The sequence below is a fragment of the Xanthomonas sp. NCPPB 1128 genome, assembly GCF_001043115.1.
Classification (GTDB): Bacteria; Pseudomonadota; Gammaproteobacteria; order Xanthomonadales; family Xanthomonadaceae; genus Xanthomonas_A.
This window is the reverse complement of sequence record NZ_LFME01000019.1, coordinates 1-94,428: the sequence shown is the minus strand read 5'-3', so window position 1 is coordinate 94,428 and position 94,428 is coordinate 1. Positions and strand designations below refer to the sequence as shown.

Genomic DNA, 94,428 nt, shown 5'->3' with positions numbered 1-94,428 from the left:
GCCCCCGGCAGCGTCCCGGCACCGCCGCCGCCGCCCGCGGCCCCCGTCGCCGCCACGCCGGTGCGCGTGGACGGCACCGTCGAGCGCTTCATGCTCAATCCCAATGGCGACGTCGATGGCCTGTGGCTGATGGACGGCACCCAGGTCAGCTTCCCGCCGCACCTGTCGGCCGATCTGCAGGCCGCGGTGCGCCGTGGCGATGCGGTATCGGTGCAGGGCTATCGCCTGGGCAGCCTGCCGCTGCTGCAGGCCAGCACCATCACCGCGCGCCGCAGCGGCAAGCAGGTGGTCGACCGCCCGCCGAACCCGATGACGGCGCCGCCGGCCCCCCCGGCGCCGCCGTCCCTGACCCCGCTGCAGGCCGATGGCCGCATCGAGCGCCTGGTCTACGGCCCGCGCGGCGACACCGCCGGCGTGCTGCTCAGCGACGGCACCGTGGTGCGCATGCCGCCGCACGCCGCCCTACAGTACAGCGAATTGCTGCGGCCCGGCGCGCGCCTGAGCGTCAACGGCTTCGGCGTGCTGACCCAGGTCGGCCGTTCGGTGGAAGCCACCCAGGTCGGCCGCGACCGCAACTCGCTGCAGGCGGTGTTCGCGCCGCCGGCCCCGCCTGCGCCTCCGGCGGCTCCGCCGCCGCCGGGCGCGCCGGGTGCGCCGGCCGCCCCGCCGCCGCCGCCGGCACCGCGTTGATCCAGGCGCTGCCGCATCGCGCCTGACCCCTGCGCCCGCCGTTCGCGGCGGGCGCTGCCGGCCCCCGCCGGCATCCCCTTGTTCGTCTGGAGAATGCAATGCATTGGGTCGATCCCGATTCCCTGCCGGAAACCCGTGGCACGCTCGCGCGCTTCCTGCTCAATCCCAAGGCCGACGTCGACGGCCTGCTGTTCGACGATGGCACCGAAGTGCACACCCCGCCGCACCTGTCGGCGCAACTGCTGAAGGCGCTGCATCCGGGCGCCGGCCTCGGCGTGCGCGGGCTCAAGCCGCGCGGCGCCGATGTGCTGGTGGCGCTGGCGGTGGACCCGGACGGGGCCGAGCGCATCGTCGATGAAGGTCCGCATGCCGGTCCGCACAAACCCAAGCCCAAGCCGCCGGCCAAGTCCAAGCCCGCGCAGGACGCGGTACGCCACGCCGGCACCATCGCGCGGCTGCTGCACGGCCCGCACGGGCAGGTGCACGGCGCGCTGCTGGAGGATGGGCTGATCGTGCGCTTCCCGCCGCACGCGGTGCCGGAATCGGCCCGCTGGCTGGCCGCCGGCAAGCCGCTGGCGGCGCAGGGCGCGTTGCTGGAGTCCGCGCATGGCCAGGTGCTGCATGCGCAGGCGCTGGGCGCCAGCGACGCGACGCTGCAGCCGCTGAAACCGAAGCCGCCCAAGCCTCATCACAAGCCGTTGCACGGGCATGCGCATGATGCTGCGCCGAAGGATGGGCCGAAGCCGAAACCCAAGCCCAAGCCGAAGCCCCACTAAGTACCAAGCCGTCGCGGCGGTGTGCCCCTGGCCACCGCCGCGCCTGTGTCGCCTTCGCTCATCCAGGACTCCGTCATGCCGCCCGTCCCGCCTGCGCTGCACCACGCTTTCCTGCCTGCTGCCTTGCTTCCTTCGCTCTCGGCGGTGCGCGCATGAGCGGCGCCGAGAAGCGCCAGCGCCCGCGCGGCACGCGCGCGCTGGAAGCGCTCAACTTCACTATGGCCGACGTACAGGACGGGCTCGGCCCGTTCCTGAGCGTGTTCCTGCAATCCAAGGGCTGGTCGCTGGGCGCGATCGGCTCGGTGATGACCGCCGGCGGCATCGTCGGCATGCTCGCCACCACGCCGGGCGGCGCGCTGGTCGACGCGACCAAGCGCAAGCGCAGCATCGTGGTGGTCGGCTGCAGCATGATCCTGCTGGCCTCGGCGTTGCTGTGGTGGTCGCCGACGCTGCCGGGCGTCATCGCCGCACAGGTGATGACCGCGCTCGCCGCCGCCGCGTTGGGGCCGGCGCTGTCCGGCATCACCCTGGGCCTGGTGCGCCAGGCCGGTTTCGATCACCAGATCGCGCGCAACCAGGTCGGCAGCCACGCCGGCAACGTGGTGGCCGCGGCGCTGGCCGGCGTGCTCGGCTGGAAATTCGGCTTCGGCGCGGTGTTCGTGCTGACCGGCTGCTTCGGCGTGCTGGCGATCGCCTCGGTACTGATGATCCCGCGCGACGCGATCGACCACCGTGCCGCACGCGGCATGGCCGAGGCAGGGGACGAGAACGGCGAGCACGTCAGCGGCTGGTCGGTGCTGCTGACCTGCAAGCCCTTGCTGGTGCTGGCCGCGGCGCTGGCGCTGTTCCACCTGGGCAATGCGGCGATGCTGCCGCTGTACGGCATGGCCGTGGTGGCCGCGCACCAGGGCGATCCGAACGCGCTGACCGCCACCACCATCATCGTCGCCCAGGCCACCATGGTGCTGGTCTCACTGCTGGCGATGCGCCTGATCCGTGTGCGCGGGCACTGGTGGGTGCTGCTGCTGACCTTCCTGGCGCTGCCGCTGCGCGGTCTGATCGCCGCCAGCTTCATCCACACCTGGGGCGTGTTCCCGGTGCAGATCCTCGACGGCGTCGGCGCCGGCCTGCAGAGCGTGGTGGTGCCGGCGCTGGTGGCGCACCTGCTGCAGGGCACCGGGCGGGTCAACGTGGGGCAGGGCGCGGTGATGACGATGCAGGGCGTCGGCGCGGCGCTGAGTCCAGCGCTGGGCGGCTGGATCGCACAGGCGTTCGGCTATCGCGCCGCGTTCCTGCTGCTGGGCGGCATCTCGCTGCTGTCGCTGGCGTTGTGGGTGGGGATGCGCAAGCACCTGGTGACGGCGAAGCAGGGCCGCAAGGCCGACGAACCGGTGCCGCCGTTGCCGGCGTAGCCCTCAGCCCGGCGTTACCCCGGGCACCACCTCGCAGGCGGTGCCGGCCGCGGCCAATTGCGCCGCCAGTGCCGCGTGCGGTGGCTGCCGGAACGCATCGCCCGGCAGCAGGCTGACCACGCGCTGCCCGGCCTGCGCCTGTTCGACCAGCAGCGCCAGGTGCGCGGCCGGATCGTCCGGCAGTGGTCGACGGCTGGCATCGCGCCGCGCCAGGCTCAGCACCGCGGCGCTCACCGCGGCGCCGCACAGCAGCAGGTCGGCCTGGTTGAGCGCGCGCAGCGCCTTCAGCGTCAGCGCGCCGGGGTCGCCGCTGCCGGTGCCGACCAGCCATACGCTGCCTTGCCGCGGTACGTCGTCGCTGTGCTGCAGGCTGTCGGTGAAGGCTTGTTCGGCAGCCTCGCGCTGGCCGCTCTGCAGCAGTGTCTGCACCGGCCCCTCCAGCACCTGCTCGAACCAGCGACGGCGCTGCGGCAGGTCCGGCAGGCGCGCGCGGATCGCGGCGCGGTGGCGCGCGAACAGCTGCGCCAGTTCGGCATAGGAGTGGTCCAGTTCGGTTTCCCAGCGCTCGCGGAGACGCCGCGCCAGCATCGGTGCCGCACCGCTGGAGGAGATCGCGATCAACAGCGGATCGCGGTCGATGATCGCCGGCACCTGGAACGTGGACAGGGCGGCGTCGTCGACCACGTTGACCCACTTGCGCCGCGCCCCGGCCTGTTCGGCCAGTTGCCGATTGAACGCCTCGTCGTCGGTGGCCGCCACCACCAGCCAGGCGTCGTCCAGCCACTGCGGGTCGAAGGCGCCGTCGGCGCGCTGCAGCCGGCCCTGCGCCAGCCATTGCGCCACCGTGGGGTTGAGCGCGTGCGCGTACACCAACAGGTCGGCACTGGCGTGCAGCAGTGCCTCGATCTTGCGCATCGCCACCTCGCCGCCACCCACCACCAGCACGCGGCGTCCAGCCAGATCGGCGAACAGGGGATACAGCGGCATGCGAACTCCTTGCTGGGGCGAGGTGCGGACGTCCATGTTGCATGGCACCATGCGGTGAAGCCAACCCCTGGTTCGCCACGCCCGAATGCTGCGCGTCCTGCTGGTCAACGATACCGAAAAGCCGATCGGGCAATTGCGCCAGGCGCTGCTCGATGCCGGCTACGCGGTGCTGGACGAGGTCGCCGCGGCGCCGGCACTGCTCAAGGCGGTGTCCACCCAGCAACCGGACGTGGTCATCCTCGACGTCGACTCGCCCTCGCGCGACACCCTGGAGCAACTGGCGCTGATCCACCGCCAGGCGCCGCGTCCGGTGGTGATGTTCTCCGCCGATGGCGACGACCAACTGATCCGCGCCGCGGTCGGCGCCGGCGTCACCACCTACGTGGTCGACGGCCTGGCGCCCGCGCGGCTGGCGCCGATCGTGCAGGTGGCGCTGGCGCGCTTCGAACAGGAAGCGGGCATGCGCCGGCAACTGGACGAGGTGCAGCGCAAGTTGCGCGAGCGCGAGTGCATCGACCGCGCCAAGCGCCTGCTGATGGACAAGCGCGGCATGAGCGAGAACGAGGCCTACGCCGCGCTGCGGCAGCAGGCGATGAAACAGGGCTTGAAGCTGGCCGAGGTCGCCGAGCGCATCCTGGCGCTGGCGGAGCTGCTGGGATGAGGGACCGATGAACGCAACGCCACACGCCGCCCCGCCCACCTTGCGCGTTGGCTATCTGCCGCTGATCGACTGCGCGCCGCTGATCGCCGCCGTGCGCCTTGGCCTGGACCGGCGCCACGGCCTGCGCCTGGAACTGCAACGGCAGGCGTCGTGGGCGGCGGTGCGCGACAAGCTGCTGTCCGGCGAACTGGATGCCGCGCATGCTCTGGCCGGCCTGGTCTACGGCGTGGAATGCGGCATCGGCGGCCCGCAGGCCGACCTGGCGATCTTGCTCACCCTCAACCAGAACGGCCAGGGCATCGTGCTGGCGCCAGCCCTGGCCGCGGCGCTGGCGCAGGGCACGCCGCTGCGCGACGTGCTGGCCGCGCTCGGCCGCCCCGCGACGTTTGCGCAGACCTTTCCCACCGGCACCCACGCCATGTGGCTGTACGCGTGGCTGGCCGGGCAGGGCGTGGATCCGTTGCGCGACATCCGCGCGGTGACCCTGCCACCGTCACAGATGCCCGACGCGTTGGCGCGCGGCGAACTCGATGGCTACTGCGCCGGCGAACCCTGGGCCGCCCAGGCCGAGGCCGACGGCGTCGGCCGCCGCGTCCTGCGCAGCGGCGAGCTATGGCCTGGCCATCCGGAAAAGGTGCTGGCGTGTCGCCGCGCCTGGGCTGCCTTGCAACCCGAATTGGCCACCGCCCTCACCGCGACCTTGCTCGACGCCTGCCGCTGGCTCGACGATGCCGCGCATCGTCGCGAGGCCGTGGCGTGGCTGGCCGACCCGGAGGTGATCGGGTTGCCTGCAGACCGCATCGCCGCCTGCCTGCTGCCGGGCGGCGCCGCCGATCATGGTGCCGACCCGCGCGGTCTTCGCTTCCATGCCGAAGGGCTGGCGAACCTCCCGTGGCTATCGGACGGGCGTTGGTTCCTGCAGCAGTTCCGGCGCTGGGGGTGGTTGTCGGCGAGTGCGGCGGGCGTGGAGGAGGATGCAGCGCACGATGCGGCCGTGGTGGCGCGAGTGCACCGGTTGGACACCTATCGTGCCGCGGCGGCGCAGGTGGGGGTGGCGGTGCCGGATGGGGATGCGCGTGGGGGTGGCATTCTGGGCGAGCAGACAGGGTAAGTGGCGGGATGGCATCGGTGGTGCTCTTCGCTCAGTCTGTACTCGTCGTCGCGTGAAAATCCTCCATCTTCGAAGGACAGTGCAGGAGATGCATGATGCGCCGTGGTTCCGGCAAGATCATCCGTCTTCGTCTGTCCGCATCCACTCTGTCGTTGATCGACCATGCGGCAAAGCACCGTGTTAGGAAGCGAGCCGAGTTCCTGCTGGAGGCGGCGAGCGAGAAGGCACGGGACGTCCTTTCCGATCGAATCCAGCGTGTCTCGCGTTCGCAACAGTGGCAGGATCTCAATGCACTGGTCGATGCACCGCTGGACCAGAATGCACCGATACGCCACCTTTGGGCGATGCCCACCCCCTGGGAGCGTTGCGGGCTAGGCCACGCCAACGCTTGCGGTGCCGTCAACGCCCGGGGCTGGCGTATGATCCGCGCTCGTCGCCCTCCCGAACCGGCATCATGGATCGAGCCCGTCCGCCGCTTGCATGGCCACGCTTGTCGGTGTGGTGTTTCCTTTTCGCGCTGCTGTGGCACGTGGCGCCTGCGATGGCGCAAACCGCGCGCAAGCCATCGGCCTACGAGCAACGCCCGGGTAGCGATGCCGCCGCGCAGCCGGCGACGGGACCGGACTCCCTGCCGCGCCTCGACAGCCGCGCGCAGTTCCTGCAGCTCGCCCGGGTCTACGACGCTGGCACCGCGCTGGAACTGCCGCATCTGCTGTTCGTGATCGATCGGCGGCAGGGCGGGCGCGTCTACTATCTCAACACCCCGCGGTTCGCGCTGCACGAACAGTTCGTACGTCAGCGCCTGGCACCGCGCATGGGCAAGGCGGCACTGAAGGCGCAGTACCGCGACCCGCAGCGGCGGTTCCTGTTCGGCACCCTGAGTTGGCAGCAGGATCTGCCGGGTTATACCTACGAGTTCTGGGAGGGCGACCTCCTCACCGCCGCGCTGCTGCAGCAGACCGATGCCGCCTTGCGCGCGTCGTTCTTCGACACGCTGCGGTTCAAGACCAATTCCACGCTGCACGAGCAACTGGCCCGCAGCGCCGGGCTGACGTTCGTCACCCAGGAGGAGCTGCTGCGCGAGCAGCGCTTCCTGCCGTTGAATACCGGCCATGCCGAGGGGCGGCTGCGCATCGTGCGCTCGGAGGCGCAGTTCCGTACGCTGTCGCCGCGCGACATCGCGGTGCTGGACGAGGTGCCGATCGCGTTGGCGCCGGTCGCCGGCCTGGTCACGCAACGTCCCTCCACCTTGCTGTCGCACGTCAATCTGCTGGCCAAGGGCTGGGGCATTCCCAATGTGTACGTGCGCGATGCGCAGGCGGCGCTGCGCCAGTACGACGGCCGCTGGGTGCAGTTGGACGTCACCCACAACGACTACCGGGTGACGCCGCTGGCGGGGCCGCCGGCGGCTGCTTCCACTGCCAACCCGCGCTCGGCGGCGCGCGCGCTGCCCCGTCCTGACCTGCGCGTGGCCGCGCTCCAGCCATTGGCGTCGCTGCGCGCGCGCGACAGCCGCGCCTGCGGGACCAAGGCCGCCAATCTCGGCACGCTGAAGGCAGTGCTGCCGCCGGCCGCACGCGTGCCGGATGGCTTCTGCATCCCGTTCGCGTTCTACGCGGCGACGATGCAGCGCCTGCAGATCGCCCAACGCCTGCGCGCGCTGCAGGCGCGTCCGGGCTTCACCACCGACGCGGACGTGCGCCGCACCGCGCTGGCGGCGCTACGTGCCGAGATCGCCGAGGCCGCACCCGACCCCGCCTTCGTGCGTGCGCTGGAGGCGCAGTGGCGCGACCAACTGCGCGGCGCAGGCGTGTTCGTGCGCAGTTCGTCCAACTCCGAGGATCTGCCCGGGTTCAGCGGCGCCGGCCTGTACACCACCGTGCCCAACGTCACCCGCGCCGATGCCCTGGCCAAGGCCGTGCAGACGGTGTGGGCCTCGGTGTACAACTTCGAGGCCTACGAAGCCCGCACTGCCGCGGGCCTGCCGCAGGACGCGGTGGCCATGGCGGTGCTGGTGCAGGCGGCCGCGCCGTCCGACAGCTCCGGGGTGATGATCACCCGCGACCCCTTCGATGCCGCGCGCCGCCACGTCACCTACATCTCGGCCAAGCGCGGCTTGGGCATTCGCGTGGTCGAGGGCAAGCGCCAGGCCGAACAGGTGATGTACTCGAGCTGGTCCAAGGCGGTGCAGGTGTTGAGCCGCTCGGCCGAGGACACCCAACTCATCGCCAACGCCGCCGGCGGCGTCCGCGAGGTCCCCATCACCGGCACCCGCCAGGTGCTGACCGACGCCCTCATCGCGCGGCTGGCCAAGGTCGCCGCGATGACCAAGCAGGCCCTGGGTGGCGCGGACCAGGACATCGAGTGGGCCGTGGTCGGGGATGAGGTGGTGATGTTGCAGGCGCGGCCGTATGTGGATGGAGGAGTGCGGTAAGGACGTACGATTGCCACGCTAGCCAGCAACGGTGAAGTGCATCGCTGGCTGTGTTTGCTGTCGATGCGCGGCGCAGCCGGTTGCAGTGCACGTCGGTGACCCGATGCGTCGGTGTGGGCAGCAAACGATGTCCGTGGCGTGCGCTTCGGGAAACTGCGTCGCTCACCGCACGCCGGCTAGAATCGGTGGATGTCCTCATCACGGCTGTTTCCGGAACCAAAGATGACGCGCCCGTTCGTCTGGCGCCCTGGCGATGGGCCGAATGCGGATTGCGTCCAACGCATGCGCCGTCACCTGCGTCGTCCGGCAAAGCCGATGGGCGAAGCGTGGTTCATGGGCGAGAAACGGCACATGTTCGATTTCCTGCTCGGCGATCTTGCCGGGTTCTCGCTCGAAGAATTGCGAACGCCCCTTGAGGAAATCGCATCCGGGAACGCTTGCTTCGGCCCGATGGACGAATGGACGCACTGGTATCGCTATCTGTTGGCCCACCTGGTTTCGCGCCATTCGGAGCAGTCGTTCGACAGCCTGTACCAGCATCTCGTCACAGCGTTCATTGCCGTCAACCCGCGCAGCGTCGACGAGCCCTATGCGGGGTTCGCCGACGATGCGAGGCAGACCCTGGGGCGCTGCCTGATGGATCCATCTCGCTGGGTCGGAGAGCGCCTGGCGATCCAGGTGCCGGAGGATCCGTACACAGGAGAAAGAGCCTTCGCCTGGAGCGTGGCGTGCGGCGACTTTTCGGCGGGCATGTTCTTTTGCGCAAAGTATGTTGCCGATGAAGAACTCGCCGCTTGGCTCGATTCGGTGTTCGCAATTCGATGCCCGCTATGGACCACGCAGCTGTATCGCTGGCTGTTGGCGACCTATCCCCTGCTTGCTGGGGATGTGCTGGAACTGCCCGATCTCGCTGGCGAGACGTCGGCGGACGTCGTGTGGCATGGCGCGCTCATGCTGAAAGGCGATTTTTCCGGAATTTACGACCCCGCGCCATCACCGTTGCCCTTGCTGCCCCAGGAGCGCTGCCAGGCCGTGCTGACGGCCGCTCGCCGGCATGTGTCGGAGGCGAGCTACTTCCAGTGGCTCGATGCGATCAAGCCCCATGCTTACCTGGAGATGATGCTGGGTGATATGCCGAATCGCTTTGCGGAGATTTTCGCTATCGGTTAGCCGGCTCGCCTGTGAGTGCGGCATGTGAAACACCATGGCATCGCCGGAAAGTACAAGCGCCCATGGATCTCGCGCTCGACACGTCGATACTGCGCTGCACAACAGTAGTGCGATCTCGCACCAATATGTGCCAGCAGGTGCCTGTGTCGTTGGCCAGAATCGATATCCTGCAGTGGTGGAACTTCATAAGCGGCTGAATAAACGATGATTTTTGTGTTGGATGAGGTCGCCCAACACTTGGCACGCCGTTTGCGATAGCCCCACCTGCGGACGCAACGGCGCGCCCGCACCAATCTGATCGGCAGGCGGACCAACGGCGGTCCGTCGGCCCCGACAACGGCGTCTTCCGGTGCGAACCGGACGGCGCCGTTTTCGTTTTCCTCCCCTCGACTTTCCGCGCGCTGCGGATGGTGTGCAGCGCTGCGGCCCCACGTTTCCCGGAGATGGCGCGGATGAATCGATCGTTCTGGCAAGCCGGGCACACGCCCACGTTGTTGGCGGCATTCCTGTATTTCGATCTGAGCTTCATGGTGTGGTATCTGCTCGGCCCGCTGCAGGTGCAGATCGCCGCGGCACTCGAGCTGGATACGCAGCAGCGGGCGCTGATGGTGGCGGTACCGATCCTGTGCGGGGCGGTGCTGCGGCTGTTCCTGGGCATGCTGGCCGATGCGATCGGCGCCAAGCGTGCGGGGCTGCTGGCGCAGGCGCTGGTGATCGCGGCGCTGACGGTGGCGTGGCAGGTGGGCGTGCACAGCTTCGTCCAGGTGCTGCTGCTGGGGTTGATGCTGGGCGTGGCCGGGGCGTCGTTCGCGGTGGCGCTGCCGTTGGCCTCGCGCTGGTATCCGCCGCAGCACCAGGGCACGGCGATGGGCATTGCCGGGGCGGGCAATTCCGGCACGGTGTTCGCGGCGCTGTTTGCGCCGGTGCTGGCGGCAGCGTTCGGCTACCAGGCGGTGTTCGGGCTGGCCTGCATTCCCTTGTTGCTGACGCTGCTGGTGTTCGCGCTCTGCGCCAAGGACGCGCCGGTGGCGGTGACACGCAAGCGCCTGGGCGATTACGCGCGGGTCCTGGTGGGCAACCGCGATGCATGGCGCTTCATGCTGTTCTACGCGATCACCTTCGGTGGTTTCGCCGGATTCGCCAGTGCGCTGCCGGGCTACTTCCACGACCAGTTCGACTTCTCGCCCAAGCTGGCCGGCTGGGCCACTGCGGCGTGCGTGCTGGCCGGGTCGGTGATGCGGCCGCTGGGTGGGGCGATCGCCGATCGCATCGGCGGCACCCGCACGCTGCTGGCGATCTATCTGTTGGTGGCGTTGCTGGTGGTCGCGGCGGCGGTCGGGGTCGGTGGACCAGAGGCCACGGTGGCGCTGTTCGTGCTGACCCTGCTGAGCCTGGGCACCGGCAATGGCGCGGTGTTCCAGCTGGTGCCGCAGCGCTTCGGCGGCGACATCGGGCTGATGACCGGGCTGATCGGCATGGCCGGCGGCATCGGCGGTTTCCTGCTCGCCGCGGGGCTGGGGGTGGTCAAGCAGCACACCGGCAGCTATGCGCCGGGTCTGTGGCTGTTCGCCGGCTGCGCGCTGCTGGGCTGGGGTCTGTTGTCCACGGTCAAGCAGCACTGGCGCCGGCAATGGTCGGCGGCCGGTGCGGTACGCGTCTGAGCGCCAGGGGAGCGATACGCCAATGAACAAGCCGAGACTGGTGGTGGTGGGCAATGGCATGGCCGGCATCCGCACCGTGGAAGAACTGCTGAAGCTGATGCCGGGCATGTACGACATCACCGTGTTCGGGGCCGAGCCGCACCCGAACTACAACCGCATCCTGCTCTCGCCGGTGCTGGCCGGCGAGCAGGACTTCGACGAGATCGTGCTCAATCCGCTGTCCTGGTACGCCGAGTACGGCATCCGCCTGCACTTGAACAAGGAGGTGGTGCGCATCGACCGGGTCAGGCGCACGGTCATCGCTGCCGACGGCACCGAGGCGCCTTATGACCGATTGCTATTGGCCACCGGTTCGCTGCCGATCGTGTTGCCGGTGCCCGGCAAGGACCTCAAGGGGGTGATCGGCTACCGCGACATGCACGACACCCAGACGATGATCGACACCGCCTCGCGCAAGGGCAACGCGGTGGTGATCGGCGGCGGCCTGCTCGGGCTGGAGGCGGCCAACGGGCTGAAGCAGCGCGGGATGCAGGTGACCGTGGTGCACCTGGCCGGGTGGCTGCTGGAGCGCCAGCTCGATCCGGTGGCCGGGGCGATGCTGCAGCAGTCGCTGGCCGAACGCGGGCTCGACTTCCGCCTCAATACCTCCACCACCGAACTGGTCGGCAATGCCGCCGGCGAGGTGACCGCGGTGCGCTTCTCCGACGGCAGCGAGGTGCCGGCCGACCTGGTGGTGATGGCCGCGGGCATCCGCCCCAACATCGCCCTGGCGCAGGCCGCCGGTATCCATTGCACGCGTGGCATCGTGGTCAACGACACCCTGCAGACCTTCGACCCGCGGGTGTACGCGGTGGGCGAATGCGCGAGCCATCGCGGCATCGCCTACGGCCTGGTCGCGCCGCTGTTCGAGCAGGCCAAGATCTGCGCCAACCACCTGGCCGGCTACGGCATCGGCATCTACCGCGGCTCGGTGGCCTCGACCAAGCTCAAGGTCACCGGCATCGACCTGTTCTCCGCCGGCGATTTCATGGGGGGCGAAGGCAGCGAGGAGATCGTGCTGTCCGATCCGGCCGGCGGGGTCTACAAGAAGCTGGTGCTGAAGGACGACCGGCTGGTCGGCGCCTGCCTGTACGGCGACACCGCCGACGGCGCCTGGTACTTCCAGTTGCTCAAGGACGCCAGCCCGATCGGCGAGCGCCGCGAGCGGCTGATGTTCGGCGAAAGCGCGCTGGGCGATGCCGGTACCGCCGGCCAGGACCGCGCCAGTGCGATGCGCGACAGCGACGAGGTGTGCGGCTGCAACGGCGTGTGCAAGGGCACCATCGTCAAGGCGATCAACGCGCAAGGCCTGTTCACCGTGGACGAGGTCAAGAAGCACACCAAGGCCGCCAGTTCCTGCGGCTCGTGCACCGGCCTGGTGGAACAGATTCTGATGAACTGCCTGGGCTCCAACTTCCAGCAGACGCCCAAGACCAAGGCGGTATGCGGCTGCACCGATCTGAGCCACGGCGAGGTGCGCAAGGCGATCCGCGAGGGCAGGCTGCTCACCCACGCCGCGGTCTACACGCAGTTGCAGTGGCGCAGCCCCAACGGCTGCGCCACCTGCCGCCCGGCGATCAATTACTACCTGCTGTCCACCTGGCCGCGCGAGGCGGTGGACGATCCGCAGTCGCGCTTCATCAACGAGCGCGCCCACGCCAACATCCAGAAGGACGGCACCTTCTCGGTGATTCCGCAGATGAAGGGCGGGGTCACCAATGCGTCGGAGCTGCGCCGCATCGCCGACGTGGCCGACAAGTACGCGGTGCCGATGGTCAAGGTCACCGGCGGCCAGCGCATCGATCTGCTGGGGGTGAAGAAAGAAGACCTGGTCGACGTGTGGAAGGACCTCGGGATGAACTCGGGCCATGCCTACGGCAAGTCGATCCGCACGGTGAAGACCTGCGTGGGCAGCGAGTTCTGCCGCTTCGGCACGCAGAACAGCACGCAGATGGGCATCGACCTGGAGACGATGCTGGCCAACATGTGGAGCCCGCACAAGGTGAAGCTGGCGGTGTCCGGCTGCCCGCGCAACTGCGCCGAGTCGGGGATCAAGGACGTGGGCATCATCGCGGTGGAGTCCGGCTGGGAGCTGCACATCGGCGGCAACGGCGGCATGAAGACCGAGGTCGCCAAGTTCCTGGTCAAGGTGCGCAGCGCCGAGGAGGTCAAGGAATACACCGGCGCCTTCCTGCAGTTGTACCGCGAAGAGGCGTACTACCTGGACCGCACCGTGCACTACATCGAACGCGTGGGTATGGACTACATCCGCCAGCGCGTGGTGGAGGACGCGGACAACCGCCGCGCACTGTACGAGCGCCTGCTGTACGCGTTGGAGGGCCTGCCCGATCCCTGGGCCGAGCGTATCGCCGGGGCCAAGCAGCGCGAGTACCAGCCGCTGCGGGTGGCGCCGCCGCTGGCGCTGGTGGAGGACTGAGCGATGGCGACCGTGTCCGATCCGATTCCCTCCACCACTGCGACCGATCGCAGCGACGACGTACACCAGTGGCTGCGCATCTGCCGGCTTGACGAGATCCCGATGCTGGGCGCGCGCGTGCTGCACCTGCCGGGCGTGGAGCCGATCGCGCTGTTCCGCAGCGAGGGCGAACGCGTGTTCGCCCTGGTCGACCGTTGCCCGCACAAGGGCGGGCCGCTGTCGCAGGGGCTGGTGGCCGGCGACAGCGTCACCTGCCCGCTGCATGCCTGGCAGATCGATCTGGCCAGCGGCCAGGCCTGCGCACCGGATGTGGGCTGCGCACGGCGCTTCCCGGTGCGGGTGCAGGACGGCGAGGTCTGGCTGTCGTTGCAGGACGCCGGCTGATGGACGGCGCGTCCGTGGCGATGACGAGCGTGCCCGCCGCCGTGCAGCGGCGCGTGACCCGCTCCACCTGCTGCTACTGCGGGGTGGGCTGCGGCGTGCTGATCGAGAGCGAGCACGCCGCCGACGGCAGTGCGCGCATCGTCGGCATCGAGGGCGACCCTGCGCATCCGGCCAACCATGGCCGCCTGTGCAGCAAGGGCCGGACCCTGCCGCAGACCGCCCACAGCCTGCACGGCCGCGCGCTGCAGCCGGAGCTGCGCCCGCACCGCGACGCGCCGCGGCGCGCGGTGGACTGGGCGGTGGCGCTGGACAGTGTGGCCGAGCGCCTGGCCGGCATCGTCGAGCGGCATGGCCCGGACGCGGTGGCGTTCTACCTGTCCGGGCAGTTGCTGACCGAGGACTACTACGTCTTCAACAAGTTGGCCAAGGGCCTGATCGGCACCAACAACATCGACACCAACTCGCGGCTGTGCATGTCCAGCGCGGTCAGCGGCTACAAGCTGGCGCTGGGCGCGGACGGCCCGCCCACCTGCTACGAGGACCTGGAACTGGCCAGGACCGTGCTGTTGGCCGGCAGCAACATGGCCTACGCGCATCCGGTGCTGTTCCGGCGGCTGGAGGAGGCGCGGGCGCGCGATCCGCAGGTGCGCTGGATCGTGGTCGATCCGCGCCGCACCGACACCGCGGCGCTGGCCGACCTGCATCTGGCGATCCAGCCCGGCACCGACGTGGCGCTGTTCAACGGCATGCTGCATCACCTGATCTGGGAAGACCGCATCGACCGTGCGTTCATCGCCGCGCACACGGCTGGTTTCGCCGAGCTGCGGCAGGCGCTGCGCGACTACACCCCGACCATGGCCGCGGAGTTGTGCGGCGTGCCGGTCGCCGACCTGGTGCAGGCGGCGGAGTGGTTCGCACGCGACCTGCCGGCGCTGTCGCTGTACTGCATGGGCTTGAACCAGTCCGCGCACGGCACCGACAAGAACCTGGCGCTGATCCATCTGCACCTGGCCACCGCGCAGATTGGCAAGCCCGGCGCCGGCCCGTTCTCGCTGACCGGGCAGCCGAACGCGATGGGCGGGCGCGAGGTTGGCGGCATGGCGACGATGCTGGCCGCGCATCGCGAGATCGCCGACGCCGGCGACCGTGCCGAGTTGGAACGCCTGTGGGACTTGCCGCCGGATCGTCTGTCGGCGCAGCCCGGGCTGCCGGCAGTGGCGCTGTTCGACGCGCTGCGCCGCGGCCAGGTCAAGGCGGTGTGGATCGCCTGCACCAATCCCGTGCACTCGATGCCGGACATCGCTCAGGTGCGTGAGGCGCTGCGCCAGGCCGAACTGGTCATCGTGCAGGAAGCCTTCGTCCACACCGACACGGTGCCGTTCGCCGACGTGCTGCTGCCGGCGACGAGCTGGGGCGAGAAGGCGGGCACGGTGACCAACTCCGAGCGGCGCATCTCGCGCGTGCGCCAGGCAGTGCCGGCGCCGGGTGCGGCGCGACCGGACTGGTGGATCGCCAACGAGGTGGCGCGGCGGCTGGAGCCGCGGCTGGGCGCGCCGGGTGCGGCGACCCGCTTTGGCTTCGCCGAGCCTGCCGACGTGTTCGCCGAGCATCGCGCGCTGACCATCGGCCGCGACCTGGACATCAGCGGCCTGGACTACGCACGGCTGGACACCCAGGGGCCGCAGCAGTGGCCGCTGCCAGCCGGCGCCGCGCACGGCCAGGCGCGGCGCTATGCCGACGGCGTGTTCGCCACCACCGATGGCCGTGCGCGCTTCCATCCCGTGGCCTACCGCGCGGTCGCCGAGCCGACCTCGGCACGGTTCCCGCTGCGCCTGCTGAGCGGGCGCCTGCGCGACCAGTGGCACGGCATGTCGCGCAGTGGGCGGGTGCCGGCGCTATTCGCGCACAGCCCGCAGCCGGGCTTGCGCATGCATCCGCAGGATGCAGCGCGGCGCGGCCTGCGCGAGGGCGAGTTGCTGCGCATCGCCAGCAAGCGCGGTGCGTTGGTGTTGCCGTTGCAACTGTGCGAGGAGATGCGCTCGGGCGACGTGTTCGCGGCGATGCACTGGAACGGTCAGTACCTTGCCAGCGGCGGCATCAACGAACTCAGTACCGCGGCAGTGGACGCGCGCTCGCAGCAGCCCGAACTCAAGCACGCCGCGGTGCGCGTGGAGAAGGCCGAGTTCGCTTGGCATCTGCTGCTGGCGCGGCGCGGCGACGCGCTGGCACTGCAGGCGGCGGCGCAACCGTGGTTGCGCACGTTCGGCTACGCGGCGTTGAGCCTGCAGCCCGAGGCGCGGCAGGACGCTGGGACGAGCGCCGATGCACCGGCATGGCTGGTGTTGCGCGCCGCGGCCGAGCAGGCGCCCGACGCGGCGCAACTGGAGGCCCTGGCCGCGGCGCTTGCCTTCGCCAGTGGTCCCGACACCCTGGAATACCGCGATGCGCGGCACGGTGTGCTCAAGCGCGTGGCATGGCGCGGCGAGGCCGGCGTCAGCCATCTGGACGGCCTGCTGCTGGCCGGCGCGCAGCCCGATCCGGGTGGTGAGGCCTTGCTGGAGCGTGCGCTTGCCGGCACCGCCTGGGACAGGCCGCGCCTGGCGGTGTTCGCCCAGGCCGGCGCCGCACCACGCGACCCGGTGGTCTGCCAGTGCATGCAGGTGCGTACCGCGGCCATTCGCGCCGAGGCGGCGCGTGGCGCCACGCCGGCGCAGGTGCGCGAACGCCTGGGCTGCGGCAGCGTCTGCGGCTCGTGCATGCCGCAGGTACAGCGACTGTGCGCGGCGGAGGTGGTGGCATGAGCTGCGGTGTGCCGGAGCCTGCGGTCGGTGTGCGGCCTGCAGGTGCTGCTGGCCGCCTTCGCCACGCAGGCCGTGGCGTGCGTGCAGAGGCACCGTTGCCTTGGCAGTGGCAGCGCGTTTGGAGCGTGTGCGTGGTGTGCGCCGCGGTTGGAAGCCGGGGCGATGGCCGCCCGCGTGCGGATGCCGCGAATGTCGCGATCGGTGTGTGGCGTCCATGCAGTGCCGACGGCACTCGGCGCGGCACTGTGCGGGCGTGGTGTCGTGGGGTGGGTTCTTCTTCGATGGGGAAAATGCAATGACGCAGCTCAGCGTGTCCGCCGCGCCCCGCGCCGGCGAGGTGGTGTTGGTGTCGGCCGGTCCTGGCGATCTGGAACTGTTGACGCTGAAGGCGGTGAAGGCGTTGGCCGCCGCGCAGGTGCTGCTGCTCGACGATCTGGTCAATCCGGAGATCGTGCAGTTCGCGCCGCAGGCCAGGGTGATCCGTGTCGGCAAGCGCGGCGGTTGCCGCTCCACCCCGCAGGATTTCATCTGCCGGCTGATGCGCCGCTACGCGTTGCAGGGCGTGCGCGTGGTGCGGGCGAAGGGGGGGGAAGCCTTGCTGTTCGGCCGAGCCGGCGAGGAGATCGCCTTCCTGCGCGCGGCCGGAGTGACGGTGCGCATCGTCAATGGCGTCAGCGCCGGCGTTGCCGCCGCAGCCGGGCTAGGCATGTCGCTGACCCATCGTACGCACTGCCACGGCATCACCTTCGTCACCGCCCACACCCGCGATCACGGCGAACCGGACTGGGCGGCGCTGTGCGCCACCCGCACCACGCTGGCGATCTACATGGGCATGGGACGCGTGGCGACGCTGGCCGCCAGCCTGTTGCGGCATCTGCCGGCTGATACGCCAGCGGCGGTGGTGCAATCGGCGAGCCTGCCGCAGCAGGTGCAGTTGCTGACGACGCTGGCGTGCCTGGCCACCGACGCCGGGACGCTCGCGCCCGGCGCACCGGGGGTGATCCTGGTCGGCGGCGCTGTGGGTGAGGCGCAGCTGCAGGCGATGCCGCTGCCACAGGTGCACGCGATGGGGTGAGGACGAGAGCAGCGGCGACGTCGCTTCCTGCGTCTGGAAACGATGCTGCGGTTGTTCGTGCTTGCGCAGCAGCCGGGCTTGAAGTCTTTCCGACCTCCGAATCCGGTCGCCGCCAGGATTCTCGTAGGAGCGGCTTCAGCCGCGACAGGCGCCACCGGTAACGCCTCGTCGCGGCTGAAGCCGCTCCTACGCGGTGGGCTGTGCGAAACGCAGATTGCGTCGCTGTGGCTGCGGCTGGTTCAGCGCAGTCGCCGAGCGGCGATGCGTTGGAGCCTCCCGGCGGTCGGGACTGCAATCCCTCACACACGGCATGTGGCCACGGCCACGGCCAGTATCCATTTTGGCAGCGGCTTCAGCCGCGACGCGCGGCGCCAGGCAGGTCGCGGCGTGCGTCCGCGCGATCACACTGCCGTCGGCGCATCCGCATTCCGGTGATGGGCGGCCGTGGACTTGCTGTCGCGCTCGGCGGCCAGCAGGGTCAGCGAGCGGCCGATCCCGTGCCATTGCGATCCGCCGGACAGGCCGTGTTCGCCGTTGCGTTCGGCGGTGTCGATCAGCACGCGCCAGTGTTCGCCTTCGACCAGCGGCAGGGTGAACGGCACGTCCTCGACCGCGCCATTGACGATCATCAGCAGGGTGACGTTGGACGCGGCCTGGCGCAGGCCGCTGGATGGAGCGCGGCCGTCCAGGCGCATCATCAGCGCGCGGGCGTGCGGATCGTGCCAGGAGGCTTCGGTCATTTCCTCGCCGTCCGGCGCCAGCCAGGTCACGTCCTTGATGCCCAGTTCCTCGTCGTAGGCGCCGTCGAAGAAGCGCGCGCGATGCAGCAGCGGGTAGTGCGCGCGCAGGTGGGTCAGGCGCGAGACGAAGGCGCTGAGCTGGTGCGCACGCGGGCCGGCTTCCCAGTTCAGCCAGGTCAGTTCGTTGTCCTGGCAGTAGGTGTTGTTGTTGCCGCCCTTGCTGCGGCCGAACTCGTCGCCGGCCAGCAGCATCGGCGTGCCCTGCGACAGCAGTAGGGTGGCCAGCAGGTTGCGCATCTGCCGCAGGCGCAGGGCATTGATGTCTTCGTCGTCGGTTTCGCCTTCCACACCGTAGTTGGCGGAGATGTTGTTGTCCGAGCCGTCGCGGTTGTGCTCGCCGTTGGCCTCGTTGTGCTTGTGCGCGTAGCTGACCAGGTCGTGCAGGGTGAAGCCGTCATGGGCGGTGACGAAGTTGACCGAGGCGGTGGGGCGGCGGCCGCGGTGGTTGAACAGGTCGGCCGAGCCGGTCAGGCGCGTGGCCAGTTCGGCCAGTTGGCCTTCGTCGCCGCGCCAGAACGCGCGCACGTTGTCGCGGAACTTGTCGTTCCACTCCGACCAGCCCGGCGGGAAGCCGCCGACCTGGTAGCCGCCGGGGCCGACGTCCCACGGCTCGGCGATCAGCTTGACCTGGCTCAGCAGCGGGTCCTGACGGCAGGCGTCGAGGAAGCCGCCCTTGGGATCGAAGCCGTGGTGCTCGCGGCCGAGGATGGTGGCCAGGTCGAAGCGGAACCCGTCCACGTGCATCTCCGACACCCAGTAGCGCAGCGAGTCGTTGACCATGCGCAGCGCGCCGGCGTTGGTCAGGTCGAAAGTGTTGCCGGTGCCGGTGTCGTTGATGTAGAAGCGGCGGTCCTCGGCCAGGCGGTAGTAGCTGGCGTTATCGATGCCCTTGAACGACAGCGTCGGGCCCAGTTCGTTGCCCTCGGCGGTGTGGTTGTAGACCACGTCCAGGATCACTTCCAGCCCGGCGCTGTGCAGCCGCGCCACCATCTGCTTGAACTCGGACACCGTGCGCGTGGCCATGTAGCGCGGGTGCGGGGCGAAGAAGCCGATGGTGTTGTAGCCCCAGTAGTTGCGCAGGCCCTGCTTGAGCAAATATTCGTCGTCGACGAAGGCGTGCACCGGCAGCAGCTCCACCGCGGTCATGCCCAAGCGCTTGATGTGCTCGACCACCTCGTCGACCTTCAACCCGGAGAAGGTGCCGCGCCAGGCCTCGGGGACCGAGGGGTGGCGCATGGTGGTGCCGCGCAGGTGGGTCTCGTAGATCACCGTGCTGTCCCACGGCGTCTGCGGGCGCTGGTCCTTGCCCCAGGTGAAGGCCGGATCGATCACCGCGCACTTGGGCATGTAGGCGGCGCTGTCGCGGCGGTCGAAGCTGAGGTCGGCATCCTTGTGGCCGATGGTGTAGCCGAACAACGCCGGCGCCCATTTCAGTTCGCCGACCAGTTGCTTGGCGTAGGGGTCGAGCAGCAGCTTGTTGGGATTGAAGCGGTGCCCGGCGTCGGGCGCGTACGGGCCGTACACGCGGTAGCCATAGAGCTGGCCGGGGCGCGCGTCGGGCAGGTAGCCGTGCCAGATCTCGTCGGTGTACTCGGGCAGCGCGATGCGCTCGATCTCGCGGCCGCGATCGTCGAACAGGCACAGCTCCACCTTGGTGGCGTGCGCCGAGTACAGGGCGAAGTTCACCCCCAGGCCGTCCCAGGTGGCGCCCAGCGGATACGGCAGGCCCTCGCGGATACGCGAACGGCGGGTGAGCTTGCGCACGGGCATGAAGAATCCTTAGGAAGAGGTGCTGCCGTTGCCGGCGCTGCGTCGCGGTTGCGGTGGCGGCAGCGCCTCGGCCTCGGCTTCGGCGGCCGCTTCCGCGGCCACCAGGCGTTCGGCCATGGCCCAGTGGCGGGCGGCCTGGCCGTCGGGTCGCCCTTCGGCTTCCCAGATTTCGTGTGCGAGTTGGCGGATGCGGCGTTGGCGTGTTTCTGCGTCCATGGCTTCTTGCGGGATCAGGGGGAGGCGACCAGCACGGCGATCGGGAATTCGGCAAACAGGGCCGACACCGGAATGGCCGAGGTTGTCGCGATGGCAGCGTCGGCCAGCACCGAACGATACTCTGCCTGGGGCAGTGTCAGAACCGTGTTACGCCAATCCAGTTGCGGCCGCAGCGGCGCGTCCGGCCGCAGCGCCTGCGCGGCCGCACTCAGCCGCGGCACCACCACCACCAGCGAGGTGCCCTCGTGCTCGCGCACGAAGCCGAGCACGTGCTCGGCCTGCGGGCCCTGCGCCTGCAGCGGCGCGTAGCTGCCGTGCGCGAACAGCGCCGGATGCGCGCGCCGCAGCTGCAGCAGTCGTGCCGTCAGCCAGGCCTTGACGTGGCCGCTGTGCCAGTCCTGCAGCAGCGCGCCTGGGTCGGTGGCGTCGCCCAGCCAGGCCTGGCGCAGCGCGTAGTCCACCGGGCGGCGGTTGTCCGGATCCACCAGCGACAGATCCCAGCCTTCGCTGCCCTGGTACAGGTCGGGCACGCCGGGCAGGGTCAGGCGCAGCGCGGTCTGCACCAGGCTGTTGAGCGCGCCGGCCGGGGCCAGTGCCGCGGCCGCCTGCGCCAGTGCCTCGCGCAACGGGGCACCGGCCGGCTGCAGCAGCGCGGCGTCGAGCAAGGCACGCGCGTTGCGCTCGTAGTCCTCGTCCGGCCAGGTCCAGTGCGTGCGCAGCTTGGCTTCGCGCGCGGCCTTGAGCTGCCAGGCGCCGATGCGCTCGGCGTAGTCGCGCAGGCCGTCGGCGTCGTCCACCGCCAGTTCCAGCGGCCACGCCGCCACCAGCATCTGCCACAGCATCAGCAGGTCGCCAGGCAGCGGCGCGACGCTGCCGGCCGGCAGCAGGTCGGCCGACAGCGCCTGGAAGCGCGCCACCTGCGCCTCCCACCACGGCGCCTGCGCGCTGAGCGCGGCCAAGCGCATGCGCACGTCTTCGCCGCGCTTGTGGTCGTGGGTGGCGGTGGCCAGCAGCGCGCGCGGATAGCGTTGCGCGCGCGTGGCGTTGGCCGCGTGGAATGCGTCCGGAGCCAGCGCGAACACGTCCGGCTCGCTGCCGACCTCGTTGCGCGAGAGCAGCACGCCATGGCGGTAGAAGGAGGTGTCCTCCACCGACTTGGCGTTGAGCGGTGCCGACAGCTGTTCCAGGCGCCGGCGCACGATCCGCCGCAGCGCCACCTGCGCCTTGCCGGTGCCGCGGCCGTCGCGGCTCCAGCGTTCGATCGCGTCGATCGCCGCGCACACCCGCGGCTCGGCGCCGACGCGCGCGCGCTGCGCGGCCTGGGCCAGGCGGGCGGCGTCGTCGTCGTCCAGGCCATCGGGCCCGGCATAGGTGCGGTACACCTCGAAGTGCCGCAGCAAGGCCATCAACCCGCGCGCCAGCATCTGCGGGCTGAACTCGCGGGTCAGCGGATCCAGGTGCGCGGCGGCACCCAGCGCCTGTACCGTGCGCACCAACTCGGCCTGCAGCGACCCCTGCAGGATTTCATCGCGCGCGGCACGCTGTTCCTGGCCGAAGTCGCCGCTGCGCCCGCTCCAGCGCCGCCACAGCGCGGTCAGCGGTTCGGCGCCGGCCGGGTCGTGCAGCACCGCGGCGACCTGGTCCATGAAGTCGTAGCCGGTGGTGCCGTCGCAGGGCCAGTCGGTGCGCAGTTGCTCGTGCGGCGCCAGGATCTTTTCCAGGTACAGGGCGATGCCGCCCGGGGCGATGCCGCGGCGGCGGCCGGCGCGGTCCAGTTGCGTGCGCAGCCGCTGCACGTAGCCGGTGGGGTCGGCCAGGCCGTCGACGTGGTCGACGCGCACGCCATCCAGATGGCCCTCGGCCACCAGCCGCAACGGCAGCTCGTGGACCGCGGCGAACACGTCGTTCTGTTCTACGCGCAACGCCGCCAGCGAGGTGATGTCGAAGAAGCGGCGGTAGTTGAGCATGTCGTTGCCGACCCGCCACCAGGCCAGGCGATAGCACTGGCGTTCGATCAGCCGATGCAGGGCATCGTCGCCCAGCCGCGTGGCGTCGTTGAGCCGCGCCGCCCACGCCGGGCGCGCACTGGCAGGTTCGTGGGCGATGGCGCCGTCCAGGCGGATCGGGAAACGCTGGTCGTGGTGCTGCAGGACGACGCTGCCGTCCTCGGCCACCTGCAACTGCAGCGCGCCTTCGCTCAGCGCCTGCGCGTAAGGGCGGTCCAGCACCGGCAGCCACAGCTTGCCCTCGCGCCCGGGCGCGCGCCAGTCGATGTCGAACCAGCCGGCATGGCGGCTGCGCCGCCCATGGGTGAGCACGTCCCACCACCACGGATTGCTCGGGTGGGTGGCCATGTGGTTGGGCACGATGTCCAGGATCAGGCCCATCCCGTGGCTGCGCGCGCGCTCGGATAGGTGCAGCAGCGCCGGCTCGCCGCCGAGTTCGGGATTGACCTGGCGCGGGTCGGTGACGTCGTAGCCGTGGGTCGAGCCGGGCACGGCGGTGCCGATCGGCGACAGGTACAGATGGCTGATGCCCAGCCCGGCGTAGTAGGGCACCTGCGCGGCGGCATCGAGCAGGGTGAAATCGGCATGCAACTGCAGGCGGGCGGTGGCCCGCAGGGGAATCATGCGCATGCGTCGGCTCCTCGCGCGGCGGTGGCGGTGGTCTGGCGGGTCTGGGCGAACGCGTCCAGGCGCGTGGTGAGGGTGGCAGCGGCGGCCGCCGCGTCGGGCGCGGGCAGGCGCCGGCGCCAGTTCGGATGGCCGTCGACGGTACCCGGCAGGTTCGGTTGCTGGTCCAGCCCCAGCGCGTCCTCGGCCGGCAGCAGCGCCAGCGGCGACGGCGTGGCGGCGACGAAACGCAGCGCGCCCAGTTCCGGGTCGGCGGCCTGGTCCGGTGGCAGCGCCGCGGCGACCGCGTCGTCCATGTGCGCGACGTCGTCGCTGCGCGCCTGGTGGTCGGCGTGTTGCTGCGCGGCGTCGCTCAGTTGCAGGCGCCGGCGCCAGTCGATGTCCTCGCCGCGGCGCCAGCCGCGCAGGGTCGGCAGGTCGTGGGTGGTGGTGGTGGCCAGGGCGTCGGGGCGCCACTGCGCCGGCGGCAGGAACGCGCCGGCGCGGTCGCGGGTGAACAGCAACACGTCGATGCCCATCACGCCGCGGCGCGACAGTTCCGCGCGGATGCCGTCCGGCACCACGCCCAGATCCTCGCCGATCACGATCGCGCGGTGCCGCCAGGACTCCAGCGCCAGCAGGCGCAGCAGGTCGTGCAACGGATAGCGCAGATACACGCCGGTCGAGGAGGGCGCGCCGCGCGGGATCACCCACAGCCGCAGCAGGCCGAGGATGTGGTCGATGCGCACGCCGCCGCGATCGCGCATCACCGCGCGCAGCAGTTCGATGAACGGCGCGAAGCCACTGGCACGCAGCGCGGTCGGTGCATAGCCGCAGATGCCCCAGGCCTGGCCGTCGCCGTTGAAGGCGTCCGGCGGCGCGCCGAGTTCCAGCCCCTGCAGTACCGCCTGCGGCCAGGCCGCGGCCTCGGCGCCGTGCGCGTCGAAGCCCACCGCCAGGTCGGCGATCAGGCCGATGCCCATGCCGTCGGCGCGCGCCTGGCGCTGCACGTCGGCCCAACTGCGCGCGGCCAGCCATTGCGCGAAGCGGTGCAGGCCCGGATCGGCATCGCCGAAGTCCTGCGCAGCGAACGCGGCATGCGCGTGCAGCGCAATGCCGCCGTCGCGTTCGAACGCGGCCAGGTCGGCGTGCAGGGCCGCGTCGGCGTGGCCGAAGTCGGCGTGCAGCTGTCGCAGCCACTGCCACTTCAATCCGGCGGAGACCGGCCAGTCGATCAGCGGGCGCGCCTGCGCCTCGGCGAAGGCCTGCGCCAGCCCGGCCGCGTCCAGCGCGCGCTGCGCGGCAGCGGTACCGAGCACCCGCGCCGGCGCCGCCTGCAGCGGATCCAGGAAGCGGCGATCGCTGGGCGAATAGGGGCTGTAGTGCGCGCCGATCGGCCGCGCTGCATGCACCGGGCTCAAGGCGATGGCATCGCCGCCGGCCGCGGCGATGCGCGTGGCCCAGGCGGCGGTGCCGTCGGCGTCGCCGATGCCGGCATCGTAGGCGCCCGGCGCCGAATACGCTTGCAGCGACAGGCCCCAGCGCCGCGGCTGCACCGCGCCCACCGCGTCGGCGACGCCATAGCAGCGCGGTGGCGCCACCGCCAGGGTGGTGCTGCGGTCGCCGTGCTGCAGCGTCCAGTAACCGGCGGCGTCGGGCGCGACGAGGCGGCCTTGCGCGTCGCAGTGGCCGTGCAGGGCGTGTCCGTTCTCGCTGTCGAGCCGATACGCCGCGCCGGGTACGGCGCCGACCTCGACCGGCGCGCCGGCGTCGGCGGTCAGCAGCGGCGGCAGCGCGGCATCGGCCTGCAGCCGGCGCAGGCTGTCGCGGTAGGCGGCAGCGTCGCGCGCGTCCAGGCCCAGCGCGCCGAGGACATGGCGCAGGGTGTCGTCGGCGACCGTGCGCGGCGTGTCGCTGGCATCGATCCAGTCGACCAGCAGGCCGGCGGCGTCGGCCAGGGTGTGCAGGGAAGTGTCGGTCATGGGCAGGGCGAACCGGGCAACAGGGCGAAGGAAGAGGCGTCCGCCGCGGTCCCGCCCGCGCGCGCCGACGGCGCGTGCGCGGCGGTGGGCAGCGAACGAGGCGGCCAGCGTGCCGGGGACGCTGTCGCGATGGCGTCGCGACAGCGGGCGCTCATGCGGCGTGGCCGGGCCGGTAGCGCGCGATGAAGGCGTTGGGCGGCAACTGCGCGGCGTCGTTGCCGGCGTTCTCCGCATGCACGGTGCTGCCGGGCAGCTCCAGCGCCACCGCCGCGTCGCCGAAGTTGGCGGCCACGTGCCATTCGCCGTCGCCCAGGCGCCAGCCCGCGGCGATCGCCTTCGGACCGATCACCCGCGCCCCCAGCGCGCTGGCCTGGGTCAATGCCGGCATCAAGTGCTGGCGGCGCAGCGCCATCAACGCCGCGAACCAGTCGCGCCAGCGCGCGCCATCGCCGTGGGTGGCGTCGCTGATGTCGGCGATGGAGGCCTGGAAGGTGCTCGGCGCGTTCGGATCGGGAATGGTGGCGCGCTGCTCCGGATCGGCGAAGGCGGTGAAGTGCGCGAACTCGCGGCGCCGGCCCTCGCGCACCGCCTCGTCCAGCGGCGGCGCGAAATCGGTGAAGAACTGGAACGGGGTCCGGCTGCCCCACGGCTCGCCCATGAAGAACAGCGGGATCATCGGGGTCAGCGCTGTCAGCGCCAGCGCTGCGCGCAGCGCCGGTTCGCTTACCTGGGTGATCAGCCGGTCGCCGCGGGCGCGGTTGCCGATCTGGTCGTGGTTCTGCGCGAAGATCACGAACTTGTGCGGCGGCAGGTGGCCGCTGGGCTCGCCGCGCGCGTGCCCGCGGTGGTCGGCCTGGCCCTGGAAGGCGAAGCCTTCGCCGAGCACGCGCGCCAGGTGCTGCGCCGGCGCATCGGCGAAGCCGGCGTAGTAGCCCTCGTGTTCGCCGGTCAGCAGCACGTGCAGGCTGTTGTGGAAGTCGTCGTCCCACTGCGCGCTGTAGCCGCGTTCCAGCACATCGGCCTGGTTGGCCTCGTTCTCCAGCACCAGGTGCACGTGGCGCCCGTCGGCGACGCTGGCCATGATCGCCTCGCGCAGGGTGTCGAGAAACGCGTTGGGCACGATCGCGTGCACCGCGTCCAGGCGCAGGCCGTCGAAGCGGTACTCGTGCAGCCACATCAGCGCGTTGTCGATGAAGTAGCGCTGCACCGGCGGCAGGCGGAAGTCGATCGCCGCGCCCCATGGGGTCGGCGCGTCCTCGCGGAAGAAGGTCGAGGCGTACTGGCCCAGGTAATTGCCGTCCGGGCCGAAGTGGTTGTAGACCACGTCCAGGAACACGCTCAGGCCCAGGCCATGCGCCTCGTCGATCAGCGCCTTGAGTTCGTCGGGATGGCCGTAGGCCGAGGCCGGTGCGTACGGCAGCACGCCGTCATAGCCCCAGTTGTGGCGGCCGGGGAATTCGGCCAGCGGCATCAGTTCGATCGCGGTGACGCCGAGCGCGGCCAGCGTCGGCAACTGCGCGCGCAACCCGGCGTAGCCGCCGCAGGTGCCCACGTGCAGTTCGTAGAACACGGTCTCGGCCCAGGGCCGGCCGCGCCAGTCGCCGTGGCGCCAAGCATACCCGTCGGTCGCCAGCACCGCGCTGGCGCCGTGCACGTCGTCCGGCTGCCAGCGCGAGGCCGGGTCCGGCACCGGCGTGCCGCCGTCGATGGCGTAGCGGTAGCGGGTGCCGGGCGCACACGCCAGGGTGGCGGCGAAGTAACCGTCGCCGATCGCCTCCAGCGGCTGCCGCCGGTCGTCGCCGAACACCAGCTCCACGCGCTCGGCATCCGGTGCCCACAGCGCGAAGGCGACCTCGCCGTTGGCGTCCGGCCAGGCGCCAGGGCGCAGCGCCGCGCGTGGTGCGGCAGGGGAGTCGATCGATGCGGCAGTCGTGGCCATGTTCAGAAGTCCGGTTGCAGCCAAAGGGTGGACAGCGGCGGCAGGGTCAGCGCCAGCGATTGCGCATGCCCGTGCATCGGTTGCGGCAGGGTCGACAGCACGCCGCCGTTGCCTTGGTTGGAACCGCCGTAATAGCCGCTGTCGCTGTTGAGAAGCTCGCGCCAGCGTCCGCTACGCGGCACCCCAACGCGGTAATCGTGGTGTACGTTCGGCGTGAAATTGCTCACCGCCAGCAGTGGCGGCGCGCCGCCGTCGCGGTCGTGGCGGACGAAGGCGAACACGCTGTTGTGGTGATCGTCGGCGATGCTCCACTCGAAGCCGTCGCTGCTGCGGTCGCTGCGGTACAGCGCCGGCAACGCGCGCAACTGCCGGTTGAGGTCGGCGACCAGCCGGGCAATGCCGCGGTGCTCGGGCTGCTGCGCCTGCGCCCAGTCCAGCGGTCGGTCGTGGTCCCAGTCCTGCCATTGCCCGAACTCGCAGCCCATGAACAGCAACTTCCGTCCGGGATGCGCCCACATGAAGGCCAGGTAGGCGCGCAGGTTGGCGAAGCGCTGCCAGGCGTCGCCGGGCATGCGCGCCAGCAGCGAGCCTTTGCCGCGCGCCACCTCGTCGTGCGACAGCGGCAGCACGAAATGCTCGGAGAACGCATACACCAGGCCGAAGCTCATCTCGCTGTGGTGGTGCTGCCGGTACAACGGATCGCGCTGCAGGTAGCGCAGGGTGTCGTGCGCCCAGCCCATGTTCCACTTGTGGCTGAAGCCCAGTCCGCCTTGTTGCGTAGGCGCAGTGGCGCCCGGCCAGGCGGTGGATTCCTCGGCGATGGTGCGCACGCCGGGGAAGCGCTGCGCGATCTCGTCGTTGAGCCGGCGCAGGAAGGCGATCGCCTCCAGGTTCTCGCGGCCGCCGTGGGCGTTGGGGATCCATTCGCCGGCGTTGCGGCCGTAGTCGCGGTACAGCATCGCCGCTACCGCATCCACCCGCAGGCCGTCGACATGGAAGCGCTCGATCCACTCCAGCGCGCTGCCGATCAGATAGGCCACCACTTCCGGGCGGCCGTAGTTGTAGACCAGCGTATTCCACTCGCGATGCACGCCTTCGCGCGGGTCGGCGTGTTCGTACAGGGCGCTGCCGTCGAAGCGCTGCAGGCCGTGCGGGTCGTCGGGGAAGTGCGCTCCCACCCAATCCAGCAGCACGCCGATGCCGGCTTGGTGGCAGGCATCGACGAAGCGCGCGAAGCCGTCGGCGTCGCCGTGGCGTGCGGTGGGCGCATACAGGCCCAGCGGCTGGTAGCCCCAGGAACCGCCGAACGGATATTCGGCGATCGGCAGCAGCTCGATGTGGGTGAAGCCGAGCTCACGTGCGTAGGGAATCAGCTCGGCGGCCAGCGCATCCCAGTGCAGCGGCTGGCCGTTGCCGTCGTGGCGCCAGGAGCCGGCATGCAGCTCGTAGACGCGCAGCGCTTGCGCGCTGCCGGCCTGGGCCTCGCGTTGTGCCAGCCAGGCCGCATCGCCCCAGGCATGGCTATCGGCGTACGGCACCACCGAGGCGGTGGACGGCGCCAGGGCGCTGCAGCGCGCCACCGGATCGGCCTTGCGCGGCAGCACGCTGCCGTCGGTGGCCTGCAGTTCGTATTGGTAGTGCTCGCCGCCGTGCAGCCCGGGCACGAACAGTTCCCAGACTCCGGCGTCCGAGTGGAAGCGCAGCGGATGCCGGCGCGCGTCCCAGCTGTTGAAGTCGCCGACCAGCGCCACCCGCCTGGCCTGTGGCGCCCACACCGCGAAGCGCACGCCCTCCACCTCGCCGACCCGGGTATGGTGCGCGCCCAGCGCGGTGCGCAGGGCGGCGCCGTCGCCGGCGGCCAGATCCTGCAGCCAGGCCGGATCGAGCATCGGCCCGAAGGCATATGGGTCGTCGCATTCCTGCACCGCATCCGGCCACACGATGCGCAGCCGGTAGTGCATGGGTTGCTTCAGTTCGCCCTCGAACAGGCCGTCGGCCTGCGGGTGGGCATGCATTCGCGCGATCAGCTTGCCCTGCGCGTCGAGCAGGCCCAGCGCCTCGGCGCCGGGCGCCAGCACGCGTACCCGGACCGTGCCGTCGGCCTGTAGATGAGGACCAAGCCAGGCGAAGGCATCGATCGCCTCGCCGCGGGCCAGCGCCTGCAGCGCAAGGCCGTCGCCGTCGTCCTCCGTGTCCGCCGCCGGGTCCCGGCCGGCGGCCGGGTCCACGGCGTGTTCCCGATCGCTCATGCGGCGGCCATGGCACTCGCGGTGACCGGCAGCGTGGCGCTGGCCATCGCCGGAGCATGGCCAGCCGGCGCCACGGTGGCGGCGGTGCGCTCGTACAGCGCCATGTACTTGCGCCCGGCGAGCTCCCAGCCGCTGGGCCGCAGCATCGCCGCGCGGCGCATCGCCTGCAGCAGGCCCGGCAGGCGGAAGGTGCGGAACACCCGCTGCAGGCAGCGGCGCAGGCCGTCGGCCGAGGCTTCCTCGAACAGGAAGCCGGTGACGCCGTCGTCCACCGTGTCGATCAGGCCGCCGGTGGCGTGGGCGATCGGCAGGCTGCCGAAGCGCTGCGCGTACATCTGGCTCAGCCCGCAAGGCTCGAAGCGCGAGGGCATCAACAGGAAGTCGGAGCCGGCGAACATGCGCCGCGCCAGCCGCTCCTCGAAGCCGATGTGCGCGCCGACATGGCCGGGGTAGCGCCGTGCCAGCGCCGCCACCGCCTGCTCGATCTGCGGCTCGCCGCCGCCGATGATCACGATCTGGCCGCCGGCGGCGACGATCTGCGGTGCCACCTCGCAGATCAGGTCCAGGCCCTTCTGGTGCACCAGCCGCGAGACCACCGCGAACAGCGGGCCGTCGCTGTCGAGCAGGCCGAATGCCTGGCGCACCTGCGCCGCATTTTCGCGCTTGCCCTGGATCTGGCCGACACCGAAATGGGCCGGTAGGTGTGCGTCGGTGCGCGGGTCCCAACTGGCGTCGATGCCGTTGACGATGCCGCTCAGGCGGCCATTGGCGGCGCGGCGCGCCAGCAGTGCATCCAGGCCGCAACCCTGCGCCGGGCCGGTGATCTGCGCGGCATAGCTGACGCTGACCGTGTTGACGTGGTCGGCGTGGACGATGCCCGCGCGCAGGAACGACATCTGCCCGTAGAACTCCAGGTCCTGCAGCCCGTCGGCGGGGATGCCCAGGGCGCCGGCCATCGCATACGGGAACAGGCCCTGGTAGGCGAGGTTGTGGATGGTCAGCAGGCACGGCGTGCGGCCGCCGGACCAGCGCACGTAGGCGGCGGCCAGGGCGCATGGCCAGTCGTTGAGGTGCAGCAGCTCCGGGGTCCAGTCCAGGCCGGCCTGGCCGCCGGCGATCTGCGCCGCGGCGTGGGACAGGGTGGCGAAGCGCAGCGCGTTGTCTTCCCAGTCGCGGCCTTCGCTGCACACGTAGGGCGAACCCTGGCGCTCGAACAGTTGCGGGCACAGCAGCACATAGATGCACAGACCGTCGGGACGCTCGGCCCGACCCAGCGCGCAATCCGGCAGCCCGGCGTGCGCGGCGATGCGGCCGACGATCTCCAACGGCCCGGTTTTGCGCAGCACCGCCGGGTAGCCCGGGATCAACACGCGGATGTCGCAGCTACCGCGCAGCGCACGCGGCAAGGCCGCGGCCACGTCGCCCAGGCCGCCGGCCTTGATGAAGTCGGCCATCTCGGAGGTCACGAACAGGCTGGTCCGGCGCGGCGCCGGCTGCAGCTTGACGGTCACCTCGGCGTTGCGCACGAAGCGGCCGCGCGCATCGCGATAGCGGCGGCGCGGCGCATGCAGCACAGGATGGGTATCGCGTTGTCTGTCGGTCAGGTCGGCGGGGCTGGGGGGCGACATGGCGGTTCCGTCGGAAAGGGGGGAGGACGGGGTATACGGAAAGCGACTGCCGCCGCGCGTCCTGGCGGGCGCGCGACATGAAGCAAAGGAAGAGGCACAGCAGCGTCGAAACGAAACGACTTTGTTGCAATGCGATAATGCAGGAGCAAAGTACGAATGAGGCGATAAAAGAGGCGTGAAGCGCGCGCTTGTCTACGGCGAAATGGCGAGTGCGGCGCATAGTGGATTCGCCGAACGGCAGACGCCGCAGGGGTGAATCGCGGAACAGGCGCCAATGAATCGTTTAGCTTTCGTTGCTGCAGACGTGTCGCGCTTCCCTGCGACCGGGTGGCCACCTCCGTTGTGCGAGCTTCATGCGGTCTATGGTGCAGTGTGCTCATGACAGTCTTAAAACCGCAGATGCGCCGCGAATTGGATGGCTTCGTCCTCGACGCGCTGTTGCGTCCGCGCTCCGACGGCATGCTGGAGCCGCAGATCCGCATCAGCGGCAACGATGGCGCGGTGCTCGGCCGGCACGCGTTCGACGGCGTGTATTTCCGCGACGCCCATGCGGGTGCCTATTTCGTCGCCGAGCGCCTGGCGGCGATCCGTTCGGCACGGTACGGAAAACTGGTCTTCACCTGAATCCGCGCGCATCTCCTGCGCGATCGCTGCGGCGACGCGCCGTGGCCGATCGCTGCTCAGCTCCCGGTCTGCAGGCGGTCCAACGCCGCCAGCAGATCGGCACGCCGGTACGGCTTGGGCAGGAAACCGGTCTGCGCCGGCAGCGTCCAATGCTCCGGCGCATGCATGGCCGAGGTCAGCAGGGCGGGAGTGGCGATGCCGCGGCGGCGCAACTGGCGCACCATGCTCAGGCCGTCGCAGCGGGGTATCTGCACGTCGCTGAAGATCAGCTCCACCTCCGGATGCCGCTCCAGCACCTCCAGCGCTTCCTGCGCGGTCGCCGCCGACAGCACCCGGTATCCGTCGGCGGCGAGCATGGCCGCCGCCAGTTCCCGAATGGTTTGGTCGTCCTCCACCAGAAGAATGGCGGTGGAGACGGATGTCGCGCGCATAATGCCGTATCGCCCCGTGAGTGATCGCTGTCAGATTCACGATTCGGCAGTGAAGCGCTGGTGACGTCGCATAAATCCCGATATTCTCGACCTTACTTACTGCGAGACGCAGCTTGACCACGCACGCCCACTATCGGCAGATCGTCGAGCTCTCACACGACTGCATCAAGGAAGTCGGCCGCGACGGCATTGTGCGCTCGATCAATCCCCACGGGCTGGTCCTGCTCGGGGTGTCCAACCCCGCCGACATCGTCGGCCACCCCTGGGCGGAGCTGTGGCCCGAAGACATGCGCTCGCTGACCCAGGGCGCCTTCGCCGCGGCGCTGGGCAACGAGCAGCGCGAATTCTGGGCGGAGCGGCCGTCGCTGGATGGGCGGCAGCGCTGGTGGCACGTGATGGTCAGTCCGCTGGCCAACGCGTCGGCGCGGGTCGAGAGCGTGCTGGTGATCAGCCGCGACGTCACCCAGCAGTATCAGATCGAGCAGGCACTGCGCTCGTTGGGCGATCTGGCGCCGATCGCTGCCGAGGAGGCGCCGCTGGGGCCAGCCGATGCTGCGGCGTTGGGCCGCCATTGGCAGGCCGAGCAGTCGCAGTTGCGCGGGCAGCTAGACATCGCCCTGGCGGCGCAGCGCGTGGCCGAGCGTGCGATGACCCAGGCGCAGAAGGGTGAAGCGGTCGGGCAGATGCTCGCCGGCGTGGTCCACGACTTCAACAACATGCTGCATACCGCGATGACCTCGGTGAGCATGGTCGCCGAGCACCCGCAGCGCCTGCAGCCGGACCAGCGCCGCCTGCTCGGCATCGCCAACGAGGCTTTGCAGCACGGCGCAAGCATGACCCGGCGCCTGCTCGGCTTCGCCCGCGCGCATCCGGTCAAGCCGGCCTGGCTGGACCTGAACGCGTTGGTGACACAGATGCAGCCGCTGCTGGCGCAGGCGTTGGGCGGCGAGATGCGCCTGCAATTGCTTGCATGCGCCGAGGTGGCCACGACCTATGCCGATCGCAACGCGGTCGAGCAGGCGGTACTCAACCTGGCACTGAACGCGCGCGACGCCAGCCGCCCTGGCGATGCGGTGACGATCCGCTGCGGCGCGCTGGAGGTGCCGCCGTCGCGTGCGGCAGCGATGCGCCAGCCCGGCCGCTACGTGACCCTGGCGGTCGGCGACCAGGGCGAAGGCATGTCCGAGGAGGTCAAGTCGCGCCTGTTCGAGGCGTACTTCACCACCAAGCCCGAGGGCAAGGGCACCGGACTGGGACTGGCCCAGGTCTACGGCCTGGTGCGCCAGGCCGGCGGCTTCGTCGACGTCGAATCGGAACTGGGCCGGGGCACCACCATCACCCTGGCGTTTCCGTTCGTGCCGCGGCCCCTCGGCGAGGAGGATGGCGACGTAGGCCCGGTGCCGGCGGCGGAATAGCCCCGCTCATCCGCCTGCGCGGGCCGGCAGCCGCTCGCTGACGCGGACCGCGAAGGCCTCGCGCAGCAGCCGCAGCGCCCTTTGCTGGCGCCCGGCATCCAGCGCCGCGCAGCACGACGGCGGCACCTGCACCTGGAAGTCGCGCATGCGTGCGTCGATCGCGGTGGCCAGCACGCAGGCGTCGGTGGCGATACCGGTGACCAGCAGGTGGGTGGTCTGCAGCCGCGCCAGCAGCAGCGCCAGGGCCGAGCCGAGAAAGGCGGAGTGCTTGGGCTTGAGCACGTAGTAATCCTGCGGGCGCGGGGCCAGGCACGCCGCGATCTGCGCGCCGCGTTGTGCAGGATCGGCACACAGCGTCCACAGGCCCTCGAAATCGGTCCGCCAGTCGGCGAAGTTGTCGTTGGCGAACAGCACCGGCCAACCGCGGCGATGGAAGCGCGCGCGGACCTGGGCGATGCGCGCGGCCACCGGCAGCGCGGCAGCCGCCAGGTGCGCGCCGCCTGGGAAATCGAAGCGGCTGATCATGTCCACGATCAGCAAGGCCGGTTGCCCGGGCTGGGTCGGTGCCTGCGCCGCTGTCGATGGCCGCGGCTGCTCGCCAGGGGTGTCGGTACGTCGCCGGGCCGGGTGCCGCATGCGCCGATCCTCCATTGCCGGACAGGGCTTCATGGTCGGCGCGCGCGGTGAAACCAGGGTGAGCGCGAGTGAAGACGTGACTGAACGGATCGGCGGCCAGTGCCGCCACCGCGCCGGTGGTCGCCTTCGCGAAAGCTTACTATTTAAGGTTTACATTGACGGGCGTCTTTGCCCGTCGACAGGAGAGCACGTGGTACCAACTGGCGAACATAACGAGACGCGCGTGGCCGCGGCGGCATCCGCCGTGCCGTCCGCCCGCGGCACTTCCCGATGGCGCTGCGGCGCCGGACGCGATCGGCAGATCGCATGAGCGCGGTCGCCCCCACACCGGCCGTGCCCGTCGATGCCCCCTTGGATGCCGGCCAGGCGGTCCTGCCGCCCGAAGCGCCGCTGTCCATGCCGCTGCAGTCGCTGCAGGAAGGCAAGCTGCGCAACACGCGCCTGCCCAGCACCCCGATCGGGATCGGCTGGCGGCGGTTCTACGTGTTCGGCACCACCGCGGCGATGACCGCCTATGCCAGTTGGCTGATCGCCAAGGTCCTGCTGATCGGCGGCGTGAGCGTGCTCGAAGCCTGCCTGATGGTGCTGTTCATCCCGTTGTTCGCCTGGATCGCGCTGTCCTTCGTCAGTGCGCTGGCCGGCTTCTTCACCCTGGTGTTCGGCAAGGGCCGCAAGCTCGGCATCGATCCGGATGCGCCGCTACCGATCGTGCGCAACCGCACCGCGCTGCTGATGCCCACCTACAACGAGGATCCGCACCGGCTTATGGCTGGGCTGCAGGCGATCTACGAGTCGGTGGAGGCCACCGGCCAGATCGAGCGCTTCGATTTCTTCATTCTCAGCGACACCACGCGTCCGGCGATCGGCGCGGAAGAAGAAAAGGTGTACGCCGAACTGGTGGAGCGCGTCGGCGGCCAGGGCCGGCTGTTCTACCGGCGCCGTGCCAGCAATGCCGGGCGCAAGGCCGGCAACATCGCCGACTGGGTGCGCCGTTTCGGCGGCGCCTATCCGCAGATGCTGATCCTGGACGCCGACAGCCTGATGACCGGCGACAGCATCGTGCGCCTGGCCGCCGGCATGGAGGCCAACCCCGACGTCGGCCTGATCCAGACCCTGCCGGAAGTGGTCAACGGCAACACCTTGTTCGCACGCATGCAGCAGTTCGGCGGCCGCGTCTATGGCCCGGTGATCGCCTTCGGCGTGGCCTGGTGGCACGGCGCGGAGAGCAACTACTGGGGGCACAACGCGATGATCCGCACCGAGGCCTTCGCCGCGCAGGCCGGCCTGCCGTCGCTGCCCGGGCGTAAGCCGTTCTGCGGCCACGTGCTCAGCCACGACTTCGTCGAAGCGGCGCTGATGCGCCGTGGCGGCTGGGCCATGCACATGGTGCCGTACCTGCAGGGCAGCTACGAGGAAGGCCCGCCGACGCTGACCGACCTGCTGGTGCGCGATCGCCGCTGGTGCCAGGGCAACCTGCAGCACTCCAAGGTGGTGCGCGCGCGCGGCCTGCACTGGGTCAGCCGCATGCACATGCTGATCGGCATCGGCCATTACTTCACCGCGCCGATGTGGGGCATGCTGATGTTGATCGGCATCGCCATTCCGCTGCAGAACGGCGGTTTCGACCTGGTCGCCTCGGTGATCTCGCCGTTCTCGCCGGCGCGCTACTGGCACCAGCAGGATTCCACGCGGGTGGCCTGGGTGTTCGCGGTGACCATGTTCGTGCTGCTGGCGCCCAAGGTGATGGGCTACTTCGCGATGCTGCTCAAGCCCGGCGAACGCCGCGGCTGCGGCGGCGGGCTGCGCGCCTTCGTCAGCATGCTGCTGGAAACCCTGCTGGCCGCGCTGATGGCGCCGGTGGTGATGTACGTGCAGTCGCGCGGCGTCGCCGAGGTGCTGGCCGGCAAGGACTCGGGCTGGGACGCGCAGCAGCGCGACGACGGCCGGATCTCGTGGGCGGCGCTGTTGCGCAGCTACGGCGGACTGAGCGCGTTCGGCCTGCTGATGGGCGGCATGGCCTATGCCGTGTCGCCGTCGCTGGCGGCGTGGATGGCACCGGTGGTGATCGGCATGGCGCTGGCGGTGCCGGTGGTGGCGATCAGTTCCTCGCGCGCCGCCGGCCTGTGGCTGCGCAAGCTGCGCATCCTCGCCATTCCCGAGGAGTCGCAGCCGCCGGCGGTGCTGCTGCGCGCGGCGGAGCTGCGCCGCGAAGCGGCTGCACGTCGTGCCGAGGCCGAGGCGCAGGCCCAGGGCTGAGGCCGGCATACTATCCGGCCTCATTCATCGGGAACCGACATGCTGGAGACAGTGGAACACGAAACCGGCGCCGCGCCGCGCTGGACGGTCCTGTGGCTGCACGGCCTGGGTGCCGACGGCAACGACTTCGCGCCGCTGGTGCCGGAACTGCTGCGGCCGCACTGGCCGGCGCTGCGCTTCGTGTTCCCGCACGCGCCGGTGCGGGCGGTGACGATCAACAACGGTGTGCGCATGCGCGCCTGGTACGACATCGTCAGCATGGATTTCTCCAACCGTGCCGACAGCGCCGGCGTCGCCGAATCGGTGGCCCAGGTCGAGGAACTGATCGCGCGCGAGGACGCGCGCGGCGTGCCGGCCGAGCGCCTGCTGCTGGCCCGCTTTTCCCAGGGCGGGGCGATCACCCTCGCCGCCGGCCTGCGCCGCGAACGGCCGCTGGCAGGCCTGATCGGCCTGTCCACCTATCTGCCGGAACTGGAGAGCGTGGCCCGCTGGCACGCCCCGGCGGCCCTGCGGCAACCGCTGTTCATGGCCCACGGCCAGGGCGACCCGGTCATCCCGCAGCCCTACGCCGAGCGCACCGCGCAGACCCTGCAGGCGCTGGGCATGCCGGTGCAGTGGCGACGCTACCCGATGGCGCACCAGGTCTGCGCCGAGGAAATCGCCGACCTGGGCGACTGGATGGACGCCTGCATCACCGGCAACTGAGGACGGCAGCCGCGTGGCGGCATGGTGCGATACCCGTGGCGGGCGCCCGGAACCGGGGCTAGTATCGGCCGCAGCGCACGCCAGCCGAGCGGGGAGACCTGGGTGAAGGTACTGATCGCCGACGACGAACCCCTGGCGCGCGAACGCCTGCGCACGCTGCTGGCCGCGCATGCCGGCGTGGAAGTGGTGGCCGAAGCCGACAACGGCATGGACGCGCTGCACGCCTGCGCCGCCGCGCAGCCGGACCTGGTGTTGCTGGACATCGCCATGCCGGGTCTCGACGGGCTGGAGGCGGCGCGCCACCTGGCGACCTTCGAACCGCGCCCGGCGGTGGTGTTCTGCACCGCCTACGATGCGCATGCGCTATCCGCATTCGAGGCGGCGGCGATCGACTACCTGATGAAGCCGGTGCGCGCCGAGCGCCTGGCCGCGGCCCTGCAGCGCGCCCGCACCTTCATGGCCGGACGCGGCAGCGGCGATGCCGCAACGCCGGCGCCGCAGCGGCGCACCCATCTGTGTGCGCGCCTGCGCGGCAGCCTGCGGCTGATCCCGGTCGACGACATCCACTACCTGCAGGCCGAGGAAAAGTACGTGGTGGTGCACCACGCCCGTGGCGAAGATTTGATCGAGGAATCGCTGCGCGCGCTGGAGGAGGAGTTCGCCGAGCGCTTTGTGCGCATCCACCGCAACTGCCTGGTCGCGCGCCACGAACTGGTGGAGCTGCGCCGGCTCGGCGAGGGCCAGGTGCAGGCGGTGTTGCGCCATGGCAAGCAGCCGCTGGAGGTCAGCCGGCGCTGCGTGGCGCAGCTGCGCAAGGAGATCCACCAGCGCTGATGCCGCCCGGACCGCGCGCGTGCAGCGGCGGACGGCGGCTTTCCGCGATAATGCGCGCATGAAGATCCTGCGCATCGCTACCCGCAAGAGTCCGCTCGCCCTGTGGCAGAGCGAGCATGTCGCCGCCTGCCTGCGCCGCGCGCACCCGCACCTGGACGTGGTGCTGGTGCCGATGAGCACCCGCGGCGACGAAGTCCTGGACCGCTCGCTGGCGGCGATCGGCGGCAAGGGCCTGTTCCTGAAGGAACTGGAGCTGGCGATGCTGCGCGGCGAGGCCGATTGCGCGGTGCATTCGCTCAAGGACGTGCCGATGGAGCTGGACCCGCCGTTCGTGCTGCCGGCGATCCTGCCGCGCGCCGATCCGGCCGATGCGTTGATCTCCAACCTCTACGCCTCGCTGGACGCGCTGCCGCTGGGCGCGCGCGTCGGCACCTCCTCGCTGCGGCGGCAGGCGCAACTGCGCGCGCGGCGCCCGGACCTGGAGCTGCTGGACCTGCGCGGCAACGTCAACACGCGCCTGGCCAAGCTCGACAACGGCGGCTACGACGGCATCGTGCTGGCCTGCGCCGGCCTGCAGCGGCTGGGCCTGGACGGACGCATCACCCAGCGCCTGCAGGCGCCGGATTGGCTGCCGGCCCCGGCGCAGGGCGCGATCGCGGTGGAATGCCGCGAGGATGCCAGCGCCGCGCTGGCGCTGTTCGCCGCGCTCGACGATGCGCCGACCCGCACCTGCGTGGAGGCCGAGCGGGCGATGAACCGCGCCCTGCACGGCAGTTGCCACGTGCCGGTGGCGGCCTTCGCGCAATGGCGCGGCGGCGACCTGCTGCTGCAAGGCCTGGTCGGCGGCGTCGCCGATGGTCGCCTGGTGCGCGCCGACCTGCAGCGCAGTGCGCGGGATCCGCAGGCGCTGGGCCAGGCCGTGGCCGAGGCCCTGCTGGGCGCCGGCGCGCGGGAATTGCTGGATGTCGATCTGCCGGCCTGATGGCGTGCGCAGTCCGCGCCAGCGACGGTGGGGGCACCTGTCATGCAGCCGCGACAAGCGAAGCCGAAGCAGACTGACACCCTCCGTCGTCGGGACTGAAGTCCCTCCCACAGTGCAGATCCCGACAGTGCCGGTTGCGGTGTAGGAGCGGCTTCAGCCGCGATGGGCGTTACCGGGAAAGCCTGTCGCGGCTGAAGCCGCTCCTACAGGTGAGGTGCTTGGCCTTTGCACGCCACCGCCATTGCGTGCGGCGGGGCGCGGCTGCACCCGCTCCTGCGAGCAGCGAATCAATGGGTCAGTCCCGCAACGCGGCGGCTGGCCGCGCCGCCGTGAGCCAATCCCGAACCCCCACTCCCCACTCCCCGCTCACTTGAACTTGTAGACCAGGTTCATCGTGGCTAGGGTATCGGTCTTCTTCTTGTCGTCGCTGACGTCGCTGTTGTAGCGCGCCTGCCAGCCGGCCTTCAGCGCCAGGCGCTCGTTCATGCTCACCGAGATGCCCAGGTCGTTCTGCGCGAAGGTGTTGTACGCGCCGGATTCGACCAGCAGGGTGTTGCCCAGTTCGGTGTTGCTGGTCAGGCCATACTTGAAGTCGACCAGGCCGCGGCCGATCAGGCCGGTCTCGGTGCGGTTCTCGACCACGTCGTGCGCGCGGCGCACGCCGGGACCGATCTGCACGTCGATGCTGCGGCGGTCGCCGTCCATGATCCGGGTGCCGTAGCCGATGCCGATCGTGGCCAGGCGGTCGTAGGTGGCGAAGTCGTCGCGCTCGTAGCGCAGCGAGGCGGTCAGCTGGCGGTGCTCGCCGAGCTGCAGCGCGCTGCCGGCGCTGCCGGTGTAGCGGTTGGAGGTGGTCTGGCGCTTGCGCGTGGTGGTGCCGTCGGGATTGGTGTCGACGTACTCGGCGCTGGCGTGCAGGGCCAGCAGGTCCAGGCTGTGGATCCAGTCGCCATCCACGTACTGGCCCTTGAGGCGGCCGTTGAGGCTTTCGTTGCTGCTGTTGCCGTGCGAGGAGGCGAAGCCCAGTTCGCCCGATCCGCTCCACGGCGAACTGGCCGGGTCCGTGGCTGTCGGTGAGGTGGCGACGTCGGCGGCCCAGGCCGGTGACGTGCTCAGCAGCAACAAAGCGATGGCGGATACGGGGGTGGCGCGGCGGGACATGGCTTCTCCGGAGATGAGGACGCAGCCTTCGGCTAACGAAATGGAAACGATTTCATCATACCGGATCCACATGACACCCTGGCCGGCCCCGGGCGCCGGCTTCATCGACGGTTCGGGCGCCCTGCCGGCGGCCGCACCGGGCAGGCGTTTTCCGCCCGCGACTCAGACATAATCGGGGCCATGGACCGCTACGAACGCATCAACGCACTGCACCGCCTGCTCAAGTCCGCGCGCTATCCGGTGACGGTGGCGCGGCTGCAGGACGAACTGGGCTGCTCCCGCGCCACCGTCTACCGCGATCTGGCCTTCCTGCGCGATGCGCTGATGGCGCCGGTGGAGGGCGATGGCGAGGCCGGCTTCCGCTACGAGTCCGGGGAGAGCGACCGTTTCGAGTTGCCGGGGCTGTGGCTGAGTTCGGAAGAACTGCACGCGCTGCTGGCCTCGCAGCAACTGCTGGCCCGCACCGGCGGCGGGGTGCTGTCCTCGGTGCTGGCGCCGCTGCAGCAGCGCATCGAAAGCCTGCTCGCCGCCCAGGCCGGGGCGACCCATTGGCCGGTGGAGCGGGTGCGGGTGATCCCGCACCGCGGCCGCAAGCTCGACGAAGCCAGTTTCCGTACCGTCGCCTCGGCGGTGCTGGAGCGCAAGCGCCTGTCCTTCGACTACCGCGCCCGCTCCACCGATGAATCGACCAAGCGCACGGTGTCGCCGCAGCGCATCACCCACTACCGCGACAACTGGTACCTGGACGCTTGGGACCATGGCCGCGACGCGGTGCGCAGCTTCGCGGTGGATCGCATCAACCATGCGCGGCTGCTCGACCAGCCGGCGCAGGATGTGGCCGACGCCGAGCTGGATTCGCAGCTGGCCGCCAGCTACGGCATCTTCTCCGGCGCGCCGAAGGGCTGGGCCACCATCGTGTTCAGCCCCAAGGCGGCGCGCTGGGTGGCCGACGAGCACTGGCATTCCAAGCAGCAGGGCCGCTTCCTGGCCGACGGCCGCTACGAACTGAAGGTGCCCTACAGCGTCTCGCGCGAGCTGCTGATGGACGTGCTGCACTACGGCTCGGATGCGGAGATCGTCGAGCCGCGTTCGCTGCGTGAGCAAGCCAAGGCGCTGCTGTCGCTGGCGCTGAGCAACTACAGCGACGACTGAGACCCCGCCGCGCCCGGTGCGATGGTCTGCGTAGGAGCGGCTTCGGCCGCGCTGGGCATGACCGGGAAAGCGTCGCGGCTGAAGCCGCTCCTACGCGGGAACCTGCGTCGTCGCCGAGGCGTACTGTGTGGTGCGGGATGCAGTCCCTGTGGCGCAACGCAGCGGCCGTCGTAGGAGCGGCTTCAGCCGCGACCGGGGCAGTGCCGCCGACGCCCGGCGTGGCCTGGATACGGACGCCCTAGTCTGCGTCCAGCGGCGCGCCGCCGCCGAGGATCGCGCCGATGTTGCGCTCGATCCAGTCCACCAAGGCATGCACGTGCGCGGATGCTTCCTCGCCGAGCGGGGTCAGATCGTATTCCACGTGCGGCGGCACCACCGGGTAGGCGGTGCGTTGCACGAGACCGTCTGCCTCCAGCGCCTGCAGGGTCTGCGACAGCATCTTTTCGCTGACGCCTTCCAGGCTGCGGCGCAGGTCGCCGAAGCGGTGGGTGCCCTTGCGCAGGGCCACCAGCACCAGCACGCCCCAACGGCTGGTGACATGGCTGAGCACGGCGCGGGACGGGCAGTTCTGCGCGAACACCTGGCCGCGCAACATCGTCGCATCCGCGCAGCCGCGCGGTGCTTCGTCGAGGGGGTCGGAGAGGACGCTGGCCAAGCGGTGCACCTGTCTGTGGGGGGAGGGCGCCCCGATCATACGGGCGGCGCCGGGTGCTTCGCTGAGCGAAGGATGATCGATGGTCCGGGGCAGGCCGTGCCGGGTGCCATGCCGCTTGTGGCGCTGGCTGCTCGCAGTGCCGCGGCGCAATGCAGCCCGCATGGCGTCTCGGCAGCCCGGACTGCGCCGGCTCGGCGCAGCGCGGGCGTCGCCCGCGTCGCGGCCGCCGGTGGTCGGGAGCCGCGTCAGGGCTTGTTCGGCACTTCGAAGCCGAGCTTGCCGACCTGGTCGCGGCGCTGCGCCACGCGCTTGAGCTTGTCGATGTTGACCCCGTACTGGTGGTCCAGCTTGTCGACCAGCTCGCGGTACTGCTTGTGGCTCATGTTCGGCGAGCGCGCGAACACCCACGCCAGATCGCGGCCGGGGTAGTCGATCAGCGCCCAGGAATAGTCCGGCGCCACTTCCAGGATGCGGTACTTGGTGGGCACCATCCTGAAGAACCAGGTGGTCCAGCGGCGGTTGCCGGTGCCTTCCTTGACCGTGGCGCGCGAGTTGAGCTCCTTGACCGGTTCGTCGAAGCCGTTGCGGTACTCGTAGCGCACCGCGATCTTGCCGTCTTCCTTGAGGGTGTACTCGTCGCTGCTGGCGACGTGGCCGCGCTCGGCGAAGTACGGGATGTGGGCGATCACGTACCAGCGGCCCATGAAGCGCTGCAGGTCGATCGGCGGCTGCGCAGGCTCCTGCTCCGGGTCCGGCGCCTTGGCGCGGGCCGTCGGCAACGGGACGGCCATGCCCAGCAGCAGCACGGAAGCGAACAGGGAAAGCAGGCGCATAGGAGATTCCGGGGCGAAGGGCGAACGCCGGTGAAGTATGCGCGTGCGCCATGTCAATGGTGCGTCGCAGCCCCTGAGATGTGGCGGCGGCAACCTGCGCGCCTCGACTTCCAGGAGCTGCCGTCATGCCGAACGCGTCGTCCCCGCGCACCCACGTCCCGCATCCGGGCCTGCGCCGTCTGCTGCGTCAGGCGATCCTGGCCGGGCTGGCCCTGGTCCTGGTGTGGCCGGCCGCGCGCGGCCACAGCGAATGGCTGGGCTGGCGGCCGCTGTGGCTGCTGGGCATGCCGCTGAGCGCCTGGTGGGCCTTGCATCGCTTCCCGCTGCCGCCGCTGCGGCGTCTGTGGGGGCAGTGGCGGGCAAGGCCGCGGGCGCAGGCGCGGCGGCGCCGGCCGGCGCTGCGAACCGCGCGCCCGGCCTGACCGTCGGCAGGGGGAAGTGGGAAGGGCGCGTCCCCTGATGCGGCGCGGCCCTTCCCGGATCCGAGCCGTGTCCCTACCCGTACCTGTTCACCGTCGGCCTCGCCGCGGTCAAGGAAACCGCAATGCCACAGGATCTCCATGCCTGGCTCGAACCCGTTCTGCGCGCGGCAGGGCAGAACAGCCGCGCCATGACGCCCGCTACGGGGCATGCTATGGGAAGTCGGCCCAGGAGGAGCCCGCATGAAGCACGATCCCATGCTGTTGCAGTCGATCTTGGCCGATGCGGCGCCGCCCGGGCTGGAGGTGGCGTTTCGTCCCATGTTCGGCGGACGCTTCGCCTACGCGGACGGCAAGCCGTTCGCTTCCCTTTCCGACGTCGGACTGGCCTTGAAGTTCGCCGGCAGCGAGCGTGACGCACTCCTCGCCGTGCCGGGGGCCGCACCGCTTCGCTACGAACCGGATCAGCCGGCCAGCAAGTCCTACGTCGTCGTCCCCGAGACCATGCTGTCCGAGCCGGCCGAACTGAGGCCGTGGGTGATGCGCAGTGTGTCCGGCCTCCCGACCAAACGCGTTCGAAAACAAGCCTAGGAGATTGCGCATGCCCCGCATCAGTTTCGTCGAACTTCCCGCACGCGATCTCAGCGCGGCACGGACCTTCTACGCGGCAGCGTTCGGGTGGGAACTGACCAGTTTCGGCCCCAGCTACGCATGCACCATGACGGGCCAAGTCGACCTGGGATTGCAGGGCGACATGAGCGAGGCGCCGGCAGCGCCTCTGCCAGTGGTGCTGGTGGACGACCTCGACGCTGCGCAAGTGGCTGTCGAGGCGGCCGGCGGGATCATCAGCAAGCCGATCTTCGCCTTTCCGGGCGGGCGACGCTTGCACTTCCGCGATCCCAACGGGCTTGAGCTGGCGATCATGCAGGCGGATTGATCCCGCGTTCCAGGGGGCATGGAGAGTGTGCGCAAAGGCGCGCTGTGGCCACGGCGGGCGCTTGGCTGAGATGCGTCCAGCCTGACCTTCGGCAGGGGAGGCCGGCGATGCTGCGTGCTACGGTGCGGCGCTGTCCTTCCCGGATCCGAACCAATGTCCTCACTCGCACACGCCTGCCTGCTCGCCGGCCTGCTCGCCGCCGGCACCGCCGCGGCAAAGGAAACCGCGATGCCCCAAGACCCCTACGCCTGGCTCGAAGACGTTACCGGCACCAAGGCGCTGGACTGGGTCAAGGCGCAGAACGCCAAGACCGAGGCACGCCTGGCCGACACCCCCGCCTTCAAGGCCCGCGAGGCCGGCATCCGCGAGGTGCTGGATTCCGACGCCAAGATCCCGGCCGTGCAGAAGATCGGCCCGTACTACTACAACCTGTGGAAGGACCGCGCGCACGAGCGCGGCCTGTGGCGCCGTACCACCCTGGACGAGTACCGCAAGCCCGAGCCGAAGTGGGAGACGGTGCTGGACCTGGACGCGCTGAACAAGGCCGAGGGCGAGAACTGGGTGTGGCATGGCGCCAACTGCCTGCGCCCGGAGTACACGCGTTGCCTGATCGCGCTGTCGCGCGGCGGCGCCGACGCCGACGTCACCCGTGAGTTCGACCTGGGCAACAAGCAATGGATCAAGGACGGCTTCTTCCGTCCCGAGGCCAAGGGCGGGCTGAGCTGGATCGATGCCGATACCGTTTACCTGTACACCGACTTCGGCCCCGGCTCGCTGACCAGCTCCGGCTACCCGCGCATCGTCAAGCAGTGGAAGCGCGGCACCCCGATGAGCAGCGCCACGCTGGTCTACGAGGGCAAGCCGGACGACATGTACATCGCCGCGATGCACGACGACACGCCCGGCTACGAGCGCGATTTCGTCAGCCGCACGCTGGCCTTCTACAACGACGAGATGTACCTGCGCGGCGCCGACGGCCGCCTGACCAAGATCGACGTGCCCAATTCGGCCAACAAGGGCGTGCACCGCCAGTGGCTGACCCTGGAACTGCGCGATCCGTGGATGGTGGGCGGCACGACCTACCCGGCCGGTGCGCTGCTGGCGACCAAGTTCGACGACTTCATGGCCGGCAAGCGCGACTTCCAGGTGCTGTTCACGCCGACCGAGACCGCGTCGCTGGCGTCCTTCGCCTGGACCAAGTCGCGGCTGGTGCTGAACGTGCTCGACGACGTCAAGAGCCGGCTGTGGGTGCTGACCCCGGGCGAGGGCGAGTGGGCGCGCACGGCGTTCCCGGTCGGCGACCTGGCCTTCGGCAGCACCAGCGTCGATGCGGTCGATGCCGACGAGAACGACCAGGTGTGGCTGACCTCCACCGACTTCCTGACCCCGACCACGCTGATGCTGGCCGACGTGCAGCGCGGGCCGAAGAGCATCGAGACGCTGAAGGCGATGCCGAGCTTCTTCGACGCGTCCAAGGATGCGATCGAGCAGCACTTCGCGGTGTCCAAGGACGGCACCAAGGTGCCGTACTTCCTGGTCCGGCCCAAGCAGCTCAAGGCCGACGGCAGCGCGCCGACCCTGCTGTACGCCTACGGCGGCTTCGAGATCTCGATGACCCCGTTCTACTCCGGCAGCCTGGGCCGCGCCTGGCTCGACCAGGGCGGCGTGTACGCGCTGGCCAACATCCGCGGCGGCGGCGAGTACGGCCCGCGCTGGCACCAGGCGGCGCTGAAGCAGAACCGGCACAAGGCCTACGAGGACATGGCGGCGGTGGCGCAGGACCTGGTCGCGCGCAAGATCACCTCGGCCAAGCACCTGGGCGTACAGGGCGGCAGCAACGGCGGGCTGATGGCCGGCAACATGCTGATGCAGTACCCGCAGCTGTTCGGCGCGGTGGTGGTGCAGGTGCCGCTGCTGGACATGAAGCGCTACAGCCACCTGCTGGCCGGCGCCTCGTGGATGGCCGAGTACGGCAACCCGGACACCGACGACTGGAAGTTCATCCAGACCTTCTCGCCGTACCACCTGTTCGACCCGAAGAAGACCTATCCGCCGGTGATCTTCCTGACCTCCACCCGCGACGACCGCGTGCACCCGGGCCATGCGCGGAAGATGGCGGCGAAGATGATCGACGCCGGCAAGGACGTGACCTACTACGAGAACATCGAAGGCGGTCATGGCGGTGCGGCCAACAACGCGCAGGCGGCGCACATGCAGGCGCTGGCGTATAGCTTCCTGTGGGAGCGGCTGTCCAAGTGAGTGGTGCGGTCCGCGTCCCGGTCGGGACTCGGACCATCGCCTGGTCTGGCGCGTTACCCAGTGACTGGTCGAGCCGGCGCGCAACGCACGGCGTCACGATCGCGCCGGTACTGTCCGCGTTGGCCGCAGCGGGTGCTCAGGCGCCGTCGGCCAACGGTTTGACCAAGGTCAGCGAACGGACGTCATAGCCCAGTTCTTCGTACACGTGCAGTGCGTGCGTGTTGAAGGCCCAGACGTTCAGGCGCATTTCGACACCGCCGCGTCGCGTCACCCAGTCGTGCGCATGCTGCATCAGCGCCGGGCCGATGCCCCGGCCGCGATGGCTGCGGGTGATGCCCACGCTGCCCACCCGGCCGAAGCGCATGGGCTGCAGCAGCGAGTGCGATTCCTCAACGATGCCGACCGTGACGAAGCCGACCAGGACGCCCTGCGCATCGGCGACGAAGGTGGTGGCATCGTCCCGGCCGATGCTGCGCATCCAGTGCGCCGCGTCGCGGTCCGTGGCGCCTGCGCCGGCGAAGATGTGGGGAAACGCCGCATGGTGGAGTGCATTGACCTCTTCGCCGAGTGCGCAGATCGCCGGGAGATCGGATGCGATGGCGTCGCGATAGGTGAGCATGAGAAGGCTCAATGCGCTTTGCAGTGTGGCGGGTCGTCTCAGCGCGCCCAGCGTGACAGCCCGCGCGCGATCCGCGCCACCGCTTCCTGCAGCCGCGGAAGACTCTGGGTATAGGCGATGCGCACATGCTGGCGGGCGCGGTGGCGACCGAAATCCACGCCGGGGGTAAAGGCGACGTGCTCGGTCTCCAGGAAGTGCGCGCAGAACGCCTGCGCATCGTCGGTGAAATCGGAGACGTCGGCGTACAGGTAGAACGCGCCCTCCGGCTCGACCTCGATGCGGAAGCCGAGCGCGCGCAGCGCCGGCAGCAGGTAGTCGCGGCGCTGCGCGAATTCGGCGCGGCGCGCTTCCAGGATATGCAGCGTCTCCGGCAGGAAACAGGCCAGCGCCGCGTGCTGGGCAATGCTGGGCGCGCTGATGTACAGGTTCTGCGCCAGCTTCTCCAGCGACGGCACCGCCGCGCGCGGCGCCACCAGCCAGCCCAGGCGCCAGCCGGTCATGCCGAAGTACTTGGAGAAGCTGTTGAGCACGTAGGCGGCGTCGTCGACCTCCAGCACGCTGGGCGCGTCGATGCCGTAGCTCAGGCCGTGGTAGATCTCGTCCACCACCAGGTGTCCGCCGCGGGCGTGCAGCGTCTGCGACAGTGCGGCCAGTTCGGCGCGCGACAGCACGGTGCCGGTGGGGTTGGCCGGCGAGGCCACCAGCGCGCCGACGCTGTCCGCGTTCCAGTGCCGCTGCAGCAGGTCCGGGGTCAGCTGGTAGCGGCTGTCCGGGCCGACCGGCACCAACTGCGCCGACCCTTCGACCAGGCGCAGGAAGTGGCGGTTGCACGGATAGCCGGGGTCGGCCATCAGCCAGTGGCGACCGGGATCGACCAGCAGCGCGCTGGCCAGCAGCAGGGCCCCGGAGCCGCCGGGGGTGATCAGGATGCGTGCCGGATCCAGGTCGACGTCGTGGCGCTGCCGGTAGAAGTCCGCCAGCGCCTGGCGCAGGGCGGGCAGGCCGCGCGCGGCGGTGTAACGGGTGTGGCCGGCACCCAGCGCAGCCTGGCCGGCGGCGACGATCGGCGCGGCGGTGGTGAAGTCCGGTTCGCCGATCTCCAGGTGGATCACGTCGTGGCCGGCGTGCTCCAGTTCGTTGGCGCGGGCCAGCAGCGCCATCACGTGGAAGGGCTCGATCTCGCGGCTGCGCTGGCTGTAGCCGGGCGCGGCGGGCGAGACGCGGGAAGTGTCGCCGGGAAGGGAAGCCATGCCGCCGATGATAGTGGAGCGCGCCGCATCGGGTGTTATGGGCGTGAGCGGGGACGACGCGCTTGACTGCGTCCCGGCCGGGTCGGGCGTGTCACCGACTGGCGTCGGATGACGCGACACGCGTTGTCGTTGCTCGCTAGCCAGGTCGACTGCGCGCCGGCTGCCGTTCGCCATGCTGCGCGACGCCGCACGCGTCGCATTGGCCCCGGCCAAGGCCACGCCACACGCCATCGGCGCGGCGCCGCAGGCAGTGGCGCACGCCGCGTCCACACCTCACGTCCCGGCATATCGCCGGCTCCGCCATGGCAACGCGCTTGCCACGGCGCGGCGTTGCAGGGAGACTCGGCCGGCACTGCGCGGCGCCCGCCCGCTGCCGCCGCCCGTCGAGGGCGGCGCGTCCCGTTGCGTTACCGCCGCCGGAGCCCCATTAGATGCCTCACCGCCCCTTGCTAGCGAGCCTTGTCCTGCTCATGACCGCCTCCTTCGCTTCCTCCGCCTCCGCCGCTGCGGCGACCCCGCCGCATCCGGCCAAGCAGCCGCATGCGGTCAAGGCGCCGTTCGGCGCCGTCCGCCAGGACGCTTATTACTGGCTGCGCGACGATGCGCGCAAGAATCCGCAGATGCTGGCTTATCTCAATGCCGAGAACGCCTACGCGGACCAGGTGCTGAAGCCGCTGCAGCCGCTGGAAGACCGGCTGTACGAGGAGATCGTCGGCCGCATCAAGCAGGACGACAGCAGCGTGCCGTACGGCGAGCGCGGCTACTGGTATTACACCCGCTACGAGAGCGGCAAGGACTATCCGATCCAGGCGCGCCGCAAGGGCAGCATGGAGGCGCCGGAGGAGATCCTGCTCGACGTCAACACTATGGCCGCCGGCAAGGGCTACTTCAGCGTGGGCGACGCAGCGGTCAGCCAGGACAACCGCATTCTGGCCTGGACCGAGGACGACGTGGGCCGCCGCCAGTACGTGGTGCGCTTCAAGAACCTGGACACCGGCGAGGTCTACGGCGACCGCATTCCCGGCGTGTCGCCGGACGTGGTCTGGGCCGACGACAACAAGACCCTGTTCTACGTCGAGAACGATCCGGAGACGCTGCTGACGGTGCGGGTCAAGAAGCACGTGCTGGGCACGCCGGCCGCGCAGGACGTACTGGTCTACGAGGAAAAGGACGACAGCTTCTACATGGGGGTGGGCCGCACCCGCGACGACAAGTACATCGTCATCGGTGTCGAAAGCACCGTGTCTTCCGAGCAGCGCTATGCGCCGGCCGCCGATCCGCAGCGCTTCACCGTGCTGGCGCCGCGCGAGCGCGACGTCGAGTACCACGCCGACCACTTCGACGGCCGCTGGGTGATCCGCACCAACTGGAAGGCCAAGAACTACGCGCTGATGACTGCACCAGATGGCGCTACCTCGCGCAGCCAGTGGCAGAGCTGGCTGCCCTACGACGAGAAGGTGTTCATCGACGGCTTCGAGCTGTTCGACGGCTTCACCGCCATCGCCGAGCGCTCCGACGGCCTGGAACGGATCCGCCTGCACTTCGCCGACGGCAAGGAGGAATACGTCAAGGCCGACGAGCCGGCGTACTCGATGGGCCTGTCGATCAACGCCGAGCCGGACACGCCGTGGCTGCGCTACAGCTACACCTCGCTGACCACCCCGGCCACCACCTACGAACTCAACACCCGTACCGGCGAGCGCAAGCTGCTCAAGCAGCAGCCGGTGATCGGTTACGACGCCAGCAAGTACCAGACCGAGCGCGTCTGGGTGACCGCGCGCGACGGGGTCAAGGTGCCGGTGTCGCTGGTCTACAAGAAAGGCTTCAAGAAGGACGGCAGCGCCGCGCTGTACCAGTACGCCTACGGCAGCTACGGCATGTCCACCGATCCGGCGTTCAACCTGCCGGTGGTGAGCCTGCTCGACCGCGGCGTGGTCTACGCCATCGCGCACATCCGCGGCGGCCAGGAGATGGGGCGCGACTGGTACGACCAGGGCAAGCTGCTGCACAAGAAGAACACCTTCACCGACTTCATCGACGTCACCCGCGGGCTGGTGCAGCAGGGTTACGCCGCCCCGGACCGCGTGGCCGCGGCCGGCGGCAGCGCTGGCGGCCTGCTGATGGGTGCGGTGGCGAACATGGCGCCCAAGGACTACCGCGTGCTGGTGGCGCAGGTGCCGTTCGTGGACGTGGTCACCACCATGCTCGACCCGAGCATCCCGCTGACCACCAACGAGTACGACGAGTGGGGCAATCCGGAGCAGAAGGTGTACTACGACTACATGCTCAGCTACTCGCCCTACGACAACGTCACCCGCCAGGCCTACCCGGCGATGTACGTCGGCACCGGCCTGTGGGACTCGCAGGTGCAGTACTGGGAGCCGGCCAAGTGGGTGGCCAAGCTGCGCGAGAACGACACCGGCAGCCAGCCGATCGTGTTCCGCGTCAACATGGAAGCCGGCCACGGCGGCAAGTCCGGCCGCTTCCGCCGTTACCGCGAAATGGCCGAGTCCTATGCCTTCATGCTGGACCAGCTGGGCGTGGAGTCGCCGGCCAAGTGAGTGGGGTGCGCATCGGCTGGCCTGCGGGCTGGCCGATGGCGCTGATGTTGTGCGGGATGGGCGCCGGTCCCGGCTGCGCCGAAGTCCGATTGGCCGGTGACGTCTTTCTTCGCGACCAACGGTGTGCTCCAGCGACCACGAAAGACTGCGGTCGTAGGAGCGGCTTCAGCCGCGACGGCGTTATCGGTAACGCCCGTCGCGGCTGAAGCCGCTCCTACAGCCGTTGCTGCACGCGTCCGGCGGTCGCGTCAGTCGTCGGGTCGACGCCAGTGCGCGCCGACGCGGGCTTATGATGGCGCGATGCGCACGCACTCCCGTTTCCGCTGGGCCTGGTGGCTTCTGGCCTATGCCAGCCTGGCGACCGGCATCGTCGGCATCTTCGTGCCGGGCTTGCCGACCACGGTGTTCGTGTTGATCGCCGCCTATGCCGCCGCGCGCGGTTCGCCGCGGCTGCGCCGGCGCCTGCTGCGCGATCCGCGTTTCGGCCGCAGCATCCGCGACTGGGAACGGCATGGCGCGGTCAGCCGGCGCGGCAAATGGATGGCGACACTGACCATGGCCGCATGCGCGCTGGTGCTGCTGCTGTTCGTGCACCGGTTGTGGGTGCAGGTACTGGCGATCGGCTGCATGAGTGCGGTGGCGCTGTGGCTGTGGTGGCGGCCCGAACCGCCGCGCGAGTGAGCGCGGCGCATTGCGCGACCGCGGCACAGCCGGTTCATGCCGGTGTGGCTATACTCGGCGCATGAGCACATCGTCCTCTTCTCCGATCCGTCTCGTTCTTTCCGCCGCTGCACTGCTGGCCCTGGCCGGCTGCGGCAACAAGGGGCCGCTGGTGATGCCGCAGAAGCCGGTGCCGGTGGAAGCCGCGCCCGCCACGCCCTCACCGGATGCGACGCCGCCGGCGACCACCGATCCCGCCGGACAGGCGCAGCCGGTGGACGGGCAGCGCCCGCCGGCCAACGACACCACCATGCCCACCAATGGGAATGAGTGAGGCCCGCCACGACGCGCGCCTGCGTTTCAGCAAGATGCAGGGCGCGGGCAACGATTTCGTGGTGCTCGACCTGCGCGACGGCACCCCGCCGCCGGACGCCGCATTGGCGGTGCGCCTGGCCGACCGCCACTTCGGCGTCGGCTGCGACCAGATCCTGACCATCGAACCGCCGCGCGATGCTGCGGCGGTCGCCAGCTACCGCATCTGGAACACCGACGGCAGCGCCGCCGGGCAATGCGGCAACGGCGCGCGCTGCGTCGCCGCCTGGCTGGTGCGCGACGGCAGTGCGAGCGGCACGGACTTCGTGATCGAAAGCCCCGCCGGCAGCCACCACATCACGCGCGGTGCCGACGGCGCATTCGCCGTGGCGATGGGCGTGCCGCGCTTCGCGCCGGAGGACGTGCCGCTGGTCGGTTTCCCGCGCGCGCGCGACGAGTACGTGCTGCCGCTGCAGGGCGGCAGCGTGCGCTTCGGCGCGGTGTCGATGGGCAACCCGCACGCGGTGCTGGAAGTGGGCCTGGTCGATGCGGCGCCGGTGGAGCGCCTGGGCCCGTTGCTGCAGCAGCACGCCTCGTTCCCGGATTCGGTCAACGTCGGCTTCGTGCAGGTGATCGACCGCGGCCACCTGCGCCTGCGCGTGTACGAGCGCGGCGTCGGCGAGACCCTGGCCTGCGGCAGTGGCGCCTGCGCGGCGGCCGCGGTGATGATGCAGCGCGGCCGGGTCGAGCGCGACGTGCGCGTCACCCTGCCCGGCGGCGAACTGCGGGTGCAGTGGCCGGACGATACCGCGCCGGTGGTGATGTCCGGGCCGGCGACGTTCGTCTTCGATGGAGAATGGATCCGATGAGCGACAGCCACGACAAGCTCGGCGCGCACGAGGTGGCAGCATGGCTGCGGCGCCATCCCGGCTTCCTGAAACAGTTTCCCGATCTGGCGCTGACCCTGGTGGTGCCGCGCGACGACGGCCCCACCGCGTCGCTGGCCAGCTACCAGCTGGAAGTGCTGCGCGACAAGAACCGCGAACTGTCGCGGCGGCTGGCCGACCTGGCCGCCAACGCGCAGGTCAACGAACGGCTGGCGGTGCGCACCCATCAGTTGACCCTGGCGCTGATGCGCCAGCGCAGCGCCGCCGACAGCGTGCGCGCGATGGCCGCCTCGCTGCAGGAGGATTTCCAGGGCGACCTGGTCAGCATCGTGCTGCTGCAGCCCTTGCCCGGCCTGGAGCAGGCGCCGTGGCTGCAGGTGCTGGCGGCCGACGATGCGCGGCTGGCGCCGTTCCGCGATTGCCTGAAGGACGGCGAGCCGATCTGCGGCCGCCTGCAACCGGAGAAGCAGGCGCTGCTGTACGGCGAGCGCGTGGACGAGGTGCAGTCCACCGCGCTGCTGCCGCTGCCGGGCCTGGGCCTGATCGCGGTCGGCAGCCGCGACCCGAACCGGTTCTATCCCGGCATGGGCACCTTGTTCCTGCGCATGATGGGCGAGGCGCTGGCGGTGGCGTTGCAGCGATGAGGGCGGCCGGGACCCGGGACCCGGGACCCGCGGCCCGGGACGACATCGCAGCCGCTGGCCTCGTGCGCCAGCGCTGCGCGCTCGTCATTGCCCGCCCCGCGCGTCGTGTCGCCACCGCTGTCGCCATGTCGCGGCATGCAAGGCGGCAAGACTCCACCGCAGCGCGGTCGCTGCACCGCGCGAGGCCAATGGCCCGAGACCTGGCAGGCGCCGGCTGCTGCTCATGATCCCCGCCTTCCTCGCCTACCTGCAGGTCGAGCGGCGCATGTCCGCGCATACCCTGGACGCGTACCGGCGCGACCTGGCGGCGCTGGAGGCGTGGGCCGCGGCCAACCTGCTCGGCGAACCCGCCGCGCTCGATGCCGCGCAACTGCGCAACTTCATCGCCGCCGAACACCGTCGCGGGCTGTCGCCCAAGAGCCTGCAGCGGCGGTTGTCGGCGTGCCGCAGCTTCTATGCGTGGTTGCTCAAGCACGGCCGCATCGCCACCAGCCCGGCCGCGGCGTTGCGCGCGCCGAAGGCGCCACGCAAGCTGCCGCAGGTGCTCGACGCCGACGAGGCGGTGCGCCTGGTCGAAGTGCCGACCGATGCGCCGCTGGGCCTGCGCGACCGCGCGCTGCTGGAGCTGTTCTATTCCTCCGGCCTGCGCCTGAGCGAGTTGTGCGCGCTGCGCTGGCGCGATCTGGATTTCGTCGCCGGCATGGTCAGCGTGCTGGGCAAGGGCAACAAGCAGCGGCTGGTGCCGGTCGGCTCGCATGCGCGCACCGCGCTGCTGGCGTGGCGCGAGGAAAGCCGGGGCGAGGCCGCCGCGCCGGTGTTCCCGGGGCGGGGCGGGGCGCCGATCGGCGCGCGTGCGGTGCAGATCCGGATCAAGCAATTGGCCGGGCGCCAGGGCCTGTTCAAGCACGTGCATCCGCACATGCTGCGGCACAGTTTCGCCAGTCACATCCTGGAATCCTCGGGCGATCTGCGCGGCGTGCAGGAATTGCTGGGCCATGCCGACATCGCCACCACGCAGATCTACACCCACCTGGACTTCCAGCACCTGGCCAAGGTCTACGACGCGGCGCACCCGCGCGCCAAGCGCAAGTCCTGACTGGGTGATCGCGGCCGACACGGCCGCTGTCGCTCCGCGCTTGTTCTGGATCAAGGCGCGACGACACTGCCCTCCCACGTCGCGAGGGCGTACCGATGGCCAAACCCTTTCCGCTGGCGCCGCGTCACCCCGAACGCCTGTGCTGGGGCTGCGACCGCTATTGCGCCGCACACGACCTGGCCTGCGGCAACGGCGCCGGGCGCACGCTGCATCCGATCGAGACCGAGGGCGATGACTGGTTCGTCGCTTGGGGCATCGCCGCCGATCCGGCACGGCCGGCGCACGCCCGGCTCGGCGACGCCCCCTCCACGACCGGCGACGCTTGAACCGCGCGCCGCCAGCCCCCACACCTGAGTCATCGCTCCGGAGGCCGCATGGATCCCAGTCAGAACCCCAATGTTTTCCACGCCACCACGATCCTGTCGGTGCGCCGCGATGGCCGTGTCGCCGTGGCCGGCGACGGCCAGGTGACCCTGGGCCACACCGTGATGAAGGGCAATGCGCGCAAGGTGCGCCGGCTCGGCCGCGAGGGCCAGGTGCTGGCCGGGTTTGCCGGCGCCGCCGCCGATGCGTTCACCCTGTTCGAACTGTTCGAGGCCAAGCTGGAGAAGCACGGCCAGCTGACCCGCGCCGCGGTGGAGCTGGCCAAGGATTGGCGCACCGAACGCCGCCTCGGCAAGCTCGAGGCGCTGCTGGCGGTGGCCGACAAAGAGACCTCGCTGATCATCAGCGGCACCGGCGATGTGATCGAGCCGGAGGACGGCATCATCGCCATCGGCTCCGGCGGTTCCTATGCCCTGTCGGCGGCACGCGCGCTGCTCGGCCACACCACGCTGGACGCACGCACCATCGCCACCGAAGCGCTGAACATCGCCGGCGACATCTGCATCTACACCAATCGCAACGTGGTGGTCGAAGAGCTGTGATTCGGGAGTCGGGAGTGGGGATTCGCTGAGCGACTCCCTCCCGGTATCCGGCCACGCATCGATCTCTCCTCCTCCGCTCTTACGAATCCCCAATCCCCAATGCCAAATCCCGATACCTCCACCATGACCCCGCGCGAGATCGTGCAGGAGCTGGACCGCCACATCGTCGGCCAGCACGAGGCCAAGCGCGCGGTGGCGATCGCGCTGCGCAACCGCTGGCGGCGCATGCAGTTGCCCGACGCGCTGCGCAACGAAGTGATGCCGAAGAACATCCTGATGATCGGCCCCACCGGCGTCGGCAAGACCGAGATCGCGCGGCGCCTGGCGACGCTGGCCAATGCGCCCTTCGTCAAGGTCGAAGCGACCCGCTTCACCGAGGTCGGCTACGTCGGCAAGGACGTGGAGCAGATCGTGCGCGACCTGGCGGATACCGCGGTCAAGCTGTACCGCGAGCAGGCCAAGACCCGCGTGCGCACGCAGGCCGAAGAGCGCGCCGAGGACCGCATCCTCGATGCGCTGCTGCCGCGGCGCAGCGCCGGCATCGGCTTCGATCCCGAAGCCGCGCGCAACGAGCCGTCGGCGCAGGACAACGACACCCGCAGCAAGTTCCGGCGCATGCTGCGCGCCGGCGAGCTGGACGAGCGCGAGATCGAACTGGACGTCGCGGTCAACGTCAGCATGGACATCATGACCCCGCCGGGCATGGAGGAAATGGGCCAGCAGCTGCGGCAGATGTTCTCCAACCTGGGCGGCGGCAAGTCGCAGTCGCGCAAGCTGACCATCAAGGCCGCGCGCCCGCTGCTGATCGAGGAAGAGGCCGGCAAGCTGGTCAACGAGGACGATGTGCGCGCGGCGGCGATCGAGGCCTGCGAACAGCACGGCATCGTGTTCATCGACGAGATCGACAAGGTGGCCAAGCGCAGCGAGGCCGGCGCCACCGGTGGCGATGTCTCGCGCGAAGGCGTGCAGCGCGATCTGCTGCCGTTGGTGGAAGGCTCCAACGTCAGCACCAAGTACGGCACGGTCAAGACCGACCACATCTTGTTCATCGCGTCCGGCGCATTCCACCTGGCCAAGCCCAGCGACCTGATCCCGGAGCTGCAGGGCCGCTTCCCGATCCGCGTGGAGCTGTCGGCGCTGTCGAAGGACGATTTCATCCGCATCCTCACCGAACCGAAGGCCGCGCTGACCAAGCAGTACGAGGCGCTGTTGCTGACCGAAGGCGTGAGCCTGCGCTTCACCGACGACGCCATCGCGCGCCTGGCGGAGATCGCGTTCCTGGTCAACGAGCGCCAGGAAAACATCGGTGCGCGGCGCCTGCACACCGTGCTCGAGCGCCTGCTCGACACGCTGAGCTACGAAGCCCCGGACCGCGACGGGCAAAGCGTCACCGTGGACGCGGCCTACGTCGATGCGCACCTGGGCGAGCTGGTGCAGGATCCGGATCTGAGCCGGTACATCCTGTAGTTCCGGGTCGACGCACGCCCGCGATGCGTTCCCCTTTGTGGGAGTCAACTGTCATGCAACCACGACGAGCTGAGTAGGCGGACGATCTGACCTCGGAAGCCGTCGTGCCTGATCCCACAAAAGGGGACGCAGGTCCCTCCCACATCGCGCCCGGACAGCGATCACCACGAGTCCCTGTGCGAGTCGCGGTCGCTTAGCTTTGGCTCTTGTCCTTGCCCTTGCTTTTGACTTACTGGGTTCCCTTCCGAAGCGGCGGCCATCGCGGGGAGAAACCCGAAGGGCGGCGCACAGGGATGTGCGCCGTCCGCGGCAGGGGCAGGATGCCCCTTCTTCCGCGGATCCCCGTGATGGACGCGGACCCGGAGCGCGTTAGCGCGGAGGGCGCGAGGCAGGGCGCGCTTTCTTTTGGTTACCTTTTCTTTGCGCGAGCAAAGAAAAGTAACTCGCCCGTAAGGGCGAAAGCCTTTGCTTTCGCTTGAGATTTGCGTGCCGGACGAAAAGAAGAACCGTAGACATAACGCCATCAGGGCTCCATGTCCAGATACAAGGAGCGACTTCCGTCGTGACGGGACTTGCCGGTAACGCCTCGTCGCGACTGATCCCACAAATGGGGACGAGTCGCTCCGACAGGAGAGCGTGCCGCAGGCCGGGGTATGTTTCCCGCAGCGCCAAGACGGCGTGGGCGATCCCGGCCACCCCCGCCGCGTTCAATACAGCGGCGTACCCGCCTTGTACGCGGCCACGAACGACTGCCAGTCCAGTTGCACCTGCGCGGCGTAGTCGAACGCGAACTGGCGCAGTTCCGATTTCAGGCCGCTCTTGCTGGTGACCGCCTGGTCGATCTGCTTGTCGATGCTATAGGGCACCACGTTCGGGTCGTAGTCCTGGTCGGCCAGCGCGTGCGCCGAGGCCAGGGCCTGGCCCAGGTAGGTGGCGGCGGTGGCGAGCTTGCCGGCGCTGTCCAGCGCAGTCGGGTCCAGGTCCTGCTGGAACGGCGACTTCTCGTGCACGTAGAACGGGGTGCCGTTGACGCTGGCGTAGCCGACCAGCACGTCGGCGTCGATGGTCTGCGCCTTGGCGGTGCGCGCGACCCGCGCGCCCTCGTTGTTGTCGTAGGTGGAGGCCGGCATCTGCGACGGCGCGGCCACCGCGACCACGCTGGCCGCTTCCTGCTTCCATTCCAGGATCACGTCGTCGCTGGTCGACGTGCTCGGGCCTTCGATCAGCACGTACAGGCGCAGGCGGCCGAGGCTGCCGGTGCCCGAGCCCAGCTTCTGGCGCACGTCCTTGATGGTGTAGTAGCTGGACGCATAGCGCTTGGACGCGGCGATCGAGCCGATGTAGCCGTTCATCGCCGCGGCCACCGCCGAGGTGGTGCTGGCGTCCACCGCGACCAGGTTGTCCAGGTCCTGGAACTGGCGCTTGCCGCCGTTGACCACGGTGTACTTGGACAGCAGGTTGCTGCGGCTCTTGCCGTCGGCGCTGTCGATGATCTTGGCCACGGCGCCGCTGGTGTTGCGCTTGCTCAGCTGGAAGCTCGCTTCGGCGTCGCTGCCGCGGAAATCGGCGATCTTGTCCAGGTAGGCGCCGACCATGGTGTCGATGGCGTCGCCGATGTCGCTGTCGGACAGGCCGTTGTCGCGGCCGGCCAGGACCATGCTCGCGGCCAGCCGGCGCAGGTCCCACACGTACTGGCCGAGGTGGCCTTCGTCGAAGTCGGCGACCTTGAACACCGCCTTGCCGCTGCTGTCGCGCGCCGCATCGAAGTTGCCGATGTGGGTGTCGCCGCCGAGCCAGGTATAGCCGGTCTGCGGCGAGGTCCACAGCGAGTCCGGCAGGGTGGTCATGTCCTTATAGAAGATGTGGTCGGTGCCGCGGTAGAAGGCGTAGGCGCTGCCGGCCATGGTCGCCATCTTGGTGTCCAGTTCGGCGCGCTGCGCGGCGTAGGGATGGTTGTAGTCGTGGATCTGCTGCACCACCCAGGCGTCGCGCTTGCTCGCCGCGGTCGCGCATCCGGCGCAGGCGGCAAGGGTCAGGCCGATCAGCAGCAACTGCGGCAGGCGGGTGGACATCGCAGGTCTCCAGGCGCGGCAAGGGAACCGGCAGTCGACCACGCCTGCATTGCATGCAGATGAACCGCGGCGCCCTAGAAGTAGCGCAGCCAGGCCAGGTCGCGGCGCCGTGCCTTCAGCCGCGCGAACGCGGCGGTGGGCCAGTACAGGGCCAGGCCCAGCAAGGCGGCGATCGCCCACAGCGCGGCCACGCTGTCCACGCCGAACAGATCGCCCTGGTTGGCGCCCCACAGCGCCAGCGTGGCCAGGTAGGCGAGCTTCAGTACGTACAGGTGCAGCAGGTAGAAGAACATCGGCGCCGCGCCGATCGCCGCCAGCGGCGCCAGCGCGCGGGCCACGGCGGGGTGTTCGTACAGGCGCAGCAACAGCAGGCCCACGCCCAGGGTCAGCAGCAGGAACTGCAGCGACGGCGGGTACTTGGTAACGTTGAAGAAGCTCATCGCGGTATGCGCGAGATCGTCCTGGAGCTGCCAGGGCGCGTCGCCGTAGCCGTTGTGCCAGCGCAGCAGATGGAAGGCAGCCAGTGCGCCCAGCCCCCAGGCCAGCAGGCGCTGCTGGCGTTGCGCCGGGTCGGTGGCGGCGCCGTACCAGGGGCCGGCGGCGTAGCCGAGCGCGATCACCCCGATCCACGGCAGCACCGGGTAGGAGGTGCGCAGGCGCAGGTCGCCCAGCTCCAGCCAGCGCCGGTCGTGCAGCACCGCCCAGACCGCCGCGAGCGGGCCGTCGCCCTGCACCTGCACATCGTCCAGCAGGTGGTGGCCGGCGACCAGCGCCGCGCCCAGCAGGGCCAGTGCCGGCCGCGGCAGCCACAGCAGCGCGGCCAGGGCGAGCATGCTCAGGCCGATCGCCCAGATCACCTGCAGGTACAGCGCCTGCGGCGGAAAGGCGCCGCTCCAGGCCAGGTTGACCAGGGTCAGCTCCAGCACGATCAGGAACAGGCCGCGCTTGAGCAGGAAGCTGGCCGCCGCCGCGCGGCCGTCGGCCTGCCGCGCCGCGTACAGCCAGGCCGACAGCCCGGTGAGGAACACGAACACCGGCGCGCACAGGTGCGCCAGCGTGCGCGCGACGAACAGCGCCGGCGCGGTGTTCTCCACGTCCATCGGGTCGCCCACCGGGTGATGGTAGTGAAAGGTCTCGCGCACGTGGTCGAGCAGCATCAGCAGCATCACCGTGCCGCGCAGCAAGTCGATCGAGGCCAGGCGCGCGCTGGCCGAGGCGGTGGCGGGCAGGGTGAGGGACGCGGGCGCAGCGGAAACGGAAGCAGCGGGCGGCATGCGTGACGGTCGGTGTCGAATATTGAAATAATATAACACTTGCGTGTCAGGTACCGGCCGTGGGCGCCGTGGCGGCTCGGGTGATTCCGGGGCAATGACCCGTCGTGCCGGCAGCACGCGTGCCGGCAGGGCGTGACGGGGGGGCAACTGGGCAACGCTGTCGCCCGAACCGCGTCGTCAGGGCCGCCGCGCCTGGACCGGCGCGGCGACGCGAGGTTCAGTCCTCGCCGATATCCTCGTTCCACACGTCCGGGTGCGCGGCGATGAAGCCACCGAGCAGGTCGATGCACTCCTGGCTGTGCAGGTCGATGACCTCCACGCCGCTCTCGCGCAGCCAATCGATACCGCCCTGGAAGGTCACCGATTCGCCGACCACCACGGTGCCGATGTTGAACTGCCGCACCAGGCCGCTGCAGTACCAGCACGGCGCCAGGGTGGTGACCATGATGGTGTCCTTGTAGCGGCGCTGGCGTCCGGCCTTGCGGAACGCGTCGGTCTCGCCGTGCACGGACGGGTCGCCTTCCTGCACGCGGCGGTTGTGGCCGCAGCCGAGCAGGCGGCCGTCGCGGTGGTACAGGGCGGCGCCGATCGGGATGCCGCCCTCGGCCAGGCCCTGGCGGGCTTCGGCGATGGCGGTGTCGAGCAGGGCGCGGTAGTCGGGCGTGGTCAGCATGGGAGGGCCGGGGGAAAGGGAATGGCCGGCAGTCTGGCCCAGGCGGCCGGCGGCTGTCATCCCGGGCCGCGCTTCACCGGCACGCAGCGGCCGGCAGTGCGATAATCCCGGCATGAGCGAATCCCCCTACAAGACCGGCACCACCCATTTCGGCTTCCGCGACGTCGCCGCCAAGGACAAGCAGAAGCTGGTCGGCGAGGTCTTCACCTCGGTCGCCGGCAACTACGACCTGATGAACGACCTGATGAGCATGGGCATCCATCGGGTCTGGAAGCGCTATTTCGTCGCCACCGCGCAGGTCAAGCCGGGCGACCGCGTGCTCGACCTGGCCGGCGGCACCGGCGACATCGCCGCGCTGCTGAAGGACCGGGTCGGCGCCGACGGCGAGATCGTGCTGGGCGACATCAACGCCGGCATGCTCTCAGTGGGCCGCGACCGCCTCACCAACCGCGGCCTGGTCGCGGGCCTGGACTACGTGCAATGCAACGCCGAGGCGCTGCCGTTCCCGGACCAGAGCTTCGACCTGGTGACCATCGCCTTCGGCCTGCGCAACGTCACCGACAAGGACGCCGCGCTGCGCGAGATGTACCGCGTGCTCAAGGTCGGCGGCCAGGCGCGGGTGCTGGAGTTCTCCGAAGTCACCGCCGACTGGTTCAAGCCGCTGTACGACTTCCATTCGTTCAAGGTGCTGCCGCGCCTGGGCCAACTGTTCGCCAAGGACGCCGACAGCTACCAGTACCTGGCCGAGAGCATCCGCAAGCATCCGCCGCAGGACGCGCTGAAGGCGATGATGGAAGCAGCCGGCTTCGCCCGCAGCCACTACAAGAATCTCACCGGCGGGATCGTGGCGATCCATTCGGGCTATAAGATTTAGAAGCCGGGATTGGGGAATCGGGATTCGGGAATCGTAAGAGCAGGCGATCGGTGCTGACCGATCGCGGGGCCTGTGCCGTCTTTGTGGGAGGGACTTCAGTCCCGACGCGGGGTCCGGCGGTGCCGGTGCAAGCATCTGCCACAGAAAGCCGGGATTCGGGAATCGGGATTCGGGAATCGCAAGAGCGGGCGATCGGTTGCTGACCGATCGCGGTGCTGGGCTGTCCTTGTGGGAGGGACTTCAGTCCCGACGCGCGGTCCGGCGGTGCTGGTGCAAGCATCGGCCGCAGGAGGCCGGTATTCGGGAATCGGGATTGGGGAATCGCAAGAGCGGGCGATCGGTTGCTGACCGATCGCGCACGCTGGGTAGTCCTTGTGGGAGGGACTTCAGTCCCGACGCGCGGTCCGGCGGTGCCGGCGCAAGTATCCGCCGCAGGACGCGAAGGCAAGGATGGAAGAAGCCGGCTTCGCCCGCAGCCACTACAAGAACCTTGCCGGCGGCATCGTGGCGATCCACTCGGCTACAAGATCTGAGTGGAGCAGGGATTGGAGATTGAAGATTCGGGATTCGGAAGCGCGCCGGCTGTTCGCTGCTGCGAATCCCCAATCCCCAATCCCCGCTTCGATTGGAGATTCGGGATTCGTAAAAGTGCGCGCGCCGCGTTGCCGTTGCGAATCCCCACTCCCGAATCCCCAATCCCCGCCTTCCGGTAAACTTCCGGTTTCCCCGAACCGGTGCTGTCTGCCATGCGTTCCCCGTTCCTGTTGTTGTCCCTGGCCGCGATGGTCGCGTCCGGGTGTTCCCGTGAAGCGTCCGCGCCCGATGCGGCCGCACCTGCCGCCAAGCCGGCACCCGCCGCGGCCAAGCCGGCCGACCGCAGCCACGACGAGACCTCCTACGCCGAGCCGTCCAAGGTCGTGATCAAGGATCTGGCGCTGGATCTGAAGCTGGATTTCGACAGCAAGCAGATCGGCGGTACCGCCACCTACACGCTGGACTGGAAGGACAAGAGCGCCAAGCAACTGGTGCTGGACACGCGCGACCTGACCATCGAGAAGGTGCAGGCCGACGACGGCAAGGGCCAGCAGGCGCCGCTGCAGTACGCGCTGGCGCCCGCGGACAAGATCTACGGCAGCAAGCTGACCATCGAGGCGCCGACGCAGCCGCAGAAGATCAGCATCACCTACCACACCGCGCCGACCGCCTCGGGCCTGCAGTGGCTGGAGCCGTCGATGACCGAGGGCAAGAAGCTGCCCTTCATGTTCAGCCAGTCGCAGGCGATCCACGCGCGTTCGTGGGTGCCGCTGCAGGACACGCCGAGCGTGCGCTTCACCTACAGCGCGCACGTGGTCTCGCGCCCGGACGTGATGGTGCTGATGAGCGCCGACAACGATCCCAAGGCGGTGCGCAACGGCGACTACCGCTTCAAGATGCCGCAGCCGATCCCGTCCTACCTGCTGGCGATCGCTGCCGGCGACCTGGTGTTCAAGCCGATCTCGGCGCGCTCGGGCGTGTGGGCCGAGCCGGCGATGGTCGACAAGGCGGCCAAGGAGTTCGAGGACACCGAGAAGATGATCGTGGCCGCGGAGACGCTGTACGGTCCGTACCGCTGGGGCCGCTACGACATGCTGGTGCTGCCGCCGTCGTTCCCGTTCGGCGGCATGGAGAATCCGCGCCTGACCTTCGCCACGCCGACGGTGATCGTCGGCGACAAGTCGCTGGTGTCGCTGATCGCGCACGAGCTGGCGCATAGCTGGTCCGGCAACCTGGTGACCAACGCCAGCTGGAAGGACATCTGGCTCAACGAAGGTTTCACCACCTACGTGCAGGCACGCATCACCGAGGCGCTGTACGGCCCCGAAGCGGCGGAGATGGAGCGCGAGATCGACCAGACCGATCTGCTGGCCGAACTGAAGGGCATGAGCCCGGCCGACCAGGCGCTGGCGCTGCCGGCGCTGACCGAGCGCGATCCGGACGAGGCGCTGAGCCAGGTCGCCTACGTCAAGGGCGCGTGGTTCCTGCAGTTCCTGGAGCAGCGCTTCGGCCGCGACACCTTCGATCCGTTCCTGCGCGGCTGGTTCGACGACCACGCCTTCCAGAGCGCCAACACCGATCAGTTCGTCGCGTATCTCAAGACGCATCTTCTGGCCAAGAAGCCGAATGCGGTGACCGCGCAGGAACTGCACGCGTGGCTGGACGAGCCGGGCATTCCGGCGTTCGCGCAGAAGGCGCGCTCGCGCAACTTCGCCATGGTCGATACCGCGCGCATCGCCTGGACCGGCAGCGGCACGCTGCCGGGCAAGCAGGTGACCGATGCCTGGAGCACCCAGGAATGGACGCGCTTCCTCAGCGGCCTGGGCGAGAAGCTGACGCCGGCGCAGCTCAAGCAGCTCGACGACGCCTACCACTTCACCGGTACCGCCAACGGCGAGATCGCCATGCGCTGGTACCCGCTGGCGATCCGCAGCGGCTACGTGGACGCGCGTCCGGCCGCCGGCGAGTTCATCGCCCGCGTCGGTCGCCGCAAGCTGATCCTGCCGATCTACGCCGAACTGGTGAAGACCCCGGACGGGCTGGCGTTCGCCGAGGACGTGTTCGCCAAGGCGAAGCCCGGCTACCACCCGATCACCACGGTGTCGGTGCAGGAGATGCTGGACAAGGCCAAGGCCGGCAGCACCGCGCACTGACGCGCGCCGCCTGCTGAAGACCGCGCACACGGCGCCGGGAGCGATCCCGGCGCCGTGTGCGTTTGTGCGGCCGGCCTGTTGCGCGATCGCGTCGCGCGGGGCAGGCGCGATCGTCGCGGCGGCATGGTTGCGCACGTGCCGCAGAATGTCGCGCCGCGCGGCGTCATATGCGCTTCCTGCACGAAACGCGCGCCGGTCCATCGCGGCGTTAACGAATTCCACACATGCCGCTGCTCGCGGGCAGCGACCCGCTGCCACGCATTCGCGATATCCTCGGCAGTCCCGATGGTCCTCGGCCCATGCGTGCATGACCCCGTTCGCCACCGCCGCTCCAGTCTTCGCTGCAAGCGCCATCGCCATGGCAGGACACTGCCGATTCCGATGCGAGCGGACTCACCTGCGCCCGTCGAGGCGGTGCTGAGATGACCGACGCGCACGCCCTCTCCGGTTCCTTGCTGGCCGCGCTGCCCGATGCGCGTGGTGGCGAAATCTTCACCGAGCTGCTTCGGCGCTCCGGTTGCCGCGTGGAGCGCATCGTCTCGCACGGGCAGACCACGCCGCAGGACACGCCCTACCAGCAGGCACACGACGAATGGGTCCTGCTGTTGCGCGGCAGCGCGCGGGTGGCGCTGTGCGAGCGCGAGGTCGCGCTGGCACCGGGCGATCATCTGTTCATTCCGGCCGATACGCCGCATTGGGTGACCTTCACCGATCCCGCGCAGCCGACCGTATGGCTGGCGATCCATCTCGGCGAAGCCGACGTGGTGGTGTGAGCGCATGACCCGTCTCCGCCTTTCGGTGTCGCCGTGCTGGTGTTGACGATGGCCTGGCTGTTGCTGGCCGGCGTGCTGCTGATGGTGGCGGCGCTGATCGGCGTGGTGCTGGTGCTGCGCGATCCGTTCCTGCTGGTCCGGCTGGAGAGCCTGCGCCAGCGCCGCGGCAGCGGGCTGCAACGGCGCCAGACGCAGGTCGCCGGACACACCTGGACCTATCTGGTGCGCGCTGCGGCCGATCCCGCCGCGCCGACGCTGTTGCTGGTGCACGGCTTCACCGGCAGCAAGGAGAACTGGCTGCCGCTGGCGCGCGCGCTGGGCACGCGCTACCACCTGGTGATCCCGGATCTGCCCGGCTGGGCCGAGAGCCAACGCATCGCCGGGCAGGACTACGGCTTCGTCGCGCAGGCCGAGCGCGTGGCCGCGTTCGCACTGCAGTGCGCGCGCCGTACGGGCAGCGAATGCGTGCTGCTCGGGCACTCGATGGGCGGCGGCATCGCCGCGCTGGCCGCGGCGCGCCATCCGACGGTGTTCGACCGTGTCGGCCTGTTCAATGCCGCCGGTGTGCGCTTCGCTGACAATGCGTTCGGCCAGGCGGTGCTGGACGGGCACAATCCGTTCGCGGTGCACGATGCCGCGTCGTTGCAGCGCTATATCGACACCGTGTTCCTGCTCGAGCGCGCCAAGCCGCGCATCCCGCGCTGGGCGGTGCCGGCGGTGGTGGCCTGGCGCCGCCGCGAGGCCGCGTTCGAACAGCAGGTGCTGGCGCGTATCGGCCGCGGCGAGGAGGCGTTCCTGCCGTTCGAGGAGGCCGCGCGCATCCGCCAGCCGGCGCTGCTGCTGAACTGCGTGCAGGACGCGGTGATCGACGCCAGCGCGCTGGCGCTGTACGCGCAGCGCCTGCCGCAGGCGATCCAGGTGCTGCTGGACGACAGCGGCCATATGTCCATCGTCGAGAAGCCCGCCGAGGTCGCGCAGGCCATCGACACCCTGATCCAACGAGGAACCCCACGATGAAACGCATCCTGCTCGGCGCGCTGTGCGCCGTCGCCCTGGCCGCTTGCGGCGATCACGAGGCCGAGCGCAAGGCGCAGGCCGCGGCCGAAGCGCAGGCCAAGGCGCAGGCCGCCGACGACCTGGCCAAGCAGTACGACGCCGCGGTGAAGTCCGGCAACTGGGACCTGGCGCGGATCCACGGCGCGGCGCTGCTGCAGCAGTATCCGGGCTCGGACGCGGCCGAACGCATCCAGCCCGGCTACGCCGAGGTCAAGGCCAAGGGCGAGGCGGCGCGCGAACTGCGGCGCATGCAGGCGGCCTGGCAGTACTCGCAGGTGCCGGCCGGCAAGGGCGTGCAGCGCTCGGCGATGCTGTACAGCCGCGACAAGGTCGATGTGGACGGCAGCGGACCCAAGCCGGTGCAACTGGTGTTCCGCGACCATCCGGAATGGAAGCGCAGCGCCTACCTGGTGCTGCAGTCCGGCGATTTCCGCTGCGCCGGCGGCTGCAAGGTGGAACTGAAGGCCGACGACGCGCCGCCGCACGCGGCCGCGGCCTGGCGGCCCAAGACCGACGAGGCCATCGCCATGTTCATCAGCGACGACAAGGCGCTGTGGAAGCTGGCGCGCAAGACCACGGTGCTGCAGATCACCTTCCCGGTGAAGGCAGGAGGCACCCGCACCGCGGTGTTCGAGACCGGCGGCCTGGACGGCGCGCAGATGCCGGGCTGGGATTGAGCGCGATGCACGCCGTCACGCCGCCGCCGGCCGAGGCGCTGTGCCAGGTGCGCCACTGGGTGTTCGACATGGACGGCACCCTGACCCGCGCCGTGCACGATTTCGCGCTGATCCGCCGCGAACTGCAGATTCCACCGCAGGCCGACATCCTGCAGCACCTGGCGGCGCTGCCGGACGCGCAGCGCGCCAGCAAGCACGCCTGGCTGTTGGAGCACGAGCGCGTGCTGGCCCAGGAGGCCACCGCGGCCAACGGCGCCCCGGCGCTGCTGCGCACCCTGCATGCGGCCGATTGCCGGCTGGCGGTGCTCACCCGCAACGCGCGCGAGCTGGCGCAGCTGACCCTGGAAGAGATCGAGGTCGATGACCTGTTCGAGGAGGTGACCATCCTCGGCCGCGACGAGGCCCCGCCCAAGCCGCATCCGGGCGGTCTGCTGCAGCTGGCCGAGCATTGGGGCGTGCCGCCGCAGGCGCTGGCGATGGTCGGCGATCACGCCTACGACCTGCAGTGCGGGCGCCACGCCGGCGCCACGACCGTGCTGCTGCATCCGGACAATCCCTGGCCGGCGCTGGCCGACCTGCACTTCACCGACTGCGCCGCGCTGCTGGCGTGGTGGCAGGACCGCGTCGGACCGCAGCCGCACTGATGCTGTGCCGCGGCGGCTGACGGCCGCCGCGCACCCCACACGTAGCTCTAGTACCGCGTCTCGGCGCATGCGTGGCGAATGCGCGCTGCTGTCGCGCGTTCCGCCGTGCGCCTCCGTGTGCGCTTGCGTCGCATGCGCGTCGATGGCGCAGGCTGTGCCATCGACACGTGTGCCCGCACTGCGCCAATCGCGATGCAGCGGCATGGCACAAAGTGTCACGTTCTCGAGACGCCTTCGACCGCGCTGGCGCGCGTCTCTGGGACGACAACCGACGTTGTGATCCGTACGTCAAGGGATGTTGCATCGCAGCGCTGCGATGGCATGGACGTTGCTCGTAGACACCCACGCTTCAGGTTCCGTGGCACACGCCGGCCCAGGTGCAGCTGTCGCGGCTCTTCAACGAGGGGAGTAGAACGATGCACAGTCATTCACGTCGTACCCAGGCTTGTACGTTGCTCGCGCTGGCCACTGCGTTGGCGCTGGCGGGTTGCAAGAAGCACGAAGAAGCCGCGGCACCGGCCGCGCCGGCCGCCGCACAGCAACCGCCGGCCGCCGCGCCGGCCGCGGTTGCCGATACCGACAGCGAGTTCGCCACCAACGCCGCCAATCCCGACAACTGGGGCGGCATCGGACGCGATTTCGGCCTGAACCGGCACAGCCCGCTGGCCGAGATCAACCGCGACAACGTCAAGAATCTGAAGATGTCGTGGGAGATGAAGACCGATGCCACCCGCGGCCACGAAGGCCAGCCGCTGGTGATCGGCAGCACCATGTACATGGTCAGCGCCTACCCGAACAACGTGTTCGCGATCGACCTGTCGCAGGAAGACAACGGCAAGGTGCTGTGGAAGTACACCCCGCAGCAGGACGAGCGTGCGGTGGCGGTGGCCTGCTGCGACACGGTCAACCGTGGTGCGTCCTACGCCGACGGCAAGCTGGTGTTCGGCAGCCTCAGCGGCGATGTGATCGCGCTCGATGCCAAGACCGGCAAGGAAGTGTGGAAGCAGAAGCTCGCCTATCCCGAGAAGGGCGAGACCATCACCATGGCCCCGATCATCGCCGACGGCAAGGTGGTGGCCGGTATCAGCGGCAACGAGTTCGGCGTGCGCGGCCGCGTCGCCGCGTATGCGCTGGCCGACGGCAAGCAGGCCTGGTCCTGCGAAGCCACCGGCACCGACAAGGACATCTGCCTCGGCCCGGACTTCAACAAGGCCAATCCGCAGCACGGCCAGCTCGGCGACCTCGGCGAGAAGACCTATCCCGACGAAGGCTGGAAGCGCGGCGGCGGTGCGGCGTGGGGCTGGTACAGCTACGACCCGAAACTCAAGTTGGTCTACTACGGCACCGGCAATCCAGGCCTGTGGAGCCCGTCGTACCGCTGCGGCAAGACCACGCAGAAGGAATGCGATACCGGCGAGTACGACAACAAGTGGTCGATGACCCTGTTCGCGCGCAAGATCGACACCGGCGAGGCGGTGTGGGGCTACCAGAAGACGCCGTTCGACCAGTGGGACTACGACGGCATCAACGAGCCGATCCTGGTGGACCTGACCATCGACGGCAAGCAGGTCCCGTCGGTGGTGCAGTTCGACCGCAACGGCTTCGCCTACGTGCTCGACCGCCGCGACGGCACGCTGCTGCGCGCCAACAAGTTCGTGCCGGCCAACTGGGCCGAGCGCATCGACATGAAGACCGGGCGCCCGGTCAAGGTCGCGGCGCATTCGCCGCTGGAGCGCGGCCGCAAGGTCGAGGCGTTCCCGTCGGCGATGGGCGGCAAGGATCAGCAGCCGTGCTCGGTGGATCCGGCAAACTCGGCGGTGTTCTTCTGCGGCACCAACAACTGGCACATGGAGCTGGATCCGCAGGAGCGCGGCAACACCATGATGGGCCTGCCGTACGTGTTCGCCAACGTGCTGATGAAGCCGAACGAGCCGGGCGCGCTGGGCATCGTCAAGGCGTTCGACGTGGTCGAAGGCAAGTCCAAGTGGGAGATCAAGGAGAAGTTCCCGGTGTGGAGCGGCACCCTTGTCACCGACGGCGGGCTGGTGTTCTACGGCACGCTGGATGGCTGGTTCCGTGCCGTGGACAAGGACACCGGCAAGAAACTCTGGGAGACCAAGTTGCCGTCCGGCATCATCGGCAACCCGATCGCCTACAAGGCCAACGGCCACCAGTATGTGGCGGTGTTCTCGGGCATCGGCGGCTGGATCGGCCTGCCGGTCGCCGCCGGCCTGGATCCGGGCGACCCGTACGGCGCGCTGGGTGCCGCCGGCCTGGCTTTCAGCAACGGCTTCGACAAGATCCCGTTGGGCGGCATGGTGCATACCTTCCGCATCGACGGCGCCGGCAAGACCGTCACGCCCACCGCGACCGCCACCGCGGCTGCGGGCGGCGGCAGCGCGGCGGTCGCCGCCAAGACGGTGCGATGAGCCGGCGGCGCCGCGTCCAGGGTGCAAGCGGGGGCCGCATGGCGCCCGTCTCGCGGCGCCTGCCTGCGGGCGCGCGCGCCGTGTTGCTGTTGTGCAGCCTCGGACTCGTCGCCGCAGGCTGTACGCGCGAGCCGTCGTCCGCGACGGCTCGCGCTCCTGCTGCCCCGCCCACCGCTGCGGCACCCGCCTCCGCCGCGCCCGCCGCCACGCTGCCGGCCGATGCGCCGGTGCTGCGGGTCTGCGCCGATCCCGGCAACATGCCGTTGTCCGATCGTGCAGGCGAGGGCTTCCAGAACAAGATCGCCCAGGTGGTGGCCGCGGAGATGGGCCGGCGCCTGGAGTACGAATGGCGCAGCTACTACCAGCGCGGCCTGGCGCGCAGCACGATCAACGCCGGGCGTTGCGACGTGCTGATGGACATGAACAGCGACTTCGAGATGGGCCTGCCCACGCGCCCGCTGTATCGCTCCAGCTATGTGCTGGTCACCCGCAAGGGCCTGGACCTGCGGCCGGCGTCGCTGGACGATCCGGCGCTGAAGAAACTCAAGGTCGGCGTGTTCCAGAGTTCGCCGGCGCGGCAGGCGCTGTTCGACCATGGCGTGCAGGGCGAGGTGCAGTATCTGTTCTACGACTCGGCCAGCGCGCCGCAGGAGCATCCCGGCAAGCTCGCCGAGCAGGTTGCTGCGGGCAAGCTCGATGCCGCCGAATCCTGGGGGGCGGTGGCCGGCTACTACGCCGCGCATGGCGGCCTCGGCGTGGTGCCGCTGAACGTCATCGACAACGAGGTGCTGGAGTATTCGATGGCGTGGGCGGTGTCGCGCAAGAACGCCGCGCTGCGCGATGCGCTCAACGCAGCGATGCAGCGCAGCGCCGGCAAGATCGACGCGATCCTGCGCGACTACCACGTGCCGCTGGTGGCCTGCGCCGATTGCATCGTCGCCGGTGACCTGCGCTCGCATGGCCCATATGCGCCGCCGGCCGACCAAGACGATACGCCGAGCGCGCAGGCCTCCTCGGACATGCTGGCGCAACTGCAGTTGCGCATTGCCGGCGGTGCCGATCCCAACGAGGAACTGGCGCATGCGCTGGACGCCGGCGATGGCGTGCGCGTGGCGTGGCTGCTGCGCCATGGCGCCAGCGCCGACAAGCCCAACCAGCTCGGCGAGCCGCCGCTGCAGCAGGCGATCCGCAACCAGGCGCCGCTGCTGGTTGGCGAACTGCTGGCGGCCGGTGCCAAGGTCGAACGCCGCGACAGCAATGGCTGGACGCCGTTGATGAAGGCGGCCTGGTCCAACGACGGCAAGAGCGTCGCGCAACTGTTGGCGCATCGCGCCATGGTCGAGGCGGTATCCACCGACGGCTGGACCCCGCTGGACCTGGCGATCTCCTACGCCGATGCCGACGTGGTGCAGGCGCTGCTCGACGCCGGCGCCAGCGTGCGCCACGCCAACCCGGCCGGCTTCACCCCGGTGATGTTCGCGGTGGCGCGCAACGAGCCGAAGATCCTGGACCTGCTGCTCAAGCGCGGCGCCGAGGCCGACCGCGCGAACCGCGCCGGCGTCACCCCGTTGATGCTGGCCGCTGCCGCCGGGCGCGAGGACAGCGCCCGGCGCCTGCTCGCCGCCGGCGCCAGGGCCGATGCGCGCGATGCCGACGGCAAGACGCCCGCGGCGCTGGCCCAGCAACGCGGCAATGCCGAACTCGCCCACCTGTTGACGGAGGCCCAGCACCGACGCACGCAATGACTGCTTCCTGTCGTCCCGCACATGCCGCTCGCGCGGCCTGCTCTTCCCATCGTGCACTCCGCAAAGGTGTTGTCCCCATGCGTCCTGCTTCCGTCCGTCGTCGCGCCGTCTCCGTGCTGCTGCCTGTGTCCGTGTTTGCCTCGCTCCTGCTGCTGGCCGCTTGCGGCAAGCAGGAGACGCCCCCAGCGCCGGCGGCCACGCCAGCACCGGCCACCCCTGCCGCGGCGCCCGCGCCTGCACCGGCCGCTGCGCCGGCGGCCACGCCCGCGGCTGCCGCACCGGCCCCCGCTGCGGCGGTGACGCCGATTCCGAAGGGGCCGCCGGTCAAGGTCACTCCGGAGCTGGTCGCCGAAGGCAAGGCGATCTTCAACTCCGCCGGCTGCACCGCCTGCCACGGCGGCACCGGTGGCGGCGGCATGTGCCCGCCGCTGACCAACGACATCTGGGTGTACGGCAGCGACGACGACACCTTGCGCACCCTGATCACCGAAGGCACCGCTGGCATGACGGCGCACGGCAAGACCCGGATCGGCCACGAGAAGGTGGTCGGGCAGATGCCGCCGTTCGGTCCGGTGCTCAAGCCGGGCGATACCGAAAAGCTGCTGGCCTTCATCCACTCCATCAACAAGACGGCGGGCGCCGCGCAATGAGGAACGCGTGGCGTCTGTCCATCGTGGTCGCGCTGTCGCTGTTCGCCGCGGCCTGCCAGCGCGCGTCCGCGCCCGCCGCGGGCGACGCTGCCGCGGCCGCCGTGCCGACACCGGCGGCCGCCGCCACGGCGCTGGCCTACGTGCCGAACCAGCGCAGCGGCACCATCTCGGTGATCGACACCGGCAGCGACCGCGTGGTGCGCACGCTGTCGGCGCAGGGCCAGCTCGGCAAGCGCCTGCAACAGGTGGTGCCGGGACCGGCCGGGCATCTGTACGTCATCGACGCGCAGGGCCATCGCCTGCTGGAGCTGGATACCGTGCAGGACCGCGTGCTGCGCAGCGTCGACATCGGCGAGAACGCCGAAGGTGTCGCCGTGGCGCCAGATGGCCGGCAACTGGCGGTGTGCGTGGAAGGGCAGAACCAGGTGATGCTGATCGACCCGGCCAGCTTCGCGATCGGCGCGCACATCGCCACCCGCGGGCAGGCGCCGGAACATTGCGTCTACACCCCGGATGGCGCGCTGTTGCTGACCAGCAACGAAGGCTCCAACGACCTGGACGTGATCGACGTGAAGGCGGGCACGTCCACCGGCGTCATCGCCACCAGCGGACATCCGCGCGGCATGGCGTTCGCGCCCGACGGCAAGACGGCGTACGTGGCGCAGGAGGCGGCCAACGTGGTCGACGTGATCGATCTGGCGGCGCGCAAGCGCGTGGCCAGCATCCCGGCCGGCCAGCGCACCGCCGGCATCGCCATCGCCCGCGACGGCAGCCGCGTGTATGCGTCCAACGGCGCCGGCACGGTCAGCGTGATCGACCCGGCCGCGCGCCGCACCCTGGCCGAGATTCCGGTCGGGCAACGGCCGTGGAACCCGGCGCTGAGCGCGGACGGCAAGAAGCTGTACGTGGCCAACGGCCGTTCCAACAGCGTCAGCGTGATCGATACGGCGGCGATGAAGGAGATCAAGCAGATCGCGGTGGGTGAGATGCCATGGGGTGTGGTCGTGGCGCAATGACGTGAGGCGAGCGGCGCCAGCGGGTGCCGCGACGGGGAGGCGGGGAGAGCCGGAATGAAGACGCGAGCCGCGGTCGCTTGGGCGGCGAACCAGCCGCTGGCCATCGAGGAGGTGGATCTGCAGCCGCCCAAGGCCGGCGAAGTGCTGGTGCGCATGGTCGCCAGCGGCATCTGCCACAGCGACGAGATCGCCCTGTCCGGCATCGACGCCGAGGCGGCGTTTCCGGTGATCCTGGGCCAGGAAGGTGCCGGCGTGGTCGAGGAGGTCGGCGTCGGCGTGACCAGCGTGCGCCCGGGCGATCACGTGATCCCGCTGTACATGCCCGAGTGCGGCGTGTGCAAGTACTGCCGTTCCAATCGCACCAACCTGTGCCAGGCGATCCGCAGCAGCCAGGAGCGCGGGCTGATGCCCGACGGCAGCAGCCGCTTCTCGCTGCACGGACGCCCGCTGCTGCACTACATGGGCACCAGCACCTTCGCCGAATACACCGTGCTGCCGGAAATCGCGGTGGCCAGGATCCACCCGTCCGCGCCGCTGGACAAGGCCTGCCTGCTCGGTTGCACGGTCACCACCGGCATCGGCGCGGTGCTCAACACCGCGCGGGTGCGTCCGGGCGAGAGCGTGGCGGTGTTCGGGCTGGGCGGCATCGGCCTGTCGGTGGTGCAGGGCGCGGTGATGGCGCGCGCCGAACGCATCATCGTGGTCGACATCAACCGCGACAAGTTCCCGCTGGCGCGCGCGCTGGGCGCCACCGATTGCCTGGACCCGAAGGATTTCGGCGCGCCGGTGCAGCAGGTCATCGTCGACCTCACCGACGGCGGCGCCGATCACAGCTTCGCCTGCGTCGGCGACGTGCGGGCGATGCGCGCAGCGCTGGAGTGCTGCCACAAGGGCTGGGGCGAAAGCATCATCCTCGGCGTGGCACCGAGCGCGCAGGAGATCAGCACGCGGCCGCTGCAACTCGTCACCGGCCGCGCCTGGCGCGGCAGCGCGTTCGGCGGGGTCAAGGGCCGCAGCGAGCTGCCGGCCTATGCCGAGCGCTACCTGGCAGGGGAGATCCGCATCGACGAACTGATCAGCGAAACCCTGCCGCTGGACCACATCAATCGCGGCTTCGAGACGATGCGTGCGGGCCGCGGCATCAAATCGATCGTCCTTTACTGACACGCAAGGAGTTGGCATGACCCGCATCCACGGACGCATCCCGTCGGCAAATCTGCTGGCGTTGGCCGTCACCACCGCCATCGGCCTGCTCGCCGCACCGGCGCGCGCGCAGACCACGGTCAACGCCGACGACGCGCAGATCACCGCGCTGGATCGGGTCGAGGTCACCGCCACGCCCATTCCCGGCACGCTGATCGACGCCGATCTGCTGCCATACACAGTGCAGACCGCCAACGCCGACGACATCGCGCGCAGCCAGGCCGGCAACCTCACCGACTTCCTGCTGCGCGAAATGAATGGCGTGGACACCAACGAGGTGCAGGGCAGTCCGTTCCAGACCGATCTGACCTTCCGCGGTTTCCGCGCCTCGGCGCTGCCCGGCGCTTCGCAGGGCGTGTCGGTATACCTGGACGGTGTGCGCATGAACGAGCCGTTCGCCGACATCGTCAGCTGGGACATGATGCCGGAGGCGGCGATCCGCAGCGTCGCGCTGATGCCGGGTTCCAATCCGCTGTTCGGTCCCAACACGCTGGGCGGTGCGCTGGCCTTCACCACCCAGTCCGGCCTGACCGCGCCGGGCCTGCGCGCCGACCTGTCGGTGGGCAGCGGTGCGCGCAAGCGCCTGGATGCGTCCTACGGCTACGCTGGTGCCGACGGCCTGCACGCCTTCGTCGCGGTCACCGGATTCGACGAGAACGGCTGGCGCGATGCCTCCGCCGGCCGCCTGGGCACCGTGTTCGGCAAGGTTGGGCGGCAGGGCGAGCGCACCGACTGGGACGTGTCGCTGCTGCACGGGCGCAGCCGCCTGGTCGGCAATGGCCTGCTGCCGAGCCATCGCTACACCGACGAGGGCACCGAACCTGGGTTGTACGAAGACGACCGCGCCGCGGTCTACACCTCGCCGGACCTGACCCGCAACCGCAATACCCTGCTGACCGGGCAGTTCGACCACCGCTTCGACGAGCGCACCGCATTGCACCTGCTGGCGTACTACCGGCAGGGTCGCCGCGACACCGTCAACGGCGACATCAACGACGACTACGAGGCATTCGTCGACGACTGCGCCGACGGCTACGCCGCCGACGGCACGCCGCTGGATGCCGGCTGCACGGTCTCGCGCGCCGATGCCGACGCCCTGCACAGCGGCGTGCTCAACACCACGCAGATGCGCCAGCATGCCGAGGGCGTGGCGCTGAACCTCAGCCGCCAAACCGGCGCGCACGCGTTGAGCATCGGCGCCACCTACGACCGCAACCGCGTGCGCTACCGCCAGTACGAACAGGAGGCGTTCGTGCAGGACGACCGCTCGGTGGTCGCCGATCCGGACGAGGACCGCGCATTCTTCTCCGGCGTCGACGGCCGCAGCAGCACCCTGGGGCTGTTCGCCGCCGATACCTGGGAACTGAGCGAGGCCACCCACCTCAGCGGCGCGCTGCGCTGGAACCGCGTCGCCGTCGCCAATACCCTGGCCACCGCCGACGACGGCGTGCTGCCGCGCGAGCGCTTCGTGTTCGCCAAGGCCAATCCGTCGCTGGGCATCACCCAGCGCCTGGGCGACGGCGTCACCGCGTTCGCGTCGGCCTCGCAGAACAGCCGCGCGCCGACCGCGATCGAACTCGGTTGCGCCGACCCGGAGCAGCCGTGCCGCTTACCGACCGGGTTGCAGGCCGATCCGCGCCTGGAGCAGATCGTCTCGCGCACCTACGAAGTCGGCCTGCGTTGGAACCCGTCGCCGGCGCAGGCGCTGAACGCTTCGCTGTATCGCGCCGACAACCGCAACGACATCCTGTTCCTGCGCGCGCCCAATTCCCAGCAGGGCTATTTCGACAACGTCGACCGCACCCGCTACCAGGGCGCCGACCTCAGCTACCGCGGCAGCCATGGCGCGCTGCGCTGGTTCGCCGGCTACAGCTACCTGGACGCCACCTACCGCAGCGCCGGCGAACTGCTCTCGGGCGAGCGCACGGTGACCCTGCGGCCGGGCACGCGCATCGCCGGCCTGCCGCGCAACACGCTGAAGCTGGGTGTGGACTGGCAGGCGCTGGCGCAATTGTCGCTGGGCGCCGACCTGCGTGCGGTGTCGCGGCGCGTGGCCAGCGGCAACGAGGACGGCCTGGTCGAGGATCCCGAGGAAGGCGAGGCACCGGCGCGCCACGACCTGTCCACCGGCGGCTATGCCTTGCTCGATCTGCACGGTACCTGGGAACTCGCCGAGGGGGTGTCGTTGTACCTGCGGATCAACAACGTGTTCGATCGTCGCTACGAGACGTATGCAGCGATCGCCGAGGACCTGTTTCCGGGCGGCACCCTGGCGCGCCCGCAGGACGCCGCGGTCGAAGACGGTCCTTCGCGCTTCGTCGCGCCTGGCGCCCCGCGGCAGTATCAGGTCGGCTTGCGCTGGCGTTTCTAGCGGGCGGTTTGCGGTGTGTGTGGTGGCACCGATCGGCGCATGCCATCCTCGTTTCCACACGACTGGACGCCAGGCGGCGCAGACGACTGTCGCGGCTGAAGCCGCTCCTACCTAGGCTCGCGCCTGGTCACCGGCGCCGCGTTTCCTGTAGGAGCGGCTTCAGCCGCGACATCGAAGCCGCAGCGGATCTGGTTTCGACCGCAGTCGGGACTGAAGTCCCTCCCACAGTCTGCGGTCCCACCGACCCGCGAGCTGTTGTCGTAGGAGCGGCTTCATCCGCGACATCGAAGTCGGAAAATCTCTGGCTCCGATGGCAATCCAGATCGAGGTCCTTTCGGATTGTGCGGTCTCATCGAGACACTGGCTGTTGTGGGAGCGACTTCAGTCGCGACATCGAAGCCAGACATCCTCCAGCCGCCTCAGCGGTTGGGATGCGAATACCCGGCAGCACTCAGGCCGCTACCGAATAGCAAGTTGCGATAGGCGAGACTTCACTTGCGACATGCAGCAAATCCCTTAGATCGCGATACCGCATCAACTCAAGCCGTCGCCAAGCCATGCTTGCGCAGCTTGCGATACAGGGTATTTCGGCTGATGCCCAGCGCGTCGGCGGTGCGGCTGACGTTCCAGCGGTGGCGCTCGAGCTGTTGCTGCAGCACGCTGCGCTCTGCGCTGTCCAGGGCGACACGGCCGGGCACGCCATCGGCGGCGTGCGCATCGTCGCCGAGCAGGCATGGCCCGCTGTCGGCATCGACGATCTCCTGCGGCAGGTTGGGGATGCGGATGACGCCGTCGGCGCACAGCACCGCGGCGGTGCGCAGCACGTTGCGCAACTGCCGCAGGTTGCCGGGCCAGGCATAGCTGAGCAGCTTGTGCAGGGCGTCCTCGCTGATGCGCACCGGCTGTTCGCCGCTCTCCTCGCGCAACAGCGTGCGGATCAGTTCGGCCTTGTCGCTGCGCTCGCGCAGCGGCGGCAAGTGCAGCACCACGCCGTTGAGCCGGTAGTACAGGTCCTCGCGAAAGCCGCCGCTGCCGACCATCTGCGCCAGATCGCGGTGGCTGGCGCTGATCACGTGCAGTTCCAGCGGCATCGCGCGGTCGCTGCCCAGCGGGGTCACGCTCTGTTCCTCCAGCACGCGTAGCAGGCGCGTCTGCAACGGCAGCGGCATGTCGCCGATTTCGTCCAGGAACAGGGTGCCGCCGCTGGCCTGCAGCAGCTTGCCGTGGCGTCCTTCGCGCGCGGCATCGGTGAAGGCGCCGCGCGCATAGCCGAACAGTTCGCTCTCGATCAGCGCTTCGGGAATCGCTGCGCAGTTCACCGCCACGAATGGCCGTTCGGCCCAGGGTGCGCTGCGGTGCACCGCCTTGGCGAATTCTTCTTTGCCGGTGCCGGTGGCGCCGCACAGCAGGATCGACACGCGGTGCTTGGCCAGCTTCAGCGCATTGTCCAGGTTGTGCAGCATGCGCGGATCTGAGCCGACATGGTCGTTGGCGCGGGTTGCGTGGGCATCCTCGCCGGCGGCGCGCGTACGGCCGGCAGTGCTGCGTGCGCGTGGCGGCTGCGCCAGGGCGAAGAAGCGGCGGCCGTGGCAGGCGCAGCGGATCGACCACAGCGTGCTGGCATCGTTGCGCGCGCGCTGTTCCAGCGTATCGAAATCCAGTTGCATCACCTGGGCGATGTCGCGCCCGACCAGCGGGGAGCGGTCGGACTTGCCCAGCTGTTCCAGCGTCGCTTCGTTGACCGCAAGCACCCGGCCGTCGCCGCCCACCGCGATCAACGCCTCGTGCAGCAGTCCGGCGAACTCCGGACGGCTGTGAAAGCGCAGGATCCACGCATGTCGGTACTGTTCCAGGAAATAGGCGCGGGCGATCTGCGCCGCCGACATGCGTACCAGGGCGCCGGTATGGCATTGCACCAGCTTGGTGTCGCGCGCGTCGGGCGTGGACGCGTCCAGCACCGCCAGCAGATGGCCCTGCGGATCCAGGATCGGTGCACCGCTGCACGACAGCGGCAGATGCCGCTCCAGATAGTGTTCGCCACGGTGCACGCTCAGCGCGCTGCCCTCCACTGCGCAGGTTCCGATGCCGTTGGTGCCCTGGTAGCGTTCGGCCCAGCTGGCGCCGCAGAACAGCCCGGTTTCGCGAAACGCGCGCAGCAGGGCCGGATCCTGCACGCTGTGCAGCACGGTCGCCTCGGTGTCGGCGAACACGACCGCGTAGCTGCCGCCGGCGATCTGCTCGTAGAGATTCTCCATCTCCACCTTGGCGATGCGCAGCAGCACCTCCAGCCGCTGCTGGCGCTCGCGCAACTCGCCGTTGTCGTGGACCATCGGCGAGGGATGGATATCCGGATCCAGGCCGTAGTCGTCGAGACAGCGCCGCCACGAACGCGCCAGCACAGGCGGCAAGGTCTCGAGCTGGCGAAACTGGCGCATGCGCGCCAGCGGCGCGCAGTCGGCCTCGGCAGCGGATGGTGCGACGACCTTGGCTTGCGCGAGGCTGGCGACAGTCGACTCGGACATGGGCGCGCTCTCGTCCCCCCAGGGGGCCCCTGGAGCAAGTGACGCACAAACCGGACCGGCGCTCAACCCGCAGTGCAACAAAAGCAGGGAGTGGGGAGTCGGGATTGGGGATTGGCAAAAGCGGCTTGGCTGGGGCGGCTTCTTTTCCGCTCAGGCCAAACGAAAAAACCGCGCGATCGCGCGGTTCTTCGTGGACTCAAGGCGCCAGGGGCCAGCTTTTACGAATCCCCAATCCCGACTCCCCAATCCCCGCCCTACAAGGCATAGCCGAACTGCTGCTTGAACTGGTCGTTGAATTCGTCGAAGTCGAAGCGCTGGTTCTGGGTGCCGGGGTGCTCGACCTTCAGGGCGCCCATCAGGTTGCCCATGCGCCCGATGGTCAGCCAGTCGCAGCCGCGCTGGATGCCGAAGATCAGGCCGGCGCGGAAGGCGTCGCCGCAGCCGGTGGGGTCGACCACGCGGCGCTCGTGCGCCGGCGGGATGTCGAAGGTCTTTTCCGGGGTGTGCACCAGCGCGCCCTTCGGGCCCTGGGTGGTGATGTAGGCCTGCACGCGCGAGACGATGTCCTTCTCGTCCCAGCCGGTGCGCTCCTGCAGCAGGTTGGACTCGTAGTCGTTGACCACCACGTAGTCGGCCTGCTCGATGAACTGGCGCAGCTCCGGGCCGTTGAACAGCGGCATCGCCTGGCCCGGGTCGAAGATGAACGGCACGCCGCCGGCGCTGAACTCCTCGGCGTTCTGGATCATGCCCTCGCGCCCGTCCGGGCCGACCAGGCCCAGGGTCACGCCCGGCACGTCCTTCACGTGGTTCTCGTAGCTGCGCATCATCGCGCCGGGGTGGAAGGCGGTGATCTGGTTGTTGTCGTGGTCGGTGGTGATGAACGCCTGTGGGGTGAACAGTTCCTCGATCACCTTGACCCGCGACAGGTCGATGCCCAGCGCCTGGAAATGCTCGCGGTAGGGGCCGAAGTCCTGGCCCACGGTGCCCATCGGGATCGGATCGCCGCCCAGCAGGTGCAGGTTGTAGGCGATGTTGCCGGCGCAGCCGCCGAACTCGCGGCGCATCCGCGGCACCAGGAACGACACGTTCAGGATGTGCACCTTGTCCGGCAGGATGTGGTTCTTGAACTGGTCCGGGAACACCATGATGGTGTCGTAAGCGAGAGAACCACAGATCAGTGCAGACATCGGGCAGGCCTTGGCGGAGGAATGAGCCCGCATTCAGGCGGGCGAGGGGCGGGGTCGCCGCGGCGCAAAGGGTAACGGCTGCGGCCCGGCAGGGCCAGAACCACGATCCATCGCGATCTCGCCGATAGCACGCAACGCGTGGTTTTAGCGAGAATTTTCCTTGCCCGCACCCAGGCGGATTGCTAGGCTAGCGGACTTCGTTTTCTGCCCATTTTTTCGCCATTCTGGCGACGGCGCGCGCCCCAGGACCCAATCCCCCGATGTTCAAGAAACTCCGCGGCATGTTCTCCAACGACCTGTCCATCGATCTGGGCACGGCCAACACCCTCATCTACGTGCGTGGCCAGGGCATCGTGCTGAACGAACCGTCGGTGGTGGCGGTGCGCCAGGACCGCGCGATCGGCGGCACCCGCTCGGTGGCCGCGGTCGGCGCCGAGGCCAAGCAGATGCTCGGCCGTACGCCGGGCCACATCACCACCATCCGCCCGATGAAGGACGGCGTCATCGCCGACTTCACCTACACCGAGGCGATGCTGAAGCACTTCATCAAGAAGGTGCACAAGTCGCGCTTCCTGCGTCCCAGCCCGCGCGTGCTGGTGTGCGTGCCGGCCGGCTCCACCCAGGTGGAGCGCCGCGCGATCAAGGAATCGGCCGAGGAGGCCGGCGCCCGCGACGTGTACCTGATCGAGGAGCCGATGGCCGCGGCGATCGGCGCCGGCATGCCGGTGACCGAGGCGCGCGGCTCGATGGTCATCGACATCGGCGGCGGCACCACCGAGGTCGCGGTCATTTCGCTGAACGGCATCGTCTATTCGCAGTCGGTGCGCATCGGCGGCGACCGCTTCGACGAGTCGATCACCAACTACGTGCGCCGCAACCACGGCATGCTGATCGGCGAGGCCACCGCCGAGCGGATCAAGCTGGAGATCGGCTGCGCCTACCCGCAGGCGGTGGTGCAGGAGATGGAGATCTCCGGCCGCAACCTCGCCGAGGGCGTGCCGAAGATGATCAAGATCAACTCCAACGAAGTGCTGGAAGCGCTGCACGAGCCGCTGTCGGGCATCGTCTCGGCGGTCAAGCTGGCGCTGGAGCAAACCCCGCCGGAACTGTGCGCCGACGTCGCCGAGCGCGGCATCGTGCTGACCGGCGGCGGCGCGCTGCTGCGCGACCTGGACCGGCTGATCTCCGAGGAAACCGGCCTGCACGTGCAGGTCGCCGACGATCCGCTGACCTGCGTGGCCCGCGGCGGCGGCCGTGCGCTGGAACTGGTGGACATGCACGGCAACGAGTTCTTCGCGCCGGAGTGATCGTGAAGCCGGGAATGGGGAGTGGGGAATGGGGAATCGAACGGCCCCTCCGCACCGACATTGCCGGCGCCGCAGCCGCCACCTTGCACGCACTCCGGCCCGATCGCGCCGGGGACGCGCTGTTGCTTCCCGATTCCCCATTCCCGATTCCCCAATCCCGGCTTTAGCCCGTGCCTCCTTACGCCGGTCCTCCCGTCACCGCCCGCCCCGGCGAATCCGCCAGCACGCCGCGCCTGCTGGCCTACCTGGCGCTGGCGCTGGTGCTGATCGTGCTCGACGCGCAGGCCGACTGGCTGGCCCGCCTGCGCAGCCAGGCCACGGTGCTGGTGCAGCCGATCTGGGCGCTGGCCGGCCTGCCGGGGCGGCTGGGATCGCAGGTGCAGGAGAACGCGGCCAGCCACGCGCAGCTGGTCAAGGAAAATCGTGCGTTGCGCAACGAACTGCTGATCGCCAAGGCGCGCCTGACCCGGCTGCAGACCGCGGCGCTGGACAACGCGCAGCTGCGCGAACTGCTGGGCGTGGCCGAGCGCCGCGGCCTGGACGTGCAGCTGGCGCCGATCCTGGACATCGACCTGGACCCGACCCGGCAGCGGCTGGTGCTCGATGCCGGCGGCCGCGACGGCGTGCACGTGGGCCAGGCGGTGATCGACGCCGGCGGCCTGATGGGCCAGGTGATCGCGGTGACCCCGCTGCACTCCACCGTGCTGCTGCTGACCGACCCCGACCATGCGGTGCCGGTGACGGTGGCGCGCAATGGCGTGCGCCTGATCGTCTACGGCCGCGGCGGCAGCCTGGAACTGCGCGACATCCCGCTCAGCGCCGGCGTCGAGGTGGGCGACGAGATCGTCACCTCCGGCCTGGGCGGCCGCTTCCCGGCCGGCTTCCCGGTCGGCACCATCTCCGCCCTGCGCCCGGACGACACCCACGCCTTCCTGGTCGGCGAACTGAAGCCGGCGGCGAAGCTGGACCGGGGCAGGGACGTGCTGTTGCTGAAGAGCCGGGAATGGGGAATCGGGAATCGGGAATTGGCGAAGCCCGCGTCCGCGGCAGCGGAAGGGGCCTCGCCTGTGGCTGGAGCAGCACAGAGCGGTGACGCCAAGCCAGCGCAGGGCGCGGCCCCAGCCCACGCAACCGGAGCAGCCGTCCCATCGTCGCCGAGCGCGCACCCGTCCGGCACCGCGGCCACCCCGTCGCCGACCAAGCCGGCACGCGCGACATCCGATTCCCGATTCCCGAATCCCGATTCCCGCCCGGCTCCAAAGGAGACGGGCCAATGAGCCGCCTGCGCAGCAAAGGCTGGGTGCTCCCGGTCAGCGTGATCGTGGCGTTGTTGCTGGGGTTGATGCCGTTGCCGCTGGCGGTGCAGCCGTTGCGGCCGTACTGGCTGGCGCTGGTGGTGGCGTACTGGGTGATCGAGACCCCGGACAAGGTCGGGCTGGGCTTCGCCTTCGCGGTCGGGGTGCTCGCCGATCTGCTGTACGGCGGGGTGCTGGGCGAGCAGGCGCTGCGCCTGGTGATCCTGAGCTTCATCCTGCAGCGCTTCCGCGCACGCATCCGCTTCTTCCCGATGTCGCAGCAGGCGCTGGCGATCGGCGGCCTGCTGGTGAACGACCGCATCGTCGCCGCGGCGGTGCACCTGGCCGTCGGCGAGCCGACGCTGCCGTGGAACTACTGGTGGGCGCCGCTGCTGGGCATGGCGCTGTGGCCGCCGCTGTTCGTGCTGCTGGACGCGCTGCGGCTGGGCCGGCGGAGCAAGTAGCATGGCCCTGCACCCGCGCCGCGCGCAGAAGAACCCGCACGCCGAGGCCGAGCAGTTCCGGCGCCGCGCGGCGCTGGGCTTTCTCGGCGTGCTGCTGGCGTTGCTCGGCTTGGGCGGCTGGTACTTCAAGCTGCAGGTGCTGGACCACGACGTCTACGCCACCCGCTCCGATGCCAACCGCATCAAGCCGCGGCCGGTGGTGCCCGGGCGCGGCATGATCTACGACCGCAACGGCCGCCTGCTGGCCGAGAACGTGCCCGCGTTCCGGCTCGACGTGACCCCGGACAAGGTCGCCGACATGGACGCGCTGCTGGCCGAACTGGGCAAGGTCATCGCACTGTCGCCGGAAGACATCGAACGCTTCCAGGCTGCGCGCAAGGCCAGCCGCAGCTTCCGTCCGATCACCCTGAAGCTGCGCGTCAGCGAGGAGGAGCGGGCGCGCTTCGCGGTGGACCGCTGGCGCTTCCCCGGCGTGGAGCTGGAACCCTACCTGACCCGGCACTATCCCTACGGCGACCTGTTCGCGCACATCATCGGCTACGTCGGCCGCATCGACGAGAAGGACCTGGAGACGCTGGGCGAGGGCAACGCCGCGCTGACCCACATCGGCAAGTCCGGGCTGGAGCGCTATTACGAGGAAGAACTGCGCGGCAAGGTCGGCTACGAGCAGGTCGAGACCAACGTGCAGGGCCGCGCGATCCGTACCGTCGGCCGGGTGCCGGCGCAGTCCGGCGCCGACCTGCGCCTGTCCATCGACGCCGACCTGCAGCGTGCCATGGTCGCCGCCTTCGGCGACTACCAGGGCTCGGCGATCGCCATCGATCCGCGCACCGGCGAGATCCTGGCCATGGTCAGCCTGCCGTCCTACGACCCCAACCTGTTCGTCAACGGCATCTCCCACGCCGATTTCCAGGCGCTCAACAGCGACCCGTCGCGGCCGCAGTTCAATCGCCTGGTGCTGGGCGGCGTGGCGCCCGGCTCCACCATCAAGCCGTTCATGGGCCTGGCCGGCCTGGACAGCGGCACCCGACGCCCGGAGGACAAGATCCTCTCCACCGGCATGTTCTACCTGCCCGGGGTCAGCCGCGGCTGGGGCGACTCGCATCGCGGCGGCCACGGCTGGACCGACCTGCGCAAGTCGATCGCGCAGTCGGTGAACACCTACTACTACAAGCTGGCCATCGACATGGGCATCAGCAAGGTCGACCAGTACATGAGCCGCTACGGCTTCGGCGTGCCCACCGGCATCGACCTGGTCGGCGAGACCGGCGGCATCGTGCCGTCGCCGGCGTACAAGGCCAAGAGCCGCAAGGAAGCCTGGTACCCCGGCGACACCGTCAACATCGCCATCGGCCAGGGCGACTGGAAGGTGACGCCGCTGCAACTGGTGCGCGGGGTCGCCGGCCTCGCCGATGGGCAACTGCGCACGCCGCACCTGGTGATGGCCACGCGCCAGGCCTTCGACCAGCCATGGGCACCGGTACAGCCGGGGCCGAGCAAGCCGATCAGCGACAACCCCAGCAATCTGCAGGCGGTGCGCGAAGGCATGATGGACACCATGCGCCCGGGCGGCAGCGGCTATGCCATCACCGTCGGCGCGCCGTACCAGATGGCCGGCAAGACCGGTACCGCGCAGGTGGTCAGCCGCAAGGGGCTGGCCGCGGTCGATCCGCGCAGCCTGCCGATGCACTTGCGCCATCGTTCGCTGTTCGAAGGCTTTGCGCCGGCCGAGCGGCCGACCATCGCTCTGGCGATCGCGGTGGAAGGCGGCGGCTACGGCGCCAGCACCGCCGCGCCGATCGCGCGCAAGATCTTCGATGCCTGGCTGCTCGGCCGGTTGCCGCCCGGCGTCGAGCCGCTGGACAGCCTGCGTGGCGCCACGGCGTTCGGCAGCCACCTGTATTACGCCGAGGACCCGGGTTCGCGCGCTGCCGCCGATGCGGTCGCACTGGCCGCCGGCGAACGCCCGGTGCTGATCGGCCAGGCCGAGGTGGACGCCGCGGCGGTGCCGCTGCAGGCGGCGACGCCGGCGATTCCCGACGAGATTCCGGACGAGCGATGAAGGATTTCCTGCGCTGGCTGGTCGACATCGGCGGCCGCTTCACCCGCACCCTGGACTGGCCGCTGTGCCTGGCCCTGGGCGCGCTGATGGCGATGGGGCTGGCGGTGCTCAAGAGCGCCGGCGGCATGCACCTGGTGATGGCGCAGGGCGCGCGCTTCGCCATCGGCGCGGCGGCGATGTGGAGCCTGTCGCGGGTGTCGGCGCTGCGCCTGCGCGCCTGGACGCCGCTGATCTACGCGCTGTCGATGCTGCCGCTGCTGGCGGTGTTCGTGCTGGGCACCGGCAAGTACGGGCGGCAGTGGCTGGACCTGAAGGTGTTCTACCTGCAGCCGGCCGAACTGCTGAAGATCAGCATGCCGATGATGGTGGCCTGGTACCTGCACCGCATGCCGCTGCCGCCGCGCATCCCCACGGTGCTGGTCAGCGCGGTGATCATCGGCATTCCCACCGCCTTGATCATGCTGCAGCCGGACTTCGGCACCGGCGTGCTGATCGCCGCCAGCGGCGGCTTCGTGCTGCTGCTGGCCGGCCTGCCGTGGTGGTGGGTGGGCATCGCGGTCGGCGGCGTCGCCGCGGCCGCGCCGGTGGCCTGGCTGTGGCTGCTGCGGCCGTACCAGAAGGACCGCATCATGATGTTCCTCAACCCGGAGAACGACGCGCTCGGCGCCGGCTGGAACATCATCCAGTCCAAGATCGCGATCGGTTCCGGCGGCCTGCACGGCAAGGGCTGGGGCCTGGGTTCGCAGTCGCACCTGAACTTCATCCCCGAGCAGACCACCGACTTCGCCTTCTCCGTGCTCAGCGAGGAGTTCGGCTGGATCGGCGTGGCCACGGTGCTGACCCTGTACCTGATCGTGATCGGGCGCTGCCTGTGGATCGCCTCGCAGGCGCGCGACACCTTCTCGCGGCTGCTGGCCGGCGCCACCGGCCTGGCGTTCTTCGTCTACGTGCTGGTCAACGGCGGCATGATCTCCGGGCTGCTGCCGGTGGTCGGCGTGCCGATGCCGCTGATGAGCTACGGCGGCACCTCGGCGGTGTCGCTGCTGGCCGGGCTGGGCCTGGTGATGGCGGTGAAGGCGCACCGTCCGGTGCACGGCTACTGAGCGAGCCGCAGGGCGGCCGCCGCACGCTGGCTTAACCGCGCCCTTGCAGGGCGATGGTCGCAGGATTGCGGCGCGTGTCACGCGTGCCACAATCTGCGCCGATGCCACGTGACGCGCGCCGCTCCCCCCGGCCCACACGCGTGCAGGAACTTCCGGGCAGGCAGGTGCGACCCCGCGCTCCATCCCCCGCCCACACCGCCGAGGCACCCCACGCAGCGCATCCGCCGATCCGGGCCCTGGCCCGTGCGTCCGCGTCGTCCGCCGCTCCCTCGCCGATCCCGTGGTTGTCCCGATGCTCGGCCTTGGCCGAGATGGATGCGTGTCGATGAAATTCCTGCGTGTGTTGCTGTTGACGAGCGTGGTGCTGGGCCTGAGCGGCTACGCACTGCTGCACTATTACTTTCCGCCGGGGGCACTGCACGCCCGCGGCTACGGCCGCACGACCCTGGTGCATCCGCAGGGGGCGCCGCAGGGCCTGGTGATCCTGCTGGCCAGCGGCAGCCCGGCACAGCGGCAGGCCGCTGCGCAGCGCATCGCCGCCAGCGGCGCGCTGGTCGCGGTGGTCGACGGCCAGCGCTATCTGAAGCATCTGCGCCGTGGCGGACATGGTTGCGACAAGGCCTGGCACGACGCCGAACGGTTGAGCCGGCGGCTGCAGCGGCAATTGCACGGTGACAGCTACTACCTGCCGGTCCTGGCCGGCACCGGCACCGCCGCGACCCTGGCCGCGCGCATCGTCGGCGCGGCGCCCTCCGCGACCCTGGGCGGCGCCATCGGCGTGGCCCCGGCACCCACCGAGGTCTGTGCCGGCACCGCCGCGGCCACCGCGGCACAGGGCTTCGTCGACACCGTGGCGGCGCCGGCCGATGGCGGCGTGGATGCCGCGCTGGCCGCGCGGGTCGCCGCGCACCTGCATGCGCGCGGCCGTGGCGGCGCGCTGGACGATCTGCCGCTGACCGAACTGCCATCGGCCACGCCGGGTGCACCGCTGGCCATCGTGCTGTCCGGCGACGGCGGCTGGCGCGACATCGACAAGGGCATGGCCGAAGCGCTGCAGCGGCGCGGCATCGCCGTGGTCGGCTGGGACAGCCTGCGCTACTTCTGGCGGGCCAAGCCGCCGGCGCGGGCCAGCGCCGACCTGAGTCGGGTCATCGCCTACTACCAGCAACGCTGGCGTCCGCAGAAGATCCTGCTGGTCGGCTATTCCTTCGGCGCCACCACGCTGCCGTTCATGGTCAACCGGCTGCCGCCGGCGCAGCGCGAGCAGGTCGGCTTGGTGGCGTTGCTGGGCCTGGAGCACAAGGCCGATTTCCAGATCCGCGTGCGCGGCTGGCTCAACCTCGGCGATGACGACGATGCGTTGCCGGTGCAGCCGGAACTGGCGCGGATTCCCGCGGGGCAATTGCTGTGCGTGTACGGCGACAAGGAAAAAGATACGCTCTGCCCGCAATTGCGCGGGCGTGGTGCGGAGGTCGTGGTGTTGCACGGTGGGCACCATTTCGACGAACACCCCGCCGGCCTGGCGACGATCGTGGACACCCGCTGGCAGCAACTGTCCTCCGGCGCACAGCCCATCGCCGAACTGCGGACGCCGCCGCACCACGCACCAGCCGCGGCATCGCCTTCGGTCACGCCGCAGCCACCGCAGGGCGCACTTCGGCAATGACCTCATGTGCACGCGCGGCGCTGCTGCTCGGCGGCCTGCTCGCCGCCGCTGCGTTCGCCAGCGCGGCGGCGACCGGCGATTCCCGCCACGTCGTCGAACCGCACCTGCCGCCGGTATGCATGACCCTGGATGCCACCCTGCAGGCGCAGCAGCGCCGCTTCGCCGACGCGCAGGAGCGCAGCGCGCCGGACACCGCGCGCCTCCAGGCCGCGCTCGACCGCTGCGCCAACGGCGCGCACGGCGCGGTGCTGCTGCGCGCCGGCAGCGGCAACGCCTTCCTCAGCGGGCCGTTGACGATCCGCAGCAACACCACGCTGGTCATCGACAGCGCCGTGACTCTGTACGCCTCGCGCCAGCCGGCCGACTACCAGGTATCTGGCCGCAGCGCCTGCGGCCAGGCCGCGGATCGCAGTGGCAGCTGCCGCGCGCTGATCGCCCTGCAGGGGCGCGGCCTGGGGGTGATGGGTGTGCGCGACACCGCCGGCCACCAGGGCAGCATCGACGGCCGCGGCGACCTGCCGATGCTCGGCGGCAGCGACAGCTGGTGGCAGTTCGCGCGCAGCGCCAAGGCCGCCGGGCTGACCCAGAACGCGCCCGACCTGATCCGCGCGCAGGACGTCGCCGATCTGCAGCTCTACCACGTCAACCTGATCGATGCGCCGTACTTCCACCTGTTCGTGCACGGCGGCGATGGCGTCACCGTGTGGGGCGTGCGGGTCAGGGCGCCGGCCAATAGTCCCAACACCGACGGCCTGGATCTGGACAGCGTGCGCAATGCGACCCTGGCCGACAACGACGTGATGGCCGGCGACGACGGCGTCGCGATCAAGACCAGCGCCGCGCACTCGGCCGCCATCACCGTGCGCGACTCGCGCTTCTACGGCACCCACGGCATCTCCATCGGCAGCGAGGTGATGTACGGCGTCGACAACGTGCTGGTGGACGGCAACAGTCTGGTCGGCCACGACGCCGACGGCATCGTCGCCACCGACAACAACGGCCTGCGCATCAAGACCGGTCCTGCCAAGGGTGGCCCGGTGCGCGACGTGCTCTACCGCAACACCTGCCTGTTCGGCGTGGCCAAGCCGCTGGTGATCACGCCGCGGTACGGCCACGACCACGGTGGCGGCCGCAACGGCAGCGTGCCGACCTTTGCCGGGATCGTGGTCGACGGACTGCGCGCGCAGGATACGCCCGCCGGCAAGGGCAGCACGGTGCAGGGCGACAGCGCCGCGACGCCGCTGGACCTGGTGCTGGCGCACGTGGCTGCCGACGTCACCGCCCTGCATGCCAGCCATGCGCGCATCGGCGTGGATCATTCCAACCTGCAGGTGAGCGAGGACAGCAGCGCGGCCTCCACCTATGCGACCACGCTCGCAGGCTCGGTCCCGGCCTGCGTCCATGCGCCGGTGTTTCCGGCGCTGTAGCCCGCTGTGCGGCCCGCGCCGACGCGCTCGAAACGTCCGCGGTCGGGACTGCCTTGCGTGAGGCGCCGCCAGGGCGAGTGCGCGTTGGGGGGGCATGCCGATGTCGCCTGCGCGCCGATTCCGTTCCGCCGCTTGCCGTTCGCTCGTTCCGAAAGCCATCACGCCAAGAACCTCCCACCACCGCGGGGCAATCCGGGGCGGTGTTTGGCGCTCAGGCAGCGGGGAGCTCCCCGTCACCTGCAGGGAGCCCAGGAGAGCGAATGCTGCAGGTGCACTTGACCTATAGCAAAGTTCTTTTGTTTCATGGCGTTATTGGTAGAAATTCATCTTGAATCTGTTAGTCTGCCGGCATGATCCGACGCTCGCTGATTTGCCTGCTCACGCTTGGCCTGGTCGCATGCGCGACCCAGCCCAAGGCGCCGCCGTCGCCGCCGCAGGCCAGTGCGCCGCCGCCGGCCCCACGCCCGGCACCACCGGTCGAAGCTGCACCCGAGGCGGTACAGGCGCCGCCGGTGGACCTGACCCCGGTCCCGTTCGAGGTCGCTCGCGCCAACTTCGTCCGCGACACCGCGGCCAAGTACGGCATCGATCCGGCACAGATCGAGGCGACCCTGGCGCAGGCCCAGTTCAAGGATGCGATCGTCGCGGCGATGTCGCGCCCGGCCGAGCGGGTCAAGCCGTGGAGCGAATACCGGCCGATGTTCATCAGCCAGGCGCGGATCGACGGCGGCCGCGCGTTCCTGGCCACGCATCGCGACGAACTGCAGCGGGTGCAGGCGCGCACCGGTGTGCCGGCCGACGTCATCGTCGCGATCATTGGCGTGGAGACCAGCTACGGCAAGAACGCCGGCTCCTATCGCGTGCTGGACGCGCTGTACACGCTGGCGTTCCGCTATCCGCGTAGCGGCGATCCGGCCAAGCTCGAGCGCGAGGTGCGCCGCGAGTTGTTCTTCCGCGATGAGCTCGGCCAGCTGTTCGCGCTGGCGCGCGAGGAGAACCTGGACATCACCAGCCTGACCGGCAGCTATGCCGGCGCGATGGGGCTGGGCCAGTTCATGCCGTCCAGCTACCGCCAGTTCGCGGTCGATGGCGACGGCGACGGCAAGCGCAATCTATTCACCGACTACGACGACGCGTTCTCGTCCATCGCCAACTACTTCGTCAAGAAGGGCGGCTGGGTGCGCGACGGCGTGGTCGCGGTGCCGGCGACGCTGCGCCCGGGGGCGGAGGAATTCAATCCGACCGACTGGACGCCGACCTACACCCTGGCCGACCTGGCCGCGCGCGGCTACACGCCGACCGCGCCGGTGCCGGCGTCCGCCGGCAACGCCACGCCGATCACCCTCGACGGCAGCACCGGCAAGCAGTACTGGCTGGGCTTCCAGAACTACTACGCGATCACCCGCTACAACAATTCCAAAATGTACGCGATGGCCGTCTACCAACTGTCCCAGGCCATCGCCGGCAAGGAGTTACCCCCGGCATGAACCCGAACGCGCTGCTCCGGATCGCTCCCGTCGTCGCTGTGCTGGCGCTGGCCGCGTGCAGCAGCGCCCCGAAGAAGACCGCCGGCGGCGCCGGACCCGGCATCCGGGTCGAGGGCAAGGGGCCGGCGCATGTCGCCACCGGCTGCCCGTCGACCTCGCCCTACGCGCCGGCCAAGGAAGACCCGTCCAAGCGCGGCAACTACACCGCCGGCGGCCTCTACGCGCCCGGCGTGCGCGACACCACCCCGGACTACGTGCCCAATGTCGCCTGCATCCCCGAGCCGCTGGTCACCGACGAACCGCGTTCGGCGATCGGCAACCGCTCGCCGTACACGGTGCTGGGCCGCGAGTACGTGGTCATCGACGATCCGCACAGCTATGTCGAGCGCGGCACCGCCTCCTACTACGGCGGCAAGTTCCATGGTCGGCTGACCTCCAACCGCGAGGTCTACGACATGTACGCGTTCACCGCCGCGCACAAGACCCTGCCGCTGCCCAGCTTCGCCCTGGTCACCAACCTGGACAACGGAGAATCGGTGGTGGTGCGGATCAACGACCGCGGCCCGTTCCACGACGACCGGCTGATCGACCTGAGCTACGCGGCGGCGGTCAAGCTCGGCATCACCGGCAAGGGCACCGGCCGCGTGGAAGTGCGCGGACTGACCCCGGCCGACAACGGTGATCTGCTGGCGCGTCGCCGTACCGGCCGCCAGCCCGCGACGCTGCTGGCCAGCGCGCGCAGCGACGCCACCACGCGCGATCCCGCCGCGGTGCGGCGCGCCGCGCAGATGGACGACCTGGTGAAGACCCTGCCGGCGAAATCGAGTGGATCGGCCGGGGGCACCGTGGCCGCTGCCGCGACCGTGCCGGCGCGCGCGGTTCCTGTGGCTGCGGTTGCCGCGCCGACCGCCGCTGCGGCGACCGCGACGGCCGCGGCGCTGCCGGAAGGCGAGCGCTGGCGCTATCGCGTGCAGGACGCGCCGGGCCGGGTCGGCGATGCCGATCGTTTCGACGCCTGGATGAAATCGCGCGGCGTGCGCGTGGCCACCGGCAAGCCGACCACGCCCGCGCCCAGCGTGGCCGCGGCGAGCACCCCGGTGCGCGGATCCCGCGGCACCGCGACCGCGACGTCCACTGCCGCGCCTGCGGCGGCTGCGCCGAGCGTTGCCGTGACCACGCCGACGCCGGCGACTCCCGCCAGAGCGGTCGCCCCCGCCGAGCCGCGGGCCGACGCCGACAGCGCGCGCGGGCCGCTCGGCATCCTGCTGCAGGTGGCCAGCTTCGCCAGTCGCGAGAACGCCAACCGCGCGCTGTCGCAGTTGGCCTCGGCCGGCATCGTCGGCGCCAGCATCAGCGACATCGTTTCCGGTGGCCGCACCCTGTGGCGGCTGCGGGTGGCGGCCGAGGATCATGGCCGCGCCGCGGAACTGGCCAGCCGCATCGCCGGCCTCGGCTTCGGTCGGCCGCAGATCGTCAAGGACTGAGGCGGCGCACCCGCCACCGGGGGGCCGCGGTGCGCCGATGGCTTAACGCCGGTTGGCGCGCGTGTCCGCGCCGCGCCTGCCCGGGCGCCGGCTCGGCCTACAATGTCGCGTTTTCCATCGGCCTTCGGGCCCGCCAGGAGTCGTTTTAGATGAAATTCCGCTTCGCCGTCGCTGCCGTGGCCACGTTCGCCGTCGGCCTGGTTTCCGCGCAGACGCCCGGCCCGGTTCCCGCGCCGCCTGCCGCCGCGGCCGCCGCTCCGGCCACCGTGGCGATCCCGCCCGCGCCCAAGCCGGCCGTGTCCAAGTCCTGGGTGCTGATGGACTACGCCACCGGGCAGGTGCTGGCCGGCGAGAACGAACACGAACGCGTGGCCCCGGCCAGCATCACCAAGGTGATGACCTCGTACGTGATCGCAGCCGAACTGAAGCTGGGCAAGATCACCCGCGACGACCAGGTCATGCTCAGCGAGCGTGCGTGGCGCGAGGGCGGTGCCGGCACCGACGGCAGCTACAGCGGGTTCCCGGTCAACAAGACCGCGCGCCTGGAAGACATGGAAAAGGGCATGGCGATCCAGTCCGGCAACGACGCGGCGATCGCGCTGGCCGAACATACCGCCGGCAGCGAGGAAGCTTTCGCGTCGCTGATGAACGAGTACGCGAAGAAGATCGGCATGACCGGCTCGCACTTCGTCAACGCCCATGGCCTGTCGGCCGAAGGCCACTACACCACCGCCTACGATCTGGCGCTGCTGGGCCGGGCGATGGTGCGCGACTATCCGGAAACCTACGCGTACAACAAGATCAAGGAATTCCGCGTCGGCGACATCACCCAGCCGAACCGCAACCTGCTGCTGTGGCGTGACCCCAGCGTGGACGGCATCAAGACCGGCCACACCTCCGAGGCCGGCTACTGCCTGCTCAGCTCGGCCAAGCGCGGCGACCAGCGCCTGATCGCGGTGGTGATGGGCGACAGCTCCGAGAAGCAGCGCGCCGAGGACAGCCTGGCGCTGCTGAACTGGGGCTTCCGCTTCTTCGAGACCCACAGCCTGTACGAGCCGGGCAAGCAGGTCGCGCAGCAGCGCGTGTGGAAGGGCACCGAGAAGCAGGTGTTGCTGGGCGTGGCGCAGCCGCTGCTGGTCAGCGTGCCGCGCGGCCGCTACAACGAACTGAAGCCTTCGATCGAAGTGCCCAAGACCCTCGAGGCGCCGATCAAGCAGGGCCAGGCGATCGGCATGGTCAAGGTGACCCTGGACGGCAAGGTGGTGGCGCAGGCCCCGCTGGTGGCGCTGAAGGCGGTCGACGAGGCCGGCTTCTTCAAGCGTCTGTGGGACAGCTTCTGGATGTGGTGGGAATCGGAATAAGTTCCTCTCCTCGCGAAAAAAGCCGGCTGACGCCGGCTTTTTTCTTGGGGATTCGGGAGTGGGGATTCGGGATTGGTGGCAATACCGCGAGCGTGTGCTGCCGATCGCTCTTCGTAGGAGCGGCTTCAGCCGCGACGCCTGACCGGTAACGCGTCGCGGCTGAAGCCACTCCTACGGCACTGTGCGCTCGCGAACACCTTCGAATCCCCAATCCCGACTCCCCAATCCCGGCGGCTAAAGGGCACCTCGAACAACCTGCCATGACCTGGAGCTAGGGGGGCAGCCTCTGTCGCAACGGCACCAGAGAGGCGTCGGATCATGGTGGTTGGGAGGCTGAGGTGGCCGTTGGGCCTGCTCATCCGAT

At 69.9% G+C, this 94,428-nt stretch carries 74 protein-coding genes and 1 pseudogene; 55 read left to right on the top strand and 20 right to left on the bottom strand.

Translation table 11 applies throughout. The annotated features are described in order from the left end of the window. The 3 genes from ACP93_RS12950 to ACP93_RS12940 all read left to right on the top strand — a co-directional run. Positions 1–690, top strand: a 690-nt coding sequence (locus tag ACP93_RS12950; RefSeq protein ID WP_048491095.1) for a hypothetical protein, incomplete at its 5' end; no start/stop codon positions are given. Positions 691–788: 98 nt separating this feature from the next. Beyond that, positions 789–1,466, top strand: coding sequence for a hypothetical protein (locus tag ACP93_RS12945; RefSeq protein ID WP_048491094.1), 678 nt, complete (start codon positions 789–791; stop codon positions 1,464–1,466). Positions 1,467–1,618: 152 nt separating this feature from the next. Next, positions 1,619–2,878, top strand: a complete 1,260-nt coding sequence (locus ACP93_RS12940; protein WP_048491093.1) for an MFS transporter — start codon at positions 1,619–1,621, stop codon at positions 2,876–2,878. A 3-nt stretch (positions 2,879–2,881) separates the two neighbouring features. Here the strand turns inward: ACP93_RS12940 and ACP93_RS12935 are convergent, their stop codons facing one another. After that, positions 2,882–3,865, bottom strand: a complete 984-nt coding sequence (locus tag ACP93_RS12935) for an NAD(P)-dependent oxidoreductase (protein ID WP_048491092.1) — start codon at positions 3,863–3,865, stop codon at positions 2,882–2,884. Between the two features lie 88 nt (positions 3,866–3,953). Between ACP93_RS12935 and ACP93_RS12930 the strand changes: the two genes are divergently transcribed. From ACP93_RS12930 to cobA, 9 genes are all read left to right on the top strand, one after another. Further along, a complete protein-coding gene (locus tag ACP93_RS12930; RefSeq protein WP_106407102.1) occupies positions 3,954–4,526 on the top strand; it encodes an ANTAR domain-containing response regulator in 573 nt (190 codons plus the stop codon). A 7-nt stretch (positions 4,527–4,533) separates the two neighbouring features. Continuing rightward, positions 4,534–5,637 (top strand): CmpA/NrtA family ABC transporter substrate-binding protein, encoded by a 1,104-nt coding sequence (locus tag ACP93_RS12925; RefSeq protein ID WP_048491090.1) that lies wholly within the window; start codon positions 4,534–4,536, stop codon positions 5,635–5,637. 541 nt (positions 5,638–6,178) lie between these two features. Further along, complete coding sequence (locus ACP93_RS12920; protein WP_228136030.1) at positions 6,179–8,071, top strand: PEP/pyruvate-binding domain-containing protein; 1,893 nt, start codon at positions 6,179–6,181, stop codon at positions 8,069–8,071. Positions 8,072–8,293: 222 nt separating this feature from the next. After that, positions 8,294–9,241 carry a hypothetical protein gene (locus ACP93_RS12915; RefSeq protein WP_131721625.1) on the top strand — a complete coding sequence of 316 codons (948 nt, stop codon included), beginning with the start codon at positions 8,294–8,296 and terminating at the stop codon, positions 9,239–9,241. A 491-nt stretch (positions 9,242–9,732) separates the two neighbouring features. Further along, positions 9,733–10,902: a nitrate/nitrite transporter gene (locus tag ACP93_RS12910; protein WP_204243689.1), complete on the top strand. Its 1,170-nt coding sequence runs from the start codon at positions 9,733–9,735 to the stop codon at positions 10,900–10,902. Positions 10,903–10,960: 58 nt separating this feature from the next. Then, complete coding sequence (gene nirB / locus ACP93_RS12905; protein WP_255347938.1) at positions 10,961–13,378, top strand: nitrite reductase large subunit NirB; 2,418 nt, start codon at positions 10,961–10,963, stop codon at positions 13,376–13,378. Between the two features lie 3 nt (positions 13,379–13,381). Further along, positions 13,382–13,762: a nitrite reductase small subunit NirD gene (gene nirD, locus ACP93_RS12900; protein WP_082143457.1), complete on the top strand. Its 381-nt coding sequence runs from the start codon at positions 13,382–13,384 to the stop codon at positions 13,760–13,762. Further along, entirely contained in the window at positions 13,762–16,563 is a 2,802-nt protein-coding gene (locus ACP93_RS12895) for a nitrate reductase (protein ID WP_048491085.1), read from the top strand. The genes nirD and ACP93_RS12895 overlap by 1 nt, the downstream gene beginning before the upstream one ends. Positions 16,564–16,900: 337 nt before the next feature. Further along, on the top strand, positions 16,901–17,638 hold the full coding sequence (gene cobA, locus ACP93_RS12890) for a uroporphyrinogen-III C-methyltransferase (RefSeq protein ID WP_204243688.1): 738 nt from the start codon (positions 16,901–16,903) through the stop codon (positions 17,636–17,638). Positions 17,639–18,039: 401 nt separating this feature from the next. Here the strand turns inward: cobA and glgX are convergent, their stop codons facing one another. From glgX to glgA, 7 genes are all read right to left on the bottom strand, one after another. Beyond that, the gene (glgX, locus tag ACP93_RS12885; RefSeq protein ID WP_048491083.1) at positions 18,040–20,208 is read right to left on the bottom strand and encodes a glycogen debranching protein GlgX; all 2,169 of its coding nucleotides are present in this window, start codon (positions 20,206–20,208) and stop codon (positions 18,040–18,042) included. Between the two features lie 9 nt (positions 20,209–20,217). Beyond that, entirely contained in the window at positions 20,218–20,424 is a 207-nt protein-coding gene (locus tag ACP93_RS12880) for a DUF2934 domain-containing protein (protein WP_048491082.1), read from the bottom strand. Between the two features lie 14 nt (positions 20,425–20,438). Then, positions 20,439–23,054 carry a malto-oligosyltrehalose synthase gene (treY, locus tag ACP93_RS12875; protein ID WP_048491081.1) on the bottom strand — a complete coding sequence of 872 codons (2,616 nt, stop codon included), beginning with the start codon at positions 23,052–23,054 and terminating at the stop codon, positions 20,439–20,441. After that, the gene (locus tag ACP93_RS12870) at positions 23,051–25,018 is read right to left on the bottom strand and encodes a 4-alpha-glucanotransferase (protein WP_048491080.1); all 1,968 of its coding nucleotides are present in this window, start codon (positions 25,016–25,018) and stop codon (positions 23,051–23,053) included. The genes treY and ACP93_RS12870 overlap by 4 nt, the downstream gene beginning before the upstream one ends. A 151-nt stretch (positions 25,019–25,169) precedes the next feature. Beyond that, on the bottom strand, positions 25,170–26,957 hold the full coding sequence (gene treZ / locus ACP93_RS12865) for a malto-oligosyltrehalose trehalohydrolase (protein ID WP_048491079.1): 1,788 nt from the start codon (positions 26,955–26,957) through the stop codon (positions 25,170–25,172). A 2-nt stretch (positions 26,958–26,959) separates the two neighbouring features. Then, positions 26,960–29,206 (bottom strand): 1,4-alpha-glucan branching protein GlgB, encoded by a 2,247-nt coding sequence (gene glgB / locus ACP93_RS12860; RefSeq protein WP_048491078.1) that lies wholly within the window; start codon positions 29,204–29,206, stop codon positions 26,960–26,962. Continuing rightward, a complete protein-coding gene (glgA, locus tag ACP93_RS12855; protein WP_048491077.1) occupies positions 29,203–30,834 on the bottom strand; it encodes a glycogen synthase GlgA in 1,632 nt (543 codons plus the stop codon). Before glgA ends, glgB begins: the two co-directional genes overlap by 4 nt. Before the next feature lie 399 nt (positions 30,835–31,233). Here glgA and ACP93_RS12850 point away from each other — a divergent pair, with 399 nt between their 5' ends. Beyond that, entirely contained in the window at positions 31,234–31,458 is a 225-nt protein-coding gene (locus tag ACP93_RS12850) for a hypothetical protein (RefSeq protein ID WP_204243687.1), read from the top strand. A gap of 56 nt (positions 31,459–31,514) precedes the next feature. Here ACP93_RS12850 and ACP93_RS12845 read toward each other — a convergent pair whose 3' ends face one another. Next, positions 31,515–31,889, bottom strand: a complete 375-nt coding sequence (locus tag ACP93_RS12845; RefSeq protein WP_048491075.1) for a response regulator — start codon at positions 31,887–31,889, stop codon at positions 31,515–31,517. A gap of 113 nt (positions 31,890–32,002) precedes the next feature. Between ACP93_RS12845 and ACP93_RS12840 the strand changes: the two genes are divergently transcribed. Beyond that, entirely contained in the window at positions 32,003–33,304 is a 1,302-nt protein-coding gene (locus tag ACP93_RS12840) for a two-component system sensor histidine kinase NtrB (RefSeq protein ID WP_048491074.1), read from the top strand. A 6-nt stretch (positions 33,305–33,310) separates the two neighbouring features. Here ACP93_RS12840 and ACP93_RS12835 read toward each other — a convergent pair whose 3' ends face one another. Continuing rightward, the gene (locus tag ACP93_RS12835; RefSeq protein WP_228136029.1) at positions 33,311–33,940 is read right to left on the bottom strand and encodes a cysteine hydrolase family protein; all 630 of its coding nucleotides are present in this window, start codon (positions 33,938–33,940) and stop codon (positions 33,311–33,313) included. Between the two features lie 306 nt (positions 33,941–34,246). On the opposite strand from ACP93_RS12835, the gene mdoH reads away from it, so the two are divergent. From mdoH to hemC, 4 genes are all read left to right on the top strand, one after another. Continuing rightward, positions 34,247–36,196: a glucans biosynthesis glucosyltransferase MdoH gene (mdoH, locus tag ACP93_RS12830; protein ID WP_048491073.1), complete on the top strand. Its 1,950-nt coding sequence runs from the start codon at positions 34,247–34,249 to the stop codon at positions 36,194–36,196. A gap of 39 nt (positions 36,197–36,235) precedes the next feature. Next, positions 36,236–36,901, top strand: a complete 666-nt coding sequence (locus tag ACP93_RS12825; RefSeq protein ID WP_048491072.1) for an alpha/beta hydrolase — start codon at positions 36,236–36,238, stop codon at positions 36,899–36,901. 102 nt (positions 36,902–37,003) lie between these two features. After that, on the top strand, positions 37,004–37,735 hold the full coding sequence (locus ACP93_RS12820; protein ID WP_048491071.1) for a LytR/AlgR family response regulator transcription factor: 732 nt from the start codon (positions 37,004–37,006) through the stop codon (positions 37,733–37,735). Positions 37,736–37,793: 58 nt separating this feature from the next. Next, positions 37,794–38,717, top strand: coding sequence for a hydroxymethylbilane synthase (gene hemC, locus ACP93_RS12815; RefSeq protein ID WP_048491070.1), 924 nt, complete (start codon positions 37,794–37,796; stop codon positions 38,715–38,717). A 366-nt stretch (positions 38,718–39,083) separates the two neighbouring features. On the opposite strand, the gene ACP93_RS12810 is transcribed toward hemC, so the two are convergent. Beyond that, on the bottom strand, positions 39,084–39,878 hold the full coding sequence (locus tag ACP93_RS12810) for a DUF481 domain-containing protein (protein ID WP_048491069.1): 795 nt from the start codon (positions 39,876–39,878) through the stop codon (positions 39,084–39,086). A 180-nt stretch (positions 39,879–40,058) separates the two neighbouring features. On the opposite strand from ACP93_RS12810, the gene ACP93_RS12805 reads away from it, so the two are divergent. Then, complete coding sequence (locus ACP93_RS12805; RefSeq protein ID WP_010341069.1) at positions 40,059–41,030, top strand: helix-turn-helix transcriptional regulator; 972 nt, start codon at positions 40,059–40,061, stop codon at positions 41,028–41,030. A gap of 238 nt (positions 41,031–41,268) precedes the next feature. On the opposite strand, the gene ACP93_RS12800 is transcribed toward ACP93_RS12805, so the two are convergent. Together ACP93_RS12800 and ACP93_RS12795 are read right to left on the bottom strand one after the other, a co-directional pair. Continuing rightward, complete coding sequence (locus ACP93_RS12800; RefSeq protein WP_048491068.1) at positions 41,269–41,685, bottom strand: winged helix-turn-helix transcriptional regulator; 417 nt, start codon at positions 41,683–41,685, stop codon at positions 41,269–41,271. 245 nt (positions 41,686–41,930) lie between these two features. Next, positions 41,931–42,476 (bottom strand): lipocalin family protein, encoded by a 546-nt coding sequence (locus tag ACP93_RS12795; protein ID WP_223875579.1) that lies wholly within the window; start codon positions 42,474–42,476, stop codon positions 41,931–41,933. A gap of 167 nt (positions 42,477–42,643) precedes the next feature. Between ACP93_RS12795 and ACP93_RS12790 the strand changes: the two genes are divergently transcribed. From ACP93_RS12790 to ACP93_RS12775, 4 genes are all read left to right on the top strand, one after another. Continuing rightward, the gene (locus tag ACP93_RS12790) at positions 42,644–42,940 is read left to right on the top strand and encodes a hypothetical protein (protein ID WP_048491067.1); all 297 of its coding nucleotides are present in this window, start codon (positions 42,644–42,646) and stop codon (positions 42,938–42,940) included. Between the two features lie 240 nt (positions 42,941–43,180). Further along, positions 43,181–43,528, top strand: coding sequence for a TfoX/Sxy family protein (locus tag ACP93_RS12785; RefSeq protein WP_048491066.1), 348 nt, complete (start codon positions 43,181–43,183; stop codon positions 43,526–43,528). A gap of 10 nt (positions 43,529–43,538) precedes the next feature. Continuing rightward, on the top strand, positions 43,539–43,874 hold the full coding sequence (locus ACP93_RS12780) for a VOC family protein (protein ID WP_048491065.1): 336 nt from the start codon (positions 43,539–43,541) through the stop codon (positions 43,872–43,874). Positions 43,875–44,027: 153 nt separating this feature from the next. Further along, complete coding sequence (locus ACP93_RS12775; protein ID WP_048491064.1) at positions 44,028–46,133, top strand: prolyl oligopeptidase family serine peptidase; 2,106 nt, start codon at positions 44,028–44,030, stop codon at positions 46,131–46,133. A 136-nt stretch (positions 46,134–46,269) separates the two neighbouring features. Here ACP93_RS12775 and ACP93_RS12770 read toward each other — a convergent pair whose 3' ends face one another. Together ACP93_RS12770 and ACP93_RS12765 are read right to left on the bottom strand one after the other, a co-directional pair. Beyond that, entirely contained in the window at positions 46,270–46,752 is a 483-nt protein-coding gene (locus ACP93_RS12770; RefSeq protein WP_048491063.1) for a GNAT family N-acetyltransferase, read from the bottom strand. 38 nt (positions 46,753–46,790) lie between these two features. Further along, positions 46,791–48,002 (bottom strand): pyridoxal phosphate-dependent aminotransferase, encoded by a 1,212-nt coding sequence (locus tag ACP93_RS12765; RefSeq protein WP_048491062.1) that lies wholly within the window; start codon positions 48,000–48,002, stop codon positions 46,791–46,793. A 470-nt stretch (positions 48,003–48,472) separates the two neighbouring features. Between ACP93_RS12765 and ACP93_RS12760 the strand changes: the two genes are divergently transcribed. The 9 genes from ACP93_RS12760 to hslU all read left to right on the top strand — a co-directional run bounded on the left by ACP93_RS12760 (position 48,473) and on the right by hslU (position 56,555). Next, on the top strand, positions 48,473–50,563 hold the full coding sequence (locus ACP93_RS12760) for a S9 family peptidase (RefSeq protein WP_204243686.1): 2,091 nt from the start codon (positions 48,473–48,475) through the stop codon (positions 50,561–50,563). 300 nt (positions 50,564–50,863) lie between these two features. Then, positions 50,864–51,244, top strand: coding sequence for a YbaN family protein (locus tag ACP93_RS12755; protein ID WP_048491060.1), 381 nt, complete (start codon positions 50,864–50,866; stop codon positions 51,242–51,244). 61 nt (positions 51,245–51,305) lie between these two features. Continuing rightward, the gene (locus ACP93_RS12750) at positions 51,306–51,557 is read left to right on the top strand and encodes an LPS translocon maturation chaperone LptM (protein WP_048491059.1); all 252 of its coding nucleotides are present in this window, start codon (positions 51,306–51,308) and stop codon (positions 51,555–51,557) included. Further along, a complete protein-coding gene (gene dapF / locus ACP93_RS12745) occupies positions 51,550–52,404 on the top strand; it encodes a diaminopimelate epimerase (protein ID WP_048491058.1) in 855 nt (284 codons plus the stop codon). Before ACP93_RS12750 ends, dapF begins: the two co-directional genes overlap by 8 nt. Next, a complete protein-coding gene (locus ACP93_RS12740; RefSeq protein ID WP_048491057.1) occupies positions 52,401–53,066 on the top strand; it encodes a DUF484 family protein in 666 nt (221 codons plus the stop codon). Before dapF ends, ACP93_RS12740 begins: the two co-directional genes overlap by 4 nt. 223 nt (positions 53,067–53,289) lie before the next feature. Next, positions 53,290–54,162, top strand: a complete 873-nt coding sequence (gene xerC, locus ACP93_RS12735) for a tyrosine recombinase XerC (protein ID WP_082143455.1) — start codon at positions 53,290–53,292, stop codon at positions 54,160–54,162. 95 nt (positions 54,163–54,257) lie between these two features. Then, on the top strand, positions 54,258–54,488 hold the full coding sequence (locus ACP93_RS12730) for a DUF3079 domain-containing protein (protein ID WP_048491056.1): 231 nt from the start codon (positions 54,258–54,260) through the stop codon (positions 54,486–54,488). Positions 54,489–54,536: 48 nt separating this feature from the next. After that, on the top strand, positions 54,537–55,088 hold the full coding sequence (hslV, locus tag ACP93_RS12725) for an ATP-dependent protease subunit HslV (RefSeq protein ID WP_048491055.1): 552 nt from the start codon (positions 54,537–54,539) through the stop codon (positions 55,086–55,088). A 99-nt stretch (positions 55,089–55,187) separates the two neighbouring features. Further along, positions 55,188–56,555 (top strand): ATP-dependent protease ATPase subunit HslU, encoded by a 1,368-nt coding sequence (hslU, locus tag ACP93_RS12720; protein ID WP_048491054.1) that lies wholly within the window; start codon positions 55,188–55,190, stop codon positions 56,553–56,555. A gap of 707 nt (positions 56,556–57,262) precedes the next feature. Here the strand turns inward: hslU and ACP93_RS12715 are convergent. The 3 genes from ACP93_RS12715 to ACP93_RS12705 all read right to left on the bottom strand — a co-directional run bounded on the left by ACP93_RS12715 (position 57,263) and on the right by ACP93_RS12705 (position 60,574). Next, a complete protein-coding gene (locus ACP93_RS12715) occupies positions 57,263–58,627 on the bottom strand; it encodes a DUF2252 domain-containing protein (RefSeq protein WP_048491053.1) in 1,365 nt (454 codons plus the stop codon). Between the two features lie 74 nt (positions 58,628–58,701). Further along, on the bottom strand, positions 58,702–59,901 hold the full coding sequence (locus ACP93_RS12710; protein WP_048491052.1) for an acetyltransferase domain-containing protein: 1,200 nt from the start codon (positions 59,899–59,901) through the stop codon (positions 58,702–58,704). 217 nt (positions 59,902–60,118) lie between these two features. After that, on the bottom strand, positions 60,119–60,574 hold the full coding sequence (locus ACP93_RS12705; protein ID WP_010341927.1) for a nucleoside deaminase: 456 nt from the start codon (positions 60,572–60,574) through the stop codon (positions 60,119–60,121). Positions 60,575–60,686: 112 nt separating this feature from the next. Between ACP93_RS12705 and ubiE the strand changes: the two genes are divergently transcribed. The 13 genes and pseudogenes from ubiE (at position 60,687) to ACP93_RS12645 (ending at position 76,699) form a co-directional block, all read left to right on the top strand. Beyond that, positions 60,687–61,448, top strand: coding sequence for a bifunctional demethylmenaquinone methyltransferase/2-methoxy-6-polyprenyl-1,4-benzoquinol methylase UbiE (gene ubiE / locus ACP93_RS12700; RefSeq protein WP_048491051.1), 762 nt, complete (start codon positions 60,687–60,689; stop codon positions 61,446–61,448). Positions 61,449–61,865: 417 nt separating this feature from the next. Beyond that, positions 61,866–61,967 (top strand): annotated as a pseudogene (locus ACP93_RS21505) (class I SAM-dependent methyltransferase); the annotation flags it as partial. Positions 61,968–62,194: 227 nt separating this feature from the next. Next, a complete protein-coding gene (locus ACP93_RS12695) occupies positions 62,195–64,135 on the top strand; it encodes a M1 family metallopeptidase (protein ID WP_048491050.1) in 1,941 nt (646 codons plus the stop codon). A gap of 422 nt (positions 64,136–64,557) precedes the next feature. Further along, complete coding sequence (locus ACP93_RS12690) at positions 64,558–64,908, top strand: cupin domain-containing protein (protein ID WP_048491049.1); 351 nt, start codon at positions 64,558–64,560, stop codon at positions 64,906–64,908. A 33-nt stretch (positions 64,909–64,941) separates the two neighbouring features. Continuing rightward, a complete protein-coding gene (locus ACP93_RS12685) occupies positions 64,942–65,925 on the top strand; it encodes an alpha/beta fold hydrolase (RefSeq protein ID WP_048491048.1) in 984 nt (327 codons plus the stop codon). After that, positions 65,922–66,641: a hypothetical protein gene (locus ACP93_RS12680; RefSeq protein ID WP_017910020.1), complete on the top strand. Its 720-nt coding sequence runs from the start codon at positions 65,922–65,924 to the stop codon at positions 66,639–66,641. The genes ACP93_RS12685 and ACP93_RS12680 overlap by 4 nt, the downstream gene beginning before the upstream one ends. A 5-nt stretch (positions 66,642–66,646) precedes the next feature. Beyond that, on the top strand, positions 66,647–67,285 hold the full coding sequence (locus ACP93_RS12675; protein ID WP_048491047.1) for an HAD family hydrolase: 639 nt from the start codon (positions 66,647–66,649) through the stop codon (positions 67,283–67,285). Positions 67,286–67,701: 416 nt separating this feature from the next. Continuing rightward, positions 67,702–69,714 carry a methanol/ethanol family PQQ-dependent dehydrogenase gene (locus ACP93_RS12670; protein WP_048491046.1) on the top strand — a complete coding sequence of 671 codons (2,013 nt, stop codon included), beginning with the start codon at positions 67,702–67,704 and terminating at the stop codon, positions 69,712–69,714. Between the two features lie 38 nt (positions 69,715–69,752). Further along, a complete protein-coding gene (locus tag ACP93_RS12665; RefSeq protein WP_228136028.1) occupies positions 69,753–71,459 on the top strand; it encodes a quinoprotein dehydrogenase-associated putative ABC transporter substrate-binding protein in 1,707 nt (568 codons plus the stop codon). Then, complete coding sequence (locus ACP93_RS12660; RefSeq protein WP_343123109.1) at positions 71,456–72,109, top strand: c-type cytochrome; 654 nt, start codon at positions 71,456–71,458, stop codon at positions 72,107–72,109. Before ACP93_RS12665 ends, ACP93_RS12660 begins: the two co-directional genes overlap by 4 nt. Beyond that, positions 72,106–73,125: a beta-propeller fold lactonase family protein gene (locus tag ACP93_RS12655; protein ID WP_048491043.1), complete on the top strand. Its 1,020-nt coding sequence runs from the start codon at positions 72,106–72,108 to the stop codon at positions 73,123–73,125. Before ACP93_RS12660 ends, ACP93_RS12655 begins: the two co-directional genes overlap by 4 nt. A 54-nt stretch (positions 73,126–73,179) precedes the next feature. Then, positions 73,180–74,289, top strand: a complete 1,110-nt coding sequence (locus ACP93_RS12650) for an S-(hydroxymethyl)glutathione dehydrogenase/class III alcohol dehydrogenase (RefSeq protein WP_048491042.1) — start codon at positions 73,180–73,182, stop codon at positions 74,287–74,289. A 16-nt stretch (positions 74,290–74,305) separates the two neighbouring features. After that, positions 74,306–76,699 (top strand): TonB-dependent receptor, encoded by a 2,394-nt coding sequence (locus ACP93_RS12645; protein ID WP_048491041.1) that lies wholly within the window; start codon positions 74,306–74,308, stop codon positions 76,697–76,699. 539 nt (positions 76,700–77,238) lie between these two features. On the opposite strand, the gene ACP93_RS12640 is transcribed toward ACP93_RS12645, so the two are convergent. Together ACP93_RS12640 and ACP93_RS12635 are read right to left on the bottom strand one after the other, a co-directional pair. Further along, the gene (locus tag ACP93_RS12640; protein ID WP_048491040.1) at positions 77,239–79,221 is read right to left on the bottom strand and encodes a sigma-54-dependent Fis family transcriptional regulator; all 1,983 of its coding nucleotides are present in this window, start codon (positions 79,219–79,221) and stop codon (positions 77,239–77,241) included. A 254-nt stretch (positions 79,222–79,475) separates the two neighbouring features. Beyond that, complete coding sequence (locus tag ACP93_RS12635) at positions 79,476–80,408, bottom strand: carbohydrate kinase family protein (RefSeq protein WP_048491039.1); 933 nt, start codon at positions 80,406–80,408, stop codon at positions 79,476–79,478. Between the two features lie 260 nt (positions 80,409–80,668). Here ACP93_RS12635 and ACP93_RS12630 point away from each other — a divergent pair, with 260 nt between their 5' ends. The 10 genes from ACP93_RS12630 (at position 80,669) to ACP93_RS12585 (ending at position 94,064) form a co-directional block, all read left to right on the top strand. Continuing rightward, a complete protein-coding gene (locus ACP93_RS12630) occupies positions 80,669–81,715 on the top strand; it encodes a rod shape-determining protein (protein ID WP_010343692.1) in 1,047 nt (348 codons plus the stop codon). A gap of 170 nt (positions 81,716–81,885) precedes the next feature. Then, positions 81,886–82,992, top strand: coding sequence for a rod shape-determining protein MreC (mreC, locus tag ACP93_RS12625; RefSeq protein WP_048491038.1), 1,107 nt, complete (start codon positions 81,886–81,888; stop codon positions 82,990–82,992). Further along, positions 82,989–83,474 (top strand): rod shape-determining protein MreD, encoded by a 486-nt coding sequence (gene mreD, locus ACP93_RS12620; RefSeq protein WP_048491037.1) that lies wholly within the window; start codon positions 82,989–82,991, stop codon positions 83,472–83,474. Before mreC ends, mreD begins: the two co-directional genes overlap by 4 nt. A gap of 1 nt (position 83,475) precedes the next feature. Beyond that, positions 83,476–85,536: a penicillin-binding protein 2 gene (gene mrdA / locus ACP93_RS12615; RefSeq protein ID WP_048491036.1), complete on the top strand. Its 2,061-nt coding sequence runs from the start codon at positions 83,476–83,478 to the stop codon at positions 85,534–85,536. Continuing rightward, positions 85,533–86,639, top strand: a complete 1,107-nt coding sequence (gene rodA, locus ACP93_RS12610; protein ID WP_010343696.1) for a rod shape-determining protein RodA — start codon at positions 85,533–85,535, stop codon at positions 86,637–86,639. The genes mrdA and rodA overlap by 4 nt, the downstream gene beginning before the upstream one ends. 325 nt (positions 86,640–86,964) lie before the next feature. Then, positions 86,965–88,305, top strand: a complete 1,341-nt coding sequence (locus tag ACP93_RS12605) for a virulence factor family protein (protein WP_082143454.1) — start codon at positions 86,965–86,967, stop codon at positions 88,303–88,305. Then, positions 88,302–89,732 (top strand): glycoside hydrolase family 28 protein, encoded by a 1,431-nt coding sequence (locus ACP93_RS12600; RefSeq protein ID WP_048491035.1) that lies wholly within the window; start codon positions 88,302–88,304, stop codon positions 89,730–89,732. The genes ACP93_RS12605 and ACP93_RS12600 overlap by 4 nt, the downstream gene beginning before the upstream one ends. Before the next feature lie 350 nt (positions 89,733–90,082). Beyond that, entirely contained in the window at positions 90,083–91,219 is a 1,137-nt protein-coding gene (mltB, locus tag ACP93_RS12595; protein WP_048491034.1) for a lytic murein transglycosylase B, read from the top strand. Continuing rightward, on the top strand, positions 91,216–92,703 hold the full coding sequence (locus ACP93_RS12590) for a septal ring lytic transglycosylase RlpA family protein (RefSeq protein WP_048491033.1): 1,488 nt from the start codon (positions 91,216–91,218) through the stop codon (positions 92,701–92,703). Before mltB ends, ACP93_RS12590 begins: the two co-directional genes overlap by 4 nt. 149 nt (positions 92,704–92,852) lie before the next feature. Further along, positions 92,853–94,064: a D-alanyl-D-alanine carboxypeptidase family protein gene (locus tag ACP93_RS12585; protein ID WP_048491032.1), complete on the top strand. Its 1,212-nt coding sequence runs from the start codon at positions 92,853–92,855 to the stop codon at positions 94,062–94,064. Positions 94,065–94,428 lie beyond the last annotated feature (364 nt).

Coding starts and splice junctions, on each gene's coding strand:
- ACP93_RS12945 (WP_048491094.1), top strand. CDS start 789: ATGCATTGGGTCGATCCCGATTCCCTGCCGGAAACCCGTGGCACGCTC.
- ACP93_RS12940 (WP_048491093.1), top strand. CDS start 1,619: ATGAGCGGCGCCGAGAAGCGCCAGCGCCCGCGCGGCACGCGCGCGCTG.
- ACP93_RS12935 (WP_048491092.1), bottom strand. CDS start 3,865: ATGCCGCTGTATCCCCTGTTCGCCGATCTGGCTGGACGCCGCGTGCTG.
- ACP93_RS12925 (WP_048491090.1), top strand. CDS start 4,534: ATGAACGCAACGCCACACGCCGCCCCGCCCACCTTGCGCGTTGGCTAT.
- ACP93_RS12920 (WP_228136030.1), top strand. CDS start 6,179: ATGGCGCAAACCGCGCGCAAGCCATCGGCCTACGAGCAACGCCCGGGT.
- ACP93_RS12915 (WP_131721625.1), top strand. CDS start 8,294: ATGACGCGCCCGTTCGTCTGGCGCCCTGGCGATGGGCCGAATGCGGAT.
- nirB (WP_255347938.1), top strand. CDS start 10,961: ATGGCCGGCATCCGCACCGTGGAAGAACTGCTGAAGCTGATGCCGGGC.
- nirD (WP_082143457.1), top strand. CDS start 13,382: ATGGCGACCGTGTCCGATCCGATTCCCTCCACCACTGCGACCGATCGC.
- ACP93_RS12895 (WP_048491085.1), top strand. CDS start 13,762: ATGGACGGCGCGTCCGTGGCGATGACGAGCGTGCCCGCCGCCGTGCAG.
- glgX (WP_048491083.1), bottom strand. CDS start 20,208: ATGCCCGTGCGCAAGCTCACCCGCCGTTCGCGTATCCGCGAGGGCCTG.
- ACP93_RS12880 (WP_048491082.1), bottom strand. CDS start 20,424: ATGGACGCAGAAACACGCCAACGCCGCATCCGCCAACTCGCACACGAA.
- treY (WP_048491081.1), bottom strand. CDS start 23,054: ATGATTCCCCTGCGGGCCACCGCCCGCCTGCAGTTGCATGCCGATTTC.
- ACP93_RS12870 (WP_048491080.1), bottom strand. CDS start 25,018: ATGACCGACACTTCCCTGCACACCCTGGCCGACGCCGCCGGCCTGCTG.
- treZ (WP_048491079.1), bottom strand. CDS start 26,957: ATGGCCACGACTGCCGCATCGATCGACTCCCCTGCCGCACCACGCGCG.
- glgB (WP_048491078.1), bottom strand. CDS start 29,206: ATGAGCGATCGGGAACACGCCGTGGACCCGGCCGCCGGCCGGGACCCG.
- glgA (WP_048491077.1), bottom strand. CDS start 30,834: ATGTCGCCCCCCAGCCCCGCCGACCTGACCGACAGACAACGCGATACC.
- ACP93_RS12850 (WP_204243687.1), top strand. CDS start 31,234: ATGCGCCGCGAATTGGATGGCTTCGTCCTCGACGCGCTGTTGCGTCCG.
- ACP93_RS12845 (WP_048491075.1), bottom strand. CDS start 31,889: ATGCGCGCGACATCCGTCTCCACCGCCATTCTTCTGGTGGAGGACGAC.
- ACP93_RS12835 (WP_228136029.1), bottom strand. CDS start 33,940: ATGCGGCACCCGGCCCGGCGACGTACCGACACCCCTGGCGAGCAGCCG.
- mdoH (WP_048491073.1), top strand. CDS start 34,247: ATGAGCGCGGTCGCCCCCACACCGGCCGTGCCCGTCGATGCCCCCTTG.
- ACP93_RS12825 (WP_048491072.1), top strand. CDS start 36,236: ATGCTGGAGACAGTGGAACACGAAACCGGCGCCGCGCCGCGCTGGACG.
- hemC (WP_048491070.1), top strand. CDS start 37,794: ATGAAGATCCTGCGCATCGCTACCCGCAAGAGTCCGCTCGCCCTGTGG.
- ACP93_RS12810 (WP_048491069.1), bottom strand. CDS start 39,878: ATGTCCCGCCGCGCCACCCCCGTATCCGCCATCGCTTTGTTGCTGCTG.
- ACP93_RS12805 (WP_010341069.1), top strand. CDS start 40,059: ATGGACCGCTACGAACGCATCAACGCACTGCACCGCCTGCTCAAGTCC.
- ACP93_RS12795 (WP_223875579.1), bottom strand. CDS start 42,476: ATGGCCGTCCCGTTGCCGACGGCCCGCGCCAAGGCGCCGGACCCGGAG.
- ACP93_RS12790 (WP_048491067.1), top strand. CDS start 42,644: ATGCCGAACGCGTCGTCCCCGCGCACCCACGTCCCGCATCCGGGCCTG.
- ACP93_RS12785 (WP_048491066.1), top strand. CDS start 43,181: ATGAAGCACGATCCCATGCTGTTGCAGTCGATCTTGGCCGATGCGGCG.
- ACP93_RS12780 (WP_048491065.1), top strand. CDS start 43,539: ATGCCCCGCATCAGTTTCGTCGAACTTCCCGCACGCGATCTCAGCGCG.
- ACP93_RS12775 (WP_048491064.1), top strand. CDS start 44,028: ATGTCCTCACTCGCACACGCCTGCCTGCTCGCCGGCCTGCTCGCCGCC.
- ACP93_RS12770 (WP_048491063.1), bottom strand. CDS start 46,752: ATGCTCACCTATCGCGACGCCATCGCATCCGATCTCCCGGCGATCTGC.
- ACP93_RS12765 (WP_048491062.1), bottom strand. CDS start 48,002: ATGGCTTCCCTTCCCGGCGACACTTCCCGCGTCTCGCCCGCCGCGCCC.
- ACP93_RS12760 (WP_204243686.1), top strand. CDS start 48,473: ATGACCGCCTCCTTCGCTTCCTCCGCCTCCGCCGCTGCGGCGACCCCG.
- ACP93_RS12755 (WP_048491060.1), top strand. CDS start 50,864: ATGCGCACGCACTCCCGTTTCCGCTGGGCCTGGTGGCTTCTGGCCTAT.
- ACP93_RS12750 (WP_048491059.1), top strand. CDS start 51,306: ATGAGCACATCGTCCTCTTCTCCGATCCGTCTCGTTCTTTCCGCCGCT.
- dapF (WP_048491058.1), top strand. CDS start 51,550: ATGAGTGAGGCCCGCCACGACGCGCGCCTGCGTTTCAGCAAGATGCAG.
- ACP93_RS12740 (WP_048491057.1), top strand. CDS start 52,401: ATGAGCGACAGCCACGACAAGCTCGGCGCGCACGAGGTGGCAGCATGG.
- xerC (WP_082143455.1), top strand. CDS start 53,290: ATGATCCCCGCCTTCCTCGCCTACCTGCAGGTCGAGCGGCGCATGTCC.
- ACP93_RS12730 (WP_048491056.1), top strand. CDS start 54,258: ATGGCCAAACCCTTTCCGCTGGCGCCGCGTCACCCCGAACGCCTGTGC.
- hslV (WP_048491055.1), top strand. CDS start 54,537: ATGGATCCCAGTCAGAACCCCAATGTTTTCCACGCCACCACGATCCTG.
- hslU (WP_048491054.1), top strand. CDS start 55,188: ATGCCAAATCCCGATACCTCCACCATGACCCCGCGCGAGATCGTGCAG.
- ACP93_RS12715 (WP_048491053.1), bottom strand. CDS start 58,627: ATGTCCACCCGCCTGCCGCAGTTGCTGCTGATCGGCCTGACCCTTGCC.
- ACP93_RS12710 (WP_048491052.1), bottom strand. CDS start 59,901: ATGCCGCCCGCTGCTTCCGTTTCCGCTGCGCCCGCGTCCCTCACCCTG.
- ACP93_RS12705 (WP_010341927.1), bottom strand. CDS start 60,574: ATGCTGACCACGCCCGACTACCGCGCCCTGCTCGACACCGCCATCGCC.
- ubiE (WP_048491051.1), top strand. CDS start 60,687: ATGAGCGAATCCCCCTACAAGACCGGCACCACCCATTTCGGCTTCCGC.
- ACP93_RS12695 (WP_048491050.1), top strand. CDS start 62,195: ATGCGTTCCCCGTTCCTGTTGTTGTCCCTGGCCGCGATGGTCGCGTCC.
- ACP93_RS12690 (WP_048491049.1), top strand. CDS start 64,558: ATGACCGACGCGCACGCCCTCTCCGGTTCCTTGCTGGCCGCGCTGCCC.
- ACP93_RS12680 (WP_017910020.1), top strand. CDS start 65,922: ATGAAACGCATCCTGCTCGGCGCGCTGTGCGCCGTCGCCCTGGCCGCT.
- ACP93_RS12675 (WP_048491047.1), top strand. CDS start 66,647: ATGCACGCCGTCACGCCGCCGCCGGCCGAGGCGCTGTGCCAGGTGCGC.
- ACP93_RS12670 (WP_048491046.1), top strand. CDS start 67,702: ATGCACAGTCATTCACGTCGTACCCAGGCTTGTACGTTGCTCGCGCTG.
- ACP93_RS12665 (WP_228136028.1), top strand. CDS start 69,753: ATGGCGCCCGTCTCGCGGCGCCTGCCTGCGGGCGCGCGCGCCGTGTTG.
- ACP93_RS12660 (WP_343123109.1), top strand. CDS start 71,456: ATGACTGCTTCCTGTCGTCCCGCACATGCCGCTCGCGCGGCCTGCTCT.
- ACP93_RS12655 (WP_048491043.1), top strand. CDS start 72,106: ATGAGGAACGCGTGGCGTCTGTCCATCGTGGTCGCGCTGTCGCTGTTC.
- ACP93_RS12650 (WP_048491042.1), top strand. CDS start 73,180: ATGAAGACGCGAGCCGCGGTCGCTTGGGCGGCGAACCAGCCGCTGGCC.
- ACP93_RS12645 (WP_048491041.1), top strand. CDS start 74,306: ATGACCCGCATCCACGGACGCATCCCGTCGGCAAATCTGCTGGCGTTG.
- ACP93_RS12640 (WP_048491040.1), bottom strand. CDS start 79,221: ATGTCCGAGTCGACTGTCGCCAGCCTCGCGCAAGCCAAGGTCGTCGCA.
- ACP93_RS12635 (WP_048491039.1), bottom strand. CDS start 80,408: ATGTCTGCACTGATCTGTGGTTCTCTCGCTTACGACACCATCATGGTG.
- ACP93_RS12630 (WP_010343692.1), top strand. CDS start 80,669: ATGTTCAAGAAACTCCGCGGCATGTTCTCCAACGACCTGTCCATCGAT.
- mreD (WP_048491037.1), top strand. CDS start 82,989: ATGAGCCGCCTGCGCAGCAAAGGCTGGGTGCTCCCGGTCAGCGTGATC.
- mrdA (WP_048491036.1), top strand. CDS start 83,476: ATGGCCCTGCACCCGCGCCGCGCGCAGAAGAACCCGCACGCCGAGGCC.
- rodA (WP_010343696.1), top strand. CDS start 85,533: ATGAAGGATTTCCTGCGCTGGCTGGTCGACATCGGCGGCCGCTTCACC.
- ACP93_RS12605 (WP_082143454.1), top strand. CDS start 86,965: ATGAAATTCCTGCGTGTGTTGCTGTTGACGAGCGTGGTGCTGGGCCTG.
- ACP93_RS12600 (WP_048491035.1), top strand. CDS start 88,302: ATGACCTCATGTGCACGCGCGGCGCTGCTGCTCGGCGGCCTGCTCGCC.
- mltB (WP_048491034.1), top strand. CDS start 90,083: ATGATCCGACGCTCGCTGATTTGCCTGCTCACGCTTGGCCTGGTCGCA.
- ACP93_RS12590 (WP_048491033.1), top strand. CDS start 91,216: ATGAACCCGAACGCGCTGCTCCGGATCGCTCCCGTCGTCGCTGTGCTG.
- ACP93_RS12585 (WP_048491032.1), top strand. CDS start 92,853: ATGAAATTCCGCTTCGCCGTCGCTGCCGTGGCCACGTTCGCCGTCGGC.